The organism is Agromyces sp. Root81 (genome assembly GCF_001429165.1).
Classification (GTDB): domain Bacteria; phylum Actinomycetota; class Actinomycetes; order Actinomycetales; family Microbacteriaceae; genus Agromyces.
Genome location: NZ_LMIR01000001.1, coordinates 508630 through 622158, shown reverse-complemented (window position 1 = coordinate 622158; position 113529 = coordinate 508630). Strand labels below are relative to the sequence as shown.

Below are 113529 nucleotides of genomic sequence, written 5' to 3'. Positions count from 1 at the left end.
CGTCGACGCCGCAGCCAGGAGTACCGCCCACAAGTTCAAGTCCAACATGCTTTGCTCCCTCCGTCCGAATGTTGCTTACGAGATATGGACGGGCGCGGAGGCCCGTTGGGACGCGGAGATTTGCACTGCCTTGCTGCGATGAGTGTGAAGTCGTCCCGATCGAGCACGTTCACCATGCGGAGGTCGGTTGTCCCGGAGTTGCTTCGACTCGGCAACTTCTCGAGGCCTTGAAGCTTCGACCCTGCGCGCCCTGCGCCCCTGCGCCCCTTCGTCACGACCGTGCGCGCTGTGCGGCTCTCGTTCTGTGCTTTCGATCCGGGCCAAACTCAGAACCCGCTGTCGCGGGCGCCGTCGCTGACATGCGATTGTAGGAATGAGCCTGGATATGCGCGTTGATGGTGTCCCACTCGCTCTTCGAGTGGGCGTCGATCCGACACGATGACCCCGTCATGGATCACGAGGCGGAGGTTCTCGGAGAATCGCTCGAAGTTCCACGCATCCGCGCCGAGGACGATCAGATCGGCCGCCTTGCCCTCGCCGACTGTGCCGATCTCCCCATCGACCCGGAGCAGCTCAGCGGCCGATGAGGTCGCGGCAACCAAGGCCTCCTGCGGGCTGAGGCCGGCGCGAACGAGCCAGTGAAGCTCTTTCGCTGAGTGGCCGTGCGCGAACACTCCGCTGTCAGTGCCCATCGCGATCCGCACGCCGGCCGCATGGGCGCGAGCCACCGAGGCAAGGTGCGCCCCAGCGATCCCACGCGCCTTCCGTTCCATGTCCGGCGTCACGCTCATTCCGGCATCGATGGCTTCGACGAGGGCGATCGGTGCGAGGAGCGTCGGCACGAGCCAGGCTTCGGTCTCGAGGAACAGCTCGATCGCATCGTCGTCGAGGTAGACGCCGTGCTCGATCGAGCGCACGCCGGCGCGCAACGCCTGCTTCACGCCCGCCGCTCCGTGCGCATGAGCCATCACATCGAGGCCGGCCGCGCGAGCTTCCTGCACGCAGACCTCGAGTTCCTCGAGCGAGAACTGCGGATGCTGCGGATCGTCGCGCGGCGACATCACCCCGCCCGACGCGCAGACCTTGATGGTGTCAGCGCCAGCCCGGATGATCTCCCGCACACGTTTCCTCATGGCGTCGACGCCATCGACCACCGTGTCGGGGCGCCCCGGATGAGGCACGAGCAACCGTTGCACATCGCCATGCACGTTCCAGCCGTCCACGTGCCCGCCCGTTTGGCTGAGTACCGTGATCGCGATCACGAGTCGCGGGCCACGCACGAGCCCGGCTTCGACTGCTGTCTTCACACCCAGATCGATGCCGCCGCCGTCACGCGCCGTCGTCACCCCGGAATAGAGCATCGTTGAAAGATTGCGCGCGGCTTCGAAAAACTGCATCGAGAATGGTTGGGATGCCGCCTTCACCACGTCCATGCCGTCGAACTGCGCGTGGACATGGCAGTCGATGAGGCCCGGAGCCACGAGCATGCCCGTGACGTCGATGCGTGCATCGCCCGAGAGTGCGTCGCCGACGGCGGCGATCCGCCCGGCTTCGATCGCGACGTCGACCGCACGGGGTTCGGTACCCGTGCCGTCGAATACGGTGCCGCCGTGCAAAACCAGGCGACTCACCGGCGGAACCCCTCCACCGGCACGAAGTCCCAGTCGTAGCCGAAGCGCCGCGGGCCCGAGAGATCGATGCCGGCGGGCGTTCTCCAGTGCGGGTCGCTCGGCAACCCGATCACCGCGACGCGGTAGCCGTATCGGATCTCCTCAGCGGGGATTGGCTGGCCGGAATCGAGCTCCATCGCCATGATGAGGTCAGGGGTCGTCGCGACGATGGCGCCGTCGCGCTCCGCCACCAGATTCTCGTTCTGGAAGTGCAGCACGAACGAGAGTCCACGATCTTCGTCGAGGCCGCTGAGATTCGCGGTGCCGATGGTCCAGCCGCCCTCGTTGCGGCGCTCGACCTGTTCGACCTTGCCGCGGAACAGCAGGACGCCATTTTGGTTCTCGAGTACAGCATCGACGGGAGAGACATGGTCGACGCGCGCCTGCTTGATGGTTCTCCCGATCTCAGCCGCGACGGTCAGGGCGCCGCGCACGAGGCGTTCCTTCGCCTGAGCACCGGTCATCGGGTACAGGGCCATCGCCGTGTTTGCGCCGCTCGCCACCGCAGCTGCTCGCGCGTACGATTCCGCCCACGGATTCGCCTCCGTGGTGAGGTACATGTTGTTCCCGTGCTCGTCGACCATCACCATCGGCGTCGCACTGCCGCCGTAAAGCGTCGGCGTGACCATCTCGAGGTGAGGAAAGGCACGACCCATGCCATCAGCATCGACCACCGGCACCCCCGCCGCGGCGGCGGTCGCGAACGGCGTCACGGCGTTCAGTCCGCCCGCCTCGGCAGGACAGACGTAGTCGAAGGTGATACCGGTGAACCGTTCGAGCTCCCGCAGCACCCGCTCGTACTCAGCGGCACGGGGGAGCTTCTCGATGAGCACACCTGGTGCGCCCATACCGGCGATGAAGACGATGTTCGCGTCGTCGGCGATCTCGTCGAGCGGCACCAGCGGTACCGGGCCGAAGCGGCGGATCGCGTCGCGCGCGAGCAGCATGCCCACATACGGGTCGCCGCCGCCGCCGGCTCCGAGGACCGTCGAGCCGAGGGTGATGTCGTCGAGTGCAGCCTCGTCGATGAGCAACATGATCAGATTCCTTCCAGAATCGCAACGGGGCTGAGGAATGGACCGACTGCCTTCACGCGCACGTGCACGGCGAGACCGCCGGGCAGGTGGGTGAGAGGTATGTCCTCGGCGTCGATGATGCGGACGTCGGATGGGTCGGCACCGGCCCCGATCGCAAGCCCTCGGGCCTCGGCCATGGCGGACTCGAGCACCTCCGCTCGGGTCCGGCCACTGAGCTTGTAGACACGGTCGATCTCGCCGCCGGCCTCCGCGAAGGCGGCACCCACCGCGTTGGCGACCCCGGCGTGGTCGGGGATGATGATCCCGTCAAGGCCCGGTACCGCGGCCAACAGCGCAGCACCGCCCCCGACGGCGATGACCGGAACGTCCCCGGAGGTCAGCTTCGCTCGTTCGATCGCCGCCACGAGCCGCTCGCCCGCCACCCCGAGGGCACGGGTCACCAGGTCGTTCGGTAGGCCTGCCACGCCGTTGGCGTCGCCGATCGGCGCGGCTCCGCCGGCGACGGCGATGTCGGTGAACGTCATCGTGCCACCGCCGAAGACGAGCGCCTCCGCAGCGATGCGGTATCCAACGCTCTCGGGTCCGACCCGCCCTCCGCCATCGCCGATGACGGTGCCGCCACCGAGGGCGAGCGAGAGCACGTCGGGAATGCGGAAGTTGCTGCGGATTCCCGCGAGACTCATCGCCACTGTGGATTCCCTCGGAAATCCGTGCTGAAGCATTCCGATGTCCGACGTCGTTCCGCCGACGTCGACCACGACACCGTGATCGTACCCCGACAGGAGAGCTGCACCGCGCATCGAGTTAGTCGGACCCGAGGCGATCGTGAAGATCGGGAACTCGCGGGCGCGATCGAGCGTCATGACGGTGCCATCGTTCTGCGAGAGGAGGATCGGCGCACGGATTCCGAGGCTCTCGACCACCCGTTCTAGTCCATCAATGACGCGCTCGGCGAGCCCGAGCAGCGAGGCGTTGAGGATGGTCGCGTTCTCACGCTCGAGGAGTCCAACGCGGCCGACGAGCGCGGAGCGGGTGATCCTCGCGCCGGGCAGCTCCTCGCGGAGGATCTCGGCAGCGCGGATCTCGGGCTCGGGGTTGACCGAGGAGAAGACCGAGCTGAGGGCGACCTGCCGCACGCCTGCGGCCGCGATCGTCGCCGCGACACCTCGGAGCCCGTCCTCGTCGAGCTCATTCAACAGGCTGCCGTCGAACTGCGCACCACCGGCTACGACGTAGAAATGGTCGCCGACGACTCCGAGCAGACGCTCGGGCCAATCGATCATCGGGAGGAGCGACTGCGGCGGCGTCGCGAGCCGGACGGCTGCAACGGGCTCCAGATCGCGGGCCTGGGCGATCGCATTGATGAAGTGCGTGGTGCCGATGAAGACCGACGAGATCTCGGCGACATCGATGCCCGGCAGCACGTCGGTCAGTGCACGAAGGATGCCGCCGGTGACATCCGGTGTAGTGGTCGCCTTGGTCGCGGCGACGACGTGACGTCCGTTGAGCACAACGGCGTCGGTGTTCGTTCCGCCGACATCGATTCCGATGCGCAGTGGCATGGTGTTCTCCTTTGATTCGAGTGTGGTGTGGAGTGGACGACCGTGCGCAGCGGTCAGTCCTTGCGCGTTCGATCGAGGGCGACGGCGGCGATGAGGACGAGTCCCGATGCCGTGCCCTGCCAGAACGAGCTGACGCCCGCGGCGTAGAGGATGCTGTTGAGCACACCGAGGAAGAGGACACCGAAGAGCGTGCGCGTCGCACTTCCGTATCCGCCGGAGAACCGGGTTCCGCCGAGCAGCACGGCCGAGAGCGCGGTCATCTCCATGCCGGTGCCCGCGGTCGTCTGCGCCGAGCCGAGCGATCCGACCGTCAACAGGCCGGCGAAGGAAGCGGCGAGAGCACTGATCGCGAATGCGATGATGGTGACCTTGGCGGCCGGGATGCCTGCGAGGCGGGCGGCTTCAGGACTCGAGCCGACGGCGTACAGCGCCCGCCCGAACCCGGTGCCGCGAAGCACCCAGGTCGCAAGGAGGTATGCGAGCACCGCGACGATCACGATGATCGGAATCGGCCCGACGCGCCCGGTCGCCAGCGTTTCGAGGAACGGTACCGACACTGTCTTGCTCTGGCCCTGCAGGAGCACCTGCACCTGGCTTCGCAGGATCGCGAATGTGCCGAGCGTCACGATGAGGAAGGAGATCCGGAGCTTCGCGATCAGCAGTCCTTGCGCGATGCCGATGCCGACGCCGAACATGAGCGCAGTCGCCGCCGCGAGCACGGGTGGCCAGCCGTCGATCACGAGGATCGCGAGGATCGCACCCGAGAAGCCGACCATGGACCCGACGGAGAGGTCGGCACCTCGTCCGATCACGACGAACGTCTCGCCGATTGCCACGATGAGGAGGATCGAGGAGAAGGTCAGGATGTTCACGAAGTTGCCGACCGATCGGAAACTCGGGAACAGGGTCAATCCCACGACGATGAGCACGACCAGGGCGATCGGCAGAACGAGGTCGGTGGCATGATCGCGCAGGTAGCCGCGCGCCTCGGCGCGACGCGCCGGTTCGCGGATCTGGGTCTCTTGTGTCATGGTCCGCACCTTTCAGATGGAGGCCGACTCGTCGACGCCGGTGGCGAGGGCGACGAGCCGCGAGTAGGGGGTGGTCACGGGTTCCGCGCTGACGATGCGGCCGTCGGCCATCACGTACAGCCGGTCGGCCAATTCCTGCAGTTCCTCGAATTCGGAGCTCACAAGCAAGACGGCGCCCCCGCGCTCTGCGAAGTCGCGGAGGAGGTCGTGGATCGCCGCCCGCCCAGTCCGATCGACTCCCTGTGTCGGCTCGTCGGCGATGAGGAGCCGCGGTTCGTTCATGAGTTCTCGCGCCACGACGACACGTTGCGCGTTGCCCCCGCTGAGTGCCGTGATGTCCGCCGATTGGGAAGGTGTGCGGATCCCGAACCGCTCGATGACGCGCGCCGTCGCGGAGGCGGCCGGCTTGAACGGTACGATCGCGGCGAGTCCGCGGCGCACAAGGTCCCCGATCTCGATATTGCTCGCGACCGAGAGTGATGGAAACACGCCTTCGCGCAGGCGATCCTCGGGGATGTAGGCGATCCCAGCGCGACGCGCGCTACGAGCCGTGCGGGGTACCGCCGCGCCCTCGTACCGGACGCCGTCGGTGTCGCCAGCTACGCCTGCGACGAGCTTGCAGAGTCGGCTACGACCGCTGCCGGCCATACCGGCGATGCCGACGATCTCGCCCGCGTGCACGGCGAGCCCTTCGAACTCGAGACCGGATCGTTCGCGATCCGTCGTCACTTCCAGCACAGGTGAGACTGATTGTCTCGAGGGGCGCGCACGCTGCCCCCTGCTTCGTGCGACCTCAACTCCACGACCGGCCGCCAGCGTGTCGACGATCTTCTCCACCGAGACTTCGGCGACCGGGCGATCGAGCACGAGCCGGCCATCGACGAGCACCGCCACCCGAGTTGCCAACCTCACGATGTCGCGCAGACGATGGCTGACGAGCACCACCGCGCCCCCGGTATCCGTGATCGCCTTCGTGGCCTGTTCGACGAGATCGACGCCCTGCTCACCGAGTACGGCGGTGGGTTCGTCGAGCGCGAGGATCCGCGGCAAGGCCAGCATTCCACGCTCGAGGCCCAACACGGCCCGATCAGCCTTGCGAAGGTCTCCGGCCACCGTGTCGGGGTCGATGTGAGGCAATACTGCACGCACTCTGCGTCGGGCCGCATCACGATCGGCTCGGTTCGGCGCTGAGGCGGTGAGCGAGCGGGCCCCGAGTAGGAGGTTCTCCCACGCCGGCAGTGTCGGTGCCATCTGCGGTTCCTGCGGCACGAGCACGATGCCCAGGGCGAGTGCGTCGGCCGGACAGACGAGCCGCAGCTCACCCTCGGGACCGATGACTGCACCGTCGCTGGGCAGCCGCTGACCTGTGAGCACGTTGAGCAGAGTCGTCTTGCCCGAGCCGTTCGCCCCCACGACGGCGAGAGCGTCGCCGGCGTGTACGTCGAGAGTCACAGAGTCGAGTGCACGGTTCCCCGAGTAGTCGACCGAGACATCGCGCAATCCGATGAGGGTGCTCATGCGTCAGCCGAGGGTGATGTCGACGAAGTCGATCTGGTCTTCGGGCGATTTCCAGTCGGCGGCGTTCTCAGCGGTGACAAGACAGGCGTCGCTCGTCGGGCCCTCGATCTCCTCGGTGCCCTGGTAGTCGCGTTCGCCAGTCAGCTGGGCGAGCACGGCACGTCCGAGCGCCCGACCGACCTCGAGCGGTTGCAGATCGCACGTCGCCAGCAGGTCTCCTGCCTGCACCGCACCGACGGCGTCAGCGGTGCCATTGCGGCTTGTGAACGCGACGTCGGCACCGGCCTGCTTGGCCGCCGCGATCGCGCCGAGGGCGGAATCGTCGTTGTACGAGAAGACGCCCTGCACATCGGGGAATCGCGAGAGGATGCCCTGCATCACTTCCTTCCCCCCGGCGGCGTTGTCGGCGAGGTTGCGCTGCTGCTCGACGTCGCCGACGATCTCGACTCCGGCCTCCTCAAGCGCCTTCATCGCGCCAGCCTCCTCGGCAAGCACGTTCGGTGTCGCCGGGCCGCCGATCACCGCGACCTTCGCGCCCTCGGGCAGATTGTCGGCCAGGTACTTCGCTGCGGCGTAGCCCTGAGCCTCGTCGGCGAGCGAGATGTACCCGTTGACCTCGAAGTCGGGCTTGCCGAACGCCGCGAACACGGGGATGCCGGCCTCTTTCGCCTGCTCGATCTGCGGTCGGGACGCGGTCGGGTCGAGCACGAAGTACGCGATGGCGTCGGGGTTCGCCGACACCGCTCGAGTGAGCGCCTGGGACTGGACGGCGAGGTCGATGTTGCCAGTCGTAGGGTCGACGGCGAGCGACCGCACGACATCTACTCCATTTTCGGTGAGCACCTCGTTGAATCCCTGGGTGATCGCGTTGGCAATGGGGTTCGCGTCCATCACGTCGGCGTACCAAACGGTGTAGGGCTCATCGCCTCCCTCGGCGGCCGGCTCGGACTCAGCTGTGCAGCCCGACAGGGCGAGTGATGCAATTGCCGCGAGGGCGGCGACGCTGGCAAAGGATGTCTTCCTCATGGTGATTCCCTGCTCTCTTGTCTCTCCTGGTGGTGCGCTTCGGCGCGCTCGGTGTGGTGCGGTTCTGTAGTCGGGGTGAACGGTCGCCCCTCGGCACGAAATCGGAGGCGCCTCGCGCCGCCGAGCATCTGGCTGAGGTCGGTCTCGCCAACGGCGACGACCTCCGACGTCGATGGGTCGGCGCCGGCGAGGATCGCCAGGTCGACAGCACGCTGGCGGGCGTCGCGGATACGGGAGGCCTCATCACTGCCCGCCATCACGACTTCCCACGCCACGGCGCTCACCGGCGCGAGGGCCGCGCCGACCGCACCGGCGATCTCGGCGTATCGAGGAACGCGACCGAGGCCGGCCGAGGGGACGGCCCCGTCCCCGACGATGATCGTCGGCACCTGCGGTGCGTGTCGACTCATGAGTTCGACGGCTTCGGCAACGCTGCCAGCGTCGAGAGCGTATCCGAGCGGCAACTCGACATTCATTCGAACCCCGGCGGTGATCGACGGTCCGATTTCGAGTGCGACCGAGCGCTCGCGCAGCACTCCCGCTCGCGTGGAGGCCGACTCCAGGGCAACGACGACAGCATCAGATGTTGCCGCGAGCCACCCTGCACCGCGGATCGTCGCAGCGAGGCTGCCATCGAGAAATCGGATCGGCGTTGAGGTCGCAGCGGCGGCTACCTGGAGGGTCCCATCGTTCTGCACGAAGAAGAGCTCGGCATCGATCCCGAGCCGCGTGAGCACTGCACGTGTGCTCGCGACCATCTGCTCTCCTGCCGGGATGAGGGCGGCATTGAGGATGCCGGCGTTCTCTCGATCAAGAAGGCCGAAGCCGCCGATGCTGTGGCTGACTGTGACGGGCACGGCCGGGCCGAGCACATCAGCGACGAGATCCGCGGCTCGAAGCTCGCCCGCGGCAGCAACGGGCGAGAACACGCCGGAGATCGCAATGGCGTCGATCGCGCCGTCGCACGACTTCGCGAACCGGATCACTGCCGCTTCGTCAAGTTGGGCGAGGTCGCTGCCGTCGAGGTCCGCCCCTCCGGCGACAATCGTTCGCGGGCCGCCGATGCGGCGCACGAGTGAGTCGGGCCAGCCCGCGAATGGTGGCGCGGCCGTCGTCGCAGGCGCTCCGAGGCGCAGTACACCCACGCGCGCAAGCGGACGTCGGCTATCGAGCGTCTCGCGCAGGTGGGTTCCGCCGACCACGATTGACTGGATTCGCGTCGATGCCGTGGCGTCGACGACCGATGCAAGCGCGTGTTCCACCGATGTGCTCCACCCGAGTCCGTCGCCGGATTGGTCTTCCATGAGGACTTCGCGTTCCCAACGGCCGGCGGCGACGACCTCGTCATCGCGGTCGATTGCTGCAACTTCGACGTGCGAAGTCCCGGTGATGATTCCGAGGCGCAGCCCGCCGCCATTCGGCGGCACGGTGGTCACGACGCCACCTGCTTGGCGAAGTCGACGTAGTCGATTCCGTGTCCGAGCGCTCGCGGGCCGGCAAGCCGAACGCCGTCGGGCGTCCTCCAGCGCGGATGCGATGCGAGCGCGATCACCGTGACTCCACGACCTGGAACAAGGTCTTCGACCGAGAGTGGCGTCCACGTCTCGCGAGCAAGAACCACGATGATGTCGGGGATGGTCGCGAGTACGATTCCGTCGCGCGCAACGACATGGAACTCGTTGCGCAGTTCGATACGGGTCAGCGCTTCACCCGCGGTGTCGGGCGCAATCGTGACCGAAGACCTTTGCCCGGTCGTGTCTGCTTGGGAAACGCGCTGCGAGACGACCCCCTCTGCCAGGCGAACCCCATCGATTCGACGAAGCGCCTGATCCACGCCCACTGCATTCATCGTCGACAGTTCCGCGAACACGGTGCCGATCTCGAGGCAACGGCTGAGTGTCCCGTCGAGCGTGTGCGCTGCGAGGAACTCGGGTGTGAGCGTGGATGTGCTGAGCGCGGCGAGCCAGCCCATGGTCTCGACAACCGGCCGGATGAGTTGCTCCGTCGAGAACCCTGCAGAGGTCGTGAGCTCCACCCAGCGACTGCGGGAATCGCAAAGCAGATGAGTTCGAGGATGGGAATGATCGAGTTCGAGCACGGTGAGGTCCAGTCCCGGCACTCCGCGCCCGGTGAAGTCCGCATCGACGCAGGGAACACCGAGGTGCGCGGCGGCCGCAAGCGGGTAGATCGCATTGACGCCGGCCATTTCGTAGGGCATGACTGCGGTCGGGGCCGGCCCGCGGGCGGGCGATTCCGATGCGAGCAAGTCGATGGCTTCGAGGCTCAGCAGCTTCTCGCCGATGGCAAACGGTGACCCGATCAGCGCGATCGGTGCAACCCTGTCGTCGTCGTCCAGTTCGTCGACGGCCACCACATCTATCGGGCCGTGTCGGCGCATGAGCTCGGCAAGCGCGACTTCCGCGACGTACGGCTCGCCCCCGCCGCCGCCGCCGAGCACCGCGGCTCCCAGCGCCATGGGCGCTACGTCAGAGCTAGTGAATCGCATGCTGGATCTCCTTTCGAGCAAGGATCCCCGACCGACTCGTTGGAGTCACGGGGCAGTATGCCTATAGTTGACCGCATCATCAGCACTCTGCACAGGGAGGTGGACCGTGCTCACCGTCCGAGCGGTTGTTCAAACGTTCGCCGACGAGGCGAGCCGAGCGCGTATGTGTGGTGGAGAGGAGACTCTCGACCGTGTGGTCACAACTGTTGCGACGATCGCGAACACCGAGGACGCAGGTCGCCAGCGACCGAACTCACTGGTGATCGTCCCGCGGGAGGTCGCACGTAGCGGCGACGTTGCCCTCGACCTCATCCTGCGCCGCGCGGCCGCCGTGCGAGTCAGCTGTCTCGTCGTGGAGTCGGGCCCAGACCGCATCCCGCTCTCGACAGAGCGCCTGGCCGTGCGGTTCGGCATCGCGATATGGCGCGAGGTCGAACTCGACCCGAGCGAGTTGCAGTCCCGCGTCGAGCAGCTCGTACGCGACCCTGAGCTCGTGGGAGCCGGCGCCATCCGCCTTCTGAGCGAGACATTGCAGCAGCCGGCTGCCGACCTCGCCGTGATCGTAACCCGAGTCTCCAACGCACTCGACGTCCCGGTCGCTTTGGTCGGAGCGGATGGGCGTTCGGTCGCCGGTCCCGCCTTGGGCGGGCGGACCGCGATCGCCGAGCGCATCGCACTCTCAGAGCGACGGGGTGACCTCGTTGACACATCACTCGATGCCGGCAACGGCCAGCGACTCCTGCTTGCGCCGGCGTTCCCACTGGTGGGCGACCATCCACGGTTCTGGCTGGCCGCCCTCGTCGCGCGGGGACTCGATTCGCGCTTGAGCCACGTGTTTACGGCCCTCCGCATCGCAACCTTCGCGCTCTCGGCACATCTCGCCCAAACGTCACTCGCCTTTGAGCGCGAGAACCGCGACGCCGGAGCTCTGCTTGGTGATCTCCTCACTCGAGGCGACAACATCACGCTCGGGGAGGTGGAACAGGCCACCGCACGGGGCTGGCAGCTTTTCGGATGGCACGTCGCAGTGCAGATCCGCGCCGAGAGCGCCGTCTCGGCGCTACCCCGCGCCACCATCGCGCATGCCCTCGACGACGGGCTCCACGCTCACGCCTTCCAGATGCGTCCGATCGGGTTGGACCGCACCCTGGCGTTCTGGGTCACTGCAGGCACGAGCCAGGACGGCGCCGCGATCGGACAGATCGCGGCGCGGCTGAAGGCGGCGCTGAACGGCGTCGAGCGCACATATCCCGGTCTTCGCCTTTACGCAGGCATCGGAGGTGCCCGCGAGGGTGTAGCCGGGCTCGGTGCGTCCCTTGGTGAGGCTCGGCATGCCCTCGCGTTCGCCGAGGCGGAGCATGGGAGTGCTGTCGTCCAGCGCTCGGACGCCATGACGGCGAATCGACTCGTCGAAAGCTGGATCCCCGACGGCGTGACCCGGGAGGTCGTCACTGCGCTGATTGCACCGCTTCGCGCCGCGGACACGAGCGGGCAACTGGTGCGGACGTTGCGCACGTATCTCGACCTCGAATCGAACACGAGCGAGACCGCTGAACTGTTGCACGTGCACCGTAATACGGTGCTTCAGCGTCTGCGGCGCGCACGTGAACTCGTGCCGATCGACCTCGATGAGCCCAGCGGGCGTCTCGCCGTACGCCTCGCGCTACGACTCGACGGGTAGCTGAGCTTCGTGAGGATCGGTGACGCCGACGCTATTGGGCGTCTGGTGGGCATCGTCGCGATCGGGTAGCCCCGTTGCGTGAGTCGGTCATTGCGGGTGCCGTTGGGAGAGTGGTTCTGAGCGCCGCTACTCGATCGGTCGGGGGGTCGGTCTTTGACCTGACTCAGCCAAAAGGTGACGTGTCCTAGGCTTCTCGGATGGCCCCAATCGAGAATCTGCTCGCATTTGTCGTCGCCGCGTTCGTCCTGATCGCCATCCCGGGACCCAGTGTCCTGTTCACCATTGGGCGCTCCATCGCTCTCGGACGTCGCAGTGGCTTCTTGAGTATCTTGGGCATCGCCCTCGGCGGCATCCCGATCGTGATCGCGGTGGCATTGGGTGTTGGGGCGGTGATCGCGCAGTCGGTCGTCGTCTTCACCATCGTGAAGATCGCTGGAGCCGTCTACCTTGCGTACCTGGGCGTGCACGCCATCCGCCACCGGAAGGATGCCGCCGCAGCGACAACCGGGCGCGCCGTTCCTCGTGCTCCGTTTCGACAGGTCACGGAGGGGTTTGTTGTCGGTCTGACGAACCCGAAGACGATAGCGTTCTTTGTCGCGGTGCTGCCCCAGTTCGTCGACGTCCGCTCCGGCTCGGTTCCCTTGCAGCTGGTGGAGTTCGGCGTGGTGGTTCTGGTGATCGGGCTTGTCTGCGACTCGATATGGGTGGTCGCCTCGAGTGCCGCCCGCAACTGGTTCGGTCGCTCGCCGCGGCGCATGTCCGCCATGTCAGCCACGGGCGGCGCCCTGATGATCGGTTTGGGCGGGATTCTCGTCATCTCTGGGAGCAAGCCCGCGACGCCTTAACGGTGATGTCGTGCCCGTCATCACTGTCGTGTGCGCCACGATGACGGTCTGACATGGACCCACCCTCATGCAGTCTTGCTTCGGCCGTGACGACATCAGCAGATCCCGCGTTGACCTTGCGGGCCGCCTGCCAGAGCGCCTCGACGGTGACTACATGCTCGACGCGTTCCCGCGACGAGGGGTCGGAACCACTGTCGCCTCATTCGGCCATTCTCGTTCGCGCCACGAACTGAGGCGGGTCGACTCTTCCGGGACGGTTCCTACCGTGCTCGGCGCTCAGCCTGCCGCGCGGAGCGGGTCGGCGAGGAGGTCTGCGAGTACGATCTCGGCGGCGCCGATGAGCAGTCGGTCCTCGCCGAGCGAGGCGACGCGGATCGAGAGCTCCTCGGTCGCGTGCGGGAGCGCCTGAGCGGCGACGGCGAGTTCGAATGCGGCGAGGTCCCGCTCGGCGATGGTTGCACGGAATCCGCCGAGCACCACGAGGGATGGGTTCAGGACGTTGATGACGTTACCGAGTGCTGTGGCGAGGATCCTCCGCTGGCGCTCGACCTCGTCGGCGACCTCGCGTGAATCCGAGGCCGACAGTGCAGCGCGCAGCGTCGGCTCATCGGCGGCTGCGGGTCCGACGGCGGCGAGCAGGCGAGCACGATCGACTTCGTCTTCGAGCACGCCCCATGTGGCCAGCCGATCGTTCGCGGCGGCGATCCCCGGGCCGGTTCTGACCGAACTCGCCCGCGTAGCCGCCTGTGCCGCCGACCGGCACCTCGTGCACGATCAGTCCGCCGCCGATGCCGCTGGCGTCCACTGGCAAGGAGCTACGGCCGTCGTCGACGAGGCGCGGATCTCGCCGTAGTCGCGGCCGAGCTCGTCGACGAGAGTCGATCCTCGTGATGTCGAATCCGGTGGCGTGCCATTTGTCCAGGCCCGCTCGACGAGATCGACAGCGCCTATAAGCGTCTTGGGATAAGCCCGTACCCTCCTTCCTGGAAGCGCGCGGGCGTAGGGCCGCGCGGCGAGGGCGGTTCGAGTTGGCCCCGCGACTTGCCTGTCGGCGGGGCCGATCCACTCCTACATGCGGACGATCGTCACGAGCCAAAGCGGACTCCGTCTCGCGCCGGTACTCGGTCCACACGATCTCGGCCGCCAGGCGCAACCGGTCGGCGAGGAAGTAGCCGATGAAGCACCGCTCTCGGCCACGTCGTCAGCCCATGTCTCGGCGAAGCAGCATCGGCTCAGCCTGCGGAGACTCGGGCACGGTCGCCATGGGGTCGGTCTCCGGGGCGGCATCGGTCGTCGCGTCGGCGACCCCACCTCGGTCTCCGCGTCCGCCTCGATATCGGCGGCCGCCGCTGTCTCGGGTGCGGCGGCCGCCTTGGCGGCGCGCGTCACGCGCTCGCTCCGACGACCTCGTGGTGCAGCGCGACGACATCCGCTCGGCGACCATCACCGACGACCCGTGGATCTGGATCCGCGGTATCCGTCGTCGCGGCACCGAGATCCCGCTCGTCGTCGCCGTCGGCGTGTGGAAGTACCACGGCGGCACCGACTTCGTGATCATGAAGGGCAAGCGCTCGGCGGTCGTGCTCGAGCTCGCGGCCGGCGAGTTCACCCGCGTCATCCTGAGCACGAACCACGCAGGCGAGCTCATCGACCGGTTGAAGATCATTGCCGCGCCGGATCCGGCGGCGGACTGACGGTCGGCGGGCGACGCTCCGACCGGATGTCATCCGAAGTGGGGGCAGCGGCGGCCCGGCGACGAGAGTACAACTGGTCTCACCCCCGAGAAACATGAGAAGAATTCAATGTTGAGTTCGGATCGTGTTTTCACCCAGACCGATACGGCCTGCGCCCACACCTGATTGCGCGCCGAGGCACTGCTCTTTTGCTTTGACGTGGCGTCGAGTCCCACGTTCCAAGGGCCTGCCCGTGTCCCACCCAGCCCAGCCCCCAGCTTGCCGCCCTCGAACTGCGAGGGTTCGAGTTCTCGCCGCCGTGATCACCTCGGTCGCCGTGCTCGGTCTCATCGCGGCCGGCCTCATCGGCCTTCCGGAGGCCGCGTTCGCCGCCTGCGCCAACCCGGTCGCCTGTGAGAACGCGAAGCCGGGCGCCAGTCCATCCGAGTGGGACATCGACGGCGCCGGTTCCGATGACATCCAGGGTTTCGCGACCGACATCAGCGTCAACGCCGGTGCCCGACTTGACCTCAAGGTCAAGACGACCGCTCGCGCGTACTCCATCGCGATCTACCGCACCGGCTGGTATCAGGGCCTCGGCGCCCGCAAGGTCGCCACAGTCTCGCCGAGCGCCACGCTGCCGCAGACCCAGCCCGGATGCATCACCGACGTCGCGACCGAACTCGTCGACTGCGGCAACTGGAAGGTCTCCGCATCGTGGAACGCGCCCGCCGATGCGGTCTCGGGCGTGTACGTGGCGTTGCTCAGCCGGGCCGACACGGGCGGGAAGAGTCACATCACGTTCATCGTGCGCAACGACGCCAGCCATTCGGACGTCGTCTTCCAGACAGCCGACCCGACCTGGCAGGCCTACAACGGCTACGGCGGCTCGAACTTCTACGCAGGCGGCCAGAACGGGCGCGCCTACAAGTTGAGCTACAACCGGCCGTTCGCGACGAGGGACGACAACAACGGCCGAGACTTCTACTTCTCGAGCGAGTACGCGCAGGTGCGCTTCCTCGAGCGCAACGGCTACGACGTGACCTACCTCGCCGGCGTCGACAGCGATCGCAACGGCGCGCTGCTTCGCAACCACAAGGTCTTCCTCTCGGTCGGACACGACGAATACTGGTCGGGCGCGCAGCGGGCGAACATCGAGGCGGCCCGCGATGCCGGCGTCAACCTGCAGTTCCTCGGCGGAAACGACGGGTACTGGCGCACGCGCTACGCCGCATCCGCCGATTCCAGCGCCACGCCGTATCGCACTCTCGTCAGTTACAAGGAGACCTGGGCGAACCAGAAGATCGACCCCACCACCCAGTGGACCGGCACGTGGCGCGACCCCCGGTTCGCCCCGACCTCGGCCGGGGCCAACCGACCCGAGAACGCGCTCATCGGCACGCTCTACATGGCCAACCACAACGACCTCCCGGTAACGGTGTCGGCGGCGGAGGGCAAGCTCCGGCTCTGGCGCGGCACCTCGCTCGCGAACCTCGCGAACGGAACGAGCGCCGCCCTCGCCCCGCACACCATCGGGTACGAGTCCAACGAGGACCTCGACAACGGCTCGCGTCCGCCCGGGCTCATCCGGCTCTCGACGACGACCGGGCCGACTCCGCAGTACCTGCAGGACTACGGCAACACCGTGCTGCCCGGCACCACCACGCACCACCTCACGCTGTACCGTGCGCCGAGCGGCGCCCTCATCTTCTCCGCCGGGTCGATCCAGTGGGCCTGGGGCCTCGACCAGGAGCACGACGGGGCTGGTGCGCCCGCCGACCAGCGCATGCAGCAGGCGCAGGTCAATGTGCTCGCCGACATGCGCGCGTTCCCGACGACCCTGCAGTCCGGCCTCGTGGCCGCCGCGGCGAGCACCGACACGACGCCCGCGACCGCGGCCATCACCGCGCCGGGCGCCGGGGCGCAGATCGCCAACGGTGCCACCGTCGTCGTCACCGGCACCGCCGCGGACGTCGGCGGACGGGTCGCCGGGGTGGAGGTCTCGACCGACGGCGGCACCTCGTGGCATCCCGCGAACGGAACGACGAACTGGAGCTACACCTACGTGCAGCACGGCCGCGGCGCCGCCCAGATCCGTGCGCGGGCGATCGACGACAGCGCCAACCTGCCGGGCCAGGCGGCCACGATCGCAACCGCTGTGGTCGGACCGTACTCGGTCTTCGGCACGCAGGTGCCCGTCGTCGTCGACTCCGGCGACGCCTCCGCCGTCGAACTCGGCCTGCGGTTCACACCGACCGACGACGGATACATCTCCGGCGTACGCTTCTACAAGTCGGCCGCGAACACCGGCGTGCACGCCGGTTCGCTCTGGTCGCCGCTCGGCGAGCGGCTCGCCACCGTGACCTTCACCGGGGAGACCGGGTCGGGCTGGCAGAAGGCGACCTTCTCACCCTCGGTGCCCGTCATCGCGGGCACCAGGTACACCGTGTCGTACACCGCGCCGCGCGGGCACTACTCGGTGCAGTCCAACGCCTTCTGGGCGTCCGGCATCGCCCATGAGCCGCTGCTCGTCGACGGTGGCTTCGGCGCCCCGCCCGCCGCCGTCTACGGTGCGCCGGGCGAGCATCCGTCGAACTCGTTCGAGAGCAGCAACTACTTCGTCGACGCGATCTACGAGTCGTCCGATTCGACGCCGCTCGCCGCATCGAACCTCTGGCCCCTGCCCGGCTCGACGAGCGTGCCCCTCGGCACGGCGATGAGTGCCAGGTTCCTGAAGGCCGTCGTCGCCGGTTCCGTCGGCTTCACGGTGACCGACCAGCTCGGCAACGCCGTCGCCGGGACGACGGGCTACGACGCCGCTGCCCGGGTCGCCACCTTCACCCCGACGGCACCGCTGAACGGCTTCGTGAGCTACACCGTCGTGCTCAAGGCGACCGCGTCCGGCGCGACCACGCCGCCGGCCGAGGTCTCGCGCTGGACGTTCACGACGGTCAAGCCCACGCCGGCGGCCGGCGTCTGCCCGTGCCGCCTGTTCAACGACTCGACCACCCCGTCGGTGCTCGAGGTCGCGGACTCCGCTGCGGTCACGCTCGGCGTGAAGTTCACTCCGGCAGTCGACGGCACCGTCACCGGCGTCGCGTTCTACAAGGGGGCGGGCAACACCGGCCAGCACATCGGCACGCTCTGGTCGGCCGCCGGAGCCGAACTCGCCACGGCGACCTTCGCCGGCGAGAGCACGAGCGGATGGCAGACCGTCACTTTCGCCGTGCCGGTGAACGTGAAGGCCGGCACGCAGTACGTCGCCGCCTATCGTGCCCCGGTCGGAAAGTACTCGGCGACGCCAGGAGCATTCGCCGGCGGAGGTGTCGCGTACGGCCCGCTCAGCGCCGCGGCGAACGCCGGTGCGTACACCTACGGCACGGGATTCCCAGGTAGCACGAGCACGACCAACTACCTCGTCGACGTCGTCTTCGAGAAGGGCGCTGACCCCATCGCCCTCGTCGCGACGACGCCCGCCGCCGGCGCGCTCGACGTCGACCGCGCCAGCACGATCTCGGCGAAGCTCTCCGTGCCCGTCGCGCCCGGCTTCACGATGTCGGCGACGAGCGCCGGCAGCCCGATCGCTGGATCGGCGGCGCTCTCGGCCGACCGCACGACGATCACGTTCACGCCTTCCGCGCCGTTGCCGAACGCCGCGACAGTGACCGTCTCACTGTCGGGTGTGCGCTCCGACGCCGGCTCGGCCCTCGCGACGCGCACCTGGTCGTTCACCACGGCCGATTCCAGCGGAACGACGACGAGCTACTCGCTGTTCGGCAATGCGACACCGGCCTCGACCTCGATCGACGACGGCTCGTCGGTCGAGCTCGGCGTCTCCTTCACCGCCACGAGCGCCGGAAGCGTCACGGCGATCCGCTTCTACAAGGGCTCCGGCAACGGCGGCACGCACACCGGCTCGCTGTGGAACGCGAGCGGAACCCGTCTCGCCACGGTCACCTTCACCGACGAGACCGCGACCGGCTGGCAGACCGCCCTGCTCGAGACGCCGATCCCGCTCCAGGTCGGCGCAGAGTACGTCGTGTCGTACCTGGCACCGCAGGGTCACTACGCGGCCACCGGCGGCTACTTCCAGGGCGCGGCATCCTCCGGCCCCCTTGTGGCGCCGGCGGCCGGCAACGGCCGCTACCGCTACGGCGCCGGCGGCGCGATGCCGACCTTCACGTGGAACCAGACGAACTACTTCGTCGACGTGCTCTTCCGGACGGCCACCGTCGCCCCGGTGACCGTCGTCTCGACCAGCCCCGCAGCGGGGCGCACAGACGTCGGGACGGGGGAGCGGATATCAGCCCAGTTGTCCGCCTCCCCTGTCACGACACCCACCATCGCCCTCACCGGGCCATCGGGCCCGGTCGCCGGGCACAGCGAATGGGATGCCGCGAGCTCGACGGTGTCGTTCGTGCCCGATCAGCCGCTGCAGTGGGTCACGACGTACAGCGCCGCGGTCTCGATCGGCGGGCAGAGCCCCGCGGGCGGCAACTGGAGCTTCACCACCAGGGCCCAGCCGACGTCCATGTCGTTCTTCCCTGACACCGCCGTGCCGGCCAGGACCGACTTCGACGACGCCACCCTCATCCAGTTGGGGATGCGCTTCACCTCGACCCAGGCCGGCACCGTGAGCGGGATCCGCTTCTACAAGGCCACCGGAGACGCGAACACGCACATCGTGCGACTCTGGGCTCCCGACGGCACCGAGCTCGCCTCCGCCACCTCGATCGGCGAGACCGTGAGCGGATGGCAGACGGTCTACTTCGCCGCCCCGGTGCCGATCACCCCCGCCGTCGAGTACCGGGCCACATATTCCACCCCGCGCGGCCGGTATGCCGCCGACCTCGGCGCGTTGGCCGAGGCGGTCGTCGCCGCACCGCTTTCGACCGTTTCCGTCGGCGGGGTCTATGTGTACGGCGCCGGCTATCCGGGCACCGTCAGTTCCCACAACTACTGGGCGGACGTCTTGTTCACGCCCGGAGGGTGATCCGGCACGCAGCGCTCCTGCGCGGACGGCGGAAGGCGGAGAACATGGACCGACTGGGCATCGCCGTGATCGGGGCGGGCTACTGGGGGCCGAACCTCGTCCGCAATCTGCGGTCGAGCGACGACTGGCGACTCGCCTACGTCTGCGACCTCGACCTCGACCGGGCGAGACGGGTGGTCGGCGGCTTCGGCGATGTCGACGTGACCGACTCGGTCGACGAGCTGCTCGCCGACCCGACTCTCGATGCGGTCGCCATCGCGACGCCCGCCGGAACGCACCACGGCCTCGCGCTCGCGGCCCTGCGCGCCGGCAAGCACGTGCTCGTCGAGAAGCCGCTCGCCGACAGCACCGACCACGGCGGGGCGATGATCCGCTCGGCGGAGGCCGCCGGCCTCGTGCTGATGGCCGACCACACCTACTGCTATACGCCGGCGGTGCAGAAGATCCGCGAGCTCGTCGAAGAGGGAGCGCTCGGGGACCTGCTCTTCATCGATTCGGTGCGCATCAACCTCGGCCTCATCCAGTCCGACGTCGACGTGTTCTGGGACCTCGCGCCCCACGACCTGTCGATCATGGACTTCATCCTTCCCGGTGGGCTCACGGCCGAAGCCGTCGCCGCCCAGGGCTCGGATCCGTTGGGCGCCGGCCGGTCGTGTCTCGGCTACCTCTCGATCCCGCTCGCGCGAGGTGCGATGGCGCACGTGCACGTCAACTGGTTGAGCCCCACGAAGATCCGCCGCATGGTGATCGGCGGCTCCCGCCGCACGCTCGTGTGGGACGACCTGAACCCCCAGCAACGGGTGAGTGTCTACGATCGCGGCGTCGACCTCGCCGCGGCATCCGACGACCCATCGGACCGGACCGCTGCGACGATCTCGTACCGGCTCGGCGACACCTGGTCGCCGGCGCTGCCGGAGCACGAGCCGCTCGCGGCGATGGTGGCCGAGTTCGCGTCGAGCATCAGGGCCGGCCGACCGGCCCGGACCGACGGCCGAGCCGCGCTGCGCGTCCTGCGGGTGCTCGAAGCGGCCACGCGCAGTCTCGCGGCCGCCGGAAGCCTCGCCCCGGTCGAACGCGACGAGCTGCCGAGCGAGCTGGAGGTCGTGCGATGACCGGGTTGGCGGGATCGCGAGTGCTGGTCACCGGCGGTGCCGGGACGATCGGGTCGACCATCGTCGACCAGCTGCTCGAGGCCGGTGCCGCCTCGATCGACGTGCTCGACAACCTCGTGCGCGGACGCGTCGAGAACCTCGCCGCCGCGCTGGCGTCGGGGAGGGTCTCGCTCGTCGAGGGCGACATCCGCGACCGCGCGATCGTCGACCGGCTCTCGCGCGGCAAGGACCTCGTCTTCCACCAGGCCGCGATCCGGATCACGCAGTGCGCAGAGGAGCCGCGGCTCGCGCTCGAGGTGCTCGTCGACGGCACCTTCAACGTCGTGGAGGCCGCGGCGCGTCACGGGGCCGGCAAGCTCGTGGTCGCCTCGAGTGCGTCCGTGTACGGCATGGCGGAGGAGTTCCCGACCGGCGAACGCCACCATCACCACAACAACGACACCCTCTACGGGGCCGCGAAGTCGTTCGGCGAGGGGCTGCTCCGCAGCTTCCGCGCGATGGAGGGCCTGCCGTTCGTGGCGTTGCGCTACTTCAACGTGTACGGACCGCGCATGGATGTGCACGGGTACTACACCGAGGTGCTCGTGCGCTGGATGGAGCGGATCGCCGACGGGCTGCCCCCGCTCGTGCTCGGCGACGGCGCGCAGACCATGGACTTCGTGAACGTGCACGATGTCGCACGGGCGAACCTGCTCGCCGCCGCATCGGATGTCGACGACGGGATCTACAACATCGCGAGCGGGCGCGAGACGAGCCTGCTCGAGCTCGCGCGGGCCCTCCTTGCGGCGATGGGCTCCGACGCCGACGTCGAGCACGGACCCGCCCGTAACGTGAACGGGGTCGAGCGCCGACTCGCCGACACGGCGGCCGCGCGCCGCGAGCTCGGCTTCGAGGCGAGGATCGGCCTCGAACAGGGCCTCCGCGAGCTCGTGGACTGGTGGCGGCCGCTGCGCACCGACATCGCCGCGTCGAGGTCGGTGATGAGATGAGCGCCCCGCAGGCGACCCGCATCGACGTCATGCGCCCCTGGCTCGGCGCAGAGGAGGCCGACGCCGTGGCCGAGGTCATCGCGTCGGGATGGATCGCACAGGGCCCGAAGGTCGCCGCGTTCGAAGACGTGTTCGCCGAGCGCATGGGGGCCGGGCACGCGGTTGCGACCTCGAGCTGCACCGCGGCCCTGCACCTCGCCCTCGTCGTCGCCGGGATCGGGCCCGGCGACGATGTCGTCGTCCCGTCGTTCTCGTTCATCGCGACCTCCAACGCCGTCGTGTACGTCGGCGCCCGACCGGTGTTCGCCGACGTCGAGGCCGCGACCGGCAACCTCACGGCCGAGACGATTACCGCAGCTCTGACGCCGGCCACTCGCGCCGTCATCGCCGTCGACCAGGGCGGGATGCCGGTCGATCTCGAGCCGATCCGAGCGCTCTGCGACCCGATCGGCGTCGTCGTCGTCGAGGATGCCGCATGCGGCGCGGGATCGCGCTACCGCGGCGCACCGGTCGGCTCGGGCGCCGACATCGCGGCCTGGTCGTTCCATCCGCGGAAGCTCCTCACGACCGGCGAGGGCGGCATGCTCACGACCGCGCGAGCCGACTGGGCGAGCCGTGCCCGTCGTCTCCGCGAGCACGCCATGAGCATCTCCGCCGCCGACCGGCACGCGAGCCTCCTCGCCCCGGCCGAGGCATACGACGAGGTCGGGTTCAACTACCGGATGACCGACGTGCAGGCGGCCATCGGCCTTGTGCAACTCGGCCGGCTCGACGAGATGGTGGCTTGGCGTCGGCAGCTCGCCGGCCGCTACGCCGAGGGGCTCGCCGGGCTCGCCGGCGTCAGGCCGGTCGAGGATCGGCCGTACGGTTCGAGCAACTTCCAGTCGTACTGGGCGGAGGTCTCCGAGCCGTATCCGCTCGGGCGCGACGGGCTGCTCGCCGCGCTCGCCGAGGCGGGCATCTCCGCACGGCGCGGTATCATGGCCGCGCACCGGCAGCCCGCCTACGCGTTCAGGGACACGGGCGACGCGACGCTCGCGACGACTGAGCGGCTCACCGATCGCACGCTGATCCTGCCGCTCCACCACGGTCTCGACGATGCGGACATCGACCGCGTCGTCGCGGTCATCCGCGGGGCGGTGGCCTGATGCATCCGCTGCTGGTGATCGGCGCGAGCGGCCTCGCCCGCGAGGCGATCGTCGTCGCTCGCGCGGCGGGCCTCGACCCGATCGGCATCGTCGACGACGACGCGTCGCGCCTGCCCTATCCTGTCGCCGGGGTGCCGGTGATCGGGCCGATCGACAGGGTGCTCAGCATCCCAGAGGCTCGGCTGCTCGTCTGCATCGGGTCGGGCGCGGCGCGGGAGCGGGTCGTCGCACGGCTCGCCCGTCTCGGTGTCGACCGCTCGCGGTACGCGACGCTCATCGACCCGAGCGTGCGCAATCCGGGCGAGAGCCCGATCGGCGTGGGCTCGATCCTGCTCGCCGGCGTCGTCGTGACCGTTGACGCGCTGCTCGGCGACCACGTCGTCGTGATGCCCAACACGACCATCACCCATGACTGCATGGTGGGCGACTTCGCCACTCTCACCGCCGGGGTCTCCCTCGGCGGCGGCGTCAGCGTCGGGCGGCGCGCCACGCTCGGCATGAACGCCGCCGTACGCCAGCACCTGTCGATCGGCGCCGACGCCGTGATCGGCATGGGCGCGGTGGTGCTCCACGACGTGCCGGCCGGAGCGACCTGGGTCGGCGTTCCGGCCTCACCGATGCGGTACGCCGAGGCCGGCGGTGCGTGATGAAGCTGCGGTGGCCGCGATCGGGCGGCGTCTGTCCAGGCGTCACCGTCGTCATCCCCTGCTACAACTACGGTCGGTATCTGGATGTCGCGGCGCGCGCCGTGCTGGAGCAGCGCGATGTCGACCCCCGGGTGATCATTGTCGACGATGCCTCCACCGACGACTCGCTCGAGGTGGCGCGCCGGATCGCCGCACGGGACCGGCGGGTCAACGTCATAGCGCACGCGCAGAACACCGGTCACATCGCGACGTACAACGACGGACTCGCGGCGGTGACGACCGAGTTCGTCGCACTCATCTCGGCCGACGACATCGTCGCGCCCGGCGCGCTCGGGCGGGCGACCCGTCTCATGCTCTCGGAGCCGACCGTCGGCATGGTCTACGGCCGGCCGCTCGAGTTCGACGACGCCGCTGGCCCGATGCCGGCGTCGGCCGAGTCGGCGAGGATCCGACGGACGAGCTGCACCGTGTGGCGCGGCCGCGAGTGGATCACGGTGGCGTGCTGGCGCGGCCGCAGCTTCATCCTCTCGCCCGAGGTGGTCATGCGCACCGCGGCGATGCGCGACGTCGGCCCGTACAACCCGGCACTGCCGCACTCGGGCGATCTCGAGTACTGGCTGCGCACCGCGGCCAGGTGGGATGTCGCGCGCGTGAACGGGCCCGTGCAGGCCATGTACCGCGTGCACGCGTCGAACATGCATCTCACCGCCTTTGCCGGGATGGCCGAGGACCTCCGTCATCGCGCACTCGCCTTCCGCGGACTCGCCGCACCAGGCGCCCGCGAGGCGGTGCCGCAGCACGACCGGCTGATCGCCCGCGCCGAACGGGCGATCGCCCGCGAGGCGCTGCTGCTCGCGCAACGCGAGCTCGATCGTGGCGGCGGGGTCGACGAGGCATCCGAGTTGTTCCGGGTCGCCGGCCAGATTCGACGGTCGTCGCTGCGCGGTCGTCGCGGGCGTGCTGTGGTGCGGCGGCTGCTCCGGATGGAGGGCGGCGCGCCGCCGGACCTCGGCCATCGCGGCATCGAGGCGACCCGACGCCAGCTCGACCGGGTGCGCTGGACGGTGTGGCGCCACATGGGGGTGTCATGACCGACGCGACCCCGGTTCCCACCCCGCTCGCCCGACGCGTGCGCCGGGGTGCGATGTGGGGCGCGGTCAATGTCGGCGCCTCGCGTGTGCTGAGCTTCGTCGCGACGATCATCGTCGCCCGGCTCATCGCGCCGGAGCACTTCGGCGCACTCGCCGTGGCGCTCGTCGTGCAGACGATCGCGTTGAACATCGCCGAGCTCGGTGCCACGGCGGCGCTCGGCCGCGGCGACCGTGACCCCGACGAGATCGCGCCCACGGTGTTCACGATCGCACTGATCACGAGCGCAGCACTCACCGGGACGATGGTCGTCACGGCGCCGTGGCTCGCGACGGTGCTCGGCGACCCCGCTGCGGCCGACGTCATCAGGGTGCTCTCGATCACCGTCGCGCTCGCCGGGCTCTGCTCAGTGCCGACCGCGATGGTCTGGCGCGACTTCCTCCAGGGTCGCCGGATCGCGGTCGACCTCGCGAACATCGCCGTCTCGATCGTGCTTGTCGTGCCGATGGCCGGTTGGGGGTGGGGGGCGCTGGCGCTCGCCTGGTCGCGGGTCGGCGGGCAGCTCGTCGCGGCCGTCGGGTACTGGATCATCACGCCGCGGCGGTACGCGCCCGGGTGGAACCGGCGCGAGGCGGGCGGCATCCTCCGTCTCGGCCTCCCGCTCGCCGCCGCGAACCTCGTCGTCTTCGCCACCCTGAACCTCGACTACGTCGTCGTCGGTCGGCTGCTCGACCCGGTCGCGCTCGGCCTCTACCTCATGGCCTTCAACCTCGCGAGCCTGCCGAGCAGCGTCGTGACGGCGATCGTGCGCACGGTCGCCGTGCCAGCGTTCGGACGGCTGCATGCCGCGGGCACGCTGCCCGGCGAGGCGGTTCGCGTCGTGCGAGGGCTCTCCTTCGCGGCGTTCCCGATCTCGGCGCTGCTCATCGGCATCGCAGGCCCGCTCATGGTCACGCTGTTCGGGGAGCGGTGGGCGCCCGCGGCATCCGCCATGCTCGGCCTCGGCATCTTCGGGATGGCGCGGATCCTCAGCGAGCTGTTCGCCGATCTCTGCGTGGGCGCGGGTCGTACGCTCGGGCTGTTCTGGGTGCAGGTCGTCTGGCTCATCGCCCTCGCCCCGGCACTCTGGTTCGGCGTCTCGCAGTGGGGGATCGCAGGTGCCGGGTATGCGCACGCGGTCGTCGCCTGGTTCGTGGTCGTGCCGATCTACCTCGCGCTCGTGCAGCGCGGCGTCGGGGCCTCGGCCGCCGCCATCCTACGGGCGTCGCTGCTGCCCGCCGTCGGCGCGGGCGCCTGCGCGCTCGCTTCGGGGTTCGTGGCATCGACCGCCGGTTCCCCCATCGTCGCGGTGCTCGCCGGCGGCGTCGCCGGCATCGTCGCGTACCTTGCGGCAACGCTGCCGCTCGGCCTCCGCTATGTCGCCGCGTTCCGGTCGAGGGCCGGTCGGAACGGTGCCGACGCGGCTGTGCAGAAGCCGTACGAAGCCACGCACAACGAGGAGGTCGCGTCATGACCGTGCCATTCACGGATCTCGCCGCACAGCAGCACGAGGTCGATGACGAGGTGCTCCCGCGGCTGCGGGCCGCCCTGGCCTCCGGCGCGTTCATCGGCGGACCGGAGGTCGAGGCGTTCGAGCACGAGTACGCTGCGTTCACGGGTTCGCGTCACTGCATCGGGATGGGCAATGGCACCGACGCACTCGAGGCAGCATTGCGCGCCGTCGGCGTCAGGCCGGGCGCCGAGGTGATCCTCCCCGCGAACACGTTCATCGCGACAGCGGAGGCGGTCATCCGGGCCGGCGGCGTCCCGGTGCTCGTCGACGTCGACGAGCGAACGCTGCTGATCGACCCCGCAGCCGTCGAGGCCGCGGCGGGGCCGGCGACGCAGGCGATCGTGGCGGTGCACCTGTACGGACAGGCGGCACCGGTTGAGCGCCTGGTGCCCGTCGCGCGACGCGTCGGCGCGGTCGTCGTCGAGGATGCGGCGCAGGCGCACGGCGCACGGCGCCTCGGACAGGTCGCCGGGAGCATCGGCCGCATCGCGGCCACGAGCTTCTACCCCGGCAAGAACCTCGGGGCAGCAGGTGACGGTGGTGCCGTCACCACAGACGACGCGTCGATCGCACGACGGGTGCGCATGATCGGCTCGCACGGCAGCGAGCGCAAGTACGAGCATGAGGTGTTCGGGTTCAACTCGCGACTGGACGCCGTGCAGGCGATCGTGCTCTCCGCCAAGCTCAAGCACCTCGAGGACTGGAACGCCAGGCGGTGCGCGATCGCCGCCGTCTACGACGCGCTGCTGCACGACATCGACGAGGTCGTGCTGCCGGTGACCGCCGAGGGCAACGAGCATGTCTGGCACCTCTACGTGGTGCGGGTGCCGAACCGTGAGCACGTGCTCGCCGAGCTCGCGGCGGCGGGCATCGCCAGCGGCATCCACTACCCGGTCCCGCTGCACCGTTCGCCCGCGCTCGCCGGTGAGCGAATGAAGATCGCCGACTGCCCGGTGACGGATGCCGCGTCGTCGCAGATCCTCAGCCTGCCGATCTTCCCGCACATGTCGGCACGGCAGGTCGTCCGGGTGGTGCGGGCCATCCGAGAGGCGTTCGGGTTCCCTCCCGAGGGTGAGGAGTTCGTCCACGCCAGGGGCCTCGAGGGACGGAGCCGCGCATGGCCGGCCGCGTGAGCATCGCCGAGATCGGGTCGCGGCTCCGACGTGAGGGCGCGCGCGGCGTGCTGCGCCGGGCCGCCTACGAGCTCTACCGGCGCACTGGCGCCGCGGAACTGGAGTCGGCGATCGCAGAGGCGGACCTCGCGGACCCGCTCGATGCACGTCTCCTGCCGGGACCGCGACCGCACCGTGACGGTGAACCGATCACGGTGGGCTGGCTGTGCACGGCGCCGGGACCCGGCTCCGGGGGCCACACGACGCTGTTCCGCATGATCGCGGGCACCGAGGCGCGTGGCATCGCCTCGACCGTCTACCTCTACGATGCCCGCGGCGGCGACGTTCGTCGTCATGAGCGGCTGATCCGCGAGAACTGGCCATGGCTGCGGGCAGAGGTGCGAGATGCGGCGGCGGCACCCGCCTTCGACGGGATGGAGGCGATGGTCGCGAGTTCGTGGGAGACGGCGCACGTGCTCGCCTCCCGTGGCACGGCGCCGATGGCCCGGCTCTACTTCGTGCAGGACTTCGAACCGCTCTTCCACCCGCACGGGTCCGTCCGCGCGCTCGCCGAGGACAGCTACCGATTCGGATTCCGCACGATCGCACTCGGCGAGATGGTGCAGGCGGAGCTCGCGGCGATCGACGTCGGGTCAATACTCGCGCCATTCGGCCGTGACGGCGACGCATACCGGCTCATCCTCGACGGCTCGTCGCGGTCGGGCATCGTCTTCTATGCGAAGCGGGGCAACGACCGCCGCGGTTACCTGCTCGGAAAGCTCGCATTGCATGCCTTTCACGGCATGCATCCCGAGCAGGAGATCCACATCGTCGGCGACCGGGTGTCCGACTGGCGCGTTCCGGTCATCCAGCACGGCACCCTGTCGCCCGAGCAGCTCAATGAGCTGTACAACCGGGTCGTCGGCGGCCCAGCCCTGTCGTTCACGAACATCACGCTCGTCGTCGAGGAGATGCTCGCGTCGGGCGCCATTCCGGTCGTGAACGACACCGTGCATTCGCGAGCGGTGCTACATCACCCCGATGCTGTCTGGGCGCCGTCGAGTCCGGGGCGGATCGCTCTCGCCCTGGCGCAGCTCGTCGAATCCGAGGACAATCTCGACCATGCAGCGCACGCGGCCGACTTCAGCGCACGACACGGCGTGGGGTGGGACCTCGCCCAGGAAGTCGTCGCCGCCACCATCCTCGAGGAGGTCGGCGTCGGCGGCCGGCCGCTCCTGAACGCCGCTGCCGAACGGCCGGGCCGATGACGGGCGCGCCGGGGTTCACCGTCATCACGCCGAGCTACGCTCCCGACTACGAGCTGTGCCGTGACCTTCATGCGTCCGTCGCGCGCTTCGCGCCGGCGGCGACGAAGCACCGCATCATCGTTCCGCGTCGCGACCTGCACAAGTTCGCCCCGTTGGCCGCGGCCGGAGCGATCATCGTCGACGTGGCCGCCGTCATGCCGCCCCAACTCCGCAAGGCGCTGGGGATGAACGCGTGGGTGAACATCGAGTCGCCGTTCCCGCCGGTGCGCGGATGGATCGCGCAGCAGATCGTGAAACTCGCCGCCGCGGCATCCGTCGATTCCGACATCGCGCTCATCGTCGATTCCGACGTCGAGTTCATCCGCCCGTTCGACGGGGAGACCTTCGCGCCGGGGGGCCGCCTGCCGCTCTACCGGCTGCCCGACGCGGTCACCGACTCGCTGCCGCGCCACGTGATCTGGCACGAGGTCGCCCGGCGGCTCCTCGGCCTGTCGCCCGAGATGCCGAGCAGCCTGCCCGACTACATCTCCTGGCCGTGCGCGTGGGACCCGGCGATCGTTCGGGCGATGCTCCGCCGCATCGAGGACGCGACCGGGCGCGCGTGGGCGACGGCCATCGGCCACGAGCTGCACTTCTCCGAGATGATCCTCTACGGCGTCTACGTCGAGGAGGTGCTCGGCACGACGCTCACCGGGGTGACGGTCGACATGCGCTGCCGGAGCCACCCCGACGAGATCGCCCTCGATCGCAATGGGCTCGATCACTTCCTCGACGAGGTCGCCGAGACGGATGTCGCGGTCATGGTGTCGGCGAAGTCGGGCACGGCGCTCGTGGTGCGGCGGGATGCGATGCGCCGCTTCGCCGGGCATCTCGGCTGACCCGTCATCGCCGTGCGCCGGGGAGTTCGAGCTCGCGCGCGTCGGCGTCGGGATCGTCGAGCGAGTCCGGCTCGTCGGGCCGATCGGCTTCGCCGGGTTGATCGAGGTCGTACCCGTCCGATTCGTCGTCCATCTCGGCGCGGCCGGCGACCTCGGGGCCGACTGGCTCGGAGTCGTCCGGCGCGGGTCCGTCCGGCGCGGGTCCGTCCGACGCCGGTCCGTCCGGTTCGCCGGCCACGGCCGTCTGCGGACCGCTCGATTCCGCCTCCGCGCCTACCGCGAGGCCGACCTCCCCGAGGGACTCCGCGTCGCTCTCGGCGCGCAATCGACGCCGCACCTGCACCGCGTCGATCGACCGTCCGAGCGAGACCGCACCGAACACGAGCACGATGCCGCCGATCAGCACGATGACGACGGCGCGCAGCCGACTCGAGAACTGCTCCGACGCCTGGTCCGCCTGGGCGACCACGAGCGACGTGAACAGGAACCGCTCGTCGGCGCCGTTGACCTCCTGGATCGTGCGCAGCTCCCGCTCGAACATCTCGCCGAGCGCAGCAGACGTGCCGACCGACTGCTCCGGCGTCGAACCGACACCGGTGATCTCGACGATGAAGCCGCTGCCGCCGACGCCGGGCGCCACTGTGAAGTCGCGGCTCAAGCCGGTGTCCTCGAGGTACGCTGCGGTCGCGGGCGACTTGAGGCGCGTGATGACCACGTTCGCGACGAGGTTCGGGTCCGTCGAGCGGAGGTAGGGGTTGTCGCCGTTCAGCTGCGCCAGCGCGGGGTCGCGCTCGATGTCGGCCTCGGTCGGGACATTCGGATTCACGAGGGCGTAGCTGATCGTGGACTCGTAGTTCCGCGGCCCGAGGGCGTAGACGTAGGCGGCCACGCCGAGCGTGAGGAGGATCGCCGGGAGGACGAACCAGCGGTACTTCCACAGAGAACTGAGCACTCCGGTGGGATCCATGACTCAGGCTCCTTCGCCATCGGGACGGGTTCGGGTCGTGTCCGTCGTTGGTCGCCCCGTCGCGACCGGAACGGCATGGTGTCGGGACTCCGGCGTTCGGTGGTCGCCCGACCCGGTTGCTCGGGCGCGCACGAGGCGCCAGACGCCTCCTGCGAGCCCGACCAAGGCGGGATAGAGCAGGGCGAACACGGGGAACGAGAGCGAGTCGAAGGTCATCGAGCAGGCGGCGGCGACGAGGGTTCCCGCGGCAACGGCGCCCGCCAGGCCCTTGAGCACGGGGTCGGCGGCGGCCCTGGCTGCGAGGATCGCCGCGATGGCGGGCAGCACGAAGTACACGATCGTCGCCACGAGGCCGACGAGACCGAGGGTGACGATCGCACCCAGGTACTGGTTGTCGAGGATCTTCAGCGCATCGGGCGGCGAGTAGTTGCCCGGCCCGGCGCCGAGGAACGGGCGTGTGTCGAGCATGAGCGCCACACGCGGGTAGTTGTTGACCCGCGTCGCGATCGACGGATCGGATGAATCGGCGCCGAGCGCCGCGCCGATCGTTCCGACGAAACCCGGCACGAAGAGGAACAGGGCAGCCACGACGAAGGGAGAGGCGAGGAGCACCCGCCGGCGGATCACCCGGGGCAGGAAAGGCAGGAACACGACGAGCGCGACCACGAGTGCGAAGATGCCGGAGCGGGACACCGTGGTGGCCACGGCGAAGACCAGGAGTGCGGTCTGGGCCCAGTGGAACCACCGGCGGCCGGACGGGTCGTTCAGCGCCCGCCAGATCGAGAGCGGGATCAGCATCGACGCGACCACGCCGAACTCGATCGAGTGGAACGTCGTGCCCGCGACGCGCATGAGTGCACCACGGATCTGGAACGGCGTGTCCCCGCCGTTGTACGCGAATCCCGGCATCGCGGCCTGGATCCACTCGACGGGATTCACTCGGAACGTGAACTGCACGACGCCGACGAGGCAGCAGAAGAATGCGCCCGTGAGCAGCGCCCGGACGACCTGCAGGGCATCCGCCATGCTGCGGATGGACTCGGCGACGACGAGCACGAGGGCGGTGCTCGCGGCGAGCAGCAGCAGCCACCGGTCCGCGGCCGCGCGGGTGACGTCGGTGCTGCCTCCGGTCCAGCCGGCGTACAAGGCGGCGTACGACGCGAACGACGCGAGCAGCAGCAGCGAGATCGCGAGCCGGCCTGGATGTCGCACGGGGACGGGGTCGTGCAGGCCCCACATCCACGACGCGAGCCAGAAGAGCAGCAGCAGCAGACAGAGGAGGATCGGCACGGTTCCAGAAGCCCCGATCGGTTCGATCACCATCGATGCCGGGAAGATGAAGATCGCCATGAGCGTGAACCGCAGCAGCAGCGGCACGTTCCCGCGCACGGGCACCGGCTGCCCGGCGCGGTCGACATCGATGGTCGGCGCGAGCGAGCCGGCGTTCGGGTCAGAGATCACAGGTGCCCCCCTCGAGCCGGTAGACGTGAACGGTGTCGCTGTCGGGGAACCGATCGGAGAAGCGGCCGTCGACCACCGGGATCGTGCGGTCCTCTCCGACCACGGTCGCGGTCGCGGCGTTCCCGCATTCGATCGTGAAGCCGACTTCGCCGTCGTTCGCGCTCGTCGCCCCGGCGATGATCGTGAACCCGTCGTCGATGAGCTTGACCGCGACGTCGACGGAGCCGTCGACGTCGACGAGCCCATCGACGAACGGCGCGTTGAGCGCGGGGGCCAGATCGGCCAGCTGTCGGTTCAGTGCAGCGACCTCTTCACGAACCGGATCGCCGCACGCGTCGCGCAGCACATTCTCGGTGCTGCAGGCATCACCGAAACCGTGATTGAAGTACACGACCCCGCGAGCCCCGTGGATGATGCCGCTCCACACGGCCGAGCGGATCTGTGCACCTGTCACCACCGGGCCGTCGCCGAACGGCTGGCCGACCTCGACGAACTGCCAGACGGGCTTCGACGACGCCGGCGAGACGAGAGAGCGCAGGTGCTCGACGGTCCACCCGTAGTTCGCGGCGATCCGGCACTCGCCGTCGGGGATCGCCTCGCCGTCGCCCGGGCCCCATCCGCCTTCCGTCGCCCCGCAGATGTTGGGGTCTGTGAACCAGTAGGCGTCGGTCGAGACGACGTCGGTGAACTCGAGGAACCGCTGCGCCTCCACATCCGACTCCCAGAAGGCGACGCCCTTGCCGAAGTTGGCGACGGTCATGAGGCCGGCGGGCGCCCCGTCGACGAGCTCGGCCATGATCGAGTACCCGCATGCGACGTCGCCCGTGCACACCTGGCCGTCGCCCGGGTACGCTCCCGTCCAAGCCCCGTCTCCCGGCCCCGCCCACATGTCGACCTCGTCGGCCACGAGCAGGCCGGCGGCGCCGTCCTCCGGCACGCTCGGAATGGCGTGCATGCCCGCATCGGCGATGAGCTCGAGCGAGGAGTTCGCGGTGAGCTCGACGTAGGTGTTGACGCCCATGCTGCGGTCGGCCTCCGTGTCCGACGACGAGGTGACGCTCGCGAACCAGACTCCGATCGGGAAGAAGCCGGGGTCGTCGGGGAGCCCGTCCTCGAAGTGTCCGTAGTAGTCGGCGCCGCCGTCGACCGCCCGCACCGTGACGGCGCCGGACTCCGATGCCGAGTCGGGTGGGGGGCCGGCCGGAGCATCGGACGCTGCGCGCGTCGTAGCGCTCGACGCGACGACGATCGCGATCGCGATCGCGCCGGCGACGGCGACGCCGCCGACCGACAGCGCCACCGCCGTGCGCGTGCGCCATCTCATGAGAGGCTCCGACCGTCACCGGCGGATATCCGCGCACTCGTCTCCACCCGCTGGAGCAGCATCGCGGCGCTCGTCGCACTGGTGAACCGGTGGATCACGCGGTCGTGCCCCTGCGAACCGAGCCGCGAGGCGAGCTCGGGCCGCCCGAGGAGACGTGCGATCTCGCCCGCGATCATCCACGGGGCGTGCGCCCTGGCGAGCAGGCCCGTGACGCCGTCCTCGACGAGCTCCGGCACGCCTCCGCCGCCCGTCACGACGACCGGGACCCCCATCGCCATCGCCTCCATGATGGCGACGCCGAGCGGTTCGGCATGGCTCGCGAGGGCGAAGACGTGCGCGCGTTCGAGTTCGGCGCGCACCGCCTCCTCGGAGACGGAGCCGAGCAGGGCCACCCGATCGGCGAGGCCCGAGGCGTCGATCAGGCCCTCGAGTCGGCCGCGGTACCCCGAATCGCCGTCGTCCTCGCCGGCGATCACCAGCTCGACGTCGTGGCCGCCGGCGACGAGCAGCGCCAGCGCGCGCACGAGGTCGTCGTGGCCCTTGCTCGGATTGAGCCGGCCGCAGCTGAAGACCTGGGCCGTCGTGCCGGGGACCCACGGCCGGTACGGCGTCCGGCGCGAGAATCGTTCGGGAGAGACACCCATCGGAGCCACGGCGAATTCGCCGGGGAGGCTGCCGTCGAGCTCGGCCAGGATCTCGCCTCGGAGCCGCTCGGTGATCGCGAATCCGAATGCCGCACGCGACCACTTCGCCTTCTGACCGCCGCCGTAATCGCGGAGCGGGCCGTGCGCGGTCAGGCTGTAGCGCAACCCGGTGAGCAGGTGGGCGAAGAGGGCGATCCACGCCGAGTCCGCGCACGAATGCACGTGCACGTGTCGCCAGCCCTCCCGGCGGGCGAGCATCGCGAGTTCGGCGCCGGCGATCGCGAGGCCGAGGAGTCGCATGCGACCGATGTCGACTTCCTCGAGAGCGCGCCCCATCTCGCGGGTGAGCGGACCGAGTCGCCCGCGCGCGGCCGTGGACAGGAGGAGCCACGTCGCCTCGAGCAGTCGGCCCGGCGACCCGGGGAACAAGAAGCTCGCCTCGGCTGTGGCGCGCTCGGCCCAGACGTGGGCGCCTGCGGCGGTTCTCGGCCTCCGGGTGGAGACGATCCGAGGCCGTGCGCCGAGGCGGCGGAGCTCCTCGATCTCACGCCAGAAAAAGGTGTGGGTCTGTCCGGGGAACTCCGGCACGAGGTAGCCGAACGAGATGCCGGCCGGAGGCGATCCGCCGTTCGCGGCCGCAGGTTGCGGCGCGTGGGGGATATCGGAGGCCCACCGGTCCGAGTTGAGCACGACGCCGAGGGCGCCGGTGCTCTGCGGGCGGCCGACCCGGAGGACCTCGGCGAGCACCGCGATGCACCGGAATGCGGCGGCGTAGGCGCGCAGGTGGTACTTCCGCACGTAGCGGATGCGGTTCACGGCCGAGAGGGCGTTGAGGGCGGGCGAGCGTCCCGATCCGCCCTGCGCATGGGTGACGACCGCCGCCGGTTCGAACCAGACGGTGCCGCCGGCGTCGCGCAGTCTGCGGAAGTAGTCGGTCTCCTCGGAGAACAGGAAGTACCGTTCGTCCCATGCCCCGACGGCCCGCGAGCGTCGGGCATCGAAGAGGATCGCCGCGCCGGTGGCCCAATCGATGGGGTGCGCGCAGTCGTATGCGCGCGGGGCGAAGACCGTCTCCGAGAGCCGCATCGGCCGTCGTCGGAGTCGGGCCCCGAACAGCGAGTCGCCGAGCGTGCCGAGCAGGCTGGGCTCCCGGCGGATGGACCTCGAGATCGCGCCGTCCGCCTCGCGGATGGCCGGCACGACCGCTCCTGCACCGCTCGCATCGAGTCGATCGAGCAGGGCCTGCACGCAGCCCGGGTCGACGACCGCGTCGGGATTCAGGACGAGGATGCCGCGCGCCGCGCCGATCATCGCCGCGCTGCTGTTGATGGCGCCGGCGTAGCCGAGGTTCGCGCCGGTACTGTACGCGATCGCATCGGGGTGGCGGGCGCGCACGTGCTCGAGGGTGCCGTCGCTCGACGCGTTGTCGGCGACGATCACGCGGATCGAGTGGGCCTCGGCCTCGGCGCGGAGCGAGTCCAGCAGCCCATCGATGCACGAGCGGCTCTCGTACGTCACGACGATCGCGGCAACCTCGGCGGGATCGTCGATGCCGGCGAACGTCGCCGGCTGACCGGCCGATCGGTGCCGTGGTTTCGGCTCCGCGATGCGCGTCGGCTCCGCGACGCGCGTGGACTCGTCGCGCTCCCATGACAGGCTCGGACGGCGCCGCAACGATGGGCGCCGTGACGCCGTGCTCAGCACCGCATAGACGAGGGCGTCTGCGGCCGAGCGAGGCCCGCGGACGGAGCGGAGGAGCTGCCGCACGGTCGACGGCGCCGTGCCGCTCGTTGATCTGATGGCGAGCTGGCCAGCGCCCCGAGCTTGCCGGCGCAGCACCGCCATCAGGTTCCGGACGCGTTGTGGTACGCGCACCGGAACGGGGCTCGTCGGCACGATGCGCTTCTCGGATGCCGAGAAGTGCTGGTCGACGAAGACATCATCGGCGATCACCCGGGGGAACTCGCCGAACCTCGCGTGCCCCTCGGAGCCGAGCGCGAACGCGCCCGCCCCCCAGAGTCCGCTTCGAGTGTTGGGCAGCCGGTCTCTCGCTCGGTAGTAGGCACGCACGGGTGCGGAGGCCGAGGCCATGACGTAGCGGAACTCCGGGCGGGCGGCCAGCGCTTCGCCACGGGAGACGGTATCGAGCACCTCGAGCGCGGCCTCGGCGCTGATCGCGATGTCGGCGTCGAGGTAGAGACGCGGCCACTGCGTGGCGGCGTCGTCGGCGGCGTTGAGTGCCGCGGTCTTCAACGGGCGCGGAGTCTGCAGCACCGTCACCCCATCGACGGATGCCGCCAGCGCCGCGGTGCCGTCGGAGCACCCGTTGCACGCCACCACGACCTCGACGAGGCGCCGCTCGATGAGCGGGCGCAGGCCGTCGAGCGTGCGCAGGATCACCGCCTCCTCGTCGTGCGCCGGGATCACGATCGATCCACGCATCACGGGTGGGTGCTGCGGCCGTGCCGTCGCGTGCTCCGCGACCGGCGCCGACTGCTCGGTGAGCGTCATCCGGCTGCCCTCCGTTCTGGTCCTGCACCAGAGGGCGCGCCGCTCGACCGGCGAACCGCGAGGTAGGCCGGTGGTCCGTCGACGAGGTAGCGGTGCGCGAGCCTGCGCGGTTCGAGAGCGAGACGCCACGCCCACTCCATCCCGTGGTCGGCGACCCACCGCGGTGCGCGCCCGATCCGGCCGGCGAGGAAGTCGACGACCGCCCCGAACGCGAGCAGCACGCGGGAGCCGGTCGCTGCCCCGTACCGTTCGATCCAGAGTTCCTGGCGCGGCTTGCCGAGACAGACGATCAGCAGGCCGACCTCGTGCGCCGCGATGTCATCGGCGATCGCCCGGCCGACCGCGTCGTCGACCAGTTCCGCCCGGTCGGGGGCCCAGCAGCCGGCGAGACGGAGCACCGGGTGGGTGAGTGCGAGGCGCCGGGCGAGGTGTTCGTGCGTCGTCGCAGTGCCGCCGATGAATCCGACCGTGCTGTGGGCGAGTTCGGCGCGGTCGAGGAGCGGGTCGATGAGGTCGCTGCCGGCCAGGCGGGGCCAGTCGCGGTGCGTGATGCGTCGCGCGGCGGCCGCGAGCGGGGCGCCGTCGACGAGGTTCAGCCACTCGACGGGGGCGGCATCGCCGTCGTGCAGGGCGTGGCCGACCGGGGCGGCGTCGCCGAAGTAGTGGACGTGGTCGAGGTTGATCGAGGCGACGCCGAGGGGGCGGCCGACCGACTGCTCGAAGCGCGAAGAGATCGTGTCGATCGCCTCGCTTCGACCGAGGAGGTCGACGGGCACCCCGCCGAGCCGAACCCGCGTGACGGTCGCACTCATGGTCGCACCACCGCCGGAGACCACGCGTGCTCGATGAACAGCTCGGGGTCGGTGGAGCCGTCCGCCCGGATCGTGTACACGTCGGCGTCGCCCGGCGAGTTCTCCTGCGTCCTCCCGTAGAGCAGGGTGTCGTCGTCGAGCCACTCCACCTGATCATCGATCGACGCCGGCTCGGGGAGCACCGTCACCCGGTCGTCGTCCAGATCGAGCACCGCGATGGCCCAGTCGGGCTGAGCGCTATCGGAACGGTTCTGCTTGAAGGCGATGCGCGAGCCGTCGGGGGAGAGCGACGGGCACTCGACCTCGTCCCTCAACGCGGTGAGCGTGCGCTCGCCGAGGTCGCCCCGCACGAGCCAGCGATGCTCGCCCGACGATGCCGTCGCGAAGAATCGCTCCTCGTCGGCGAAGGCGACGCCCCAGACGTTCACGTCGGCCGCCGTCACTTCTGCGCCGTCGACGATGAGGGCGAAGTCCTCGAGTTCGCCGGAGTCGGTGTCGCCCGGCCCGACGATCATCGTCGACGTCGAGAATTCCGAACCCGCGTACGAATGCCCGGTGACGAAGGACGTCGTCGCGAAGCGCTCGCCGCCGGGCGAGAGCCGGGTTCTGCTCGGAATGCCGGCGAGGGGTCGGCTCTCGAGCACCCGCAGCCGGCGGTCGAGGACCCGCGTCTCGAAGGTCGTGGTGAGGCCGAGATCGGAGTGCAGGCAGACGAGGCCCGTGGCGTCGGCGTCGAGGCGGTCGCACGGGGTGTCAGACGTCATGCGCGGGCCGCCGGGGTCGTCGACGTCGACGGAGGCGACGAACCCGTGCAGCGCACCGCCGCCCATCTGCCGGAAGAGCACGGTGTCCGGTTCGATCGCGGTGAGAGGAGTCGACGCCGAGCCGAGCGGCACCGACCGCGAAGCAGCGAAGGCGACGGCGCCGTAGGCGGCGGCACCGCCGAGCAGCACCACCGCCGCGACGGCGACGAAGAGACGGCGACCGGTCAGGTCCATGCCGATGCACCTCCCTCCGAAGCGCGTGGGCGCAGGAGGAGCGCCGCGACGGGGATGAGCACGGCGAGCGTGCATGCGGCGATGACGAGCGCGGCCGATGAGCCGAGCGCGAACCAGAGCAACCCGAATCCGGTGGCGGCGATGAAGCGCGTCGCAGCGACGACGGTCTGCGCGGCGGCGATGCCGCTCGTTCGCGCCGCCACGGGGACGAACGCCGAAGCGAGCGCCGCGAGGATCCCGTCGGTCGCCGCGTAGAACACACCAAGAGCCAGGAGGCACGCGATCGTCGCGGCAACGGCACCGGCCCCCGCGATCGGCAGCGCAGCGAGGACGTACGCGCCGAGCAGCACGACCTGGCCGCCGATGAACACGCGACGTCCGCCGACACGGTCGCCGAGTCGACCGATCGGCACCGCGAGGGTGAGGTAGACGATATTGGTGCCGACGAAGAGGAGCGGGAACCACATCGGCGCGAAGTCGAGCCGGTCGTGGAGTGCGAGGTAGAGGAATCCGTCGCCGATCGTGACGAGGCCGAGGAGCCCGGCCGCCACCAGCAGTCGGATCAGTCGAGGCGCGGTGAGCAGGCGCCACCGGAACGGAGCGGAGGAGACGCCATCGCGGGCGCGTTCGGCGCGTGGCCGCCGGTCGGGCACGAGTGCGCCGAGCACGACGACGCCGAGGAGTGCGAAGGCGAGTGAGACGACGAACACCGTTCGATAGCCCTCCGGCACCAGCAGCAGCACGACGAACGCGATGACGGGCCCGGTGGCCGCGCCGACGGTGTCGAGCATGCGGTGCAAGCCGAACGACCGACCGAGTTCCGTCGGCGGCGATGAGGCGGCGATCAGCGCGTCGCGCGGCGCGGTGCGGATGCCCTTGCCGATCCGATCGCCGACGACCACTGCAGTGATGGCGCCGAAGCCGCCGGCGAACAGGAGGCCGAGCCGGGCGACGGCGGAGAGCCCGTAGCCGACGAGGGCGACGTGCTTCGGGCGATCGCCCCGGTCCGCCGCCCACCCCGCAGCGATGCGCACCACCGAGCTGACGCCCTGGTACAGGCCGTCGATGACGCCGTACGCCACGACGGACAGGCCGAGCGCCGCGGTGAGGTAGAGGGGGAGCACGGCCGCGGTCGCCTCGGATGAGACGTCGGTGAGCAGACTCACGACGCCGAGTGCGACGACGGTGGAGGACACGCGGGCGGCGCGCCCGGTCGCAGCCGGTGCGCCGGTCGAGGCATCCTCGCGGCGTCGGCGGTCGGACAGGCTGATGTACATCCTCACCCCTCCGATCCGACGTCGAACATCCCGAAGACCGAGTAGGTGGTTCCACCGGTCGCTGAGCCGGTGACCGTGACGAGCACCGAGTCGGTGCCGTTGGTGAACGTGAGCGCAGTGCTGCCACCCACCGACGGCGCTTCGACGGGGGCGAACGCGAGCATCGCGAAGTCCCGCCGATAGCTCGCGAGCACCTCCTCCGGTGCGACGGAGGCCTCGGCGACGAGGGTCGCCTGGAGGCGACCGCCGTCTGCGGTCACCGCGCTCGACACGATCCTCGACCCGTCCACGATCGGGATGAGCTCGGGGAATCCCTCGACCCGTCCGCCGACCTCGCTGGCCGGCTCCGCGGGTCGCTCGACTGCCGGGGGAGCCGTGACCTCGCTCTCGACGGGTGGCAGGCCTCCGCCATCCACAGGCTCCCCCGACGGAGGAGCGCCCTCGCCCGCGTCATCCGCCCGTTCGGGTGCCGCCGCGTCTCCGAGCGTGCCCGCCTCGCCACCCGCGACGAACGGCGAGCGGCTCGACTGCGAGACGGTGCTCGCCACACCGGCAGCGCCGGCGATGAGCGCGATCGACGCGATCACGAGGATGAGGATGCGGCGCCCAGTCATGTCGTCCGTCCCGTCAATAGGCTCCGACGGGGTGCACCACGACGTGGAGGGTGCGCCAGAGCAGCATCAGATCGCCGATGAGCGACCAGTTCTCGATGTAGTGGAGGTCGAGCCGCACGCTCTCCTCCCAGGTCAGGTCGCTGCGTCCGCTCACCTGCCACGGGCCGGTCAGGCCGGGCTTGAGGTACAGGCGCCGACGGACATGCGCCTCGTATCCCTCGACTTCGCTCGCCAACGGCGGGCGCGGGCCGACGAGGCTCATGTTTCCGACCAAGACGTTCCAGAACTGCGGCAGCTCGTCGAGCGAGTACTTGCGCAGCACTCTGCCGACCCGGGTCACGCGAGGGTCGTCGTGCAGCTTGAACAGCACGCCGCTGCCCTGGTCGCGGTCGCGCAGGGCGGCGAGGTCCTGCTCGGCGGTCGCGCACATCGAGCGGAACTTCAAGACGGTGAAGGTGCGCCCGCCGCGGCCGACGCGCTCCTGCCGGAAGATCGCTCCTCCCGGGGAGTCGAGGCGCACGGCGATCGCGATCCCGAGCAGCAGCGGCGCGAGCACGATGAGGGCGCACCCGGCGCCGAAGATGTCGAGACCCCGTTTTGCGAGATGCTTGCCGCCCTCGAACCTGGGGATGTCGACGTGCATGAGCGGGAGGTCGTCGATCGCCTGGAAGTGGATGCGCGGCCCGGCGACCTCGGTCAGTCGTGTCGCGAGCACGAGGTCGATCGACGTGCCCTCGAGCGTCCAAGCGAGATGCTTCACGAACGAGGGGCTGACGGAGGTGCCACCGGCGACGACGATCGTTTGGGCACCGAGCCGTTCGGCCGCGCCGGCGACGGCCGATGATGAGGAGAGCACCGGGAAGGTGCGTTCGCCGATGGGCAGGCTCGTCTTCGAGGTGAGGCTGTCCACGGCGACCCCGACGACCGTGTAGACCGCCGGCCCGCGACTCATCCGGGTGATGACCTGCGCCACCTCGTCGGCGTCGCCAACGACGATCGCGCAGGACAGTGCGCGACCCGCTTGCCGCTCGTGGGACAGCCATCGGCGCCATCCCCATCGCTCGAGTAGGAGGAATGGCACCCCGAGCGACCACGCCACGAGCAGGTACGCGCTGGGCACCTCGGCGTCGATGCTGAGGAACGCCACGGCGATGACGCCGATCGCGATGGTGCTGGCGCCCATCAGGCGCTTGTACTCCTCCGCACCCACGGCGAACAGTCGTTCGTCTCGCGTGTGCAGCACGGCGAGGGCGGAGATCCAGACGATGCCTGCGACGGCGGCGGGCACCGCGATGGACCAGAGCGCGGTCGCGTGTCCGGCGATGAGCAGTGCCGCCTGGAGGGCGGCCACCACAGTCAGCGCGATGGCGAGTGCGTCGCACACGATCAAGCGCATCCGGTAGGTGGACGCCCAAGGTCGGTTCGGCGGCGCCGAGTGTCCGGCGACCAGGTGGAGGTGGCCCCTCGGCCGACGCGGCGGGGGCGAGACGGATGCGAGCTGGCGTGCGTCAACCATCGTGTCGACCGCACTCGGGCGCGCCGACCGTCGTCGCGGTCGCCGCTGGTGCGGGAACCGACGCGTGGAGCGACCGTCGCTTGCCACCGCGCGAAACGGTGGTCTCAGCAGCGGCGCTCTGAAGGAGCGCAGTCACAGGGACGCCTCGGGTGAGAGAGCCCACGATCGGGCGGGGGACACGGGATACGAGACCGGGGGAAGCCGGCCCGTCAGTTGCCCAGTCGCGACGCGGGTACGTCACGCCGTCGCACGCTGACGCATGCGATCACCTATTCGCCCGCCGAATTCTCGGAGCCCAGAAGCCGAGTACGGAACGGAACTGGCTCGAACGTACCCCCAAGCGGCAGCGCCGACCAGACCCACTTCGGGGGATATGGCGTCGTCACACCGCTGTCAGCACGCCATCCGCCTCGAGGAAGACGTCGCCGCTCACCGGGCACAGGAACCGGCCGTCGCCGTGGGCTTCGAGCGGTACACCGTGCGGGCCGACCCAGCCGATCCGGCGCGCTGGCACCCCTGCGACGATTCCGTAGTCCGGCACGTCGCGGATGACGACCGCTCCCGCGGCGACGAGGGCCCATCGGCCGATCTCGACGGGAGCGACGCAGACGCTCCTCGCCCCGATGGCCGCCCCGTCGTGCACGACCACGCCGACCTTCGCCCAGTCCTCGGCATTCTTGAGCGAGCCGTCGGGGTTCACCGCGCGCGGGTGGGCGTCGTTCGTGAAGACGACGGCCGGGCCGATGAAGACGCCGTCGCCGACGACTGCTGGTTCGTACACGAGCGCGTGGTTCTGCAGTTTGCAGCGCGAGCCGATACGGACCCCAGGGCCGACGTACGCCCCGCGCCCGATCGTCGTCTCGGCGCCGACCACGGCATCCTCGCGCACCTGGGCGAGATGCCAGACGCGGACTCCGGGGCCGAGGTGCGCACGAGCGTCGACGTCGGCACTCGGCTCGATCGATGCGGCACCCGCGACGCTGCCCATGAGGCGATCGTAGCGCTGGGGCCGCTGGAGCGGATCAGGCGAAGGCGAAGAGCACGAAGCCGATGAGCGGCAGCGTGGCCTGCACGAGTGCGGGCTTCACGCAGCTGCGGCCGTACTTGAACGCTGCGCGCGCGGTAAGCCTGTCGGTCTCGGGCGGCCCTCGTGGTCCCGCCCTCATGCCATCCTCGTCAGATGCGATCTCCGCGAGCCGTCTTCGCGGGAGTCTCGACGCTGGCCATCGGCGGCATCATGACGACCGGCTGCACAAGCGCTTTCGCAACACAGGGCGATCCTCTGCGCCCACGAACTTCCCGACTGACCCGGAACATTCTGTATGGAGAGCGAGTTGGAATGCGTGCCAACGCTGACCGACGGTGACGTCGACAGTACAGCCCGTGGAGAGAGCGACATAGCCGCCCGGTGTGGCGAACGCGGCGCGGCTGTGACGTTGCTCGGAGATATTCGGGGGCGGCTAATTCACCCCACTCGCCAGACCGTGAGGCTGAGGAAGAAGAACGACCCTGATCGCTGCCAGATTCGGAAGTGATGGCCGCCCTGCGACAGGTTGGCCGTATGCGGTTGGTTTATCGTGCCGGACCAAGTCAGCGGTCCGAACGAATTGTTGTCGATGCGGCATTCGACGGAGGCCTGCGACGCCGACGGATAGCTTTCCAGTCGAGCGTTACAGATGTATGTTCCCGCGCTCGACGCATTGAAGTAGCAGTTGACGCGACCAGTCTTCGTCTGACCCGACCCCCACGCGTCGTACCCGTCCGCGGAGAACCAGGCGCGACAATCGTTGAGGTTGCGCTGCATGTCCGTGAAGCCGTCGAAGTGATCCGCATCCCAAATATCGAGGTATCGAGCGGACCCGGATTTTGAGCACACGCGGAAGACCGCGGCCGGGAACCACAAGTCGAGCTTCTCGAGTTCAGGCAGCCGGCTGAGAATCTCGTCGCCACCCTTGGTCGTCTTGATCGCCTCGAGCGCCTCCTCAGGCGTCGTCAAAGAGTCCGCCGTGCTGATGCCCTCGCGCTTTTCTGGCGGCGCGTAGCTCTCCAGCGAGTCGATGACTCTGAGTTCGAATTCGTTCGTCTGGTCGTCCATGACCCACGACTCCCTCTTCAATTCACTTTCTCTGGGCGGATATGCCCTCGACCACTTCCTACTCGCCAAGGCAAATCATGACAAGTCCTCACTTTAGGGGGCCGGGGCTCTATTCGGGTTCGAGGCCGTCGATTTGAGGCCCTGGACGGGCTCAGCATGGAGACGAAAGGCTCGCAGCAGCTATCTACTCAGCACCTCCGAGTGTGCAGGTGAGTATTCCGTAGGCATTCGCTTGGCCGCTTGATCTGCCATGGTCGGCGGGCTGTCACGAGTGGGCCGGGGCAACGTCTGTCAGGGGGTCAGGGGTTCGAGTCCCCTCAGATCCACCAACACCCCCGGAGAACCACGGTTCTCCGGGGGTTTTCTGGTTCGAGCGATCCGCGAGACCAAGCAGGCACCTGATGGTTGCGACCAGGTCGCGAGGTGAAGCGAGTCGGGCAGCATCAGTCCCTACCCATCTCCGCTCCGGCGTCGATGGAGCTCGCGGAGTTTCGCAGCATCATCCGGGGGAGCCGAAGGCGTGACGGGTAGGTTTACGCCATGGTTCTCGTCGATCAGTTCGCAGATGATGCGGTCGATCTCTACGCCGATGCGTTGTCGGCCGTCGCCTCCGCGCTGGCAATCCAGGATGTGGCTTCTGCCCGGAGCAGTCTGGCTCCGATATCCGATGAGCGGTGGCATGGGAAGGTGAGCGCGACCCGAACCACCGCCCCAGACCTGCTCGGCACGAGACCGCGAGCCGTTTCCGATCAGATCAGGGCGAGGGTCTTCCTCCGAGATCGTTTTCGCTGCTCGTTGTGCGGCGGCCGGGGGCTGCCCGATGCGTCATGGTCGGGATCAGCGATGTCTTCCCCGACATGTTCGCGTACGACGCGCACTACGGTCGAGATCGGATCCACCCGGCCTACTGGGTACTCGCCCTCGAGGCCGACCATACCGTCCCCCATGCCAGGGGAGGTCCGGGTGACGATGAGAATCTCACAGCCATGCACGCGCTCTGCAACACGAGGAAGTCGGCAGCAGATTTCGACGAGGTGGCGGCGGTCGCCCGAATCGAGGAAGCACGCGACTGGGATGGGCTGATCTCCGCGTATCCCGGCGTGGTCCTGACCGGCAACATCCACGGACGCCGGCATGCCGCACTCGGCTATCACAGACGATGGCTCCACCTCTTCCAGCTGACTCGGCTCGGGGAGGAATCGGACCCGGCTGCCTCGGTCATCCCGTAGTCGACCCGCCAACGTCGGCGGGGCTGCACCGTGCTCGGGGTGCTCGGTGGCGTCGCGAAAGCGGACGCGGGATGAGCGTCGTCGAACGATCGTCATCGGGACGTCCTGGTGCCTTCCGCCTCGAATATCTCGCCGATCCGCGGTGAACCGACTGATGCGGGCCGGCGTGCGCTCGGCCGCCGGACGCTTCGCGATACGTGCTCTCCAAGACATCCGTGAGCTCGAACTGTTCGATCGAGCGATGACGCTCGCCGCACAAGGGTTCACCTCCGTCCTTCCGGTCGCCATTGACGCGCGGGACACCTCGGATGTCCTCGGAAGGCTTCAAGGGAGCCCGCAACAGCCGGCACCGATTGTGCCGGTCGTCACGGGCGGTCGGCGGGAACGGCGACTTGGGCTTCCTTCTTCCGGACGAGATCATCGATTGGATCGAGTCAGTGGCGAATGAAGAGCGGCCCGACACGTTGTAGCAGGCGGTCGCACTCGGTGCGCGGGACGAAAATGACGTCGTGCGCGTGGTGCAAGTGCGTTGCCGGGTGCGATGCCGGGTGCGATGATTTCAGGGTCCGCGCCGACGCGGTCCGCAGAGGAGCCGTCCATGCCCGAATGGGATTAGTTCGAGTTCCCCGCCACGGTGCCGGGACCCAAGGAGACCGGCTCCGGGACGCCGTTCTCGCGGTGGCTGTTCAAGCACACGGTGCAGCCGGTCGGCCCCGAGACGATGGAATCGACCACCGCGGAGCAGAGCTCTTGGTGGAAGGTCATGTGCTTGACCGGCGTTGACTACTTCTCGACTTTGTCCTATCTCCCCTCGATCGCGGTGCTTGCGGCTGGCGCGGTCTCTCCGATCGCCACGCTGCTCATCGTCGCCCTGACCCTGCTGGGCATGCTGCCGATGTACCGCCGGGTCGCGAAGGAGAGTCCGCACGGCCAGGGCTCGGTCGCGATGCTCGAGCGGCTCCTCCCGTTCTGGCAGGGCAAGATCTTCGTCCTCATCCTCCTCGGGTTCGTCGCGACCTCCTGGATCATCACCATCACGCTGTCCTCGGCGGATGCCACGGTGCACCTGATCGAGAACCCGCTCACCCCGGACGCGCTCGACGGGCAGGCCGTCACGATCACGGTTCTGCTGTTGCTCGTGCTCGGTGGGGTGTTCCTGCTCGGCTTCCGCGAGGCGGTGAACGTCGCGATTCCCCTCGTGACCGTTTTTCTCGGCCTGAACGCGATCGTGATCGTGGAGGGAATCGTGCGGCTGGTCACTGAGCCCGTGGCGTTTGAGCAGTGGGTGGCCGCCCTCACCTCCAGCAGCGGCTTTTCCGGGATCATCGTCCCGGCACTGCTGGCGTTCCCGCTGCTCGTGCTCGGACTCTCCGGGTTCGAGACCGGGGTCAGCATGATGCCCCTGGTGGCGTCGAAGGGCGCGACACCCGAGGAGCGGCTCGCGTCCCGCATCCGGAACACCAAGAAGTTGCTCACCGCCGCGGCGGTCATCATGAGCGTGTTCCTGATCTCGAGCAGCCTGGTCACCACGATCCTGATCCCCGCCGAGGCGTTCGAGGCCGGCGGGGAAGCGAACGGCCGCGCGCTGTCCTACCTCGCCCACGACTTCCTCGGCGACGGGTTCGGCACCGTCTACGACATCAGCAGCGTGCTGATCTTGTGGTTCGCCGGTGCATCGGCGATGGCCGGACTCATCAACATCGTGCCCCGATACTTGCCGACCTACGGCATGGCGCCCGAGTGGAGCCGGTCCGTGCGCCCGGTCGTGCTCGTGTACACGACGATCAGCATCCTCATCACGATCGCCTTCAATGCCGACGTCGACGCGCAGGCTGGCGCCTATGCCACCGGCATCCTGGCCATGATGGTGTCGGCCTCATTCGCTGTGCTGGTCTCCGCGATCCGCCGACGTCAGCGTGTTGCCAGCGTCGGGTTCACCGTCCTGACCCAGATCCTCGGGTACGCATTCGTCGAGAACGTGATCGAGAAACCCGACGGCATCACCATCTCGCTGTTCTTCATCCTCGGCATCGTCACGGTATCCGTCGTGTCTCGGCTCGCACGCACGACCGAGATTCGTGCTGAGCGCATCGAGTTCGACGACGCAGCGCGACAGTTCATCAAGGACTCGCTGATCTACGACTCAAGACTCAGCATCATCGCCAACCGGCCCGGTGTCGGCGACGCCGCCGAGTACCTCGAGAAGGAACTCAGCCAACGCCGGCTCAACCCTGTGCCCGGTCGCGCCGACGTGCTCTTCCTCGAGATCAACATCATCGACCCCTCGGAATTCCGCGAGGTCCTCCAAGTGCACGGAGTCGAGGTCGACGGCCACCGCGTGCTGCGCGCCGACAGCCCCGCGGCGCCCAACGCGATCGCCGCGATCCTACTCGCGATGAGGGATGCCACGGGCGTACGCCCGCACGCATACTTCGAGTGGTCCGAGGGCAACCCGCTCCTACACATGATGCGCTACATCCTGCTCGGACGCGGCGACACACCACCCGTCGTACGAGAGATCATCCGCGAGGTCGAGAATGACCCCCACGAGCGGCCCGTCATCCATGTGGGCGGGTAACCAGCCGTCGGCCCTGACCAAGGGCGGAAGAATCGGGACCTTCAGGAGGTCGTCATGTCCGTCTGCGCGCTTTGCGCACTCTACGGACGAGCAGTGGCAGACGCTCCGCGACGGCGTCGACGAACTCGTGGGCATCCACGACTGCTCACCGGTGCCGCTCCCGTGCGAGTTCTGGAATTGGTGTCTCCAACCAGTCGCTCATCGGCGACCAGGCGATGATCGACGAAGCCGTGAAGGCCGCGCTCCCGCTCGCCGAACAGCTCGCCGTATGCACAGCCGTTCGGCGAGGATGCGACTGTTCTGCCCGCGGTGCTCAAGCGATCGCTCCTCTACATCGGCCGGCCGATCGAACTCGGATCTTCTCAGCGCTCTCGAGGTGCGACCCGAGCTCGACGCTGAGAATCCTCGGCTGTCGATGTAGGAGCTGAGTAGCTGTTGCCCGTTGGGCAGAGAGCGCCGGCGGATCAGCTCGCGGCGTCCACCGGCCTGATCATGGCGTCGATGGCGGCCGGGGCGTGACGACGGCGCACCGAGCGAGGGTGAGGGGTGTGGAGCCGGGCGTCTCCTCAGGAGCTTCCTGGAAGTGGTCACACCTGGAGCCATGCGGCGAACGGAGACCTTGAGGGTGAAGGTGACCATGCCTGGCAGACAGCGGCCATGCTCGCCTACGTCGGCGTCACCCGCGCCGAAGGGCCTGCAAGCGATGCGTGATCGAGCGGGAGGCGGGTTCTGGCCGATTCGATGTGGTCGAGCATGTGGGCCGCCGCGGCGTGCGTTTGACCCGCGCGGATCGCGTCCGCGATGAGACTGTGTTCCATGATCGTGACGACCCCTCTGCCCTTCGCATCGAAGATGCCGTCCTCGTCTTCCACGGAGTCCATTTCTCGCGACGCTCGGCGGCGAGCGATGGCCGCCTGGGTGAGCCGGTACACGTGCAACTGGCAGTGTGCGCGTGTGTATGCATCCCTGACGAAGTCACTCCGGGCGATGCGCGCGATAAGGAAATGAAACCGTTCGTCGTGACGTGAGAGTTCTCCGTACGTGGCGTCGAGATCGAGTTCGAGGGACTGTCTCCCTCGTTCGATCTCAGCGATGAGTTCGTCGAGGTCTTCAGCAGAGCGCTCTTCTGCGGCCCGCCCCGCCATCCACGGTTCGATGAGTGCACGGAATCGGAAGAGGTCGTCGGTCTCATCTACCGTCAGCAACTCTGTTGCGCTGTATCCGCGGAGCGGCTGCTTGATGACCAGGTCATCCGATTCGAGCCGAGCGAGGGCCTCACGCACTGGTGTCTGCGACACATTGAGCTCGCGTGCCACGGAATCGATGTTGATGCGCTGACCAGGAGGGATCGTGTGGTCGAGCAGCATCGCGCGGAGCGCCTCGTAGATCTCGTCGGCCAACGCAGAGCGAGGCGACCGCGGTGGCTCACCTTCCCGAAGGGATTCAGTGCTCGCGATCGTCAAGTCAGTTCGCTCTCTCGGCTCGGGATACGCTGCCGTCTGCGTGCAACCGTCGTGTTTCCCATAGTATTCTCGCCGCTCGTCATGGGCGGCAACCCGAACTGCGGAAGTCGGGGGTTGTGTTTGTCTTCGAATCCTATACTATACGAAAATGCTCATCACCTCGGTCGAAGTTGTCCGTGTCAGTGTCCCGGCCCAAGATCCGCCATTCCTGTGGCGGGACGGGCTTCCCGGTTCCGACCCGGAGGTCGACGGCGCGTGGCTCGTCGTGCGAACCGACGATGGCGTCGTCGGGCTGAGTTTCACCAACCGTGGGGTGATCCTCCAGGACATCGTCGACCGCCGACTGCGGGCCGAGCTTGTCGGCCAGGATCCGCTGGCGCGAGAACTGCTGTGGCATCGGCTGTGGGAGATCGACCGCATCGAGCGCTACCCCGTCCACATCATGGGCACCGTCGACGTGGCGATCTGGGATATCGGGGCCAAGGCCGCGAAGCTCCCGCTCTTCCAGCTCCTCGGTTCGTTCCGATCGTCCATTCCGGCATATGCCTCCACCGTCACGTTCGGGTCGATCGAGCAGTACCTCGATGTCGCCGACCAATGCCTCGAGCTCGGATTCCCGGCGATCAAGCTTCACGCGTGGGGTGATGCCCGCGCCGACGCACGGCTCTCCGAGGCGCTGCGTGAGCACGTGGGACCCGATGTTCCACTGATGTACGACGGGTCGGCGGCGTTCGACCTGCTCGATGCGACGTACCTCGGCCGGGCGCTGAGCGAGGCCGACTATCTCTGGTACGAGGAGCCGATGAAGGAGTTCAGCGTCGGCGCGTACAAGGCGCTGGGGGAGCGCGTCGATGTTCCTCTCCTCGTGTGCGAGGTCGCCGAAGGAGCGCACATGGCTGCAGCGGACTTCATCGCCAGTGGGTGCGCGTCCGCGGTGCGTACGAGTGCAGTGCTCCGAGGCGGGGTCACTGGTGCCATGCGCATCGCCCATCTGGCCGATGCTCACCTCCTGCGGGCCGAGGTGCACGGTGGCGGCCCCGTGGCGAGACACCTCTGCATGGCGATCAAGAACAACACGTACTACGAGGCGCTGGTTCTCTCGAACCCCGTGGCCCGCCCCCGCGAAGTGGGAGCCGATGGCCACGTGCATCCGCCGCTCACGCCGGGAGTGGGCTGGGAAAGCGAGTGGGAAGAGAGCGGGCCGCCCCGCGAACTCGTCGAAGTCGACGCGGTGGGCGCCCTGTCGCCCGTTGCAGTTCGTGAGGAGGTCGCCATCGACCGAGTGTGAGAGTGGAGAGTCAGTAGTGGTTTCCGAGAATCCTTCAATGACGAGGGTCGATCATTTCCTTCGCCCAAGACACAGCACGAAAAAAGGAATAGACATGAACAAACGACTTGCGCTCCCGTTGGCGCTGATGGCCGTCTTCGGCATGGCCGGTTGCACGGCCGGCAGCGGAGACGCTGGGGGCGGAACGCCCGAACTCCTGATCTGGGTGGACTCGGTTCGCGAGCCGGCCGCGAAGGCCTACCAGGAATCCGTGAAGGGTGACGTGGATGTCACCGTCGAGGTGATCGACACGGCCGAGCTCCTGACCAAGATCTCGCTCTTCAACACTACGGGGAGCGGCTGGCCCGACGTCGTGTTCGCTGGCGGACCGAACGACGTCGCCATCCTCGCCGACCCGAGCAACGGCTATGCCGCCAACCTGTCCGAGACCGTCGATGAGTCCGTCTTCAAGAGCTATGACGGCGCCAACGATTGGTGTCTCATCGATGGCGACTACTACTGCTTGAAGAACGATCTCGCCCAGAGCGTGCTCTGGTATGACGCCGTCGTGTTCGAGGAGCTCGGGCTGACGGTGCCCACGACGATGGAGGAGTTCGCGACGGAGGCGATGAAGCTGGAGGGTACCGGCTACGTCGCAGGCGCGATCGGCGACCAGAACTACTACGCCTCCTACCTGTGGCCCAGCGGCTGCCCGATGGCCGCAGCCGATGACTCGACCACGGTGCGCATCGATCCGGATGCGGAGGAGTGCACGCGAGTGGCCGACCTCGTGCAGCCACTTGTCGACGCTGGTGTGCTCGATACCCGATCGTCGTTCGATGCCGGATTCCTCGCCGACGTCGCGCAGGCCGGCAAGGTCGCCATGACATTCGGCCCCTCCTGGTTCGGTGAGTTCGTGCTTCGGCCCGAAAGCTCGTGGGCGATTCCCGAGGGACACGTCGCAGCCGCACCGATGCCGATCTGGGATGGCAACGACCAGGCATACTCGGGCGAGTGGGGAGGCGGCATCTGGATGGCATCGTCGCACTCGAAGTTCCCGGACGCCGCCGCTGACGCCGTCACCTACCTCGCGACCGACCCCGAGCTCCTGGCGGACTCCGTCACCTTCCCAGGATCCGGGCCGGCCTTCGAGGCCTGGGCCGAGCGCGTCGGATCGGACCCGTACTACGCATCCAGCCCGGTTCCGGCCATGGTGCAGCAGGCCACACTCATCAATCCGAGCGAGAAGCCGGTCCGCTACGACATCCAGGGCCAGGTCGGCGCAGTGCTGCAGACCGAGATCAACGCCGGAACCCCGGTCGCGGAAGCGACCCGCAAGTTCCAGGAGTCGCTCATCCAGCTCGCGCCCGGCTCGGGCTACAAGGTGACCCAGTAGCAACTGGCCGCCGAACTCGTCCCCGGAGGGTCGGCGCCATACGGCGTCGGCCCCCCGGGACTGCAAGAGAAAGGCTCGGAAACGTAATGGCGCGTTCGCGAATCAAGAGGATGAGCGCCCTCTCGGGGTCACTGATGTTCGCCCCGTACCTCATACTGCTCGTCGCCTTCGGCGTCGTCCCTGTGGTGATGGCGTTCTTCACTGCACTCAAGCCGTCGATGGTGAATCCGGCGGGCGGATTTCTCAACTACCTGGTCGTCATCCAGGACTTCCGCTTCCTGCCCGCGCTCACCAACGTTGCAACGTTCCTCGTGATCTACGTGCCGCTCATGGTGCTCGTGGTGGCCGCGATGTCGCTGCTGCTCGACGCCATCCGCAGCCGCTGGACGGTACCGCTCCGGGCGGCCTACATCGTCCCGGCATCCATTTCGGGCGCCGTTGCGATCCTCGTCTGGTACTTCATGCTCGAGCCGACGTACAGCCCCTACGGCGACCTCCTTCGAGCGGTCGGCATCACGGAGGGCAGCCAGATCTGGAACACGGGGAACCTCGTCTGGATCTTCGTGCTGATGGCCTTCTTCACCGGTGCAGGCAACTGGATCATCGTGCAGTACGGGTCCCTCCAGTCGATCTCCGACGACATCCTCGAGGCGGCGCGGATCGACGGGGCGAACGCATTCCAGATCGGACTGCAGATCAAGTTGCCGCTCATCCGGCGCTACCTCATCTACATGTCCATCCTGACCTTCGCGGCCGGGCTCCAGATCTTCGTCGAGCCCTACCTCATCTCCTCCACTGTCTATCCCGGGCTCGCAGACAACTGGTCCCTCAACCAGCTGAGCTACTCGTTCGCCTTCCAGTCGGGCAATCTCGGGGCTTCCGCGGCGCTGTCCCTGATGCTCCTCGTGATCTGCATCATCGCGGCACTGATCGCGATCTTCCGAACCGACTTCTTCGAGGAAGCGCGACCGACGACGAAGAGATCCAAGAAGGCGGCACGTGCCGCCATGCCGGCAGGGAGCGCGATATGAGCACCACCATGAGCACAGACACTTACGCGATGACCACGGTCGGCACCGCTCGGGCACCACGTTCGCGTGCACTGAACGTCAGACGCCTGCCGGGTCGGATCGTCACCTGGATCGTGCTGGTGGCCTTCGCGGTGTTCAGCGTCGTGCCGATGATCTGGCTCGTCCTTGCGCCCTCCAAGACGGCCGACGAGCTGACGTCGCTGAGTCCGTTCGCCTTCGGTTCGTTCGACCAGTACGCCGTTGCGTGGAACAACCTGATGCTGTTCCAAGACGGCCGACTCGTCACCTGGATCTGGAACTCGGTCTGGTACACCGCGACGATCGTGTTCATCTCGTGCGCGACGGCGATCCTGGCCGGCTACGCGCTGGCGACCGCGCCCTTGCCGTTCCGCAGGACGCTGTTGATGACGACGCTCATCGCGATGATCGTGCCCCCGGTTGCGCTGGTGCTTCCCCTCTTCATCGAGGTGACCGCGCTCGGGATCTACAACACCCCGTGGGCCATCATCCTGACGAGTTCGTTCTACCCGTTCGGTGTATTCCTCGCGTACATCTACTTCTCGACCTCGATCCCCAAGGAACTCTACGAAGCCGCACGCATCGACGGCGCGGGGGAATTCGGAACGTTCTGGCGCGTCGCGCTGCCGCTGTCGAAGGGGCTGCTCGGGATGCTCGCGTTCTTCAGTTTCACCGCCACTTGGGTGAATTACTTCCTCCCGTACGTCATGGTGACCTCGGGGGAGGTCCTGCCGTTGCCGGTCGGCCTCGGCGTGCTGTTCAGCGCCACCCCGGCACTCAACCCCGGCATCGGAGCCAGCATCCTCCCCATCAGACAGCCCGAGATCGCCCTTGCCGGCCTGATCGTCGCCGTCCCGATCCTGATCGTCTTCGTAGCGTCTTCGAAGCTGCTCGTACGTGGTGTTCTCGCCGGCTCCGTCAAGAGCTGACCACTGAAGACGTCGCGCATGAGCCCCCGCCCTCGAAGATCTGCGGGATCACAACCAAGGAGATTGTTTCAATGACACGTGGCGCGACGATCGTTTCCGCCGAGGCTTGGCTGGTCGACCTCGAAGTCGAAACCAAACGCACGGATGCGGTGCAAGCGTTCCTCAAGCAGGAGACGGTGTTCGTCTCGTTGACGACCGCCGACGGACTGACCGGGCTCGGCTACAGCTACACCATCGGCACGGGTGGCCGTGCCGTTCTCGAGATGCTGCGAGGCGGTCTCCTCGACGCCGTGATCGGGGAGGACGCGGATCGCCCAGAAGCCGTCTGGTACGCCGCCTTCAACTCGACCCGAGCCACCACGATAGGGCCGATCACGTCCCTGGCGCTCGCCGCGATCGATACGGCGGTGTGGGATGCCCGATCGCGACGCACCGGAATCCCGCTCTGGAAACTCGCGGGCGGCTCCTCGCCGTCTGTGCCGGTCTATGACACCGAAGGCGGGTGGCTTCACCTCTCGCCTGACGAACTCGTGACTCAGGCGCTCGCGAGCCGGAACCGAGGCCTGCCCGGAGCGAAGATCAAGGTCGGCCTGCCGAATGCCCACCACGACCTTGCACGCTTGAGTGCGGTGCGTGAGGCGGTCGGCCCTGAGTTCCACGTCATGATCGACGCCAATCAGTCGCTCACCAGCGCTGAGGCGATTCGTCGGGCGAACCTGTTCCGCGACCTGGACATCTTCTGGTTCGAGGAGCCGCTCCCCGCTGAAGATGTCGCCGGCCACGAGCGGCTCGCGAACACGACGGCGATTCCCGTGGCGGTCGGCGAGAGCATGTACTCCGTCGGGCAGTTCCGGGAGTACCTCCAGCGCGGTGCCGCGTCGATCGTTCAGGTGGATGTCGCCCGGGTCGGTGGAATCACCCCCTGGCTGAAGGTCGCGCATCTCGCTGAGTCGTTCAACGTCACTGTCGCACCGCATTTCCTGATGGAACTGCACCTCTCCCTTGCCTGCGCGATTCCCAACGCCCTCTACCTCGAGCACATCCCGCAGCTGCGCGCCGTCACGACCTCGGAGATCACGATCCGCGACGGCGCGGCGTGGGCTCCCGAGACGCTCGGCCTGGGCATCGACTGGGACCTCGACGGCCTCGACGATGCGAGGGTGGCTTAGCTATGCAGGTCACATCCGTACGACGTCGCATGCTCCGAACCACGGTGTCGCTGACAGAACTCGGGATGGGCGCCGCCCAGCTCGGGAACCTCGGTCGTGCGATCACGGACGAAGAGGCCGCGGCCACCATCGATGCGGCCTGGGATGCCGGCATCCGATACTTCGACACGGCCCCTCACTACGGCCTCGGCCTCTCCGAACGCCGGCTCGGACACGCCTTGTCGACACGTCCGCGTGACGAATTCGTCCTCTCCACGAAGGTGGGCCGGCTGCTCGTGCCGAGCGGAAATCCCGAAGGCGCCATGGACGACCAGAACTTCGTCGTTCCCGCCACGGTGCGACGCCAATGGGACTTCCGCCGCGACGGCATCCGCCGGTCCGTCTTCGAAAGCCTCGACCGGCTCGGGCTCGACCGCATCGACATCGCGTATCTGCACGACCCCGATGAGCACGGCGAAGCGGCCCATGCCGAGGCGATCCCGGCGCTGATCGAGTTGCGCGATGAAGGAGTGGTCCGTGCCGTCGGCGCCGGGATGAACCAGTCGGCGATGCCCGCCGAGTTCGTCCGGCGCCACGACATCGACGTGATCATGCTCGCGGGGCGCTACACCCTGCTCGAGCAGGGAGCCCTGGATGAGCTCCTGCCCCTCGCCGAGGAGCGCGGCGTCGGCATCGTGGCCGCCGCGGTCTACAACTCCGGACTCCTTGCCACAGCTCGTCCGGCCGCGAATTCCTCCTACGATTACGCCCAAGCGCCGTCCGAGGCCATCGCACGCGCGAACAGGCTCGCCGATGTCTGCGAGGAATTCGGCATCACACTGCCGGAGGCCGCTATCGCCTTCCCGCATCGGCATCCGGCAGTGGTCTCCGTTGTCGTCGGGACGAGGACCGCGGAGCAGGTGGCGGAGACAGTGCGTCGGTATACGGCCCGCATCCCCGAAGAGTTCTGGACGGCACTCGTCGAACGTGGTCTGGTGCGCAGTGTCTGAGCGTTCAACAGGCGAGATCATCGACTCCCACCAGCATGTCTGGAATCTCGAACGAGCCGAATACGCCTGGCTCGGCCCCGAGGCTGGACGGTTGTACCGCACCTTCGACATGCACGAGGTCTTGCCGGACTTCGAGGCGGTCGGCGTGACCGGTACGGTGCTCGTCCAGTCCGCCGACAACGACGATGACACCGAGCACATGTTCGAGGTCGCCAGGCAGAACTCCCTCGTGGTCGGCGTTGTCGGGTACGTTCCCCTGCACGAACCTGACCGGGCAGCGGACCGACTGGCCGAGTTGCAGCGTGAGCGGAAGTTCTGCGGCGTCCGCAACCTGATCCACGATCGCACGGATCCGCACTGGCTTCTCCGCCCTGACGTGGATGCAACCCTCGGCCTCCTGGAGCAGGCCGGCGTCCCGTTCGACGTCGTCGGGGTGCTTCCCGAACACCTTCGGGCGGTCGTCGCGATCTCGGAGCGGCATCCGCAGCTGACCATCGTGCTCGACCACCTCAACAAGCCACCGATCGGGTCGGACGACTGGCAGCCCTGGGCCTCACTGCTCGCCGAAGTCGCCGAGAATCCGCGCGTCTACGGCAAGGTGTCCGGGCTGTACTCGGCTGTGGGTCAACCCGGAGACTGGACCGTCGAAACGGTCCGCCCGGCCTTCGAGCACGCATTCGACGTCTTCGGAGCAGGCCGCCTCATGTACGGCGGTGACTGGCCGGTGTCGCTCATCGCCGGAGGATACGCACGGGTGTGGCGAGGCATCCGAGACCTGCTTGCTGACGTCGACGACAACGACCGGGCCGCCATCCTCGCGGGGACCGCCCGATCCTTCTACCGACTCGACGACACGAAGGCCACCGATGACTGAACCGTTCACCCTCGCCCGCCTCGGCGCGCCCGGCGAGGAGCTCCCCGTCGTCCGGCATGCCGGGCGCACCCTCGATGCGCGCCCCGTCGCTCACGACTTCGACGGCGCCTTCTTCGGGTCCGACGGGATCTCTCGATTGGCGGGCGCGCTCGGGCTGCTTCCCGAACTGGACGCCTCCACGATGCGGATCGGGGCTCCCATTGCACGGCCCGGCAAGATCGTCTGCATCGGCCTCAACTACAGCGACCATGCCGCAGAGACCGGGGCGGCGCTCCCGACCGAGCCCGTCGTCTTCATGAAGGATCCATCGACGATGGTGGGGCCATTCGACGATGTGCTCATTCCGCGCGGATCCCGAAAAACCGACTGGGAGGTCGAGCTCGGTGTCGTGATCGGCTCAACCGCCCGGTACCTGGACTCGGCCGCCGACGCGCTCGCCCATGTCGCAGGGTACGCAGTGTCACACGACGTGTCAGAGCGGGAGTTCCAGCTCGAGCGGGGCGGCCAGTGGGACAAGGGCAAGAGCTGTGAGACCTTCAACCCGTTCGGACCAGAGCTGGTGCCGGCCGGCCTGGTCCCCGATCCGCAGCAGTTGGGCCTGCGCCTCTGGGTCGGCGGCGAAATGCGCCAGAACGGCACAACCGCGAACATGCTGTTCACGGTCGCCCACGTGGTGTGGTACCTGAGCCAATTCATGGTGCTGCATCCGGGTGACGTCATCAACACCGGTACGCCCGCCGGCGTTGCGCTCGGAACACCCGGCAACCCGTACTTGCGGGCCGGCGACATCGTCGAACTCGAGATCGACGGGCTCGGACGGGCCCGGCAGAGGATGGTGCAAGCATGAACGATTTTGAAGGTCTGGTGGCCGTGGTCACGGGCGGGGCATCCGGCATCGGCCTCGCCGCGGCGCAGACGCTCGCCGCTCGTGGGGCCAGAGTGGCGGTGCTGGACCGAACCACCGAGGTAACGCACCCGCTCGTCGCCTTCGAAGCCGACGTCACCGATCGAGCGAGCGTCGAAGCCGCCATCGCGGCGGTCGCAGCCTCCTTCGGCCGCATCGACATCATCATCAACAATGCCGGCATCAGCGCCGTCGGGACCGTCGAAGAGAACGGCGACGCCGAGTGGGCGCGCGTGCTCGACGTCAACGTCATCGGCATGGCCCGGGTCGCGGCGGCCGCCCTGCCATGGCTGCGACGATCACCGGCGGCCGCGATCGTCAACCTGTGCTCCGTCGCAGCGCTGAACGGACTCCCGCAGCGTGCGCTCTACTCCGCGTCGAAGGGTGCGGTCCTCGCCCTGACATATGCCATGGCGACCGATCATGTCGCAGAGGGAGTACGTGTGAACTGCGTGAGCCCTGGCACGGTCGCCACCCCGTTCGTCGAGCGCATGCTCGAGGGCTTCGCAGACCCGGATGCGGAGCGAGCCGCCCTCGATGCCCGCCAGGCCACCGGCCGCATGGTGACACCTCCCGAAGTCGCCGACGCGATCGCCTTCCTTGCAAGTCCGATGTCCGGCTCCATCACGGGCACAGCGCTCGAAGTCGACGGTGGCTTGACCCACCTCCGGGCGCGCGCGGCGGGGGAGCGTCGATGAGGCGGCTCGGTTCAGTGATCGGGATGCCTCCCGAGAACCGCGAGCAATACGAGCGCCTGCACGCTGACGTGTGGCCGCTGGTGCTCGAACGGCTTTCGGCGGGCAACATACGCAACTACTCGATCTTCCGGCACGGCGACGTGCTCTTCTCCTACATGGAGTACGTCGGTGACGACTACGACGCCGACATGGCCTGGATCGCTGAAGACCCTGTGACTCAACGCTGGTGGGCGGTCTGCGGCCCGCTGCAGCGACCGTTTCCCGAGAGGGCAGCGGGCGAATGGTGGATGACCATTCCCGAGATCTTTCACGTGGACTGATGAGCGACCCCACTCCCAGGTCGCCCGAGCAGCCCATGCGCGAGGGAATCGCTGCCCTGCTTCACAGCTCCATCCGCGGCGCACTCACGATCCGGACGACAGCCGCCGGGCTGATGCCGGCGCGCCTGCCGGAGTGGACACGCAGTCAATTCGACGGACCGATGCTCGCCCTGGCCTCCGAACAGTGCTCAGGAGTGCGGATCGCACTCTCGACCGCGGCTCGGTGGATCGAACTCGAGTTCACCTCCACACGGCTGATCTTGGGGAACACACCCCAGGAGATGGTTCCGGCCGTCCTTGGCGTCACCATTGATGGGCGACCGCACTCGGCGGAAACCTCAATCGATGGGCGCTATCGACGCGGAACGAATCCCAACGACCTGACTCTCGTTCCCGGACGGCCGACGATCGCCCGGGTCGACGTCGGGGCCGGCGGGCGAGAGCAGGACATTACCCTCTGGCTACCGAACAATGCGTCCGTCGAGATCCACGACATCCGTGCGGACGCGCAGCTCCTCCCCGCACCTCAACCTGACGTGCCGAAGTGGTTGCACCACGGAAGCTCGATCAGCCACTGCGCTGAAGCGGACACACCGTTCGGGGTCTGGCCCGTGGCGGCGTCGCGCGAGCTGGGTTTGGAAATCACCAGCCTGGGCTTGGGGTCCAGCGCTCACCTCGACCAGTTCGTCGCACGAACCCTGCGCGACAATGACGCCGATCTCATCTCACTGAAGGTCGGCATCAACATCGTCGGCGCCGACTCACTCAAACGTCGCACCTTCGTCTCAGCACTCCACGGATTCCTGGACACCATCCGCGAAGGCAAGCCAGATACCCCGATCCTGCTCATCTCGCCGATCACCTGCCCGATGCTGGAGGACACCGCCGGACCGGTTGAATACGACGACGGCCAGCAGCGCTATCTCGCCACGCGTCGAGCCGAAGCCGGCGTACCGTACACGGACGACGCGCTCACCCTCCGTGCAGTCCGGGCCCTCATGAGCAGCATCGTCGAGCAGCGGTCTGAGCGCGACGGAAATCTTGTCTACCTCGACGGAACCGCGCTGTTCGGACCTGACGATGTCGACGACCTACTGGACGGCATCCACCCGAACTCCGCCGGGTATCGCCGGATAGCCGCTCGATTCGTTCAGTCTTCCGTGGTGGTGGACTGGTGCTCGGCCCGCCTGCGACACCCAACACGCCGACCAATCGCGTTACAGCAAGGGAAAAGGTGACGGATGCTGCGGCAACGAGCCACTCTCTTCGACGCGATCGCGCACCCCGTGCGCCGGTCGATACTCGAATGCCTCCTGCGGGAGCCTGCGCAGGCAGTATCAAGCAGTGTGTGAGTGTCGTCCATACCCTCCGCTTGGAAGCGTTCGAGGCGGTCGACGACTGGATCGCGCCGCTCGAGATCCTGCGGTGGGGGACGGCGTACTGAGGTCGAACTTGGCGAACGAGCGGCAGGGCTTCCGCAACTGGCTCCTCGACGGGCTCTCGGATTCGACCGGCTCCCATCAGGGGGCCTATGCGGCGAGGACCGAGAGCACGCACTCATGGTGGCGGGATGTGCCTGACCGGCGTCGACTATTTCTCGACGCTCGGCTACCAGCCGGCCACCGCTGCGCTCGCGGCCGGACTGCTCTCGCCGTTCGCGACGATCGTGCTCGTCGTGCTGACCCTCGCCGGCGCATTGCCGGTCGACCGCCGCGTGGCGAACGAGAGCTTCAAGGGCTCGGGATCGATCGCGATGCTCGAGCGCCTGCCACATCCCGAAGGAGTCGCGCACGATCTTCCTCGAGGTGCATCCGGCGGACTCCTCCGACTTCGAAGAGGACCTCGAAGTGCGCGGCGTCGATGTCCGACAGCCAGCACTCGAGGAGTGGCGGAAGTGCGGAGATTGCGTAGGAGGACGCAGCGAGCGGGCATGTGTCATGGGACGAGGTTCAGCGCGATGGCGATCGTGCCGGCGGTCGCTGCGATCGAAGTCACGCCGACGTGCATCCCGATCGATAGCCGGATGTCCTTCTTCTTCCAGACGAGCCAGGGCCCCGGGAAGAAGAAGATCACGCGAGAGACGAACACCCACGGCGACCAGAAGTGATACAGCGAGAACAGAACGGTGCTGAGCACCGGCGCCCAGCCGCCGAGGTGAGCGATGCGCGGCATCAGAAAGCCGCGGAAGTAGAGTTCTTCGATCAGTGGTAGGGCGATCCCGGTCAGCGGCAGGCAGATCACCATCGTGGTGAGCAGCACCGAGTGGGAGTACCCATTGAGGTACGTGGTCGCGCTGCCGTCGCCGGCGAACGGGATCCAGGTGAAGAAGTTCTCGAAGAAGAAGCTGTCAATCGGAGCCAAGGCGAACCCCAGCACCCCCATCCACAGAATGAGCGGGATGACCATCGCGACGAGCTTCCCGCGCGGGAGCGGCTTGTCGGTGTAGTGGAGCACGCCGCGCAGGGAGAGCTTCCCGTTGCGGATGCGTCCCAGCCACAGCAGCACCAACTGGATCGGCACGAGAATCAGGCAGAGCGCAATCGCCCAGCCGAGGAACGCCGGGTACCCGATGGCGGAGACGAAGGGTTCGGCGATGAACAGGTAGGCGGCGACAATCAGGGCGCCAGGGACGAGGTGCAGCGCGATCGAAAGGGGCAGCGAGTGGCGTTCGCCCAACAGACGTTCGGCAATTCCGTTCGGTCGAGTGGCGTCCCTCGTGGTCGTCTCTGTTGTGGACATGAGTCCGTGTCTTCCTTCCGTGCTGTTCGGGTGGAGCAGAGCTGTTCGACTTCTCCTCCGCCGACTACTCGGTGTGACTACCTACCGGTACATAGTAGGCATGAGTACTAGTAGATAGCAACACTGAATAGTGTCGTCGGGTGTCGGTCGCCTGAAATTCACTCTTCGCCGGTGAGGTGACGGATACGCCCTCTGAGTCGCAGACGGTGTGCGCTCTGAGCGAACTCGTCCCGCCGGCCGAAATGACGAAGCAGACTGACTCCGTGAACGAAGACTCTCCTGACGCGGAGGCACTGGATGCCTATTCGACGACGGTGATGCGCGTGACGCGGACGGTGCTGCCATCGGTCGCGGCTGTGGACGTGCGCACGCGCCACGGCAGGGGTGCCGGCAGCGCGACGGTGATCACCGCCGAACGTCATCTTCTGACGAGCGCCCACGTCGTGGAGGGAGCCTTCGAGGTGAGCCTGGCCTTCTCGGACGGCACCTCCGTTCCGGCCGACGTCGTCGGCGCCGACCCGCTCTCCGATCTCGCAGTGCTCCGCGCTGACGGACCGACGCCGCAACCAGTGACATTCGGTGATGCGGCCGAGCTGCAAGTGGGCCAGCTCGTGGTTGCCCTCGGCAACCCGCTGGGGCTGGCAGGCAGCGTCACCGCCGGCATCGTCTCCGGCCTTGGGCGCTCACTGCCGACCCGATCCGGACGCGTGATCGACGAGGTGATCCAGACCGACGCAGCTCTCAATCCTGGCAACAGCGGTGGGGCGCTCGCGGACAGTTCCGCCCGCATGGTCGGAGTCAACACTGCCGTCGCAGGATTCGGGCTCGGACTCGCGGTGCCGATCAACGGGACCACGATCGAGATCATCGACGCCTTGCGCACCACTGGCCGGGTGCGCCGTGCCTGGCTCGGGATCGCCGGGGCAAAGGTCCGGCTCGGCCCCGAGGCAGCCGCGAGAGTCGGGTCGGATACCGGCATGCAGGTGGTCTCAGTCGTCCCGAGCAGCCCCGCAGCCGGCGGTGCACAGGTCGGTGACATCGTCATCTCACTCGACGGCATCGCCATCCTGAACCCGACCGACGTGCAACGTGCGATGGTCGCGGGTGCGATCGGACATCGGATGGAAATGACGGTGTGGCGCAATGGAGCGCTCGTCGACGTCGTCGTCGAGCCAGAGGAACTGCGGGCGCCCTGAGGCATTCTCGGCCCTTCTGGGCTCCACACGGGTAGGTCGCCTCGACACCGGACTCGAACTGCCGCTGAAGGTCACGTCTGGTCAGCGGCGCGGTGGCACGAATGCGCGGGGACCCGGGGCATCCCTATACTCGATGGTGACGCAAACATCGCGCTCCTTCCTTCCCTCCGAACCGTTGAGATCACATGGCACGAACCCTGACCACCGGCGCCCCATGGCGGGTCATCCTCGTCTTCGCGGTTCCGTTGCTCATCGGCAACGTGGTGCAGCAGCTCTATCAGGTGGTCGACGCGATCGTCGTCGGCAGGCAACTCGGCATCGACTCGCTCGCAGCGGTCGGCGCGACCGGGTCCCTGTTGTTCCTGTTGCTGGGATTCGCGTGGGGCGTCACGTCGGGCTTCGCGATCCCCACGGCGCAGGCATTCGGTTCGCGCGACCTCGACGCCGTGCGCCGCTCGGTCGCGGCCGGCACGCTCCTGACCGGCGCAATGAGCGTCGTGCTCACGATCGGCGCCCCGCTCATCGCCGGTCCGACGCTGCAGTTGCTGCAGACTCCCGACGAACTGCTCGCAGAGGCGACGGTGTTCGCCCAGATCAGCTTCCTCGGGGCATCCGCCGTGATGTTCTTCAACTACCTGTCCGCTGTGATCCGATCAATCGGCGACTCGCGCACCCCGCTCGTCTTCCTGACGCTCTCGTGCCTGCTGAACATCGGTCTCGTGGTGCTCATGGTGGGTCCGCTCGACTGGGGTGTCGCGGGGGCCGCGCTGGCCACGGTCGTCGCTCAGGCGGTGTCGGTCGTGCTGTGCCTCGACTTCATCCGTCGCCGGATTCCGGTGCTGCACGTGCGCCGAGCCGACTGGCGGGTCTCGCGGGCGGAGATCCTCGAGCACCTGCGGGTCGGAATGCCGATGGGCTTCCAGACCTCGATCATCGCGATCGGCACGCTCACGGTCCAGGTGGCGTTGAACGAACTCGGCGCCGACGCGGTGGCCGCCTACACGACCGCATCCCGTGTCGATTCGATCGCCGTGGCGCTCCTGTCGTCGCTGGGCCTCGCCGCATCGATGTTCGCCGCGCAGAATCTCGGCGGTCAGCGTCCCGACCGCATTCGGCGAGGAGTCGTGCAGGCGACCTGGATGTCGATCGGTGCGGCGATCGCCATCGGTGCGCCCCTCATCGTGTTCAGCGAGCAACTGGTGCGGGTGTTCGTCGGGGACGGGTCGGAGGCGGTCGTCGACGCCGCCTCGTACATGCTGGTGGTCGACGGCTTCACCTACACGGCGCTCGGAGTGCTGTTCGTGCTGCGGGGTGTGCTGCAGGGCCTCGGTCGCACGGTGGCGCCGACCGTGACCGGAGTGGTCGAACTCGTCATGCGGGTGGGCGCGGCGATCGTGCTCGGTTCGGCGTTCGGGTTCGTCGGTGTCGTCTGGAGCAATCCACTCGCGTGGCTCGGCGCGATCGCGCTGCTCGTTCCCGCCTATGTGCTCGAGCATCGGCGGCTCGGCAGGATGCGCGTCGAACCGCTCGCTCCGACGCCGACCACGCCCATTCCGATCGTCGGCCCGGTCGACGGCTCGATGAACGTCGATGCGGTGGTGACCGGGTCGGTCCCGGCGCAGGACCTCGGTGCAGTTCCCCGTGAGGCGAAGTCGGGCTGAGCGCCGTCGGCACAGGTCAGGAACCGACCGTCCACGCGTACGTCGCGCCACTGCGCTTGGCGAGGATGACGTCGCCGCAGTCGAGACCGTCGTACGGCTCGGGGCCGAGACGGATGACGCGCTCGGCGAAGCCCGGGGGCGCCGGATTCGCAACGGTCTCGCACCCTTCGGGCGGGGCGGTATCCGCCGGGGCGTTCCACGCTGCAGCTGCGGCGCCCGTCGCCGGATTCCACGTCACCCGGATATCGCGCGCCGTCTCCGGGATGTGCGTCACGATGGGCAGCTTCCGAACCTCGGGATCCAGTGCGGACAGCTGGTACGCGTACTCCGACCGGTCATCGACCGGCTGCGACGCGAACGCGGCGTTCGCAGCGATGAGCAGGCCGCCGAACGTACCAGCGACGATGACGAGCCAGAGGATGCGGCTCTGCGTGCGGCTCATCCGTGGCGTGGTGTCGGTCAGGCTGCTCGAGCGAGGTGGTGCGTCCATGGTGTCCCATCTAACGTGGGCGAGGGTAAAGAACGGGTCAGGGCCAGCCCTGGTTCGTTCCAGGTCGTACGGACCCCCGCGAGTACGTGCCTCCAGCCTCGCTCGACGGGCGCGCCGCCGGTATGCCACGAAGGTGGCATTCGGACGAGCCGGACCGGACGCGTCGCGCGACGCGCGAGTGGACCCTGCCGTCTCCTCTCGTCCGGGCGATCAGGGCCGGGGGTCGGCGAGCTCGCCCAGGGTCCATGCGCGTCGAACCGCATCCGTGCGGGAGCTCGCACCGAGCTTCGCGAAGATGTGCGTGTTGTGCCGCTTCACCGTGCCGGTCGAGATGGAGAGCCGCTGGCCGATCGCCTGATTGGAGAGTCCGTCGCCGATCAGCTTCAGCACCTCGCGCTCCCGATGCGAGAGCACCGACGGCGCCGGGGGAGCATCGACCCGCTCGGCGTTGCCCGCGGTCGCCCGACGGACGGCATCGATGAGCTCGGCCGAGGTCGCCGACTTGGAGATGAACGCGCTCGCTCCGGCCGCGAGCAGATGGCCGGCGAGCACACGGTCGCGGTGCATCGTGACGATGACGATCCGGGTGCCCGGCGACTCGGCGAGTACCCGAGCGATGGTCGACAGCACCGGCACGCCCGGCATCTCGACGTCGAGCAGCAGCACATCCGGACGCATGGCGATCGTGGTGGCGATCGCACTCTCGCCGTCGGACGCGTCTCCGACGACGGCGATTCGGGCGCCGACCGAGAGCATCGCCCGCATGCCGTCGCGGAAGAGATCATGGTCGTCCGCGATGACGACGCGGATCGGAGCGGCGGCGGAGTTCATGCGTTCCGCGGCGCCACGAACGGAAGCGAGAGCTTCAGGCCGGTAGCGCCGGCGCGGTTCAGGAACTCGACGGATGCGCCGATGAGGGCGGCGCGCTCGGCGATGCCACGGAGGCCGAGCGAGGTCGTCTGGGGCTTGTGGTCATAGCCGTCTCCGTCGTCGGTGACCGTGATCGTCACCTTGGTCGGCGACCACTCGAGGCGGACCGTGATCGCCGTCGCCCGTGTCGCATGGGTTCGGGCGTTCCGGGTCGCCTCCATGACGATCATGAAGAGCTCCTCCTCGGCCAGCGCAGTCAACGGGCGTGCGGCCCCGGTCTCGACGGCGTGAACAGGAAGCACACCGCCCCCGCCGGTCGCGTAGGCGTACTCCTCGATCGCCTCGAGCAGCGAGCGGTCGCCGACGAGCGAGCGCAGGTCGAGTGCGAGATCCTGGGTATCGGCGAGCGCGACTCGCAGGATCCGCATGGCTGCCGTCAGCGATTCATCCGGGCTCGTGGCGTTGGCGATCTCCAGACGCTGGAGGCCGGCGGCGATGCCATGGGCGATACGGTCGTGGAGCTCGCGGGAGATGCGCTGCCTGGTCTCGTACTGCGACAGCTGCAGCCGCCCGCGGAGCACCGCGACGTACGCGATCGCGCCCGGCGGGAAGCGGCGCCAGATCGCGTGGTGCAATGCGCCTGCGATGTCGAGTTCGCGGCCGGGGCGCTCGTCGGCGATCTTCGGCAGGGCGATCGAGAACAGGAGTTCGGCGGCCATCAGCGGTTCTGCCGGATCCATCGCCATCGCAGCGGAGCGCTGGCCATGGGAGCTGAGGTCGGGAAGGTCGTGGTACTCCACGGAGACGGCGGGGCGTTCGACGGCGTTCTCGACGGCGGCGAGCGTCTCTGCGACGATCGCGCGCACCTGGAACTCGAGGCCGCCATCGACTGACTCATCGTTGGCGAGCGAGCTTCCTCGTTCGAGGAGTCGAGCACGGAGCTCCTCGAGGATCTCGTCGGGAACGGTCCGCAGTTCGTCCGGTCGTGTCGTCTCGATCACTCGTGCCTCCTCAGCAGCTCGCCCAACGCTATCCGCGTGCGACGGCACGGACAACGATGGGGCGCGGCGTTCGTCCGAAGATACGACGAAGGGAGTACCCGCCGGTCGTCAGCCGACGAGGCGCGTGCGAAGGCCCGTCAGCTCGTGGGGCGTGAGCCCGCCCGAACCGAGGTAGTCAGCAGCGCCCCCGTGTTCCGTGTCCACCCAGGCGAGAGCCTGCTCGATCGCATCGGGAGGAGTTCCCGTCACGAGCGTGCGCAGTTCGGGGGTGAGGGGGAGTCCGAGTGACGAGATCATGTGCAGCATCCCGTCGGCCCAGGGGCCGGCGAGGTTGTCCTGGGAGGCGGCATAGTCCGCCACGACCGCGGCGCGCTCTGCGCCGACCGCATCGAGCATGAGCGCCGTTGCGACACCGGTCCGGTCCTTGCCGGCCGTGCAGTGCACGAGCACCGCGGAGGGCGAGTCATCCGTCGACGCCGCGATGAGGCGTGCCACCTCGGCGAACCGGGCGGCGCCGTGTTGCACCATGCCGACGTAGAGCTCGCCCAACGTTGGTATCGACGGCGTCGCCTGAGCGGCCGTCTCGGGCGACGGCGATGCGCCGTGGGAGAGGGCGTTCTGCGCCATGTCGGCCATCGCGCCCTCGAGCAGCGCGAGTTCGGCGACCTCGAACGGACGTGACGTCGGAATGCGGTCGGCTGCGGCCTTCCGCTCTTCGGGAGTGCGGAAATCGACGATGACACCGATCTCGGTCGCGGCGAGTTCGTCGAGTCCGGTCTGCGTCAGACCCGACAGCGCGTCAGATCGGAAGAGCACGCCGCTCCTGGTCGTGCCGCCCGCCGTGAGCGGCGTTCCGCCGGTGTCTCGGAAGTTGTAGAGTCCATCGATCGTCATGATCGGTACCGTATCGCCCTGTCGGCTGCTCTGCTCATGCGATCGAGGTGAATGCCGACTCGAATCCGCCTCACCTTCGTACGATGCGCTCCGCGTAGCCGGCGTAGTCCTCGGCGATCTGTGCGGCGGACAACGGTCCGGCAGCATCGAACCACTGCGAGACGCCGGTGCACATGGTGATCATCGCGCGAGCGGCTTGACGGGGGTCGGCCACGACGAAGGCGCCGTGCGCGGTGCCGGTGCGCAGGATCTCGACGAGCATGCGTTCCTGGCGATCGCGGGCGGCGATGTGCCTGGCGCGCGCAACGGGCTCGAGACTGCGCAGTTCCGTCGCAGCGAGGAACGCGAGTTCCTTGCGATGCGCATGGAACAGGGCGAGGCACTCGACGTGGAGCCGCAGCTGCTGATCGAGGTCGGATCCGGCCTCCGCGAGTGCCGCGTCGCTCCGGCGCCAGAGGTCGTCCATGGCGTGGTCCATGATGGCCACGATGATCGCCTGCTTCGACGCGAAGTGGTGGTACAGACCGGGCACCGACATGTTCGCGGCCGCCGCGAGCGTGCGCGTGCTGGTGCCGTGATAGCCGTGTGCCACGAAGGTCTGCACGGCGGTTCGCAGTAACGGCGGCAGCGGGTCCTTCTCGAAGTCGCGCCAGTTCATCCGCGTTGCGGGCTCGTCATCGCCGGTCATCGCCACCTCCTCGTCTGCTGGATCGCATCATGCCACGGACGGGGCTTGACACTCCCGTTCCGCCTCGTGACACTTGAGGCTACCGAACGCTCGCTCGGTCCGACGACAACGGATGCATATGGACAACGACAACGCAGTCAACGCTCACCGCCTGGCCGGCAGGACGGCCCTGATCACCGGGGCCAGCCGCGGCATCGGGCTCGCCATCGCTCGACGGCTCGTCGCCGAAGGAGCTCGGGTCTGCATCACCGCCCGGAAGCCCGAGCCGCTCGCCGAAGCCGCAGCATCCTTCCCTGCAGGCACGGCGATCTTCGTCGCGGGCAAGAGCGATGACCCCGAGCACCGCGCCGAGGTCATGGACACCATCGCCCGCAAGCTCGGCGGCCTCGACATCCTGGTCAACAACGCGGGCATCAACCCCGTCTACGGGCCGCTGATCGACCTCGATCTCACCGGTGCGCGCAAGCTCGTCGAGGTGAATGTGCTCGGCACGCTCGCCTGGACCCAGGCCGCCTACCACCACGAGGCGCTCGGCTTCGCAGCGCGGCGAGGGGTGGTGGTCAACGTGGCCTCGGTCACCGGCCTCATCCCGTCCGAAGGCATCGGCATGTACGGCATCACGAAGGCCGCGCTCATCCACCTCACGCGCACCCTGGCGGTCGAACTCGGACCCGACATCCGTGTGAACGCCGTCGCCCCCGCGGTCGTCAAGACCCGGTTCGCCCGCGTGCTCTACGAAGGCAAGGAGGAGGAAGTCGCTGCCGCCTATCCGCTCGGGCGGCTCGGCACCCCGGACGACATCGCCGGCGCAGTCGCCTACTTCGCGTCCGACGACTCCGCGTGGGTCTCCGGCCAGACCCTGGTGCTCGACGGTGGGCTGCTCTCGGCAGGAGGAGCGGCATGAGCAGTCCCGTGCCGGAGCTGGAAGCGCTGCGCCTGCGCACGCGCGACTTCATCCGCAACGTCGTCATCCCCGCAGAGCCGGGCCCCGACGTGCGCCTGAGCGAAGAGCTGCGAGCCACGCTGATGGCGGCCGCAAAGGACGTGGGGGTCTTCGCCCCGCACGCTCCTCGTGAGTACGGCGGGCAGGGCGTGCCGATCGAGCACTGGTCGGCCGTCTTCCAAGAGGCCGGCTACTCGCCGATCGGGCCGAGCGTGCTGAACTGCATGGCACCCGATGAGGGGAACATGCACATGCTCGGCCTCATCGCGACGGAGGCCCAGAAGGAGCGCTACCTGGCGCCCCTCGCATCGGGTGCCGTACGTTCTTGCTTCGCGATGACGGAGCCGCACCCGGGGGCCGGATCCGACCCGGATGCGCTGCGCACCGAGGCGGTGAAGGTCGAGGGCGGTTGGGTGATCAACGGCCACAAGCGGTTCATCAGCGGCGCCGAGGTGGCGGGCTTCGCGATCGTGATGGCCCGCAACGAAGCCGGCGAGGGCGTCCCGGCCGGGGCGACCATGCTGCTGGTCGACATGGACAATCCGGGCATCCGGATCGGCGAACAGATCCACGCGATCGACCGCGCGATCGCCGGCGGACACCCGCACGTGCACTTCGAGGACTGCTTCGTCACGGACGACGCGGTGCTGGGCGCGCCAGGGGAGGGTTTCCGCTACGCGCAGGTGCGGCTGGGCCCGGCCCGGCTGACGCACTGCATGCGATGGCTCGGCCTCGCTCGTCGATCCCTCGACATCGTGCTCGACCGCATCGACGAGCGCGAGATCTTCGGGCACCGCATCGCCGAGTTGGGCATCGCGCAGGACATGATCGCGCAGTCGGTCATCGACATCGAGACATCCGATGCGATCATCGCCAAGACCGCAGCGCTGCTCGAACGCGATCCGAAGGCCGGATCGGCCATGTCGTCCATCGCCAAGGTGCACTGCTCGGAGGCCGTCTTCCGCGTGATCGACCGGGCGATCCAGCTCTGCGGCGGCGACGGCGTCACCGATCGTCTCCCGCTCGCCTCGTACATGAACGAGGTGCGACCCTTCCGCATCTACGACGGCTCGAACGAGACGCACAAGTGGGCGATCTCCCGCCGCGCCTCCTCGCGCCGTCGCACGGAGGTCGCTGCGGGGGCCGCGAGGATGGACATCGTGGCCGGTGCGGCGTCGTGATTTCGACACCTGACGGGGTGGAGGTCGTGGCCACCAGAGCGGATGCCGAGGCGATGGCGCGACCGCCGCTGCTGGTGCTCGATGCCCTCACCGGCTTCCTGGATGGCGAGGGGCTCGGCTCGGGCGCGATCTCGTGGCAGCGCATCGGCGAGGGCCACTCGAACCTGACGTACCTGCTCCGCCGAGGGGAGCGCTCGCTCGTGCTCCGGCGCGGCCCGCGTCCGCCGCTGCCGAAGTCCACCCACGACATGGTGCGCGAGTCGCGCATCCAGCTGCTCGTGAAGGCAGCCGGGATCTCGGTGCCGAACATCGTGGCCGTGTGCGCGGATGACTCGGTGCTCGGCGTGCCGTTCTATGTGATGGACCACCTCGACGGCGCCGTCATCACCGACGCGGAGCTCGTCGGGCTCGACACTCCTGAGCAGCGCCGGGCCACGGCCTTCGCGGCCGTCGACGCGCTCGTCACGCTCCATGACGTGGACGCCGCCGGCGGCGGCCTCGAGCGCGTGGGCCGGCCGGACGGATACCTGGAGCGGCAGGTGGGCCTGTTCTCCTCGCTGTGGGATGCCTCGACGCGGCGGTCCGTGCCGGAGATCGCGTCCGTTGCATCGTGGCTTGCGGCGAACTCCCCGACGAGTCAGCGGGCCTCGGTCGTGCACGGCGACTACCGCATCGGCAATCTCATGTTCGAGCACGGCGCCCCGCCGCGGGTGCTGGCGATCCTGGACTGGGAGATGGCGACCGTCGGCGACCCGCTCGCCGACCTCGGATACTTCCTCGCCACGTACGCGGAGGCGGGAGCGGCGTCGACTCCGCTCGAGCTCACGCCGGTCACCCGCTACGAGGGCTATCCGTCTCGGGCGGAACTGGCGGCACGGTACGGCGCGGCGACCGGACTCGATCTGTCGGAACTCCGCTGGTATCAGGCCCTCGCGCTGTGGAAGGCCGCCGTCTTCTGCGAGGCGATCTACACGCGGTGGTTGAACGGCGAGCGGCCGGGTGACCGGTTCGCGCCGACTCTCGCCGATGGCGTGCCCGCGCTCGTCAGGGAGTCGGCCAGGCTCATCGAGGGCTGAGCCCGTGGGCTCTGGCGGTCAGTCGCGCCCGACGACGAAGCTCGCGACGGTCGCGACGCTGCCGCCGAAGTTCAGGGTGGCCACGTTCCTCGCGCCCTCGACCTGCGTCTCACCCGCCCGGCCGGTCACCTGCAGGCGGGCGTCGTTGAGCATTCGCACGCCCGTCGCTCCGACCGGATGGCCGCCGGAGAGCAGTCCTCCGGAGGGGTTCACCGGAATGGACCCGCCCATCTCCATGCGGCCGTCCTCGATCGCCTGCCAGCCCTTGCCCGGCTCGGTGATGCCGAGGTGGTCGATGGCCATGTACGAGCTGATCGAGAAGCAGTCGTGCAGCTCGATGGCATCGAGGTCGTCGGGTCCTCCGATGCCGGCCCTGCCGTAGCTGTCGGCGATCGCAGCCCGGAGGTGCGGAAAGAGGAACTCGCTGTCGACGGAGGCGCGCAGCTTCTCGTCGAGTGCCATGGACGAGGTCGCGTGCCCCCAGCCCGTGATGCGCGGCGGCAGTTGGGCGTACCCACGTCTCGTGCGCCAGCGTTCCGCGTACTCGCGGCTCGCCAGCACCACGGCGCTGGAGCCGTCGCTGATGCGCCCGCAGTCGCTCTTGCGCAGCGCCCCCTGCACGATCGGGTTCGCCTCGTCGTCATCGGCGAAGGACGCCGCGGTCTCGATCCAGTCGCGCGTCTGCGCCAGCGGATTGCGGCGCGCGTTGGCCCGACTGTTCTGCACGAGCCTCGAGAGATGCTCGGTGGTCATGCCGCCGTAGCGCCGGGAGATCTCGTCGGCGATGCGGTCGAACGCGGTGGGCCACGCCAGCTCGCCCAGATCCTCTCGGGAGCGCCAGCCGGCACATCCCAGATTGTTCGCCGCAACGGTGCCTGGGACGTTGCGCATCTGCTCGACGCCGAGCACGAGGACGACGTCGTAGAAGCCGGCCTCGATGTCGGCCATGGCGCCGAGCGCGGCCATGCTCCCCGATGCGCACGCTGCCTCATGGCGCGATGAGGGCAACTGGCTCCACTCCTCCGTGACGGCCGGAAGCATGGCGCCGAGGTGCGACTGTCCGGTGAAGATCTCGCTCGAGTGGTTGCCGACGTGCCCGCGCTGGATGTCGCCCGGATCGATCGCGGCGTCCTCGACGGCGCCGAGCGCGGCTTCCCGGATCAATGAGAACACCGCATCGTCGACGCCCTCGGCGGCGAGGTTGCGCTTGAAGTCCGTCTGGGATCCACCCAGGAGGTACACGCCTCGTCTGCTGCTCATCTTCTTCGGCTCCTGTCGGGGTGTCTGCGTCTCGGGCGGCTGCGTTCCGGCACCGGCACGGTCACGCGAAGGACTCGATGACGACGGCGGTGGCCAAGCCCAGCGCCGCCGGAATCACGACGAGGCCGTAGCCGCCGCCCTTCCGGCGCAGTTGGTCCAACGCGTTCGCCACGAGCACTCCGCCGCAGGCACCCAGCGGGTGGCCCACGGCGATGGCGCCGCCATGCGCGTTGACGAAGTCGGCCGGCAGTCCCAGCTCGCGGGTGAGGAGCAGGGGAGTCACCGCGAAGGACTCGTTCACCTCGACGACCGACAACTCGCTCGCCTGCAGCCCGGCCTGGTCGAGCGCCTTCCTGCTGGCGGGCACCGTCGCCTCGAGGCCCGGCGAGCGGACCGCGGCCTGACCCCAGCCGAGCACCGTTCCGATCGGCGTCCGATCGGACTGCTGCGCCCCGGCCTCCGAGGCGAGCACGACCGCGGCGGCGGCATCCGCGAACTGCGGCGCCGTACCGACGGTGTGACGGCCGCGGTCGGAACCCGTCGTGATGCCGAGGTGCCGTTCCACCCGCTCCCACAGCGGATCATCCGCGAACAGAGGTTCGAGCGAGGCCAGCGACTCCAACGTGGTGTCGGGCCGCGCGCCCTCGTCGTGCGCCAGCACGGTGCCGGACGGCGTCGTCACCGGGATGGTCGACTCCCAGGCGGGCGCGGCACTTGCGCGGAGTTGGCTGCGCACGCCGTACTCGTCGAGCTGAGTGCGGGAGAAGCCGGCACGGATCGCCGCGGCATCCGCTGAGACTCCGATGGAGACGAAACCGGTCGCCTCGCCCGCTGCCTTGTCGACGGCGAAGGCGGGCCGGTCGGCGAGCATCGGCACGCGCGACATCGATTCGACGCCCGCGGCCACGACGAGCTCCGCACCCCCGGAGCGCACCTGAGCGGCTCCGGACGCGATGGCATCGAGTCCGGAGCCGCACAGGCGGGAGACGACACCGGCGGGCACGGCGTCGGACCAGCCGGCGTGCATCGCCGCCACCCGCCCCACGTTCCCGCCCTGTTCCCCGACGACCGTGCTCACCCCCACGATCACGTCATCGACGCGATCGTCGGGCAGCCCTCGTGCCGTGAGCTCGCGCAGGACGACGGCCAGCAGCTCGGCCGGCGAGAGCCCGGCGAGGGTGCCGCCGCCGCGGCGGACCCGTGCTCGCGGCGTGCGCGCGGCGTCGAGGATCAGGGCCTTGCTCACGCCTGCGCCTCGGCGAGGGCCTTGCGCAGCTCGGTCTTGACGACCTTTCCGACGGGGTTGCGCGGAAGCAGCTCGACCACGCGCAGGTTCTCGGGCAGCTTGTACGAGGCGATGTGCTGTTCCCGCAGGAACTCGACGAGCTCCGGCAGATCCAGCGTGGTCTCGGGGTGCAGCGCCACGAACGCCGCGACCTTCTCGCCGAGCGTCTCGTCCAGGTCGCCGACGACCGCGACGTCTGCGACGGCCGGATGCTTCATGATGAGCGTCTCCAGCTCGACGGGGGCGATGTTCATGCCGCCGCGGATGATGATGTCCTTCGCCCGGTCGACGTAGCGGAGGAACTGACCCTGGTCGCCGGCGATCTCGAAGATGTCGCCGGTCTTCAGGTAGCCCGCCTCGTCGAACGGGTTGGAGAGCGTCTCGGCGTTAAGGTAGCGCGCGAAGAGCTGCGGGCCGCTGATGTGCAGCTCGCCGGGCCGGCCGGGTTCGGTGATCTCGTCGCCGGTCTCCAGGTCGTAGATCTTGACGTCGGCCCACTTCGACAGCTGCATCGACCAGTCCGTGCCCTCGGCGCCGTAGCGCGGGAAGAACCTCGCGCGGTCGTCGGGGCTCGGCAGGTCGACGCTGCTGGAGAGCAGGCCGACGCCCTCGTTGGAGCCGAAGAAGTTGATGATCGGGATGCCGAACCGCTCCTGCCATCCCCGCACCATCGCCGGGTTGAGCGGTGCGGAACCCGATCCGATCCGGGTCAGGCTGGTGAGGTCGATCCTGCTCAGCAGCTCCTCGTTGTGCAGCAGCATCGACAGCAGCGCCGGCGGTGCGAGCGTGTAGGTCACGCGTTCGCGCGCGATCTGGCCGAAGAACGTCGGGGCATCGAACGGGTGGTGCTGCACGAGCACGCAGCCGGTGCGGACCCACGGCAGCAGCATCGCGCAGATGCCCGCCATGTTGATCATCGGGAAGGCGTTCAGGATCACGTCGTCGGTGGTCGTCGCCGAGGCATCCTGACAGACCATGCTGAAGACGAGCCAGTCGTAGTGCGCCCGCATGACGCCCTTGGGCACGCCCTCGGTGCCGGAGGTCCAGCAGATCGTCACGCAGTCGTTGGGGTCGTTGGGAGTTGCGACGCGGTAGGCGGCCACGGCCGCCTCGTCCTCGGTGGTGGCCGCGGTCGGGAACAGGTGGGTCGCACCGGTGCTGTCCTCGCAGAGGGCGTCGTCGGGCAGTCCATAGCTGAACACGCCGCGGACGGTCGGCAGCTCGCCGCGCAGGCGGGCGAAGTCGTCGGCCGGGTGGCGTTCGCCGAAGGCGCGCGCCGCGACGACCCAGTCGAACTCCGCGGCGGCGCCCATCGTGGTGATCTCGTGATCGCGGTACTGCATCGCCAGCGGCGACACGGTGGCGCCGAGCGTCCACGCGGCGATGAGCACCTCGGTGAGCTCGATGCCGTTGGCGAGTTGGACGCCGATCGTGTCACCGCGACTCACTCCCGCTTCGGCGAGGCGTGCGGCCAGCGCCGTCACCTCGCTGTCGACCTCGCGCCACGTGAGGCGCCGCGCCGCGCCGCCGGCCAGGGCCGCGCGGTTGGCGGGGTCGACGATCGCGAGCGCGTCGCCGCGTCGGGCGGCCGTTGCACGGAACATCCCGTCGATGGTCTCGGGGGTCCATTGGCCGTCTCCGACGAGGCGGTCGACACGGGACTGGGGGTGCAGGTTCAGACGACTTTCGGACATGGGGGGCTTCCTTACCTGTTCGGGTGGGCGTCGGTCCCCGACAGCTCTGTCGGGGACCGACGTGGTGATCGGTTGGTCGTGCGTTCAGGCGAGCTGGTCTGCGCGGATCCACGTGGCGTGGAACCCCGCGGGTACGGACTGGGGGAGCTTGATGCGGGCGACCGGGCCGGCGGCCAGGTCATCGGCGGCGAGCACGAGGATCTCGCCGCGCCCCTCGATCTCGTCGTTGACGAAGGTCACCAGGTAGCCGTCGCTGTCGCTCGTGGATCCGTCACGGGGAGCGAACGGGCTCTCCGAGCCCCAGCGCCCTGCGCCGAACTGGTAGCTCTCCTTCTCGCCGGTCTTCGAGTCGTAGCGCACGATGCCGTCGAAGAGCAGCGTGGGCTCGTTCGCCAGGCTCATGTTGTACGAGTAGCGGTGCGGAACGCCGACGATGCGCTGGTCCATGCTGGGGAACTCGATGTTCTGGTCGTCGATGGGGCGCTCGGACGTCTGCCCGGTGACCAGGTCGAACTCGTAGCGGTACAGCTGCGCGTCCAGTCGCATGTACGCGAGCATGTTGGCCAGCGGGTGCTCGAAGGTCGACTGGTGCTGCGGGTTCTTCACGCGGCACACCTCCATGATGATCTTCGTCCCCTCTTCCCACGAGTTGACGACGTGGTAGATGTAGCAGGGCTTCGCTTCGAACCAGCGCACCTCGGCGCCGGATCCGTAGCGGGGGAGCACCGCGAAGCGCGACACGAGCGACTTGTCGTAGAAGATCCGGTACTTGCCGTTGCGGCGGGCCTCCTGGTCCTGCACGAGCGGAAGGTCCATCAGCACGGTGTAGTTCTCGGTGATCGCCATGTCGTGCGGCAGTCGGGGGCCGGGCAGGTCGACCTGCGCGAGGTGGGTCTGCGTGCCGTCGGGGCCGATGATGCCGTAGCGCATGTAGTTCATGTCGGGGCCGTAGTCGAACCAGAGCAGCTCGCCGGTGCGCTCGTCGGCCTTCGGGTGGGCCATCATGTCGCCCGCGAACGTGCCGAGGAAGTCCTGGGCACCGAGCGTCTCGAGTGAGAGCGGGTCGACGGCGTACGGGTCTCCGCACAGGTACCAGGTGGCGAGCACCTGGCCGCGGTGGAAGATCACGTCGGTGTTCGCGGAGTCCTTGATGCCGAGGCCGTGCCCGTTGCCGAACGGGTTGCCCTCCGGGTTCTCCATCAGGCCCGTCCAGAGGGACTTGCCGGCGGCGGATTCCTCGTGGAACGCCTTGGTGCGGACCCAGCGGTTGCGGTAGCGCACCTTGCCGCCGTCGAAGTGCACGGCATGGATCATGCCGTCGCCGTCGAACATGTGGTACCGGCCGGGGGAATCGAAACGACGGTTGGGCCCGTTGCGGAGGTAGACGCCGTTGAGGTCACGGGGCACCTCGCCGATGACCTCGAGGTCCTCGAGCGACAGCTCGGTCTGCACCGGTGCATAGACGCCGAGCAGGTAGGGGTTGTCGAACGAGCTGTCCGCACCGACGGCTCGAGCGACGGCGATGGGCTGGTCTGGGGTGTGCGTGGACATGTCGGATGACCTCGGATCTCAGTTGTGCGACGGGCGCAGCGGGCGACGGGATTGGACGACGCGGAAGCGTCCGGTGACGAACGCGTCGTCGGTGAGCGTGGCGGTGCCTGCGGGGTTGAGGCCGGAGACATGGAAGTCGCTGAAGGCGGCGGAGAAGTTGATGGGCATCGCGCCCGTGACGTTGATCGTGAGCGATGCCCCGGCGGACGCGAAGGCCTCCTCGGCGGCGTCGATCAGGTGCTCATCGGTGGAGTACAGGAACGCCGTGATCGCGCCGTGGGCGGCGGCGTCGGCGGCAGCGCGATGCAGCGCTGTACGCGCGTCGGGGACCCGGATGAGGAAGACGACGGGGCCGAAGCACTCGTGCGTGAACAGTGCTTCGTCATCGAGGGAGACCCGTGCGATCAGGGGAGTGCTGGTGCGGGCCTGCGGGAACCCGGGCGCGTCCCAGGTGCGAGGCTCGCTGAGCACGTGCGCCCGTGCACGCAGCGTCGTGGTGAGCTCGGCGATCTCGTCGATCGTGCGCTCGGCCTGGATGGCACCCAGTACTGCGGCGGCTCGACGCGGGCTCTCGGCGATCGCCTCGACGGCGGCGATCAGGCCCTGTTCGACCTCATCCGCGGAGAGGACCCCCTCGGGCGTGAGCACGCCGGACTCGGGGATGTAGATGTTCTGCGGCGCGGTGCACATCTGCGCCGAGAACAGCGAGATCGCGCCGGCGATGGCGCGCAGCGCCGCGGTCGAGTCGGTGAACGAGTCGAGCACGACGGCGTTGAGCCCGGATGTCTCGCTGTACACGCGTGCCTGACGAGCGTGGTCCTCGACCCAGGCGCCGTATCGGGCGGAGCCGGTGAAGTCGACGATGCGCACCGTCGGGTGGGTGGCGAGGACCGACGTGATCGGTTCGGCTGCGGAGTCGACCGCGAGCTGGACGGTGTCGGCGGCGCAGCCCGCGCCGGTCAGCGTCTCGCGCATGATCTCGACCGCGAGCGCCATCTGCAGCACCGACGACGGATGCGGCTTGACGATGACGGGGTTGCCCGCCATGAGGTTCGCGAACACGGCGGGGTAGACGTTCCAGGCGGGGAAGCTCGCGCAGGCGACGACGAGTGCGGGTCCCATCGGGACGATGCGGTAGGTCTTCTCCAGCGCGACCAGCTCGGCGCCGAACGTCTGCTCCCACGAGGCGGCGGTCGGCACGCGCGACAGCACCTGCCACGCTGCGGCGACGGCTTCGAGCCCCCGGTCCAGCGCGTTCGTTCCGCTGCCGGACTGGCTCATGCCCCGGCCCTGGCCCGTCGTGTGCATCGCCGCGAGTCCGAGCACGACGTTGGCCGCGAACATCCGCTCGATCATCTCGATGCAGATGCCGGCCCGCTCATCGATCGTGCGCGTGCTCCACGGGGCCTGCGCCTGCTGGGCGTGCTCGAGCAGCGCGGTCGCCTCGGCGCGGGGGTAGCTGACGCCGAGGGGGAGCCTCGTCCATGGCGAGACCTCGTCGGTCTGCAGCGTCGAGGCGCCGACGTGCCCCGGCAGGTTCAGCGGTGTCTCGAGCTGCGCCGAGAACCGTGCGGTCGCCTCTTCGCCCGTCGGGCCGGACGGCTCGCGGCCGGCGAACGCGCTGAACGCGGCACGCGTTCGGACCGCCTGGACGGCGTCGTCGAGCAGGCGGCGGTGTCGGGTCGCGAGCTCGGCGGGCGAACAGGTCGACGCCTGTTCTGCGGTGATCGTCTTCATTGAGAACTCCTCTGGCAAGTACCATAAGAGAAGTCAGCTCGCTGGGCAAGGGGCGATTTCCGCGCTGTCCGGCTCCGGCCACAGCACCAGCTGCGTGCAGCGGTACAGCGCGATGCGCTTGCCTGCCCCGTCGAAGACCTCGGCGTCCCACACCTGCGTGCGGCGCCCGCCGTGCACGAGCACGGCCTCCGTTCGCACGATGCCGGTGCGGGCGGTGCCGAGGTGCGAGGTCTTCTGCTCGACCGTCGTGAACCCGGATGCTCCGGGCGGCAGCGTCAGGCGGCATCCGAGTCCGCATGCGGTGTCGGCGAGTGCCACGACCGAAGCGGCATGCAGGTAGCCGTTGGGGGCCAGCACCGCAGGAGTGACCTCCATGCGCGCGTCGATGCGCCCCGCTTCGACGGCGGTGACCTCGATCCCCAGCAGGCCGGGGAGGCGTCCGGCCCCCAGCGCCGTCAGCTCGGCGGGCTCGGGGAGCCCCGTTCCGACGGTCACCGGTGTGCGGCGCGGTGCACGATCGTCACTCATCGCCGACCTCCACCGCGACGGCGATGCCCTGCCCCACGCCGATGCAGGCCGTCATGATGCCGATACCGCCGCCGCGTGCACGGACCGCCTCTGCGCAGTCGACGAGGGCGCGGGTCGCGGAGGCGCCGAGCGGATGCCCCAGCGCGATGGCCCCGCCGTTCGGGTTGACCTGCACCGTGGCGGGTGGGGAGAGCTCCCGGAGGCACGCGAGCACCACCGCGGCGAAGGCCTCGTTGATCTCGAGGACGGCGACGTCGTCGAGGGTGCGGCCCAGTCGGTGCAGGAGCTTCCCGACGGCGTCGACGGGCGCCAGGGCGAAGCGCGCCGGGTCGACGCCGACCACGGCGGAGCCGAGGATGCGGGCGAGCGGTCTGGTTCCGGATTCGGCCACTCGTCGCCCCGATGCGATCAGGGTCGCCGCAGCGCCGTCGCTCAGCGGCGAGGAGTTGCCCGCCGTGACCGAGCCGCCTGCCGAGAACGCGGAGGACAGCGCCGCCAGCGCGGCGGCACTCGTGTCGGGCCGGAGGCACTCGTCGCGCAGCAGTCCTGCCGTCTCGACGACCCGGCCGTCGTGGAAGCCGGTGTTCCAGGCCTCGGCGGCGAGCGCGTGGGATCGGAGCGCCCAGTCGTCCTGCGCTGCCCGATCGATCCCCAGCTCTTCGGCGATCAGCTCCGCCGACCGACCCAGCGAGGTGACCCACGGCGCCGGGAAGAGCGGGTTGACCATCCGCCAGCCCACGGTCGTGGGAATCAGCTCGGGGTGCGCCGGCAGTCGATCGTCGATCGGCGCCAGCACGTGCGGCGCTCGGCTCATCCCCTCGACTCCGCCGGCGATGACGAGGTCGGACTCGCCGGCTCGAATCGCCCGTGCCGCGAGCACGATGGATTCGGCGCCGGAACCGCACAGGCGGTTGACGGTCGATGCGGGCGTCGTGACGGGCAGGCCGGCCAGCAGTACGGCCATTCGCGCCACGTTGCGGTTGTCTTCGCCCGCGCCGTTCGCATCGCCGAGGATCACGTCGTCGATGCCGGCCAGCGTGATCGCCGGGTTGCGCTCAGCGAGCTCGCGCACGGGGATCGCGGCGAGATCGTCCACCCGGATGCGCGAGAGAGAACCGCGGTAGCGCCCGAACGGAGTGCGGACGGCATCGAGGATGTACGCGTGGTTCTGTTCCGCAGACGTCGTCGTCATGCATCACCTCCTGTAGAACTTCGCTTATAGTACCGATCATGACGACACCGGTGCTGGACGGAGCGAATACCGTCGGCGACGTGCTCGACGTCGCGGCCCGGCGCCACGGTGATCGGCTCGCCGTGCAGGACGCCGCGGGCGCGCTGACATTCGTCGAACTCCGCGAGCGCGCACGGCGCCTCGCCGACGGCCTGCTGCGCAGCGGGCTCCGCCCGGGGGATCGGGTGCTCGAGGCGCTGCCCAACAGCTGCGAGCTGCTCGTGAGCGAGATGGCATTGGCACTCGCGGGGCTCGTCAGGGTGCCGCTGAACCCGCGCCTCGGGCCGCGCGAGTGGCGCGGCATCCGTGTCGACAGTGGCGCGCGAGCCCTCATCGCCGACGGGCGCCTGCAGGGCGGCGATGGTGCCCGCATCACCGAGCACGTCACCTGCGAGATCACGGTGCGCGCGGACGAGGGTGTGATCGCGGACCTGATCGCCGACGGGTCGCCAGGGGCGCGTCTCGGCGCGGCGAAGCCGGAGGACGTGGTCGGCCTGGCCTACTCCTCGGGCACGACCGGCAAGCCCAAGGGTGCGCTGCGCACGCATCGCATGCGACTGGCATCGATGCGGGCCATGCTCCAGCACGTCGTCGAGCCGACGGGCGAGGTCGGGGCCTATCTGCACGCGGGGCCGGCGATCCATACGAGCGGTCTCTTCATCCTCCCGATGCTCGCCCTCGGCGCCCGGCAGGTGATGGCGCACCATCCGAACCCCGGCGCGATCGCCGGCATCGTCTCGGCGGAGGGGATCACCCATCTCGCGCTCGTGCCGAGCGTGGTCGACGCGCTCACGCGGCTTCCCGGGTCTGCTCGCCGATCGTTCGCGGGCGTCAGGATGCTCGCGTACGCCGGAGCGCCCATGCCGCCCGCGCAGATCCGACGGGCAGCAGAGCTCCTCACCCATCGGCTGGTGCAGTACTACGGCCTGGTCGAGGCGATTCCGCCGCTCACCGTGCTCGGCATCGATGATCACGCCCGAGGGTTGAGCGACGAACCGCACCTGCTCGGGTCCGCCGGGCACATCGTCGGCGACGCGCGCATCGAGATCCGGAGGGATGGGGGAACCCTCGGCGCGGGCGCCGATGAACCGGAACTCGGCGAAGTCGCGGTGAGCGGCCCCATGGTGACCCCCGGGTACTGGAACGCCCATGAGCGCACCGACCTCGGCAAGTCCTTCGATGGCGCTGCGCTCCTCACGGGCGACGTCGGCGTCGTCGTGGACGGGTGTCTCGTGCTCGCCGACCGCAGGAACAACATGCTGATCAGCGGCGGATACAACGTCTATCCCGGTGAGATCGAGTCGGCGGTGCTGTCGAGTCCCGGCCTGCGCGACGCCGTCGCGGTCGGTCTTCCCGACGAGCGTTGGGGGCAGCGGATCGTCCTCGCGTACACGACGACATCGGGCACGGACCTGGATGCGTCGCAGCGGGCCGCCCTCGACGATCGCCTCACCGGCCTGGCGCCGCACAAGCGGCCCAAATCGTGTCACTTCCACGCAGAGCTCCCGCTCGGTGCCACCGGCAAGATCGATCGCCGTGCCATCGCCGCGCAGCTCATCGCCGCGGAGCATCCGCTCTCCGGCGCCTCCGACGAAAGGCTCCCCGCGACATGACCCCCTCCGAACTGCTCCAGCGTCTGCGCCTGCCGGTGGTGGCCGCCCCGATGTTCCTGGTCTCGGGGCCCGACCTGGTCATCGCGGCGAGCCGCGCCGGCATCGTCGGCTCGTTCCCCACGCCGAACTGCCGCACCGCCGAGGAGCTCGACGACTGGCTCGAGCAGATCACGACGGCACTCGGCACCGGGGTGGACGCGCCGCCGTGGGCGTTGAACCTCATCACCCACTCCACGAACACGCGCCTGGGCGCCGACCTCGAGATGGTGGCGAAGCACCGCCCGCCGGTCGTCATCACCGCGTTGGGGTCGCCACGCCCGGTCGTCGACGTCGTGCATTCCTACGGGGGCCTCGTGCTCGCGGATGTCGTCTCGCTGAAGCTGGCCCGCAAGGCCGCCGATGCCGGGGCCGACGGGCTCGTGTGCGTGTCGTCCGGTGCCGGTGGCCACACCGGACACCTCTCGCCGCTGCCGTTCATCGCGGCGGTGCGTGACAGCTTCGACGGCCTGGTGTGCGTCGGCGGAGGGGTGGCGACCGGGGCCGGCGTCGCCGGCGCCGTCGCTGCGGGTGCCGACCTCGTCTACATGGGCACGCGCTTCCTCGCCACGAAGGAGAGCATCGCCGTCGAGGGGCACAAGCAGATGGTCGTGGGCAGCTCGATCGACGACCTCGTCGTCTCCGCCGCGATCACCGGCACCCCGGCGTCCTGGCTGCGCGGCTCGCTCGCCGCGGTCGGCATCGACCCCGACGCGGATGCCCCGACCGCACGGAACTACTCGTCGGAGATCTCGAACGTCCGACGCTGGAAGGACACCTGGGCCGCAGGTCAGGGTCTCGACAACATCGACGCGATCGAGACCACTGCGGACATCGTCGATCGACTGGTGATCGAATACGGCGCGGCCTGGGACCGGGTGGCCGGGCTCGCCGGGGCGCGCTGACTATGCTGACGGAGTGACGGCGACCATCCCCACCAGCGGGAGTGCGATCGGAATCGCGCTCCTCACCCTCGGTGACCGCTGGACGCTGCTCATCCTGCAGCGGGCCTTCGTCTCGCGTACTCGCCGCTTCGGCGACTGGCGCGCACAGCTCGGGCTGAGTGAATCGACGCTGGCCGCACGCCTGCGCGATCTCGTCGCAGCCGAGCTGATGGAGCGCGTCCCGTACGACGACAACGGCCGGACGCGCGAGGAGTACATGCTCACGCCTCGCGCGCTCGAGCTCTGGCGCCTGCTCCTCGCCATCTGGGGATGGGAGCAGGTGTCTGTTGCCGGTGCCGACGACGCTCCGAGGCTGATTCACGACGTGTGCGCGCAGGAGGCCCTCCCGATCCTCGGATGCGGCGTGTGCGACACCGCTCCGGTCACGGCCCGTGACACTTCCGCTGAGCGCGGTGCCGAGGCGGAGTTCGCGAAGGTCAGCGTGCCGCGGTTGCATCGTCGGGCCAAGGAATCGGCCACCCCGGCGGATGCGCTCTCCTACTACCCCGAGACGATGGAGATCCTCGGCGACCGCTGGAGTACCGCGATCCTCGCCGCGGCCTTCCTCGGCGTGCGGCGCTTCAACGGCTTCAAGGCCGAGCTCGGCATCGCCCAGTCGATCCTGTCCGACCGGCTCCGCCGATTCGTGGCGGCAGGGGTACTGCACGCGCCCTCATCCGAGGGCGAGTATCGACTGACGGCCAAGGGCATGGACTTCTTCCCGGTCTTCGCGATCCTCGTCGACTGGGCTCAGCGCTGGTACTCGCCCGGGTCGGCCCATGAACTGACCATCCGTCACACGTCGTGCGGTTCGCCGTTCCGTCCGGTGCTGCTGTGCTCGAGATGCGGCGAGGAGCTCGTGCGCACGTCGGTCCATTTCGATCTGCACACCGCGTCGGCGAACCGAGTCTGACGGTCCGCTGCTACAGCAGTGCCGCGGGGTGGATGCCGAACCAGCGAACGGTCTCGTGTGCCACCCCGATGAACACGTAGAGCGCGAGGGCCGTTCCGAGCGCCACCTCCCGCACCGAACCGGTGTCGCCGAGCACGGGCAGGGCGACGTGCCCGCTCGGACGCCAGATGCTGCTGATGATCGGCGCCCGCCTCAGGAACTTCGGTGGGCGCGGCATGATCGGCCAGAGCAGCCCGGGCAGGCCGCCGGTGGTGAGGAAGTCCCCGGCGAGGTGCGCGACGAACCCGACGACGACGGCGACCGGGAACCAGTGGACGCTGTCGGGTGCGAGCAGCACGAGCAGCAGCCCGAACGCAGCGCCGAGAGCCCAGGCCGTCAGCCATGAGTTCACCATGCCCCGGGCCTTCACGGCGAAGCACATGAGCGCTGCGGAGCCGATCATCATGCCGAGGGAGAACGTGCCGAGGCGGTCGGTCGTCAGGGTCAGGAGCGTCAGCGCCCACGCACCGAGTCCGACGGCGCCCGCGGCGAGGAGCGAATGCGCACCGTATCGATGCCCGCCGGCGACCGCCCCGACCGCACCGGCGGTGAGCCGGCCGAGGATGGGCACCGACTGGGCGATGGTGGCGCTGTGGTGGTCGGCGTCCGGCAGGAGCGCCGCACCGGCGCAGATGAAGGATCCCGCGACGACGCCGACGGGGTCGAGCGGGTAGGCGCCGCTCGAGAGGTACGGCATCGCGCCGGTGACGGCGATCCACGCGGCGGCGCCGCTGGTGGCATGGTTGACGCCCTTCATCGCGGTGGGGTGGTCCTCTCGGTGAGCGTGCATCGTCACCCGATGCGGGTACTCGACGTGCGCACACCGCTCGTCACTCCGCGGTCTGAGACCGACTCCACCGACCGTATCGCCCCGCGCCGACACTGGTCGCGACCGGCCGAGGGCGGATGCCTCCGCTCAGGGCGCGGCTGCGTCGCCGACGAGCAACGACCGGAGCTCGTCGGCGAATGCTCCGACGGGGCCGTCGACGACGAGTCCCGGTGCGACGGACGTGATCGCAAGTGCGGCGACCGGAGACGGCGCCATGCCGACCTCCCGGCGCCACTCGGCGATCTGGGCTGCGGAGGCCGCGTAGACGATCCGCCCGAGCCCCACCCATGCATGCGCCGCGGAGCACATCGGGCAGTGCTCGCCCGAGGTGTACACGGTGGCGGAGGCGCGCTCGGCGGCCGTCAGGTTCGTCGCGGCCCAGCGTGCGATCTCGAACTCGGGATGCCGCGTCTCGTCGCCGAGCGTGGTCTCGCGGTTGCGGTCGGCGAAGCGCTCGACGCCGGCGGCGTCGACGAGCACGGAGCCGAAGGCCCCGTCGCGGGCTGCCGCGGCTTCGCGCGCGAGGGCGACGGCACGCTCGAGGTGAGCCAGATCTTCATCGGTGATGCTCATGGCCCGAGTCTGCCGCGCATCGGAGCGACGGGGAACACCCCACGACTTCGCATTCGATGTGAATGGGCCCCTGATGCCGCCGCCGGACGTACGATCAGGGTGTGGACATCAGAGAGATCCCCCTCACGACGATCGACGGCGACCCGACCTCCCTCGCCGAGTACGCCGACCAGGTCGTGATGATCGTGAACGTCGCGTCGAAGTGCGGTCTCACTCCGCAGTACGAGAAGCTCGAGGCACTGCAGCGCGAGTATGGCGACCGCGGCTTCACGGTGCTCGGGTTCCCGTGCAACCAGTTCGCCGGGCAGGAGCCGGGCAGTGGCGACGACATCAAGGAGTTCTGCTCTATGACGTACGGCGTCACCTTCCCGCTCATGGAGAAGGTGAAGGTCAACGGGCGCCACCGGCACCCGCTCTACGTCGAACTCACCTCGGTCGCCGACGGCAACGGCAAGGCCGGCCGCGTGAAGTGGAACTTCGAGAAGTTCCTCGTGCAGCCGGACGGCGAAGTGCAGCGCTTCCGCCCGACGACGCAGCCCGACGATCCTGCCGTGATTGCGGCGATCGAAGCGGGGCTCGCTGAGGCGCAGGCCGCTTAGGCTCGACGTCGACCGGCTTCCCCGCGCGCCGCGCGGCACCTTGACCCGTCGACGGACCCGGCCCACAATTGGGGGGTTGATCCGAATGCCCAGGGGAGCGGAGCACGAATGTCCGACGCGTACGCACGTCCGATCAGTGACGAAACGGCCACCACCACGGCCATGCCGAACTTCGCGCCGCCGCCGGCCGGCCAGCCGGCGCCGGCTTCGGAGCCCGCGGCGAAGGACCCGGCCCAGCAGCGCAAGTGGAGCAGCGACCTGCGGTTCATGCTCGTCGTGCTCGCGGCGATCGTCGCGCTCTTCCTCGCATTCGCACTGTTGATCGCGTTCAGCCCCACCGGTGCGGCGATCAGCGCGCTCGCGATCATCGCCGCACCGATCGCCACCATGGTCGCGGCGTACTACGGCATCTCGCTCGCGCTCCGCCAGGTGAAGGATGCGCGCGCCGCCGCCGAGGCGAGCGAGGCTCGCGCGCGCGCCGCCGAGCAGACCGCTCGCGAGTCCGACGCATGGGCGGCCCAGATGGAGTCCGGGCTGCGTGTGGCGGTCGCGAAGCTCAAGGCCGGCGCACAGGACACCCGCGACGTGGAACGCGCCGCGGGCACCCCCGACGACTTCTTCTGATCACCGCGACGACTCCATGAGCCGACTCGCCGGCGTCAGAGCTCGGCGAGCACCGACACCGGACGCTCGATGCACCGCGCCACGAACGTGAGGAACGCCGCGGCCTCCGCGCCGTCGCAGACCCGGTGGTCGAACGAGAGCGTCAGCTCCGTCACGGTGCGCACCGCGAGGGCGCCGTCGACGACCCACGGGCGCTCGATGAACCGGCCGACGCCGAGCATCGCCGCCTCGGGGTGATTGATGATCGCCGCTGAACCGTCGACGCCGAGCGTGCCGTAGTTGTTGAGCGTGAAGGTGCCGCCGGTCAGGGCCGACGGCGGGAACACGCCCGTGGCGGCGTCGTCGGTGCGCGACGTGATCGCGTCGCGCAGCGAGCGCAGCGGCATCCGCTCGGCGCCGTGCACGACGGGCACGAGCAGGCCGCGCGGGGTCTGCGCGGCGAGACCCAGGTTCACGGCCGAGTGGTAGACGAGCTCTTCGCGTTCGGCATCGAAGCTCGCGTTGAGCGCGGGGTGCTTCGCGAGCCCCGCGACGACGAAGCGGGCGATGAGGGCGGTGAAGCCGAACCGCTCGCCGGTCGCCTCCTGCAGCTGCCTGCGTGCGGCCAGCAGCCCGGTCGCGTCGACGTCCATCCAGACGGTGGCCTCGGGAATCTCCCGCCGGGAGCGCGAGAAGTGCGCCGCGGCGGCGCGCGCCATGCGGTCGAGCGGCACGCGGCGGTCGCCCTCGCGGTCGGCGATGGGTGCGACAGCTGGTGCCGGTGTCGACGGGGCAGCGGATGCCGCGACCTCCGGTGCCATCGTCGGCGCCGCCTGCTCGGCGATGAACGACTCCACGTCGCGGCGCATCACGAGGTGGTCGTGACCCGAGCCGAGCAGCTGGCTCGCATCGAAGCCGTGCTCGCGGGCGAGTCGCCGGACGATCGGGGAGACGACGGGGGAGCGGCGGGCGGCATCGAGTCGTGCTGCGCCGTTCGAGCGCGGCCCGGTCGAGGCGCCGCCGCCGCTGACACCGGCACCGACTGCGGCTCCGCTGCGACGGCCGAAGCGCGCCGGTGCCGAAGCCGCCCGCTTGGTGACGGTCGACTGCCGGGTGCCGTAGCCGATCAGCACGGCGCCGGACTCCTCGGCGATGGCGGTCTCGCTCGTGACGATGCCGGGCTCGGCGGGCTCGGCGACATCCGGAGCCTGCGACTCGCCCGCGAGCGTCAGCAGCACGGTGCCGGCATGCAGCACCTGGCCGACCTCGCCGCCGAGCGACTCGACGACGCCGGCGAACGGCGTCGGCAGCTGCACGACCGATTTCGCCGACTCGAGCTCGACGACGACCTGGTCGATCGCCACCTCGTCGCCGGGGGCGACGAGCCAGGCGACGATCTCCGCCTCGGTGAGCCCCTCGCCGAGGTCGGGGAGGATGAACTCGCGGCTCATGCGTCCCACTCCCAGGTGTCGAGGGCCGCGAGCACGCGGTCGGCGGTCGGCAGGTGGTACTCCTCGAGCTTCGGCGACGGGAACGGGATGTCGAAGCCCGCGATGCGCAGCACCGGCGCGGCGAGGTGGTGGAAGTTGCGCTCGGTCACGCGTGCGGCGACCTCGGCGCCGTAGCCGCCGAACTGCGCGGCCTCGTGGATGACGGCGGCGCGAGAGGTCTTGCGCACGGAGGCGCCGACGGTCTCGTCGTCGAAGGGGGAGAGGCTGCGCAGGTCGACGACCTCGATCGAGAGGCCTTCGGCGGCGGCCGCCTCGGCGGCCTCGAGCGCGGTCCGCACGGTCGGGCCGTAGCCGATGAGCGTCACGTCGGTGCCTTCGCGCACGACCTCGGCGCGGTCCATCGGCGCGGTCGTGACGGGCAGGGCGAGCGGTGCCTTCGACCAATAGCGGCTCTTCGGCTCCATGAAGACGACCGGGTCGTCGCTCTCGATCGCCTCGCGCAGCATCGAGTAGGCATCGGCGGGGTTCGAGGGCATCACGACGGTGAGGCCTGGCGTCGACGCCCAGTACGACTCGGAGGAGTCGGAGTGGTGCTCGACGCCGCCGATCGCTCCGGCACAGGGGATGCGGACGACCATGGGCAGCGTGACGCGCCCCTTCGTGCGGTTCCGCATCTTCGCGACGTGCGAGACCATCTGCTCGAACGCCGGGTAGCTGAACGCGTCGAACTGCATCTCGACGACCGGGCGCATGCCGTACATCGCCATGCCCACCGCGGTACCGATGATGCCCGACTCGGCGAGCGGCGAATCCCAGATGCGGTCCTCGCCGAACTCGGCCTGCAGGCCGTCGGTGACGCGGAACACGCCGCCGAGCGGGCCGACGTCCTCGCCGTAGACGATGACGCGATCGTCGGCCGTCATGGCGTCGCGGAGGGCGGCGTTCAGGGCGCCGGCCATCGTCAGCTGCGTCGGAGCGGCGGATGCCTCGGCGGCCGGGGTGCTCGTCGCGGTCGCGGTCATCGTGCGGCTCCTTCGTGGCCGGCGAAGGCGCCGGCGGCGATCTCGGCCTCGAGCGCAGCGCGCTGCTCGAGGAGTGCGGCGCGCTCGCGCCCGTAGACGTGGTCGAAGAGCTCGAGCGGGTCGAGCTCGGCCTCGATCGTCATGACGTCGCGCGTGCGGGCGGCGAGGGCCTCGGCGGCATCCGTGATCTCGGCGCGCATGGCCTCGGTGAGCGCGCCCTCGGAGACGAGGAACTTCTCGAGGCGTTCGATCGGGTCGCGTCGCTTCCAGTGCTCGACGTCGCGCGCGGCGCGGTAGCGAGTGGGGTCGTCGGAGTTGGTGTGCGCTTCGATGCGGTAGGTCACGCCCTCGATGAGCGTCGGGCCTCCGCCGCTGCGGGCGCGTTCGACCGCGGCGCTGGTGACGGCGTACATCGCCGCGATGTCGTTGCCGTCGACGTGGTAGCCGGGCATGCCGTAGCCGACCGCCTTGTCGGCGAGCGTCGCCGCACGGGTCTGCCGCTCGAGCGGCACGCTGATCGCGAACTGGTTGTTCTGCACGACGAAGACGGTCGGCGTCTGCCAGACGGCCGCGAAGTTGAAGGCCTCGTGCGCGTCGCCCTCGCTCGTGGCACCGTCGCCGAGGAAGGTCAGCGCGACGATCGGGTCGTGGCGCAGTCGGGCGGCGTGCGAGAGCCCGACGGCGTGCAGCGCCTGCGTCGCGAGCGGCGTCGCCTGCGCGGCGGTGCGGTGGGCGTGCTGGTCGTAGCCGTTGTGCCAGTCGCCGCGGAACGACTGCAGGATGTCGGCGGGCTCGATGCCGCGGGTGAGCAGGGCGATGCTGTCGCGATACGTCGGGAACAGCCAGTCCTGCGCGGTGAGCGCGGCCACTGCACCGATCTCGCACGCCTCCTGGCCGTAGGCCGAGGGGTACGTGGCGAGGCGGCCCTGCTTCGTGAGCGCAGTGACCTGCACGTCGAATCGACGGGCGACGACCATCTTGCGGTAGAGCTCGAGGAGCGTCTCGGTGTCCGGCAGGCCGAACCCGCCGGTCGCCGCACCCGTAACCGCGTGGCCGGCGTTGTCGAGGAGCCGAAGCGGTTTCTCGGACGGCAGGGTGCGAACGGATGCGTGCTCGACATTGAGGCTCATGACCTCATCGTCGGACACTCTCGCGTGCCGCGGAGGAGCTCGCGAACAACCGTGAACGAACGGCACGGCGAACTCGAAAGCGCGGCCGAACGTCCACCCGGAGAGGCGTCAGGATCGCCAGATGTCCAGCGTCTGCGCGGGCGGATGACCCTCGATCTCGGCGAGGATCAGGTGCGACCGCGTCGAGACGACGCCCGGCATGTCGTGGATGTCGCGCAGGATCGCCTGGCTCAGCTGCTCGTGGTCGGGCGCGCTCACCGTGAGGATGATGTCGATGTCGCCCGAGACGGCCTGCACCTTCTCGACGAACGGCAGCGTCGCGAGCTTCTCGGCGATCGACTCCCACGACACCTCGCCGATGCGCACGACGACGAGTGCCGAGATGTTCAGGCCGATCGCCTTGCGGTCGATGTGGGCGCCGAACCCCGTGATGACGCCGCGCTGCTGCAGCTGCTGCACCCGATTGTGCGCCGCGGTGCGGGAGATGTGCACCCGTTCGGCGAGCGTGCGCACAGAGAGGCGCCCGTCGCGGCTCAGCTCGGCGACGATACGGCGGTCGATGCTGTCGAGCGCGTCGTTGCGGTGCGGTACCTGCTGGGTCATCATCGTCCTCGTGGTTCGGTTCCAGAGTACCGGCTGCGGCGCTTCGCGCGACGAAGGGATGCGTGCATCGGCGCGTGCCTGATGGCGCGGGGGAGCAACGGCCAGATCACGGCGATCGCGTCGAGCCATCCGTTCGCGACGCGCTCGACCCGTGGCGTCCAGCGGAACCCGTAGGCCGCCCTGATCGACGCGGGCAGCAGCGCGGCCGTCATGAGGCGCACGAGCGGCAGCAGCAGGCCGGCGCCGAACGGCAGGGCGGATGCCCCGGAGAGCAGGCTCCTCGCAACCGATCGGGCCTCGTCGCCGACCTCGAGGTCGGCGAGGTGCCCGCGCCACCAGGCATCGAACTCGGCCCGGGTGTCGGGCCAGCCTTCGCCCGCGGCCTGGAGCCGAGTCCCGAGCGGCGCGTACCCGCGCACGATGACATCGGCGGTCTCGGCGGGGAGCGGGCCTTCGAGCCGTTCGTGCAACGTCAGCGCGACGGCGAGCAGGGTCGAGGCCACCCACCGCTGGGCGTCCGCGTCGAACGCGTTGTAGGCGGGCTGCTCGCCGTCGGCCTCGCCGCGCACCGGGGCGTGGCGCCGATTCACCGCGCGCACCGCCTCGGCGGCGAGCTGCTCGTCGCCGAAGCCGATCGCGTAGACGTAGTCGAGCGTGCCGATCAGGCGGTCGAGCGGGCGCTCCCGGAAGCCGCTGTGGCGCGCGACGCCGCGCGCGACCCGGGGGTCGGCCAACTGCAGCAGGATCGCCGCCCCGCCGCCCAGCAGCAGCACCCCTTCGGCACCGTGGCGCCGGAAGACCGCGAGTTCGTCGTCGTTCGTGTCGGCATGCATCACTACCAGTTGTAGCGCTAGTACCAGTTGAATCGCTCCGAGTGCGCCCACGCGCCGCACGGCGAGCCGTAGCGATCGGCGATGTACGAGAGGCCCCACTCGATCTGCGTCGCGGCATTCGTGCGCCAATCGGCACCGGCGCTGGCCATCTTGCTGCCGGGCAGCGACTGCGGGATCCCGTAGGCGCCGCTCGAGGCGTTGTAGGCGTCGGCCCGCCAGCTCGACTCGCGCGTCCAGAGTTTCACGAGGCACTGGTACTCGCCCGCTCCCCAGCCGTATCGGGCGACGGCACCGGCCGCGTACGCCTTGGCGCCTGCGGTGTCGACGACGACGCCGGGCGGCGGCGCGCTGCCGACCCCGACGGAGCTGCGGCTCGCCGCCGCCTCGGCGGTACGCTGCCGCTCCAACTCCGCCAGCCGCAGCTGCTCGCCCGTCTGGTACTGCCGCTCGAGCACCGCCGTGCTGTCGCGCAGGCTCGCGAGCTGGGCGTAGAGCGTGTCGACGACGACGCGCTGTTCGGCGAGTTCGGCTTCGGCGGCCTCGTGCGCCGATTCCGCTTCGGCCGCTGCCGCCGCGGCGGCATCCGCGAGACGCGACCGCTCCCGCTCGGCGACCTCGGCCTGGGCCGACAGCGAGGCCGACTCGGCCTTCGCCGCCTCGGCCTGGTCGGCGATGCCGCCATAGAGGTTCGTGAGCTGCGCGGCACGCGACAGCCCCTGCAGCAGCTCGGTCGGCGCGTCGTCGGCGAACAGCAGGCGCAGTGTGACATCCGCTCCGCCCGAACGGGCGAGCACTGCGCCGACGCGTCCGAGCCGTTCACCCGAGGCGATGGCCTCGGCATCCGCTGCCGCTGACGCCGTTGCGAGGGCGGCGGACCGCTGTTCGGCCGTGGCATGAGCCGCAGCTGCTGCGGCCGATGCACCGGCGGCTTCCACGGCCGCATCGCCCAGCGCGGCGGCCGTGGTCTCGAGCGAGGCGACGAGGCCGCTGATGCGCGTCGCCTCGGCCTCGCGCGAAGCGACGTCCTGCTTGGCCGCGACGACCTCGTCCCAGCTCGGGTAGTCCTCGCCGAACGCCGGGGCCACGGGCAGCATCAGCGTTGCGGCGATGAGCGCCGCCGCGCCTGCTGCGTACCTCGGCCTGGCTCGCACGAGACCCCCTTCGAGGCCGCGAGTCTACCCACGGCGGCTCTCGGCGCTCGTTCGGACACGCACCGTAGAGTCGTTCGGATGCGAGTCTTCCGAAATGCGCGCCTGCCGCTCCTGATCACGGCGACGCTGCTGGCGATGACCGCGTGCGCGGCACCCGCCACCGAGGGCGCGCCGTCTCGTTCGACCCCGCCCACGGCGGCGCCCGCCCCCGTGGACCCGATCGCCGAGTGGGTCGACGAGCGGATGTCGCAGCTCACGACCGAGCAGAAGGCGGCAGCGCTGCTCATGGTGCACGCGCCGGGCACCGACCCGGCGCCCCTGCGTGCGTACGTCGACGCCGGCGTGTCCGGGCTCATCCTCATGGGCGACAACGTGCCCGCGGGCCCGGCCGAGCTCAGTGCGCTCACCGCCGCCGTGCAGTCCGACCCCGAGGCTCCCGTGCTCATCGGCATCGACGAGGAGGGCGGTGAGGTGCAGCGGCTGCCGTGGGACGGTGCCGCGTCCGCCGACGTCCTGCGCACCGAAGCGCCGGCCGCAGCCGAGGCCGCCTACGCGGCCAGGGCGACCGTGCTCGCCGAGAGCGGGGTGAACGTGAACTTCGGCATCGTCGCCGATGTCACCGCCGATCCCGATTCCTTCATCTTCGGGCGGGTGCTCGGCACCGACCCCGTCGGCTCGGCCGAACGGGTCGCCGGCGCAGTGACGGGGGAGCAGGGCGTCGTCGCGAGCACCATCAAGCACTTCCCGGGTCATGGGGCGGCACCGGGCGACTCGCACTCGAGCGTTCCGACGGCGCCGCTCACCATCGACGAGTGGCGGGCCGGCCCGTCGATGCCGTTCGCGAGCGGTATCGACGCGGGCGCCGAACTCGTCATGACCGGCCACCTCAGCTACCCCGCGGTCGACCTCGCCCCGGCCTCGCTCTCGCCCGAGTGGCACCGGGTCCTCCGCGACGAGCTCGACTTCGACGGCGTCGTCGTGACCGACGACATGCTCATGCTGCAGCACAACGGCCTGCCGGAGTACGCGGATCCGGGAGAGAACGCCGTGCGCGCCGTGGCGGCCGGAGCCGACCTCCTGCTCTACGTGCTTCCAGCGGATCCGGCGACGATGGGCATCTCGGTCGAGGGCCTCGTCGGCTCGATCGTCGGCGCGGTGCAGTCGGGACGCATCACCGAGACGCAGCTCGATGCCGCCGCCGAGCGGGTGCTGACCCTGCGACGCACCCTCGCGGACTGAACCCGAGAATCCGCTGAAGAATCTCCGCCCAGCGGGAATACCTCTGCTCTTCATGCGTTTGCATAGGCGTGGCCGAACGGCCGCCACGACACCGAACACGGGAGACCGCCCAACATGACGACGACTGCACCGACCATCGAGATCCCCGGATACCGCGCAGGCACCTGGAACATCGACACCGCCCACAGCGAGGTCGGCTTCAGCATCCGCCACATCATGATCAGCAAGGTCAAGGGCAAGTTCGAGCGCTTCACCGCGACGTTCGTCACCGCCGAGAACCCGCTCGACTCGAGCGTCACCGCGTCGGCCGAAGTCGCCTCGATCACCACGAACGAGCCGAACCGCGACGCGCACCTGCGCACCGGCGACTTCTTCGAGGCCGAGGCCCACCCGACCATCGACTTCGTCTCGACCGGCGTGCGCGTCGAGCAGGGCGACTTCAAGGTCGACGGCGAGCTCACGATCCGCGGCATCACGAAGCCGGTCACCTTCGACTTCGACTTCGGCGGCTTCGGCGGCGACCCCTACGGCAACTACAAGGGCGGCGCCACGGCGAAGACCGTCATCAACCGCGAGGAATTCGGCCTGCACTACAACGCAGCGCTCGAGACCGGCGGCGTGCTCCTGGGCGACCAGGTGACGATCACCCTCGAGCTGCAGGCCTCGCTCGAGCAGTAGTCCGACGCTCTTCCGAACGGCGGCCGTGCACTCGCACGGCCGCCGTTCGCATGTGCGCGCAGCGGATGCCGCCGCCCTCGCTCAATCGATCGTCGTGACCTCGCCGAGCTCCCGGCCCCGGAACCGTGCCCACTCGCGCAGGCGCGGCGTGAAGGCGATCGGGTCGAGCGATCCGTCGAATCCGTCGAGCGTCACGGAGGTCGCACGCGCCCGCTCGGACTTGCGCCAGAGTCCGACGACCCGGCCGTTGTGCACGAGCGTCGGCTGGAAGACGCCGTTGCCGCCGGGCACGATGCGAGCGGCATGGGCGCGGTCGCAGACGGGGCCGCGATCGCGATACCCGAGGTAGTACTCGTCGAACGCCGCGAGCGCGTGGCGACCGGTGGCACGCGACGGCGGCGTGCTCCCACTCGACGACGCGACGACGAAGCGTTCATCGTCGAACGATGCCACCGCGTCGCTGGCATCGGCGAGGGCAGCACGCGCGTCGGTCAGGGTGACGCCGCTCCACCAGGCGAAGTCCTGCACGGTGGCGGGCCCGTGTCCGGTCAGGTAGGCGAGGAGCAGTGCCGTGAGTGTCTCATCACGTGCTCGGGCCGGCGCCGCTCGAGGCGACCATTCGTCGAGCAGCACGAAGCGCTGCCCCCGGCCTTCGACGGGGCCGCAGCAGAGTACGCCGTCGTGCGCGAGCCACCAGATGAGGTGGTACCCGCGCTGACCCGCCGTGGAGATGCCCGCGGCCTGCCACATGGCCTGCAGCTCGTCGCGGGAGAGCGATCGGCCGCCCTCGAGTTCGCGCTCGGCGATGCGCCGTGCCGCGGAGTAGACCTCGGCGTCGAGCTCGAGCTCCCGATGGGTCGTGGCGGCGCGCTGCAGGATGCGCGGTCCGGTGATCGCGAGGATGTCGCGCAGCGACTCGGCGGGCACGAGGTGGAGGGTGCCCCGCATCGGCCAGGAGCGCAGCACCTCGCGCGACTCGATCGCCGCATCGACGTCGGCGGCGACCGAGTCGTGCACACGTGCGCCGAGCACCCATTTCGAGGCGGCGAAGTCCTGCGCCTGCACCGCGCCGAGGCGACGCACTGCATCGGCGACCGAGGGAAGGCCGCGGGCGAGCCCGTGCGATTCGAGGCGGGCGGCGCGAACGCGCGCGTCGCTGGCGAGTTTCGGCATGCTCAGAGTCTGGCGGATGCCTGGGGCATCCGTGCGCGGTCGCCGTGCCGCCACGGAGCCGCGCCCGGCGGGATAGACTGGGAGGCTGTGCCGCTCGGCACGCCATCCCACCCCTGTCGTTTCGGAGGAACCCCCCGTGCTCGCCGTTCATGATCTCGAGATCCGCATCGGTGCGCGCGTACTGATGGAGCACGTCGACTTCCGCGTCTCCGACGGTGACAAGATCGGCCTCGTCGGCCGGAACGGCGCCGGAAAGACCACCCTCACGAAGACCCTCGCCGGCGAGACGCTGCCCACCGGAGGTCGAATCGAGCGCAGCGGCGAGATCGGCTACCTTCCGCAGGATCCGCGCTCCGGCGACCCCGAGATGCTCGCTCGCACCCGCATCCTCGATGCACGCGGGCTCGGGCAGATCGCGCTCGGCATGCACGAGGCATCCCTGAGCATGGGCGACGCGGACCCGGCAGTCGCCGAACGCGCCATGAAGAAGTACGGCAACCTCACCGACCGCTTCAACGCACTCGGCGGCTACGCCGCCGAAGCCGAGGCGGCCTCGATCGCCTCGAACCTGAACCTGCCCGACCGCATCCTCGACCAGCCGCTGAAGACTCTCTCCGGCGGTCAGCGACGCCGCATCGAGCTCGCGCGCATCCTCTTCTCCGACGCCGAGACGATGATCCTCGACGAACCGACGAACCACCTCGACGCGGATTCCGTCGTCTGGCTCCGCGAGTTCCTGAAGAACTACCGGGGCGGCGTGATCGTGATCTCGCACGATGTCGTGCTCGTCGGCGAGGTCGTGAACCGAGTGTTCTACCTCGACGCGAACCGTTCGGCGATCGACATCTACAACATGGGCTGGAAGCACTACCAGCGTCAGCGCGCCGCTGACGAGGAGCGTCGCAAGAAGGAGCGGGTGAACGCCGAGAAGAAGGCGGGAGTCCTGCAACTGCAGGCCGCGAAGTTCGGCGCCAAGGCCTCGAAGGCTGCTGCGGCGCACCAGATGGTGGCCCGTGCAGAGAAGCTCCTCGCCGGACTCGATGAGGTGCGCACCGTCGACCGGGTTGCGAAGCTCCGCTTCCCGACGCCCGCTCCGTGCGGCCGTACGCCGATCACGGCGTCGGATCTCTCGAAGAGCTACGGATCGCTCGAGATCTTCACAGCCGTCGACCTCGCGATCGACCGCGGCTCGAAGGTCGTCATCATCGGCCTGAACGGCGCGGGCAAGACCACGCTGCTCCGCATCCTCGCGGGAGTCGACAAGCCCGACACCGGTGCCGTCGAGGCCGGGCACGGCCTGCGCGTCGGCTACTACGCACAGGAGCACGAGACGATCGACGTCAAGCGCTCGGTGCTCCAGAACATGGTCAGCGCGTCCCCGAACCTCACAGAGACCGAGGCGCGCAAGGTGCTCGGATCGTTCCTCTTCACGGGTGACGACGTGCACAAGGCGGCCGGCGTGCTCTCGGGCGGCGAGAAGACGCGTCTCGCGCTCGCGATGATCGTCGTCTCCGGTGCGAACGTGCTGCTCCTCGACGAGCCGACCAACAACCTCGACCCCGCGAGCCGTGCCGAGATCCTCGACGCGCTCGCGCACTACGAGGGCTCGGTCGTGCTCGTCTCGCACGACCCGGGTGCGGTCGAGGCCCTGAACCCCGAGCGCGTGCTCATCATGCCCGACGGCACCGAAGACCACTGGAGCCGCGAGTACCAGGAGCTCATCGAGCTCGCATAGGCATTGCATGTCGGGGACGTCGGACCCGTCTGGCAGAATCGTGGCGTGCCGGGCTTTCATCATGTCGAGTTGTGGATCTCGGATCTCCGGGAGGCGCGCGCCGAGTGGGGCTGGCTGCTGAAACGAGTGGGCTTCGCGCTCGACGGCGACTGGCCCGAGGGCCAGTCGTGGAGCGCCGGAGGTGCGTACCTCACGTTGACGACGTCGCCGATGCTGACGACCCCCGTGCACGATCGTCGGAGCGTCGGCGTGAACCACCTCGCGTTCAGCGCCGGCGAGCCGGCAGTGGTCGACGCGATCATGGCCGACGCACCCGCCCACGGGTGGCGACCGCTCTATCAGGAGCGCTACCCGCACGCCGGCGGGGAGGCGCACTACGCGGGCTGGCTGGAGAACTCCGCAGGATTCAAGGCCGAGATCGTCGCCGACCCATCCTGAGGTCGGGCGCCGATGACCGAACGGGCGCCCGACGCTCACCGCCGGTCGAGCACGCCGTCCTCGAGGTCGGAATCGGCGTCTCTCCGCTTCGGCTTCGGCTTGCGAGCGGCGCGAGTCGAGGCATCCGTCGAACCGGATGTCTCGGCGAGCGCCTTCCGCTCCTGGTTCGCCGCCCACGCGAGGCCGATGAAGGCCATCAGCGCGAAGACGTACCACTGCAGCGCATAGGAGAGGTGCGGTCCCTCGTCGCGCTCGGGACGCGCTGCGGCCAGCGGCGGCTCGTCGGCGTCGGAGCCCGACTGCACGAGCACGCCGTACGCGGCCGTGTAACTCGGCTCGCCGACGCGCTCCGAGAGCTCCTCGAGGTCGATGGTCGCGAACTCGACACCCGTCGAGGTGCGGCCGTCGATGCGTCCCTCACCGGCCTTCAGCCGGGCTTCGACCGCGACCTGGCCGCTCGGCGGCGGCGGCGCATCGCTCGGTCGTCCCTCGGAGTTCTGCGCGATCCAGCCGCGATCGACCATGAACACGGTGCCGTCGTCGAGTCGGAACGGCGTGATCACCTGGAAGCCGGAGCTGCCCTCGAACGGACGGTTCCGAACGACGATCTCCTCGGCGGCGAGGTATTCGCCGGAGAGCGCGACCACCTGCCAGCGCTGGTCGATGTCGAACGCCGCGGGATCGGGCAGCGCCTCGGCCACCGGCACGGCAGGCGCATCGTAGTTCGCGTCGATGCGGGCGACCTCGGCGAGCGCTTCGGCGCGACGGTTGAACTGCCAGGTGCCGAGCGCCGAGCAGGCGATCGCGAAGACGATCACGAGCACGAGATAGCCCGCCCACCGTCGATGCAACAGGAAGCGCCACTCGTTCACTCGAAGTCTCCGTCTGCGGTATCGGTGTCGTCGAATGCGGCGACCTCGACCGGGAACGAGCGCGCCTCCAGGAAGCCGCGCAGGTAGTCGACGTGCTCGTCGCATGCGAGCCAGGTCTTGCCGCGGTCGCCCGTGTGGATGCGCGGGTTGCGCCAGTCGATGCGCCAGGTCGCCGCTGTACGGCATTCCGCGCGCGAGCAGACGCCGTGGTCGGGCGACGCGCCCAATCCACCGATCATGCGGCACCGCGTTCGCCGTCGTCGGTCGCCTCAGGGGTCGTCTCGGCTGTCTCGGGGGTCTCTGAGTCCGACGGTTCCGCCGTCGGCTCACCCGTCGGCGGGGGAGTACGGCGAACGAGGCCGCCCGGCCGCAGCACGGGGCGCTGCCGGCCCGAGCCCTGGACATTCGCGAGCACGACTGCGAAGTACGGCAGGAAGATCGCCCCAGCGGCGAACACCGCGAGCCACCAGCCCTTCGCGAAGAGCAGCCCGATGATGCAGAGCACACGGATCGACATCGCGATCGTGTACTTGATCATGCGCGACCGCCGCTCCGCTTCTGGCGAGGGCGGCAGCGTGGTGATCGACTGCTGCTGCTTCATGGTGGTCGCCGTGGTCCTGCGGCACTCCTCTTCCTCCAAGCCTACGTCCGTATCCGGTCGGCGGATGCCCCGAATGCTCGAGCCTCTATGCTGAAACGGGCCGTTCGGGCCCGACGTGAGAAGGAGTACTACGCATGACGACGAGCCGCACTGTTCTCGTGACCGGTGGCAACCGGGGCATCGGCTTCGCGATCGCCCGCGAGTTCATCGCCCAGGGGCACCGGGTCGCCGTCACCGCCCGTTCCGGGGAGGGCCCGGAGGGCTCGCTCACCGTGCGGGCCGACGTGACCGACGCGGCATCCGTCGACGCCGCCTTCACCGAGGTCGAGGCCGCACTCGGCCCCGTCGAGGTCGTCGTCGCCAACGCCGGCATCACGCGCGACACGCTGCTCCTGCGCATGAGCGAAGACGACTTCACGAGCGTCGTCGACACGAACCTCACTGGCGCGTTCCGCGTCGTCAAGCGCGCCTCGAAGGGCATGCTGAAGGCCCGCTTCGGCCGCATCGTGCTCATCTCGAGCGTCGTCGGGCTGTACGGCTCGGCCGGCCAGGTCAACTACTCCGCCTCGAAGGCCGGCCTCGTGGGCATGGCCCGCTCGCTCACCCGCGAGCTCGGGGCACGCAACATCACGGCCAATGTCGTCGCGCCGGGCTTCATCGAGACCGACATGACCGACGAACTGCCCGAGGCCCAGCAGGCCGAGTACAAGAAGAACATCCCGCTCGGTCGCTTCGCCGCTCCCGAAGAGGTCGCGAAGGTCGTCGCCTGGCTCGCTGGCGACGAAGCCGGGTACATCTCGGGCGCCGTCATCCCCGTCGACGGCGGACTCGGGATGGGTCACTAACCCTCGCACGTTCCCGTCAGCCGGATCCGGCTGACAGGATCGACCGGAGCGGTCAGAACACGCCGCCGAGCCAGAAGCCGAGACCGGCTGCGGCGACGGAGAGCACGAGCATCAGCACGCCGCTGACGAGCGACGAGGCGTACCGTCGCTGCCGGATGAGCTGCACGGTCTCGTAACTGGCTGTGCTGAACGTCGTGTAGCCGCCGAGGAATCCGGTGCCGAGCACGAGCGCGAACTCCTGCGGAAGCAGGCCCGAGAGCGACACTCCGGTGATGAGGCCGAGCGCGAACGAGCCCGACACGTTGATGATCGTCGTCGCCCAGGGGAACGCGGTGCGAACCCGCGATCGGACGAGGCCGTCGACGGTGAAACGCACGCCCGCGCCCAGACCGCCGGCGACGACGATCGTGAGGAACAGGGGAAGGCTCATCGTGCCTCCCCAGCCCGGGCGGTGCGTTCGCGCCCGCCGCCGAGCGCGGTGCCGGCGACGATGCCCGCCCACGTCGCGAGACCGCCGACCAGCACCGTGCCGAGCGCGTAGAGCACCGCGTCGCCGACCGCGCCGTGCACCGCGAGCACGACGGTGTCGTCGGCCAGCGCGCTGTAGGTCGTGAACCCGCCGCAGAAGCCGGTGCCGAGGAGCAGCCGCAGATTCACGGCCGACACGTCGTCGTGGCCCCGATGCGCGAGCGCGGCATACAGGCAGCCGAGCACGAATGCACCGACGATGTTGACGAGCGCGATGGCGATCGGCACTTCTGCGATCGTGGGGATCGCCAGGGTGAGCCCGGCACGAGCCGCCGAGCCGGCCATACCGCCCATGACGACGAGGGCGATCGCTCCCCACCTGAGGTGGAGCGGCCGCGCATCCGTCACGAGTCGGTTCCCTCGCGGTGTCGCGGTATCGCGCTCACCGGTGCGGGAACGACGACGACCGGTCGAGGCTGACGGTGCGCCAACTGTGCACCGACCGAGCGGCTGAAGAACCCGTGCAGGCTCCCGCCGAGTGAGCGGTCATGCGTCCCCACGACGATCATGGCGGCGTCGAGCGTTTCAGCGAGGTGTCCGAGCGCGCCTGCGACATCGCCGGCGAGTGCGAGCAGCCGCCACGACACATCGGAGTCGGCGAGGGTGTGGCGCAATGAGACCGCCAGCGCCTCGTCGAACGCCGTCTCGTGCTCGTCGGCGAAGTCGGGATCGATCGAGGCGCTCTCGACCGAGCCGTCGTCGGACTCATCGGTCGGGTACCGCGCCGGATTGACGTACGCGCACACCAGCTCGGTTCCGAAGCGACTCGCGAAGACGGCGGCCTGCAGCACGACGTGCTGCGGCTGCCCGGGGGTCACCCCGAGGATCACAGGGTGCGCCGAGCGACCACCGTGGGGCTCAGCCATGCCGCGATGCTACGCCGGGGCGCTGTCGAAGGCCAGCGAGCGGCACGCCGTCGGTCACCCGCGCAGGCCGAGCAGTGCGAGCACCGGCGACAGGTCGGGTCGATCGATCGCGACATCCGCCTGTGCGCGCACGATCGGCTTCGCGCAGAACGCGATGCCGAGCGCCGCGCGGTCGAGCATGCGCAGGTCGTTCGCACCGTCGCCCACGGCGACGGTGCGATGGAGCGGGATGCCGCTGGCCTCGGCCCATTCGGCGAGCGCCGTCGCCTTCGCAGCCGCATCGATGATGGGTCCGTCGACCACGCCGGTGAGCCGGCCGTCGACGACCTCGAGCCGGTTCGCCCGGCAGAAGTCGAGCCCGAGTCGCTCGGCGAGCGGGTCGAGCAGTTCGTGGAAGCCGCCGGAGACGACGCCCACCCGCCCTCCTGCCGCGTGCACGCCGGCGATGAGCTCCTGCACGCCCGGGGTCGGCGTCATGCGCTCACGCGCCGCGGCGAGCGCGTCGGCGTCGAGGCCGGCGAGGGTCGCGACGCGTTCGCGCAGACTCTCGGCGAAGTCCAGCTCGCCCCGCATCGCGCGTTCCGTCACCGCGGCGACGTGCTCGAGGCTGCCGGCTGCTTCGGCGAGCAGCTCGATCGCCTCCTCGCGGATGAGGGTCGAGTCGGCGTCGAGCACGACGAGGGGGCCGCTCGCGCGGCCGGTGGTGCCGGCGCTCACGCGGCGGCCCGGACGCGTGAGCCCTTGCCCACGACGGTGATGCCGCTGTCGGTCACGATGAAACCGCGTGCGAGGTCTTCGGCCCGGTCGACGCCGATGCGCGCTCCCGCGTCGACGACGACCTCCTTGTCGAGGATCGCCCGCCGCACAGTGGCGCCGGCGTCGATGCGCGCCCGGTCGAAGAGGATCGAGTCGGCAACGTGCGCGCCGGAGCCGACGATCGCCCACGGCCCGATGACGCTGCGTTCGACGTGCGCACCGGAGATCACGGAGCCGAGCGAGACGATCGAGTCGATGACGGTGCCGAGCGTGCCGCGGGCATCGCGCGTGAACTTCGCCGGAGGAGAGTTCAGCTGCTGACCGAAGATGGGCCACTCCCTGTTGTAGAGGTTGAAGACGGGCAGCACCGAGATCAGGTCCTGATGGGCCTCGAAGAACGAGTCGATGGATCCGACGTCCCGCCAGTAGTACCGGTCGCGGTCGGTGGACCCCGGCACGACATTGCGCTGCAGGTCGTACACGCCGGCCGCACCCTGTGCGACGAACGCCGGGATGATGTCGCCGCCCATGTCGTGGCTCGAGTCGGTGCGCTCGCCGTCGCGGAGCACGGCGTCGATGAGTGCATCGGCGTCGAAGACGTAGTTGCCCATCGAGGCGAGCACCTCGTTCGGCGAATCGGGGAGGCCGATCGGGTCGGTGGGCTTCTCGAGGAACCGATGGATGCGGCCGGGGTTGGCTGGATCGACCTCGATGACGCCGAACTGGTCGGCGAGTGCCATCGGCTGACGGATCGCCGCGACGGTCGCGGCGGCGCCGGACTCGAGGTGCGCCTCGATCATCTGGCTGAAGTCCATGCGATACACGTGGTCGGCGCCGACCACGACGATGAGGTCGGGGCGTTCGTCGTAGATGAGGTTGAGGCTCTGCAGGATCGCATCGGCCGATCCGGAGAACCAGCGCTTGCCGAGGCGCTGCTGGGCGGGCACCGAGGCCACGTAGGAGTTCAGCAACCCGCTGAGACGCCAGGTCTGGGAGACGTGGCGGTCGAGGCTGTGCGACTTGTACTGGGTGAGCACGACGATCTGTCGAAGGCCGGAGTTCAGCAGGTTCGAGAGAGCGAAGTCGATGAGGCGGTATTGACCGCCGAACGGCACCGCGGGCTTTGCACGGTCTTCCGTCAGGGGCATGAGTCGTTTGCCCTCGCCGCCGGCGAGGACGATGCCGAAAACCTTGCGCGTCGCCATGCCACAACTGTAGTCAGCGCGGCGCGATGGCGGGCCGCGAAGTCGGGGCATGACGGATGCCGCTGCGCTACGTTTGCAGCATGCGCGTCGACCTGCTCACCCGCGAGTATCCACCCGAGGTCTACGGGGGTGCCGGTGTGCACGTCGCGGAGCTCGTGCGAGCGCTGCGCACGAGCATCGACGTGCAGGTGCGGTGTTTCGGTGCGCCGCGTGCCGAGCCGAGCACGTTCGGATATCCGACTCCGCCGGAGTTCGCCGCGGCGAACCCGGCGCTCGGCACCATGGGCGTCGACCTGCTCATGGCGGGCGACACCGCCGGCGCCGATCTCGTGCACTCGCATACCTGGTACGCGAACTTCGCCGGGTTCACGGCGAAGCGGTTGCACGGGGTGCCGCACGTGGTGACGGCGCACAGCCTCGAGCCGCTGCGTCCGTGGAAGGCCGAGCAGCTCGGCGGCGGGTACCGGCTCTCGTCCTGGGTCGAGCGCACCGCCTTCGAGGACGCCGATGCGGTGATCGCCGTGAGCGAGGGCATGCGCCGCGACATCCTGCGCTCCTACCCGTCGATCGACCCGGCCAGGGTGGAGGTCGTCTACAACGGCATCGACCTCGAGGACTGGGCTCCGCGTGACGATCCCGACACGGTGCGGTCGCTCGGTGTCGACCCCGGGCGGCCGTCGATCGTCTTCGTGGGCCGCATCACCCGGCAGAAGGGGCTGCCCTACCTGCTCCGCGCTGCACGCCTGCTGCCCGACGACGTGCAGCTCGTGCTCTGCGCCGGTGCGCCCGACACCGAGGAGATCATGGCGGAGGTCACCGCCCTCGTCGACGAGCTGCGCGCCGAACGCGGCGGGGTGGTCTGGATCGACCGGCACCTGCCGCGCGCCGAGCTCTCCGCGCTCCTCACCTCCGCCACGACCTTCGTCTGTCCCTCGGTCTACGAGCCGCTCGGCATCGTGAACCTCGAGGCGATGGCCTGCGGTGCGCCGGTGGTCGGCACGGCCACGGGCGGCATCCCCGAGGTCGTGGCCGATGGCGTCACGGGCGTGCTCGTGCCGATCGAGCAGCTCGACGACGGCACCGGCACGCCGGTCGATCCCGACCGCTTCGTCGTCGACCTCGCTGCGGCGCTCACCGCGGTCGTGAGCGACCCCGCGCGCGCGGCCGAGATGGGTGCCGCCGGGCGGCGACGCGCCGAGTCTGACTTCGGCTGGGCGGCGATCGCCGAGCGCACGCTCGAGCTGTACAGCCGGGTGCTCGCTCGGTGACCCGCGTCGACGCGCGCGGCGAGTCGGGTGCGCCGAGCGACCTCCGCGCTGCCGATAGCATGGGACGCATGGCGAGCACGGTTCTGCAGTTCCACGATGTGTCGGTGGTCCGCGATGGCAACACGATCCTCGACTCGGTCAACTGGAGCGTCGCCTCCGACGAACGCTGGGTCATCCTCGGGCCGAACGGCGCGGGCAAGACCACGCTGCTGCAGATCGCAGCTGCCGCGATGCACCCCACCTCGGGTACCGCCGACGTGCTGCAGGAGGCGCTCGGCAAGGTCGACGTCTTCGAGCTGCGCCCCATGATCGGGTTCGCCTCGACCGCGATGGCCCGCAAGATCCCGCGCAACGAGACGGTCATCGACGTCGTGCTGACGGCGGCCTACTCGGTCACCGGCCGCTGGAACGAGGAGTACGAGGCGATCGACCTCCGCCGTGCGCAGCGCGTGCTCTCGGAGTGGGGCCTCGAGGGCTTCGCCGACCGCCGCTTCGGCAGCCTCTCCGACGGCGAGCAGAAGCGCGTGCAGATCGCCCGCTCGGTCATGACCGACCCCGAACTGCTGCTGCTCGACGAGCCGGCCGCGAGCCTCGACCTCGGTGCCCGCGAAGAGCTCGTCGCCCTGCTCGGCGGCTATGCCGCGTCGTCGGCCTCGCCCGCGATCGTGATGGTCACCCACCACGTCGAAGAGATCCCGGTCGGCTTCACGCACGCCCTGCTGCTGCAGAAGGGCGGCATCGTCACCGCGGGTCCGCTCGCGGAGGCGCTCACCGCCGAGAACCTCTCGAAGACGTTCGACATGAAGATCGAGCTGACCGAGACCGACGGTCGATACGCGGCTCGCGCCGTGTGACCGCACATTGCCGTCGATTCTGCTAAGATCGATAGCTGGCCCGTGGGCCGCCTTTTTTCCCTGCGCGCGCAGGCTTCGTATCCACCGTCCGAATGCTTCACCAGCTGAAATCCAAGGAAGTCTCCATGAAGACCGACATCCACCCCGAGTACAACGCAATCGTCTTCCGCGACCTCGCTTCGGGCGCCACGTTCCTCACCCGCTCGACGGCGACGAGCGACAAGACGATCGAGCTCGACGGTGAGACCTACCCGGTCATCGACGTCGAGATCTCGTCCGAGTCGCACCCGTTCTACACGGGCAAGCAGCGCATCATGGACTCGGCCGGCCGCGTCGAGAAGTTCAACCAGCGCTTCAAGAACTTCGGCGCCTAAACACCGCCGCACGACGAAGGCCCCGCCGATGGCGGGGCCTTCGTCGTCTGCACGGGTGCTGTCGCGCCCTGAGCGGTTCGTGTTAGCGTCGCCGGATGCCGGGACCGTCGCGCAGTCGCAGGAGCACGCCACCTGCGCTCACGCTGCCCGCCCTGGCGGGCACGGGAGTCGTGCTTCGCGCGTTCCGCGACGATGACGTCGAGACGGTGCGCGAGGCCTCACGGGATCCGTTGATCCCCGACATCACCACCGTTCCCCGAAACGCCGACCGCCGAGGCGCACTCGCGTACATCGCACGCCAGCATCGGCGCCTGCGCTCGGGCACGGGGTACTCGTTCGCGATCGCGGACGCCGCCGATCGAGCCATCGGCCAGATCGGGCTCTGGCCCGCTGGCGACGATCCGGGGCGCGCCAGCATCGGCTACTGGATCGTCGAGTCGGCGCGTGGCAACGGCTACGCTTCAGCCGCCCTGCGTGCGCTCAGCACGTGGGCGTGGAGCCTGCAGTCGCTCGAGCGCCTCGAACTGTTCGTCGAGCCATGGAACACCGGTTCCTGGAAGGCCGCCGAGGCGGCGGGGTTCGAGCGCGAGGGGCTGCTCAGATCATGGCGCGTGATCCGTTCCGAGCGACGGGACCTGTTCGTCTACTCGAGGATTCGCGCGCCGGGGGAGTCGAAGGATGACTCAGCGCACCGGCCAGGCGCCTGACGTCGTGAACTCGGGCTCGCCGTTCTTGCGGCGCCACGCCTGGTAGCTCTCGGCCTGCTCGCGGCTCCAGTCGACCTGTCGTGCGTGCAACTCGGCGACGGCGGTCGCGGCGAGCTCGGGGAAGGTGCGCGCGATGGCCTGGGCGACGCGCCCGGCTGCCACGGCGTCGGCGCCGGCATCGTGGGCGTCGTCGAGCACGACGCCGTAGTGCTCGGCGGTCGCCGAGAGCGTGCGCTTGCCGCGGCGGTATTTGTCGACGGCCTTGTCGATGACGAGCGGGTCGATGACCGCACCGGGCACTGGCAGGGGAGCGACGCCGTACCTGGACGCCTCGCGGTCGAGGATCGTGAGGTCGTACGCGGCGTTGTACGCCACGATCGGCAGGCCCCGCGCCGCGGCATCCGTCAATGCGCCGACGATCTCGGCGACCGCGACCGGCGCCTGCTGCCCCTCGAGGCGGGCGCGTTCGGTGCTGACGCCGTGGATGAGCGACGCCGCGGTGGGGATCTCGACCCCCGGGTCGACGAGCCACTCCCGCCGCTCGAGCACCTCGCCGGAGGCGCCGATCACGCCGACGTGGGCCGTGACGATGCGGCACGTGTCGACGTCGATGCCCGTCGTCTCGAGGTCGAAGACGGCGAGCGTGTCGGCCCAGTGGCCACCCAGAAGATCCATGCCGTCAGGCTACGGTCGGCCACCGTCATCGATGCCGTGCGAGGTCGCGTGTCGGCGGCATCCGCACGGCCACCGGTCTCCACGGCGATCAGCAGGCACTCCGCCTCGAACCATAGAATGGCAGGGATGATCACCTCTCCGTACGCCGAGCAGCTCGCTCGCATCCCCGTGCGAGCGCACCGCGTCGACGTCGACGGCACCGAGACGGCCTGGTGGGAGTACGGCGAAGCGGATGCCCCGTTGCTCGTGCTCGTGCACGGCTTCCGCGGCGACCACCACGGCCTTGAACCTGTCGTCGCCCAGCTGCCCGGCTTCCGCATCATCTCGCCCGACCTGCCGGGGTTCGGCGAATCGGCGACCTTCGCCGACCGCCCGCACGACATCGAGGCGTACGCCGCCTGGCTCGGCGCGTTCATCGACGCCGTCGGCATCACCGGTCCCTACGCCCTGCTCGGCCACTCCTTCGGCTCGATCGTCTCGGCGGCCGCCGTCGCCGGCGGGCTCGCACCCGAGCGCCTCGTGCTCGTCAACCCGATCGGCGCCCCGGCCCTCGAGGGCCCGCGCGGCATCATGACCCGACTCGCGGTCTTCTACTACCGCACCGCGGCCGCGCTGCCCGAGCGCGCCGGCTTCGCGCTGCTCCGCAACGGCGTCGTCGTGCGCGTCATGAGCGTGACGATGGCCAAGACCCGGTCGAAGTCGCTCCGCCGCTTCATCCACGACCAGCACGACCGCTACTTCTCGGCGTTCGGCGACCGCGACGCGGTGCTCGAGGCGTTCCAGGCCTCCGTCAGCAACGACGTCAGCCAGTTCGCCGCCGACATCTCAGTGCCGACCCTCCTCGTCGCCGCCGAGCGCGACGACGTCACGCCGATCACGGCGCAGCACCGGCTCGTCACGCTCTTCCCCGACGCGACCCTCGAGGTGATCCCCGAGGTCGGCCACCTCATCCACTACGAGACGCCCGGTGATGCCGCCTCGCGCATCCTGACGTTCCTCGGCGCCGGGGCGCGCGCGTGAGGATCATCGTCGACTGCCGCTACACCCGCATCGGGCAGCACGACGGCATCAGCCGATTCACGGCGGGCATCGTGACGGAGCTCGGCAAGCGGCATCCGCTCACCATGCTCGTGAGCGACCACCGTCAGCTCGCCATGCTGCCCGAGCTGCCATGGCAGCTCGTGAGCTCGCCCACGAGCATCCGCGAGCCGCTCGTCGCCCTGCAGGTCAAGAAGCTGCGGCCCGACGTCGTCTTCACGCCGATGCAGACGATGGGCTCGTGGGGGCGCGACTACAAGCTGCTGCTGACGCTGCACGACCTGATCTACTACGAGAACCGCACGCCGCCGCGCGACCTGCCGGCTCCCGTGCGCCTGCTCTGGCGCCTGTACCACCTCGCCTGGTGGCCGCAGCGCATGCTGCTGAACCGCGCCGACCAGGTCGTGACGGTTTCCGAGACGACGGCTGGCCTCATCCACGAGCATCACCTGACCGACCGGCCCGTCACCGTCGTGCCCAACGCGGCCGACGACCTCGGCGCGCCGGCGCTGCCGCGTACGCGCCCCGAGGGCCACCGGCTCGTCTACATGGGCTCCTACATGCCCTACAAGAACGTCGACACGCTCGTGCGCGCCGTCGCGGCCCTGCCCGACCACGAGCTGCACCTGCTCAGCCGCATCAGCGCCGATGAACGTTCGCGACTCACGCGCCTCGCGCCGCAGGCTCGGCTCGTCTTCCACGACGGCGTGACGGATGCCGCGTACGCCGAGCTGCTCTCTGGCGCGACCGCGCTCGTGCACGCGTCGAAGGCCGAGGGCTTCGGCATCCCGCTCGTCGAGGCGATGCGGCTCGGCACGCCCGTGGTCGTCAGCGACATCCCGATCTTCCGCGAGATCGGCGGCGCCGCCGCCGTCTACTTCGACCCCGAGAACCCCGAGTCGCTCGTCGCGGCGCTCTGGTCGCTCGAACGCGAAGGGGAGTGGGAGCGGCGCTCCGAGGCCGGCGTGGGTGTCGCCGCCCGCTACAACTGGGCGGCGTCGGCCGACCGCCTGCTCGCGCTCATGCAGTCGACGGTCGCCGGCAACCGGCGCCGCCGGCGCCGTCGGGTCGGGTGACACTGCCGAACCGTGCACTCGGCGAGCCTCGACGTGGTCGTACCCGACCCGGGTTCCGCTACGCGTTCGTGCCAGTGAGCGCCTCGGGCTCGACGAGCTGCAGCTCGCCCGCCTCGAAGCGCACGAGGTGCACGGAGCCGTTGGCGACCGCGTAGCCGGCGCCGGGCAGCGTCCAGCCGCTGAGGTGCAGCATGAGCGAGTGGATGACGCCGCCGTGCGAGACCACGACGACGGAGCCGCCGGGGTGGGCCGCCGCGATCTCGGCGAGCGCCGCGGTCGACCGCTCGATCACGGTCGAGCGGGGCTCGAGTCCCTCGATGGTCGCGGCCTGAGCCTCGAGCGCGGCGCGACCCGCGTGGTCGAGACCTTCGAGCACGCCGTGGCTGCGCTCCGCGAGCCCCGCGACGAGCGGGGGCTCGGGCAGCTCGAGCGAACGGGCGATGATCTGCGCCGTCTCGGCGGCACGCGAGAGCGGGGTGCCGTAGACGGCATTCCAGGGCTCGCTCGCGAGGCGCTCGGCCGTCTGCGCCGCCTGCGCGCGACCGGTGTCGTTCAGCGGGATGTCCGTGGTGCCCTGGATGCGCCGTTCGCGGTTCCAGTCGGTCTCGCCGTGGCGCACGAGGGCGATGAGCACCGACTCGGTGCGGGCGTCGGTCGCAGCATCCGTCATGGCGTCAACTCTCGCAGAACGACCGCGGCCGTCACGAATCGAGGGCGGCCGCGATCGCGACGAGCGTCTCGCTCGCGCCCGCGTCGACCTTGACTGCGGCGCGGCCATCGCCCTTCGTGACGCCTCGGTTGACGATGACGATCGGCAGACGCTTGCGCCGCGCCTGCTCGATGAGTCGCATGCCGGAGTTCACGACGAGCGAGGAGCCGGCGACGAGCAGCACGTCGGCGCCCTGCACGAGGGAGGCCGCGGCCTGGAACCGGTCGGCGGGCACGAACTCGCCGAAGAAGACCACGTCGGGCTTCAGGATGCCGCCGCACACGGTGCACGACGGAATCACCAGGGCATCGACGTCGTCGACCTCCACATCGCCGTCGGGAGCGGGCCGGATCGTGGTCTCGAGGTCGATCTCGGGGTTCAGGGCCTCGAGCCGGGCTGCGATCGCCTGGCGGGCGTAGTGCTGGCCGCAGGTGAGGCACAGCACGCGGTCCATGCTGCCGTGCAGTTCGATGACGTGCCGGTTGCCTGCCCGCCGGTGGAGCCCGTCGACGTTCTGGGTGATCACACCGCCGACGACGCCGCGCGCTTCGAGTTCGGCGAGGGCGAGGTGGCCCCGGTTCGGCACGGCGCTGCCGAAGCTGCGCCAGCCGAGGTGGCTGCCCGCCCAGTAGCGCTTGCGCGCCTGCTCGGAGGCGAGGAAGGTCTGCACGGTCATCGGCGTGCGCACCGGCGCACCCTCGCCGCGATAGTCGGGGATGCCGGAGTCGGTGCTGACGCCCGCCCCGGTGAGCACCGCGACGCGCGCGCCGCGGAGCAGTTCGATCGCCTCCGCGAGCTGCGGTCCGGCCGCGACCGGAGCCTCGGTATCAGTGCTCACGCGACTCTCCCTTCCACAATGGTGCCGAGTCTAGACGTCTCCGTTTTCCGGAATGTTTCCGGCACTGGCAGGCTGGAGGGTGAGGAGACGCATGCACATCGAACGAGTCCGCGACGCGGCATCCGATGCGGTGGCCGATTACGCACGGCTCACCGACGTCGCGCTGCGCAGCACCCACGAGCCCGAACAGGGCCTCTACATCGCCGAATCGGCGAAGGTCATCCGCCGGGCGATCGGCGCCGGCCACCGCCCGCGCTCGGTGCTCATGGAGGAGAAGTGGCTCGCGGGCCTCGAACCGGTGCTCGCGCCGTTCGACATCCCCGTGCACCTCGCCGACCCCGACCAGCTCGAGGCGATCACGGGGTACCGCGTGCACCGCGGTGCGCTGGCGGCGTTCGAGCGGCCGGTGCTCGCCGACCCGGCCGAGCTCCTCTCGGGCGCCCGGCGCGTCGTCGTGCTCGAGGACATCGTCGATCACACGAACGTCGGGGCCATCTTCCGGAGCGTGGCCGCCCTCGGCGCCGACGCTGTGCTCGTCAGCCCGCGCTGCGCCGATCCGCTCTACCGCCGGAGCGTGCGCGTGAGCATGGGCACGGTGTTCCAGGTGCCGTGGACGCGGTTGCCCGAATGGCCGGAGGCGGCCGAACTGCTGCACGCGCACGGCTTCACGATCGCGGCCCTCGCCCTCGCCGATGACGCGGTCTCACTGCCCGACCTCGCCGCAGATGCGCCCGAGCGCCTCGCGCTCGTCTTCGGTGCAGAGGGCGACGGTCTCAGCCGCACCGCCCTCGAATCGGCCGACCGGGTCGTGACGATCCCCATGCGCCACGGCGTCGACTCGCTGAACGTCGCGGCGGCCGCCGCGGTCGTGCTCTACGCGGTCGCCCTCGACGAGGAGGCCGCCGATGACTGACGCCGAGGCTCGGGAGACGAAGGCGAAGGTGTACCGACGCCGTCGCATCGTCGTGTTCAGCGCGCTCGCGCTCGTCATCGCGCTGTTCACGACCGGCGGCGTCTACACCGCCAACGCGCTCGGCGCCGCAGTGCCCGCCGCAGCGCCGCAGATCACCGACCCCGAGCCGGTCGCCGCGGCCCCGCAGCCGCTTTCACTGCCCGGGTTCGGGAGCTACGCCGTCGGCGCCGTCGGGTTCGACGGACTCCTGGCCGCCGGCAACGAGTCGACCCCCATGCCGATGGCGAGCATCACGAAGGTGATCACCGCGCTCACGGTGCTCGCCGAGCATCCGATCCCGGCCGGCGAGAGCGGCCCCGACATCGCCTACACCGACGCTGACGTCGACATCTACTGGGACATGGTCGCCCAGAACGGCTCGGTCGCCCCCGTCGAGGCCGGCGCGACGCTGAGCCTCAAGGAGAGCCTCGAGGCCCTCCTCATCCCGTCGGGCAACAACTACGGCATCTCCATCGCGAATTGGGCCTTCGGCTCCGAGGAGGCGCTCGTCGAGAAGGCCAACGCCTGGCTGGCCGCCAATGGGCTTGCGAACACCCACGTCGTCGACTCCAGCGGCATCTCCGACGACAACGTCGGCACCGCGGCCGACATGGTCGCACTCGGCGAGATCGCACTCCGCGACCCGACGGTCGCGGCCATCGTCGCGTCGAAGAGCGTCGAGATCCCCGAGATCGGCACCCTGGAGAACTCGAACAAGCTGCTCGGCACGCACGGCGTCGACGGCATGAAGACCGGCACGACGGATGACGCGGCGAACCTGCTGTTCACGGCCGACTACGCCGTGGGTGCGTCGAACGTGACCGTGGTCGGCGTGCTGCTCGGCGGCGAGAGCCACTCCGTGCTCGACGAGGCCATCGCGGCCCTGCTCGACTCTGTCGCCCCCGGGTTCCACGAGGTCGCGCCGCTCGAGGCGAACCAGGTGCTCGCCGAGTACTCGACACCGTGGGGCGAGACCGCTCGGGCGCGCACCGCCGACGGGGCCAGCCTCGTCGTGTGGAGCGACACGCCCGTCGACGTCGAGGTGCAGGCCGAGCCCGTCACGACCGCGGAACGCGGCACGCAGGTCGGCACGGCCGTCGTGCGCGCCGGCTCGCAGGAGATCAGCGTGCCGCTCGTGCTCGACGCCCAGCTCGCCGATCCCGGAACGTGGTGGCGCCTCTCGAATCCGGGCGCGCTCGGCTGAGTTCGGCGAACCGCGACTGCCCGGCGAGACGGCTCGGGCCTACTCGGGAGACGTGTACGGCGCGGCATCCGGTCGCTTGGCGCTGATGAGGTCGCCCGACGATTGGTGACGGA

General features: G+C 69.3%; 106 protein-coding genes and 1 pseudogene (2 of these 107 cut by a window edge). 50 read left to right on the top strand and 57 right to left on the bottom strand.

Annotation, left to right across the window (positions count from 1 at the left end; all coding sequences use genetic code 11):
* The 9 genes from ASE14_RS03030 to ASE14_RS02990 all read right to left on the bottom strand — a co-directional run.
* Positions 1 to 48: the 5' portion of a DUF1761 domain-containing protein gene (locus ASE14_RS03030; protein ID WP_082600016.1), read on the bottom strand. Its footprint begins 441 nt before the window's first position; only the first 48 of its 489 coding nucleotides appear in the window; it begins with the start codon at positions 46 to 48; the stop codon falls past the left edge of the window.
* A 278-nt stretch (positions 49 to 326) separates the two neighbouring features.
* Positions 327 to 1616: an amidohydrolase family protein gene (locus ASE14_RS03025; protein ID WP_235511065.1), complete on the bottom strand. Its 1290-nt coding sequence runs from the start codon at positions 1614 to 1616 to the stop codon at positions 327 to 329.
* A gap of 11 nt (positions 1617 to 1627) precedes the next feature.
* On the bottom strand, positions 1628 to 2707 hold the full coding sequence (locus tag ASE14_RS03020) for a DUF917 domain-containing protein (protein WP_056650534.1): 1080 nt from the start codon (positions 2705 to 2707) through the stop codon (positions 1628 to 1630).
* Positions 2708 to 2709: 2 nt separating this feature from the next.
* On the bottom strand, positions 2710 to 4269 hold the full coding sequence (locus ASE14_RS03015) for a hydantoinase/oxoprolinase family protein (protein ID WP_235511064.1): 1560 nt from the start codon (positions 4267 to 4269) through the stop codon (positions 2710 to 2712).
* A gap of 53 nt (positions 4270 to 4322) precedes the next feature.
* A complete protein-coding gene (locus tag ASE14_RS03010) occupies positions 4323 to 5300 on the bottom strand; it encodes an ABC transporter permease (RefSeq protein ID WP_056650531.1) in 978 nt (325 codons plus the stop codon).
* Between the two features lie 12 nt (positions 5301 to 5312).
* Entirely contained in the window at positions 5313 to 6818 is a 1506-nt protein-coding gene (locus ASE14_RS03005; protein ID WP_056650527.1) for an ATP-binding cassette domain-containing protein, read from the bottom strand.
* Positions 6819 to 6821: 3 nt separating this feature from the next.
* Positions 6822 to 7844 carry a sugar ABC transporter substrate-binding protein gene (locus ASE14_RS03000; RefSeq protein WP_082600012.1) on the bottom strand — a complete coding sequence of 341 codons (1023 nt, stop codon included), beginning with the start codon at positions 7842 to 7844 and terminating at the stop codon, positions 6822 to 6824.
* On the bottom strand, positions 7841 to 9280 hold the full coding sequence (locus ASE14_RS02995; RefSeq protein WP_056650522.1) for a hydantoinase/oxoprolinase N-terminal domain-containing protein: 1440 nt from the start codon (positions 9278 to 9280) through the stop codon (positions 7841 to 7843). Before ASE14_RS02995 ends, ASE14_RS03000 begins: the two co-directional genes overlap by 4 nt.
* On the bottom strand, positions 9277 to 10320 hold the full coding sequence (locus ASE14_RS02990) for a DUF917 domain-containing protein (protein ID WP_056650521.1): 1044 nt from the start codon (positions 10318 to 10320) through the stop codon (positions 9277 to 9279). Before ASE14_RS02990 ends, ASE14_RS02995 begins: the two co-directional genes overlap by 4 nt.
* 136 nt (positions 10321 to 10456) lie before the next feature.
* Here ASE14_RS02990 and ASE14_RS02985 point away from each other — a divergent pair, with 136 nt between their 5' ends.
* Together ASE14_RS02985 and ASE14_RS02980 are read left to right on the top strand one after the other, a co-directional pair.
* Positions 10457 to 12031, top strand: a complete 1575-nt coding sequence (locus ASE14_RS02985) for a CdaR family transcriptional regulator (protein ID WP_157372756.1) — start codon at positions 10457 to 10459, stop codon at positions 12029 to 12031.
* A 197-nt stretch (positions 12032 to 12228) separates the two neighbouring features.
* The gene (locus ASE14_RS02980; protein ID WP_056650517.1) at positions 12229 to 12876 is read left to right on the top strand and encodes a LysE family translocator; all 648 of its coding nucleotides are present in this window, start codon (positions 12229 to 12231) and stop codon (positions 12874 to 12876) included.
* 276 nt (positions 12877 to 13152) lie between these two features.
* Here the strand turns inward: ASE14_RS02980 and ASE14_RS21085 are convergent, their stop codons facing one another.
* On the bottom strand, positions 13153 to 13545 hold the full coding sequence (locus ASE14_RS21085) for an ROK family protein (protein ID WP_056650514.1): 393 nt from the start codon (positions 13543 to 13545) through the stop codon (positions 13153 to 13155).
* 740 nt (positions 13546 to 14285) lie between these two features.
* Here ASE14_RS21085 and ASE14_RS02970 point away from each other — a divergent pair.
* The 11 genes from ASE14_RS02970 to ASE14_RS02920 all read left to right on the top strand — a co-directional run bounded on the left by ASE14_RS02970 (position 14286) and on the right by ASE14_RS02920 (position 29337).
* Positions 14286 to 14570: a hypothetical protein gene (locus tag ASE14_RS02970; protein WP_056650511.1), complete on the top strand. Its 285-nt coding sequence runs from the start codon at positions 14286 to 14288 to the stop codon at positions 14568 to 14570.
* A 298-nt stretch (positions 14571 to 14868) separates the two neighbouring features.
* A complete protein-coding gene (locus tag ASE14_RS02965) occupies positions 14869 to 19542 on the top strand; it encodes a DUF4082 domain-containing protein (protein WP_200953252.1) in 4674 nt (1557 codons plus the stop codon).
* A gap of 44 nt (positions 19543 to 19586) precedes the next feature.
* On the top strand, positions 19587 to 20654 hold the full coding sequence (locus ASE14_RS02960) for a Gfo/Idh/MocA family protein (protein WP_056651685.1): 1068 nt from the start codon (positions 19587 to 19589) through the stop codon (positions 20652 to 20654).
* Positions 20651 to 21643 (top strand): NAD-dependent epimerase/dehydratase family protein, encoded by a 993-nt coding sequence (locus ASE14_RS02955; protein ID WP_056650505.1) that lies wholly within the window; start codon positions 20651 to 20653, stop codon positions 21641 to 21643. Before ASE14_RS02960 ends, ASE14_RS02955 begins: the two co-directional genes overlap by 4 nt.
* Positions 21640 to 22791: a DegT/DnrJ/EryC1/StrS aminotransferase family protein gene (locus ASE14_RS02950; RefSeq protein ID WP_056651682.1), complete on the top strand. Its 1152-nt coding sequence runs from the start codon at positions 21640 to 21642 to the stop codon at positions 22789 to 22791. The genes ASE14_RS02955 and ASE14_RS02950 overlap by 4 nt, the downstream gene beginning before the upstream one ends.
* Entirely contained in the window at positions 22791 to 23438 is a 648-nt protein-coding gene (locus tag ASE14_RS02945; protein ID WP_056650502.1) for an acetyltransferase, read from the top strand. Before ASE14_RS02950 ends, ASE14_RS02945 begins: the two co-directional genes overlap by 1 nt.
* Positions 23438 to 24529, top strand: coding sequence for a glycosyltransferase family A protein (locus tag ASE14_RS02940; protein ID WP_056650499.1), 1092 nt, complete (start codon positions 23438 to 23440; stop codon positions 24527 to 24529). The genes ASE14_RS02945 and ASE14_RS02940 overlap by 1 nt, the downstream gene beginning before the upstream one ends.
* Positions 24526 to 26040: a lipopolysaccharide biosynthesis protein gene (locus ASE14_RS02935; protein WP_056650496.1), complete on the top strand. Its 1515-nt coding sequence runs from the start codon at positions 24526 to 24528 to the stop codon at positions 26038 to 26040. Before ASE14_RS02940 ends, ASE14_RS02935 begins: the two co-directional genes overlap by 4 nt.
* Complete coding sequence (locus ASE14_RS02930; protein ID WP_082600005.1) at positions 26037 to 27212, top strand: DegT/DnrJ/EryC1/StrS aminotransferase family protein; 1176 nt, start codon at positions 26037 to 26039, stop codon at positions 27210 to 27212. The genes ASE14_RS02935 and ASE14_RS02930 overlap by 4 nt, the downstream gene beginning before the upstream one ends.
* Positions 27197 to 28459, top strand: coding sequence for a hypothetical protein (locus tag ASE14_RS02925; RefSeq protein WP_056650493.1), 1263 nt, complete (start codon positions 27197 to 27199; stop codon positions 28457 to 28459). The genes ASE14_RS02930 and ASE14_RS02925 overlap by 16 nt, the downstream gene beginning before the upstream one ends.
* The gene (locus ASE14_RS02920) at positions 28456 to 29337 is read left to right on the top strand and encodes a DUF6492 family protein (protein WP_056650487.1); all 882 of its coding nucleotides are present in this window, start codon (positions 28456 to 28458) and stop codon (positions 29335 to 29337) included. The genes ASE14_RS02925 and ASE14_RS02920 overlap by 4 nt, the downstream gene beginning before the upstream one ends.
* Before the next feature lie 4 nt (positions 29338 to 29341).
* Here the strand turns inward: ASE14_RS02920 and ASE14_RS02915 are convergent, their stop codons facing one another.
* The 12 genes from ASE14_RS02915 to ASE14_RS02865 all read right to left on the bottom strand — a co-directional run bounded on the left by ASE14_RS02915 (position 29342) and on the right by ASE14_RS02865 (position 43556).
* Complete coding sequence (locus ASE14_RS02915) at positions 29342 to 30304, bottom strand: hypothetical protein (protein ID WP_056650484.1); 963 nt, start codon at positions 30302 to 30304, stop codon at positions 29342 to 29344.
* 3 nt (positions 30305 to 30307) lie between these two features.
* A complete protein-coding gene (locus ASE14_RS02910) occupies positions 30308 to 31765 on the bottom strand; it encodes an O-antigen ligase (protein WP_056650480.1) in 1458 nt (485 codons plus the stop codon).
* A complete protein-coding gene (locus ASE14_RS02905) occupies positions 31755 to 33089 on the bottom strand; it encodes a hypothetical protein (protein WP_056650477.1) in 1335 nt (444 codons plus the stop codon). The genes ASE14_RS02910 and ASE14_RS02905 overlap by 11 nt, the downstream gene beginning before the upstream one ends.
* Complete coding sequence (gene epsE, locus ASE14_RS20755) at positions 33086 to 36244, bottom strand: exopolysaccharide biosynthesis GT4 family glycosyltransferase EpsE (RefSeq protein WP_162257693.1); 3159 nt, start codon at positions 36242 to 36244, stop codon at positions 33086 to 33088. Before epsE ends, ASE14_RS02905 begins: the two co-directional genes overlap by 4 nt.
* Entirely contained in the window at positions 36241 to 37056 is an 816-nt protein-coding gene (locus ASE14_RS02895) for a WecB/TagA/CpsF family glycosyltransferase (protein ID WP_157372752.1), read from the bottom strand. Before ASE14_RS02895 ends, epsE begins: the two co-directional genes overlap by 4 nt.
* A complete protein-coding gene (locus tag ASE14_RS02890) occupies positions 37053 to 38054 on the bottom strand; it encodes a hypothetical protein (protein ID WP_056650471.1) in 1002 nt (333 codons plus the stop codon). Before ASE14_RS02890 ends, ASE14_RS02895 begins: the two co-directional genes overlap by 4 nt.
* On the bottom strand, positions 38045 to 39331 hold the full coding sequence (locus tag ASE14_RS02885) for an MFS transporter (RefSeq protein WP_082600002.1): 1287 nt from the start codon (positions 39329 to 39331) through the stop codon (positions 38045 to 38047). The genes ASE14_RS02890 and ASE14_RS02885 overlap by 10 nt, the downstream gene beginning before the upstream one ends.
* 2 nt (positions 39332 to 39333) lie before the next feature.
* Complete coding sequence (locus tag ASE14_RS02880; RefSeq protein WP_056650468.1) at positions 39334 to 39945, bottom strand: hypothetical protein; 612 nt, start codon at positions 39943 to 39945, stop codon at positions 39334 to 39336.
* Between the two features lie 13 nt (positions 39946 to 39958).
* Positions 39959 to 41341 carry a sugar transferase gene (locus ASE14_RS02875; protein WP_235511063.1) on the bottom strand — a complete coding sequence of 461 codons (1383 nt, stop codon included), beginning with the start codon at positions 41339 to 41341 and terminating at the stop codon, positions 39959 to 39961.
* A gap of 502 nt (positions 41342 to 41843) precedes the next feature.
* Positions 41844 to 42449, bottom strand: a complete 606-nt coding sequence (locus ASE14_RS02870; protein WP_056650460.1) for an acyltransferase — start codon at positions 42447 to 42449, stop codon at positions 41844 to 41846.
* 34 nt (positions 42450 to 42483) lie between these two features.
* Entirely contained in the window at positions 42484 to 42627 is a 144-nt protein-coding gene (locus ASE14_RS20305; protein ID WP_157372750.1) for a hypothetical protein, read from the bottom strand.
* Between the two features lie 299 nt (positions 42628 to 42926).
* A complete protein-coding gene (locus ASE14_RS02865; protein ID WP_056650454.1) occupies positions 42927 to 43556 on the bottom strand; it encodes a hypothetical protein in 630 nt (209 codons plus the stop codon).
* A gap of 827 nt (positions 43557 to 44383) precedes the next feature.
* On the opposite strand from ASE14_RS02865, the gene ASE14_RS02860 reads away from it, so the two are divergent.
* Both ASE14_RS02860 and ASE14_RS02855 read left to right on the top strand, forming a co-directional pair.
* Complete coding sequence (locus ASE14_RS02860; RefSeq protein ID WP_056650453.1) at positions 44384 to 44785, top strand: HNH endonuclease; 402 nt, start codon at positions 44384 to 44386, stop codon at positions 44783 to 44785.
* 721 nt (positions 44786 to 45506) lie between these two features.
* Entirely contained in the window at positions 45507 to 47363 is a 1857-nt protein-coding gene (locus ASE14_RS02855; RefSeq protein WP_369816451.1) for an amino acid transporter, read from the top strand.
* A 665-nt stretch (positions 47364 to 48028) separates the two neighbouring features.
* On the opposite strand, the gene ASE14_RS02850 is transcribed toward ASE14_RS02855, so the two are convergent.
* Positions 48029 to 48763, bottom strand: a complete 735-nt coding sequence (locus ASE14_RS02850) for a GntR family transcriptional regulator (protein WP_056650451.1) — start codon at positions 48761 to 48763, stop codon at positions 48029 to 48031.
* 211 nt (positions 48764 to 48974) lie between these two features.
* Between ASE14_RS02850 and ASE14_RS02845 the strand changes: the two genes are divergently transcribed.
* The 12 genes and pseudogenes from ASE14_RS02845 to ASE14_RS21080 form a co-directional block, all read left to right on the top strand.
* The gene (locus tag ASE14_RS02845) at positions 48975 to 50114 is read left to right on the top strand and encodes an enolase C-terminal domain-like protein (RefSeq protein WP_082599997.1); all 1140 of its coding nucleotides are present in this window, start codon (positions 48975 to 48977) and stop codon (positions 50112 to 50114) included.
* Positions 50115 to 50208: 94 nt separating this feature from the next.
* Positions 50209 to 51489, top strand: coding sequence for an ABC transporter substrate-binding protein (locus ASE14_RS02840; RefSeq protein ID WP_162257690.1), 1281 nt, complete (start codon positions 50209 to 50211; stop codon positions 51487 to 51489).
* A 110-nt stretch (positions 51490 to 51599) separates the two neighbouring features.
* On the top strand, positions 51600 to 52520 hold the full coding sequence (locus ASE14_RS02835; protein WP_162257689.1) for a carbohydrate ABC transporter permease: 921 nt from the start codon (positions 51600 to 51602) through the stop codon (positions 52518 to 52520).
* Between the two features lie 8 nt (positions 52521 to 52528).
* Positions 52529 to 53467, top strand: a complete 939-nt coding sequence (locus tag ASE14_RS02830; protein WP_162257688.1) for a carbohydrate ABC transporter permease — start codon at positions 52529 to 52531, stop codon at positions 53465 to 53467.
* Positions 53468 to 53538: 71 nt separating this feature from the next.
* Positions 53539 to 54636, top strand: coding sequence for a mandelate racemase/muconate lactonizing enzyme family protein (locus ASE14_RS02825; protein WP_056650447.1), 1098 nt, complete (start codon positions 53539 to 53541; stop codon positions 54634 to 54636).
* A gap of 29 nt (positions 54637 to 54665) precedes the next feature.
* Positions 54666 to 55625, top strand: coding sequence for an aldo/keto reductase (locus ASE14_RS02820; RefSeq protein ID WP_235511062.1), 960 nt, complete (start codon positions 54666 to 54668; stop codon positions 55623 to 55625).
* Positions 55618 to 56499 carry an amidohydrolase gene (locus tag ASE14_RS02815; RefSeq protein WP_235511061.1) on the top strand — a complete coding sequence of 294 codons (882 nt, stop codon included), beginning with the start codon at positions 55618 to 55620 and terminating at the stop codon, positions 56497 to 56499. Before ASE14_RS02820 ends, ASE14_RS02815 begins: the two co-directional genes overlap by 8 nt.
* A complete protein-coding gene (locus tag ASE14_RS02810; RefSeq protein ID WP_056650445.1) occupies positions 56492 to 57346 on the top strand; it encodes a fumarylacetoacetate hydrolase family protein in 855 nt (284 codons plus the stop codon). Before ASE14_RS02815 ends, ASE14_RS02810 begins: the two co-directional genes overlap by 8 nt.
* Entirely contained in the window at positions 57343 to 58101 is a 759-nt protein-coding gene (locus ASE14_RS02805; RefSeq protein ID WP_056650442.1) for an SDR family NAD(P)-dependent oxidoreductase, read from the top strand. The genes ASE14_RS02810 and ASE14_RS02805 overlap by 4 nt, the downstream gene beginning before the upstream one ends.
* Positions 58098 to 58421, top strand: coding sequence for an L-rhamnose mutarotase (locus ASE14_RS02800; RefSeq protein WP_056650440.1), 324 nt, complete (start codon positions 58098 to 58100; stop codon positions 58419 to 58421). Before ASE14_RS02805 ends, ASE14_RS02800 begins: the two co-directional genes overlap by 4 nt.
* Positions 58421 to 59659 (top strand): SGNH/GDSL hydrolase family protein, encoded by a 1239-nt coding sequence (locus ASE14_RS02795; protein WP_056650438.1) that lies wholly within the window; start codon positions 58421 to 58423, stop codon positions 59657 to 59659. The genes ASE14_RS02800 and ASE14_RS02795 overlap by 1 nt, the downstream gene beginning before the upstream one ends.
* A gap of 187 nt (positions 59660 to 59846) precedes the next feature.
* Positions 59847 to 60189, top strand: a pseudogene (locus ASE14_RS21080) (hypothetical protein); the annotation flags it as partial.
* Between the two features lie 167 nt (positions 60190 to 60356).
* Here ASE14_RS21080 and ASE14_RS02790 read toward each other — a convergent pair.
* The gene (locus ASE14_RS02790; RefSeq protein ID WP_200953251.1) at positions 60357 to 61097 is read right to left on the bottom strand and encodes a CPBP family intramembrane glutamic endopeptidase; all 741 of its coding nucleotides are present in this window, start codon (positions 61095 to 61097) and stop codon (positions 60357 to 60359) included.
* 305 nt (positions 61098 to 61402) lie between these two features.
* On the opposite strand from ASE14_RS02790, the gene ASE14_RS02785 reads away from it, so the two are divergent.
* Both ASE14_RS02785 and ASE14_RS02780 read left to right on the top strand, forming a co-directional pair.
* Positions 61403 to 62356, top strand: coding sequence for a S1C family serine protease (locus ASE14_RS02785; RefSeq protein WP_056650433.1), 954 nt, complete (start codon positions 61403 to 61405; stop codon positions 62354 to 62356).
* 185 nt (positions 62357 to 62541) lie between these two features.
* Positions 62542 to 64017 (top strand): MATE family efflux transporter, encoded by a 1476-nt coding sequence (locus ASE14_RS02780; RefSeq protein WP_056650430.1) that lies wholly within the window; start codon positions 62542 to 62544, stop codon positions 64015 to 64017.
* A 16-nt stretch (positions 64018 to 64033) separates the two neighbouring features.
* On the opposite strand, the gene ASE14_RS02775 is transcribed toward ASE14_RS02780, so the two are convergent.
* The 5 genes from ASE14_RS02775 to ASE14_RS02755 form a co-directional block, all read right to left on the bottom strand.
* Complete coding sequence (locus ASE14_RS02775) at positions 64034 to 64507, bottom strand: hypothetical protein (protein ID WP_157372748.1); 474 nt, start codon at positions 64505 to 64507, stop codon at positions 64034 to 64036.
* Between the two features lie 210 nt (positions 64508 to 64717).
* Positions 64718 to 65338 (bottom strand): response regulator transcription factor, encoded by a 621-nt coding sequence (locus ASE14_RS02770; protein WP_056650424.1) that lies wholly within the window; start codon positions 65336 to 65338, stop codon positions 64718 to 64720.
* The gene (locus ASE14_RS02765; protein ID WP_056650420.1) at positions 65335 to 66378 is read right to left on the bottom strand and encodes a sensor histidine kinase; all 1044 of its coding nucleotides are present in this window, start codon (positions 66376 to 66378) and stop codon (positions 65335 to 65337) included. Before ASE14_RS02765 ends, ASE14_RS02770 begins: the two co-directional genes overlap by 4 nt.
* A gap of 108 nt (positions 66379 to 66486) precedes the next feature.
* A complete protein-coding gene (locus ASE14_RS02760; RefSeq protein WP_056650418.1) occupies positions 66487 to 67272 on the bottom strand; it encodes a tyrosine-protein phosphatase in 786 nt (261 codons plus the stop codon).
* A gap of 70 nt (positions 67273 to 67342) precedes the next feature.
* Entirely contained in the window at positions 67343 to 67960 is a 618-nt protein-coding gene (locus ASE14_RS02755; RefSeq protein ID WP_056650415.1) for a TetR/AcrR family transcriptional regulator, read from the bottom strand.
* Between the two features lie 118 nt (positions 67961 to 68078).
* Between ASE14_RS02755 and ASE14_RS02750 the strand changes: the two genes are divergently transcribed.
* The 3 genes from ASE14_RS02750 to ASE14_RS02740 are packed head-to-tail and all read left to right on the top strand — an operon-like array spanning position 68079 to position 71160.
* Positions 68079 to 68864 (top strand): SDR family oxidoreductase, encoded by a 786-nt coding sequence (locus ASE14_RS02750; protein WP_056650412.1) that lies wholly within the window; start codon positions 68079 to 68081, stop codon positions 68862 to 68864.
* Entirely contained in the window at positions 68861 to 70084 is a 1224-nt protein-coding gene (locus tag ASE14_RS02745) for an acyl-CoA dehydrogenase family protein (RefSeq protein WP_056650409.1), read from the top strand. The genes ASE14_RS02750 and ASE14_RS02745 overlap by 4 nt, the downstream gene beginning before the upstream one ends.
* Positions 70081 to 71160: a phosphotransferase family protein gene (locus ASE14_RS02740; RefSeq protein ID WP_056651670.1), complete on the top strand. Its 1080-nt coding sequence runs from the start codon at positions 70081 to 70083 to the stop codon at positions 71158 to 71160. The genes ASE14_RS02745 and ASE14_RS02740 overlap by 4 nt, the downstream gene beginning before the upstream one ends.
* 18 nt (positions 71161 to 71178) lie before the next feature.
* Here the strand turns inward: ASE14_RS02740 and ASE14_RS02735 are convergent, their stop codons facing one another.
* From ASE14_RS02735 to ASE14_RS02705, 7 genes are all read right to left on the bottom strand, one after another.
* Positions 71179 to 72420 carry an acetyl-CoA acetyltransferase gene (locus tag ASE14_RS02735; protein WP_056650406.1) on the bottom strand — a complete coding sequence of 414 codons (1242 nt, stop codon included), beginning with the start codon at positions 72418 to 72420 and terminating at the stop codon, positions 71179 to 71181.
* 61 nt (positions 72421 to 72481) lie between these two features.
* Positions 72482 to 73666 (bottom strand): thiolase family protein, encoded by a 1185-nt coding sequence (locus ASE14_RS02730; RefSeq protein WP_056650402.1) that lies wholly within the window; start codon positions 73664 to 73666, stop codon positions 72482 to 72484.
* Positions 73663 to 75399 (bottom strand): class I adenylate-forming enzyme family protein, encoded by a 1737-nt coding sequence (locus ASE14_RS02725; protein WP_056650399.1) that lies wholly within the window; start codon positions 75397 to 75399, stop codon positions 73663 to 73665. The genes ASE14_RS02730 and ASE14_RS02725 overlap by 4 nt, the downstream gene beginning before the upstream one ends.
* Before the next feature lie 84 nt (positions 75400 to 75483).
* Entirely contained in the window at positions 75484 to 76950 is a 1467-nt protein-coding gene (locus ASE14_RS02720; protein ID WP_056650396.1) for a carotenoid oxygenase family protein, read from the bottom strand.
* Positions 76951 to 76968: 18 nt separating this feature from the next.
* Positions 76969 to 78687: an aldehyde dehydrogenase family protein gene (locus ASE14_RS02715; protein WP_056650393.1), complete on the bottom strand. Its 1719-nt coding sequence runs from the start codon at positions 78685 to 78687 to the stop codon at positions 76969 to 76971.
* Positions 78688 to 78720: 33 nt separating this feature from the next.
* Positions 78721 to 79215 (bottom strand): PaaI family thioesterase, encoded by a 495-nt coding sequence (locus ASE14_RS02710; protein ID WP_082599986.1) that lies wholly within the window; start codon positions 79213 to 79215, stop codon positions 78721 to 78723.
* Positions 79208 to 80407, bottom strand: coding sequence for an acetyl-CoA C-acyltransferase (locus ASE14_RS02705; RefSeq protein ID WP_056650387.1), 1200 nt, complete (start codon positions 80405 to 80407; stop codon positions 79208 to 79210). Before ASE14_RS02705 ends, ASE14_RS02710 begins: the two co-directional genes overlap by 8 nt.
* Before the next feature lie 38 nt (positions 80408 to 80445).
* Between ASE14_RS02705 and ASE14_RS02700 the strand changes: the two genes are divergently transcribed.
* The 3 genes from ASE14_RS02700 to ASE14_RS02690 are packed head-to-tail and all read left to right on the top strand — an operon-like array spanning position 80446 to position 83952.
* On the top strand, positions 80446 to 82059 hold the full coding sequence (locus ASE14_RS02700; RefSeq protein WP_056650385.1) for a class I adenylate-forming enzyme family protein: 1614 nt from the start codon (positions 80446 to 80448) through the stop codon (positions 82057 to 82059).
* Positions 82056 to 83000: a nitronate monooxygenase family protein gene (locus tag ASE14_RS02695; protein ID WP_056650381.1), complete on the top strand. Its 945-nt coding sequence runs from the start codon at positions 82056 to 82058 to the stop codon at positions 82998 to 83000. Before ASE14_RS02700 ends, ASE14_RS02695 begins: the two co-directional genes overlap by 4 nt.
* A 13-nt stretch (positions 83001 to 83013) precedes the next feature.
* Positions 83014 to 83952 carry a helix-turn-helix domain-containing protein gene (locus ASE14_RS02690; RefSeq protein ID WP_056650378.1) on the top strand — a complete coding sequence of 313 codons (939 nt, stop codon included), beginning with the start codon at positions 83014 to 83016 and terminating at the stop codon, positions 83950 to 83952.
* 10 nt (positions 83953 to 83962) lie between these two features.
* Here ASE14_RS02690 and ASE14_RS02685 read toward each other — a convergent pair whose 3' ends face one another.
* Together ASE14_RS02685 and ASE14_RS02680 are read right to left on the bottom strand one after the other, a co-directional pair.
* Complete coding sequence (locus tag ASE14_RS02685) at positions 83963 to 84781, bottom strand: metal-dependent hydrolase (protein ID WP_162257687.1); 819 nt, start codon at positions 84779 to 84781, stop codon at positions 83963 to 83965.
* A 126-nt stretch (positions 84782 to 84907) separates the two neighbouring features.
* Entirely contained in the window at positions 84908 to 85393 is a 486-nt protein-coding gene (locus ASE14_RS02680; protein ID WP_056650372.1) for a deaminase, read from the bottom strand.
* A 101-nt stretch (positions 85394 to 85494) separates the two neighbouring features.
* Here ASE14_RS02680 and ASE14_RS02675 point away from each other — a divergent pair, with 101 nt between their 5' ends.
* Both ASE14_RS02675 and ASE14_RS02670 read left to right on the top strand, forming a co-directional pair.
* The gene (locus tag ASE14_RS02675) at positions 85495 to 85992 is read left to right on the top strand and encodes a glutathione peroxidase (protein WP_056650369.1); all 498 of its coding nucleotides are present in this window, start codon (positions 85495 to 85497) and stop codon (positions 85990 to 85992) included.
* Positions 85993 to 86100: 108 nt separating this feature from the next.
* Complete coding sequence (locus ASE14_RS02670; protein WP_056650366.1) at positions 86101 to 86616, top strand: hypothetical protein; 516 nt, start codon at positions 86101 to 86103, stop codon at positions 86614 to 86616.
* A gap of 35 nt (positions 86617 to 86651) precedes the next feature.
* On the opposite strand, the gene ASE14_RS02665 is transcribed toward ASE14_RS02670, so the two are convergent.
* The 6 genes from ASE14_RS02665 to ASE14_RS02640 form a co-directional block, all read right to left on the bottom strand.
* On the bottom strand, positions 86652 to 88046 hold the full coding sequence (locus ASE14_RS02665) for a dihydrolipoamide acetyltransferase family protein (protein ID WP_056650363.1): 1395 nt from the start codon (positions 88044 to 88046) through the stop codon (positions 86652 to 86654).
* Positions 88043 to 89068 carry an alpha-ketoacid dehydrogenase subunit beta gene (locus ASE14_RS02660; RefSeq protein WP_157372746.1) on the bottom strand — a complete coding sequence of 342 codons (1026 nt, stop codon included), beginning with the start codon at positions 89066 to 89068 and terminating at the stop codon, positions 88043 to 88045. Before ASE14_RS02660 ends, ASE14_RS02665 begins: the two co-directional genes overlap by 4 nt.
* Complete coding sequence (gene pdhA, locus ASE14_RS02655; protein WP_056650361.1) at positions 89065 to 90198, bottom strand: pyruvate dehydrogenase (acetyl-transferring) E1 component subunit alpha; 1134 nt, start codon at positions 90196 to 90198, stop codon at positions 89065 to 89067. Before pdhA ends, ASE14_RS02660 begins: the two co-directional genes overlap by 4 nt.
* Before the next feature lie 108 nt (positions 90199 to 90306).
* A complete protein-coding gene (locus tag ASE14_RS02650) occupies positions 90307 to 90801 on the bottom strand; it encodes an Lrp/AsnC family transcriptional regulator (RefSeq protein ID WP_200953250.1) in 495 nt (164 codons plus the stop codon).
* A complete protein-coding gene (locus ASE14_RS02645) occupies positions 90801 to 91634 on the bottom strand; it encodes an oxygenase MpaB family protein (RefSeq protein ID WP_056650355.1) in 834 nt (277 codons plus the stop codon). Before ASE14_RS02645 ends, ASE14_RS02650 begins: the two co-directional genes overlap by 1 nt.
* A gap of 17 nt (positions 91635 to 91651) precedes the next feature.
* A complete protein-coding gene (locus tag ASE14_RS02640; RefSeq protein WP_056650350.1) occupies positions 91652 to 92785 on the bottom strand; it encodes a lytic transglycosylase domain-containing protein in 1134 nt (377 codons plus the stop codon).
* Positions 92786 to 92863: 78 nt separating this feature from the next.
* Between ASE14_RS02640 and ASE14_RS02635 the strand changes: the two genes are divergently transcribed.
* Entirely contained in the window at positions 92864 to 94024 is a 1161-nt protein-coding gene (locus ASE14_RS02635) for a glycoside hydrolase family 3 N-terminal domain-containing protein (RefSeq protein WP_056650347.1), read from the top strand.
* 114 nt (positions 94025 to 94138) lie between these two features.
* A complete protein-coding gene (locus ASE14_RS02630) occupies positions 94139 to 94702 on the top strand; it encodes a YceI family protein (RefSeq protein WP_056650344.1) in 564 nt (187 codons plus the stop codon).
* 81 nt (positions 94703 to 94783) lie between these two features.
* On the opposite strand, the gene ASE14_RS02625 is transcribed toward ASE14_RS02630, so the two are convergent.
* Positions 94784 to 95875 (bottom strand): winged helix DNA-binding domain-containing protein, encoded by a 1092-nt coding sequence (locus ASE14_RS02625; protein ID WP_056650341.1) that lies wholly within the window; start codon positions 95873 to 95875, stop codon positions 94784 to 94786.
* Between the two features lie 136 nt (positions 95876 to 96011).
* Between ASE14_RS02625 and ASE14_RS02620 the strand changes: the two genes are divergently transcribed.
* On the top strand, positions 96012 to 97610 hold the full coding sequence (locus ASE14_RS02620) for an ABC-F family ATP-binding cassette domain-containing protein (RefSeq protein WP_056650338.1): 1599 nt from the start codon (positions 96012 to 96014) through the stop codon (positions 97608 to 97610).
* Between the two features lie 45 nt (positions 97611 to 97655).
* Positions 97656 to 98048, top strand: a complete 393-nt coding sequence (locus ASE14_RS02615) for a VOC family protein (protein ID WP_056651663.1) — start codon at positions 97656 to 97658, stop codon at positions 98046 to 98048.
* 35 nt (positions 98049 to 98083) lie between these two features.
* On the opposite strand, the gene ASE14_RS02610 is transcribed toward ASE14_RS02615, so the two are convergent.
* Genes ASE14_RS02610 through ASE14_RS02600 form a run of 3 tightly spaced genes read right to left on the bottom strand, consistent with a single transcriptional unit; the run spans position 98084 to position 99521 of the window.
* Positions 98084 to 98920, bottom strand: a complete 837-nt coding sequence (locus tag ASE14_RS02610; protein WP_056650335.1) for an SURF1 family protein — start codon at positions 98918 to 98920, stop codon at positions 98084 to 98086.
* On the bottom strand, positions 98917 to 99159 hold the full coding sequence (locus ASE14_RS02605; RefSeq protein ID WP_056650331.1) for a hypothetical protein: 243 nt from the start codon (positions 99157 to 99159) through the stop codon (positions 98917 to 98919). The genes ASE14_RS02610 and ASE14_RS02605 overlap by 4 nt, the downstream gene beginning before the upstream one ends.
* Entirely contained in the window at positions 99156 to 99521 is a 366-nt protein-coding gene (locus ASE14_RS02600; protein ID WP_082599979.1) for a DUF3099 domain-containing protein, read from the bottom strand. Before ASE14_RS02600 ends, ASE14_RS02605 begins: the two co-directional genes overlap by 4 nt.
* A gap of 134 nt (positions 99522 to 99655) precedes the next feature.
* Between ASE14_RS02600 and fabG the strand changes: the two genes are divergently transcribed.
* The gene (fabG, locus tag ASE14_RS02595) at positions 99656 to 100366 is read left to right on the top strand and encodes a 3-oxoacyl-[acyl-carrier-protein] reductase (protein ID WP_056650328.1); all 711 of its coding nucleotides are present in this window, start codon (positions 99656 to 99658) and stop codon (positions 100364 to 100366) included.
* 52 nt (positions 100367 to 100418) lie between these two features.
* On the opposite strand, the gene crcB is transcribed toward fabG, so the two are convergent.
* Genes crcB through ASE14_RS02570 form a run of 5 tightly spaced genes read right to left on the bottom strand, consistent with a single transcriptional unit; the run spans position 100419 to position 103721 of the window.
* On the bottom strand, positions 100419 to 100796 hold the full coding sequence (crcB, locus tag ASE14_RS02590) for a fluoride efflux transporter CrcB (RefSeq protein ID WP_056650325.1): 378 nt from the start codon (positions 100794 to 100796) through the stop codon (positions 100419 to 100421).
* Positions 100793 to 101242: a CrcB family protein gene (locus ASE14_RS02585; protein WP_235511059.1), complete on the bottom strand. Its 450-nt coding sequence runs from the start codon at positions 101240 to 101242 to the stop codon at positions 100793 to 100795. The genes crcB and ASE14_RS02585 overlap by 4 nt, the downstream gene beginning before the upstream one ends.
* Positions 101239 to 101760, bottom strand: a complete 522-nt coding sequence (locus ASE14_RS02580) for a universal stress protein (protein WP_082599978.1) — start codon at positions 101758 to 101760, stop codon at positions 101239 to 101241. The genes ASE14_RS02585 and ASE14_RS02580 overlap by 4 nt, the downstream gene beginning before the upstream one ends.
* A gap of 54 nt (positions 101761 to 101814) precedes the next feature.
* Positions 101815 to 102477 carry a phosphoserine phosphatase SerB gene (serB, locus tag ASE14_RS02575; protein WP_056650319.1) on the bottom strand — a complete coding sequence of 221 codons (663 nt, stop codon included), beginning with the start codon at positions 102475 to 102477 and terminating at the stop codon, positions 101815 to 101817.
* A complete protein-coding gene (locus tag ASE14_RS02570) occupies positions 102474 to 103721 on the bottom strand; it encodes a glucose-1-phosphate adenylyltransferase (protein WP_056650316.1) in 1248 nt (415 codons plus the stop codon). Before ASE14_RS02570 ends, serB begins: the two co-directional genes overlap by 4 nt.
* 80 nt (positions 103722 to 103801) lie before the next feature.
* Between ASE14_RS02570 and glgA the strand changes: the two genes are divergently transcribed.
* The 4 genes from glgA to ASE14_RS02550 all read left to right on the top strand — a co-directional run bounded on the left by glgA (position 103802) and on the right by ASE14_RS02550 (position 106924).
* Positions 103802 to 104989: a glycogen synthase gene (gene glgA / locus ASE14_RS02565; RefSeq protein WP_056650311.1), complete on the top strand. Its 1188-nt coding sequence runs from the start codon at positions 103802 to 103804 to the stop codon at positions 104987 to 104989.
* 68 nt (positions 104990 to 105057) lie between these two features.
* Positions 105058 to 105843, top strand: a complete 786-nt coding sequence (locus ASE14_RS02560; RefSeq protein WP_056651661.1) for an ABC transporter ATP-binding protein — start codon at positions 105058 to 105060, stop codon at positions 105841 to 105843.
* Positions 105844 to 105968: 125 nt separating this feature from the next.
* Complete coding sequence (locus ASE14_RS02555; RefSeq protein WP_056650308.1) at positions 105969 to 106217, top strand: type B 50S ribosomal protein L31; 249 nt, start codon at positions 105969 to 105971, stop codon at positions 106215 to 106217.
* A 95-nt stretch (positions 106218 to 106312) separates the two neighbouring features.
* Complete coding sequence (locus tag ASE14_RS02550; RefSeq protein WP_056650305.1) at positions 106313 to 106924, top strand: GNAT family N-acetyltransferase; 612 nt, start codon at positions 106313 to 106315, stop codon at positions 106922 to 106924.
* Here ASE14_RS02550 and ASE14_RS02545 read toward each other — a convergent pair.
* Positions 106901 to 107599 carry an exonuclease domain-containing protein gene (locus ASE14_RS02545; protein ID WP_056650302.1) on the bottom strand — a complete coding sequence of 233 codons (699 nt, stop codon included), beginning with the start codon at positions 107597 to 107599 and terminating at the stop codon, positions 106901 to 106903. The two genes, ASE14_RS02550 and ASE14_RS02545, sit on opposite strands and share 24 nt — an antisense overlap.
* A 126-nt stretch (positions 107600 to 107725) precedes the next feature.
* Here ASE14_RS02545 and ASE14_RS02540 point away from each other — a divergent pair, with 126 nt between their 5' ends.
* Both ASE14_RS02540 and ASE14_RS02535 read left to right on the top strand, forming a co-directional pair.
* Positions 107726 to 108619: an alpha/beta fold hydrolase gene (locus ASE14_RS02540; RefSeq protein WP_056650299.1), complete on the top strand. Its 894-nt coding sequence runs from the start codon at positions 107726 to 107728 to the stop codon at positions 108617 to 108619.
* Positions 108616 to 109713 (top strand): glycosyltransferase family 1 protein, encoded by a 1098-nt coding sequence (locus ASE14_RS02535; RefSeq protein WP_056650297.1) that lies wholly within the window; start codon positions 108616 to 108618, stop codon positions 109711 to 109713. The genes ASE14_RS02540 and ASE14_RS02535 overlap by 4 nt, the downstream gene beginning before the upstream one ends.
* A 58-nt stretch (positions 109714 to 109771) precedes the next feature.
* Here the strand turns inward: ASE14_RS02535 and ASE14_RS02530 are convergent, their stop codons facing one another.
* Positions 109772 to 110383, bottom strand: coding sequence for a histidine phosphatase family protein (locus ASE14_RS02530; RefSeq protein ID WP_056650293.1), 612 nt, complete (start codon positions 110381 to 110383; stop codon positions 109772 to 109774).
* Positions 110384 to 110414: 31 nt separating this feature from the next.
* Positions 110415 to 111260 carry an NAD-dependent protein deacetylase gene (locus ASE14_RS02525; RefSeq protein ID WP_056650290.1) on the bottom strand — a complete coding sequence of 282 codons (846 nt, stop codon included), beginning with the start codon at positions 111258 to 111260 and terminating at the stop codon, positions 110415 to 110417.
* A gap of 91 nt (positions 111261 to 111351) precedes the next feature.
* Here ASE14_RS02525 and ASE14_RS02520 point away from each other — a divergent pair, with 91 nt between their 5' ends.
* Positions 111352 to 112173 (top strand): RNA methyltransferase, encoded by an 822-nt coding sequence (locus tag ASE14_RS02520; protein WP_056650287.1) that lies wholly within the window; start codon positions 111352 to 111354, stop codon positions 112171 to 112173.
* Positions 112166 to 113416, top strand: coding sequence for a D-alanyl-D-alanine carboxypeptidase family protein (locus ASE14_RS02515; RefSeq protein ID WP_056650285.1), 1251 nt, complete (start codon positions 112166 to 112168; stop codon positions 113414 to 113416). Before ASE14_RS02520 ends, ASE14_RS02515 begins: the two co-directional genes overlap by 8 nt.
* A 39-nt stretch (positions 113417 to 113455) precedes the next feature.
* On the opposite strand, the gene ASE14_RS02510 is transcribed toward ASE14_RS02515, so the two are convergent.
* Positions 113456 to 113529, bottom strand: partial view of an SGNH/GDSL hydrolase family protein gene (locus ASE14_RS02510; RefSeq protein WP_056650282.1) — the final stretch only. It continues 712 nt past the right edge of the window; 74 of the gene's 786 nt are visible here — the last part of the coding sequence; its start codon lies beyond the right edge, outside the window; the stop codon is at positions 113456 to 113458.

Coding starts and splice junctions, on each gene's coding strand:
- ASE14_RS02560 (WP_056651661.1), top strand. CDS start 105,058: ATGGCGAGCACGGTTCTGCAGTTCCACGATGTGTCGGTGGTCCGCGAT.
- ASE14_RS02720 (WP_056650396.1), bottom strand. CDS start 76,950: ATGTCCACGCACACCCCAGACCAGCCCATCGCCGTCGCTCGAGCCGTC.
- ASE14_RS02920 (WP_056650487.1), top strand. CDS start 28,456: ATGACGGGCGCGCCGGGGTTCACCGTCATCACGCCGAGCTACGCTCCC.
- ASE14_RS03000 (WP_082600012.1), bottom strand. CDS start 7,844: ATGAGGAAGACATCCTTTGCCAGCGTCGCCGCCCTCGCGGCAATTGCA.
- ASE14_RS02540 (WP_056650299.1), top strand. CDS start 107,726: ATGATCACCTCTCCGTACGCCGAGCAGCTCGCTCGCATCCCCGTGCGA.
- ASE14_RS02890 (WP_056650471.1), bottom strand. CDS start 38,054: ATGGACCTGACCGGTCGCCGTCTCTTCGTCGCCGTCGCGGCGGTGGTG.
- ASE14_RS02710 (WP_082599986.1), bottom strand. CDS start 79,215: ATGAGTGACGATCGTGCACCGCGCCGCACACCGGTGACCGTCGGAACG.
- ASE14_RS02530 (WP_056650293.1), bottom strand. CDS start 110,383: ATGACGGATGCTGCGACCGACGCCCGCACCGAGTCGGTGCTCATCGCC.
- ASE14_RS02950 (WP_056651682.1), top strand. CDS start 21,640: ATGAGCGCCCCGCAGGCGACCCGCATCGACGTCATGCGCCCCTGGCTC.
- ASE14_RS02925 (WP_056650493.1), top strand. CDS start 27,197: ATGGCCGGCCGCGTGAGCATCGCCGAGATCGGGTCGCGGCTCCGACGT.
- ASE14_RS02680 (WP_056650372.1), bottom strand. CDS start 85,393: ATGAGCATCACCGATGAAGATCTGGCTCACCTCGAGCGTGCCGTCGCC.
- ASE14_RS02955 (WP_056650505.1), top strand. CDS start 20,651: ATGACCGGGTTGGCGGGATCGCGAGTGCTGGTCACCGGCGGTGCCGGG.
- glgA (WP_056650311.1), top strand. CDS start 103,802: ATGCGCGTCGACCTGCTCACCCGCGAGTATCCACCCGAGGTCTACGGG.
- ASE14_RS02870 (WP_056650460.1), bottom strand. CDS start 42,449: ATGGGCAGCGTCGCGGGTGCCGCATCGATCGAGCCGAGTGCCGACGTC.
- ASE14_RS02750 (WP_056650412.1), top strand. CDS start 68,079: ATGGACAACGACAACGCAGTCAACGCTCACCGCCTGGCCGGCAGGACG.
- ASE14_RS02515 (WP_056650285.1), top strand. CDS start 112,166: ATGACTGACGCCGAGGCTCGGGAGACGAAGGCGAAGGTGTACCGACGC.
- ASE14_RS02885 (WP_082600002.1), bottom strand. CDS start 39,331: ATGTACATCAGCCTGTCCGACCGCCGACGCCGCGAGGATGCCTCGACC.
- ASE14_RS02635 (WP_056650347.1), top strand. CDS start 92,864: ATGCGAGTCTTCCGAAATGCGCGCCTGCCGCTCCTGATCACGGCGACG.
- ASE14_RS03005 (WP_056650527.1), bottom strand. CDS start 6,818: ATGAGCACCCTCATCGGATTGCGCGATGTCTCGGTCGACTACTCGGGG.
- ASE14_RS02830 (WP_162257688.1), top strand. CDS start 52,529: ATGAGCACAGACACTTACGCGATGACCACGGTCGGCACCGCTCGGGCA.
- ASE14_RS02845 (WP_082599997.1), top strand. CDS start 48,975: ATGCTCATCACCTCGGTCGAAGTTGTCCGTGTCAGTGTCCCGGCCCAA.
- fabG (WP_056650328.1), top strand. CDS start 99,656: ATGACGACGAGCCGCACTGTTCTCGTGACCGGTGGCAACCGGGGCATC.
- ASE14_RS02580 (WP_082599978.1), bottom strand. CDS start 101,760: ATGGCTGAGCCCCACGGTGGTCGCTCGGCGCACCCTGTGATCCTCGGG.
- ASE14_RS02745 (WP_056650409.1), top strand. CDS start 68,861: ATGAGCAGTCCCGTGCCGGAGCTGGAAGCGCTGCGCCTGCGCACGCGC.
- ASE14_RS02875 (WP_235511063.1), bottom strand. CDS start 41,341: ATGCGCTTGATCGTGTGCGACGCACTCGCCATCGCGCTGACTGTGGTG.
- ASE14_RS03010 (WP_056650531.1), bottom strand. CDS start 5,300: ATGACACAAGAGACCCAGATCCGCGAACCGGCGCGTCGCGCCGAGGCG.
- ASE14_RS02700 (WP_056650385.1), top strand. CDS start 80,446: ATGACGACACCGGTGCTGGACGGAGCGAATACCGTCGGCGACGTGCTC.
- ASE14_RS02820 (WP_235511062.1), top strand. CDS start 54,666: ATGCTCCGAACCACGGTGTCGCTGACAGAACTCGGGATGGGCGCCGCC.
- ASE14_RS02930 (WP_082600005.1), top strand. CDS start 26,037: ATGACCGTGCCATTCACGGATCTCGCCGCACAGCAGCACGAGGTCGAT.
- ASE14_RS02725 (WP_056650399.1), bottom strand. CDS start 75,399: ATGTCCGAAAGTCGTCTGAACCTGCACCCCCAGTCCCGTGTCGACCGC.
- ASE14_RS02685 (WP_162257687.1), bottom strand. CDS start 84,781: ATGCACGCTCACCGAGAGGACCACCCCACCGCGATGAAGGGCGTCAAC.
- ASE14_RS02825 (WP_056650447.1), top strand. CDS start 53,539: ATGACACGTGGCGCGACGATCGTTTCCGCCGAGGCTTGGCTGGTCGAC.
- ASE14_RS02795 (WP_056650438.1), top strand. CDS start 58,421: ATGAGCGACCCCACTCCCAGGTCGCCCGAGCAGCCCATGCGCGAGGGA.
- ASE14_RS02705 (WP_056650387.1), bottom strand. CDS start 80,407: ATGACGACGACGTCTGCGGAACAGAACCACGCGTACATCCTCGATGCC.
- epsE (WP_162257693.1), bottom strand. CDS start 36,244: ATGACGCTCACCGAGCAGTCGGCGCCGGTCGCGGAGCACGCGACGGCA.
- ASE14_RS02990 (WP_056650521.1), bottom strand. CDS start 10,320: ATGGCGCTGGGAGCCGCGGTGCTCGGCGGCGGCGGCGGGGGCGAGCCG.
- ASE14_RS02780 (WP_056650430.1), top strand. CDS start 62,542: ATGGCACGAACCCTGACCACCGGCGCCCCATGGCGGGTCATCCTCGTC.
- ASE14_RS02800 (WP_056650440.1), top strand. CDS start 58,098: ATGAGGCGGCTCGGTTCAGTGATCGGGATGCCTCCCGAGAACCGCGAG.
- ASE14_RS03015 (WP_235511064.1), bottom strand. CDS start 4,269: ATGCCACTGCGCATCGGAATCGATGTCGGCGGAACGAACACCGACGCC.
- ASE14_RS02570 (WP_056650316.1), bottom strand. CDS start 103,721: ATGGCGACGCGCAAGGTTTTCGGCATCGTCCTCGCCGGCGGCGAGGGC.
- ASE14_RS02695 (WP_056650381.1), top strand. CDS start 82,056: ATGACCCCCTCCGAACTGCTCCAGCGTCTGCGCCTGCCGGTGGTGGCC.
- ASE14_RS02735 (WP_056650406.1), bottom strand. CDS start 72,420: ATGAGCAGCAGACGAGGCGTGTACCTCCTGGGTGGATCCCAGACGGAC.
- ASE14_RS02715 (WP_056650393.1), bottom strand. CDS start 78,687: ATGAAGACGATCACCGCAGAACAGGCGTCGACCTGTTCGCCCGCCGAG.
- pdhA (WP_056650361.1), bottom strand. CDS start 90,198: ATGAGCCTCAATGTCGAGCACGCATCCGTTCGCACCCTGCCGTCCGAG.
- ASE14_RS02855 (WP_369816451.1), top strand. CDS start 45,507: ATGGAATCGACCACCGCGGAGCAGAGCTCTTGGTGGAAGGTCATGTGC.
- ASE14_RS02980 (WP_056650517.1), top strand. CDS start 12,229: ATGGCCCCAATCGAGAATCTGCTCGCATTTGTCGTCGCCGCGTTCGTC.
- ASE14_RS02545 (WP_056650302.1), bottom strand. CDS start 107,599: ATGGATCTTCTGGGTGGCCACTGGGCCGACACGCTCGCCGTCTTCGAC.
- ASE14_RS02670 (WP_056650366.1), top strand. CDS start 86,101: ATGTCCGACGCGTACGCACGTCCGATCAGTGACGAAACGGCCACCACC.
- ASE14_RS02775 (WP_157372748.1), bottom strand. CDS start 64,507: ATGGACGCACCACCTCGCTCGAGCAGCCTGACCGACACCACGCCACGG.
- ASE14_RS02625 (WP_056650341.1), bottom strand. CDS start 95,875: ATGCCGAAACTCGCCAGCGACGCGCGCGTTCGCGCCGCCCGCCTCGAA.
- ASE14_RS20305 (WP_157372750.1), bottom strand. CDS start 42,627: ATGAGGGCGGGACCACGAGGGCCGCCCGAGACCGACAGGCTTACCGCG.
- ASE14_RS02760 (WP_056650418.1), bottom strand. CDS start 67,272: ATGACGATCGATGGACTCTACAACTTCCGAGACACCGGCGGAACGCCG.
- ASE14_RS02650 (WP_200953250.1), bottom strand. CDS start 90,801: ATGACCCAGCAGGTACCGCACCGCAACGACGCGCTCGACAGCATCGAC.
- ASE14_RS02960 (WP_056651685.1), top strand. CDS start 19,587: ATGGACCGACTGGGCATCGCCGTGATCGGGGCGGGCTACTGGGGGCCG.
- ASE14_RS02665 (WP_056650363.1), bottom strand. CDS start 88,046: ATGAGCCGCGAGTTCATCCTCCCCGACCTCGGCGAGGGGCTCACCGAG.
- ASE14_RS02915 (WP_056650484.1), bottom strand. CDS start 30,304: ATGGATCCCACCGGAGTGCTCAGTTCTCTGTGGAAGTACCGCTGGTTC.
- ASE14_RS02785 (WP_056650433.1), top strand. CDS start 61,403: ATGACGAAGCAGACTGACTCCGTGAACGAAGACTCTCCTGACGCGGAG.
- ASE14_RS02860 (WP_056650453.1), top strand. CDS start 44,384: ATGGTCGGGATCAGCGATGTCTTCCCCGACATGTTCGCGTACGACGCG.
- ASE14_RS03020 (WP_056650534.1), bottom strand. CDS start 2,707: ATGTTGCTCATCGACGAGGCTGCACTCGACGACATCACCCTCGGCTCG.
- ASE14_RS02550 (WP_056650305.1), top strand. CDS start 106,313: ATGCCGGGACCGTCGCGCAGTCGCAGGAGCACGCCACCTGCGCTCACG.
- ASE14_RS02895 (WP_157372752.1), bottom strand. CDS start 37,056: ATGAGTGCGACCGTCACGCGGGTTCGGCTCGGCGGGGTGCCCGTCGAC.
- ASE14_RS02605 (WP_056650331.1), bottom strand. CDS start 99,159: ATGATCGGTGGATTGGGCGCGTCGCCCGACCACGGCGTCTGCTCGCGC.
- ASE14_RS02520 (WP_056650287.1), top strand. CDS start 111,352: ATGCACATCGAACGAGTCCGCGACGCGGCATCCGATGCGGTGGCCGAT.
- ASE14_RS02840 (WP_162257690.1), top strand. CDS start 50,209: ATGAACAAACGACTTGCGCTCCCGTTGGCGCTGATGGCCGTCTTCGGC.
- ASE14_RS02865 (WP_056650454.1), bottom strand. CDS start 43,556: ATGGACGACCAGACGAACGAATTCGAACTCAGAGTCATCGACTCGCTG.
- ASE14_RS02945 (WP_056650502.1), top strand. CDS start 22,791: ATGCATCCGCTGCTGGTGATCGGCGCGAGCGGCCTCGCCCGCGAGGCG.
- ASE14_RS02805 (WP_056650442.1), top strand. CDS start 57,343: ATGAACGATTTTGAAGGTCTGGTGGCCGTGGTCACGGGCGGGGCATCC.
- ASE14_RS02935 (WP_056650496.1), top strand. CDS start 24,526: ATGACCGACGCGACCCCGGTTCCCACCCCGCTCGCCCGACGCGTGCGC.
- ASE14_RS02880 (WP_056650468.1), bottom strand. CDS start 39,945: ATGACTGGGCGCCGCATCCTCATCCTCGTGATCGCGTCGATCGCGCTC.
- ASE14_RS02630 (WP_056650344.1), top strand. CDS start 94,139: ATGACGACGACTGCACCGACCATCGAGATCCCCGGATACCGCGCAGGC.
- ASE14_RS02810 (WP_056650445.1), top strand. CDS start 56,492: ATGACTGAACCGTTCACCCTCGCCCGCCTCGGCGCGCCCGGCGAGGAG.
- ASE14_RS02940 (WP_056650499.1), top strand. CDS start 23,438: ATGAAGCTGCGGTGGCCGCGATCGGGCGGCGTCTGTCCAGGCGTCACC.
- ASE14_RS02660 (WP_157372746.1), bottom strand. CDS start 89,068: ATGACCGCGACCGCGACGAGCACCCCGGCCGCCGAGGCATCCGCCGCT.
- ASE14_RS02600 (WP_082599979.1), bottom strand. CDS start 99,521: ATGAAGCAGCAGCAGTCGATCACCACGCTGCCGCCCTCGCCAGAAGCG.
- ASE14_RS02555 (WP_056650308.1), top strand. CDS start 105,969: ATGAAGACCGACATCCACCCCGAGTACAACGCAATCGTCTTCCGCGAC.
- ASE14_RS02755 (WP_056650415.1), bottom strand. CDS start 67,960: ATGACCGGCGATGACGAGCCCGCAACGCGGATGAACTGGCGCGACTTC.
- ASE14_RS02835 (WP_162257689.1), top strand. CDS start 51,600: ATGAGCGCCCTCTCGGGGTCACTGATGTTCGCCCCGTACCTCATACTG.
- ASE14_RS02770 (WP_056650424.1), bottom strand. CDS start 65,338: ATGAACTCCGCCGCCGCTCCGATCCGCGTCGTCATCGCGGACGACCAT.
- crcB (WP_056650325.1), bottom strand. CDS start 100,796: ATGAGCCTTCCCCTGTTCCTCACGATCGTCGTCGCCGGCGGTCTGGGC.
- ASE14_RS02905 (WP_056650477.1), bottom strand. CDS start 33,089: ATGAGATGGCGCACGCGCACGGCGGTGGCGCTGTCGGTCGGCGGCGTC.
- ASE14_RS02645 (WP_056650355.1), bottom strand. CDS start 91,634: ATGCATGCCGACACGAACGACGACGAACTCGCGGTCTTCCGGCGCCAC.